A 115,343-nucleotide genomic window follows, 5' to 3' on the forward strand; every position below is an offset into this window, starting at 1 on the left:
TGGGGGGCTCGGGCCTCTACGTACGCGGGGCCATCGACGCCATGGACTTCCCCGGCACGGACCCCGCGGTGAGGGCGCGGCTGGAGGAGGAACTCGCCGATCTGGGCTCCGGAGCGCTGCACACCCGCCTCGCGGAGGCAGACCCGCAGGCGGCGCGGGCGATCCTGCCGAGCAACGGCCGCCGCATCGTGCGCGCCCTGGAGGTCATCGAGATCACCGGCCGCCCCTTCACGGCGAACCTCCCCGGCCACCAGGCCGTCTACGAGACGGTCCAGCTCGGCGTCGACGTCGCCCGCCCCGAGCTGGACGAGCGGATCGCCGCCCGTGTCGACCGCATGTGGGAGCAGGGACTCGTCGCGGAGGTACGGGAGTTGGAGGCCGCGGGGCTGCGTGCCGGGCGCACTGCCTCCCGCGCGCTGGGCTATCAGCAGGTCCTCGCGACCCTCGCGGGCGAGTGCACCGAGCAGGAGGCGCGCGAGGAGACCGTGAGGGCCACGAAGCGCTTCGCACGCCGCCAGGACTCCTGGTTCCGCCGCGACCCTCGGGTCCACTGGCTGAGCGGCGCGGAACGCGACCGGCCGGAACTGACCGGGAAGGCCCTCGACTTGCTGGAGGAGGCGGTCACGGGCTGAGCCGCGTGACCGTCGCCGCCTGCCGTAACGGGAAGTCCCCGCCTGCTGCTTGGGCGGGGACATCCCCTGTGGCCGGTCCGGTTCCCGGCCCCTACGGTGACGCGGGGGACCGGGAACCGGTCTGTGCCGGGGGCACTGGGGTGCTCGTCCGCGACCGTACGACGGCGTTCGGCGGGGCATCAGGCCCTCGGGAGGGGGTAGTTGGGGCCGGACGGGGAAGGCGGCCGGACTGCCGTAGCGGGGCTACTTCATGAGCCAGTCGGTCTTGGCGGTCTTGTCGGCGATGTGCCAGGTGATGGAGGGCATGTCGCCGGGCTTGAGCGAGGCGCTGGTGCCGACTTCGGTACGGAGCTGAACGCTCTGGCCGGGGTCGAGGTTGAGGGGTACGTCCTTGCAGAGCGAGGTACCGGCGTCGCCGTCGACGACATGGCACGGAGTTTCGACGAGGTCGCCGTCGCGGTCCTGGTAGACCACGTTGAAGCCCCATTTCACGCCCTCGGGGCCCAGCTTGAGGGTGATGTCCTGGTTGCCGATGCGCTTCCCGCCGGTGTTCTTCACGTAGATTCGCGGCACCGCGCTTCCACCCGGCTTCGCCGTGATGTCCGGGACCGGCTTGAGATCGACCTTCGCGTCGTCGCTCGGCGGGGGCGGCGGAGCCGGGGTGCTGCCGTTGATCCGCCACAGGGTCTTGTTGTCCTCGTCGGTGGCGTAGAGGCCGCCGTCCTTGTCCACGGCCACACCGCGGAAACCCCCGCCCGTCGCTGCCTTGTGCTTTTGATGGCTGGCCAGGTCGACGTCCCAGATGGCGTCTCCACCGTCATCGCCGACGTAGGCGTGACCGTCCCGGAGCGCCACGTCATGCACGTGGCCGAGGCGGTCGGCGACCAGTTCGGGCCCCCTGGCGGCGTTGAGATCGAGACGGTAGAGCGCCTCATCTTGAGAAGACGTCACATAGGCGACACCAGAGGGATCGATGGCGACGCCCGTGGCGCTGGCAACGGTGGCGATCTTGTTAGGCGAACCGGAGCTTGAGGGGTCGACCTCCAGGACCCTGTCGTACAGCCAGTCGGTGACGATGACCTTGCCGTCGTCCTTCACGGCCACGCCGCGTGGGCGGCCCAGGCCCGAGGCGACCTTTGCGATGGGGTACTGAGGACCGGAAAGATCGACCCTGTACAGCTCACCCCTGGTCCGGGAAGCGACATAAGCGTTGCCCTTGCCGTCCAGCGCGGCACTCTCAACGCCTCCGAGGCCGCTGACGATCGTCTCCTTCTTCCCGGTGGCAAGGTCCACCCTCACCAGTTCGCCGTTCTTGTTGTCCGCAACATAGGCATGGCCCTGGCCGTCCAGCGCCACGGAGTACGGGTCACCCAATTCGTCGACGACGGCCTTGTTGCAGTTTTCGGAAGGGCACTTGACGGGTTCCGTCTCAGCGCCGGCTGTCGGCACGGCAGCCGACGGCTCCGCCGCCGCGGCGGCGGGTGTGGCGAGTGCGACGCCGCCGGAGGCGATGGCGGCCACCGTCACCGCGGCCGTAAGCCAGCGCGAACCCCTACTACGGGCACGGGAGTTGCGGTCGATCGTTTGCATGATGCTCCTTCGACGGGCGCGTACGAGGCAGGCACCGTTCCTGCCCGAGGTGCGTCACGCGCCCTCCCCGGGGGGAATGCGCACCGCCCGGACCGCACAAGCCGATCTCCGGCTCACTTGGGACACCCTGGCCAACGGCACGGCCTGACGGTGACGAGCCGTGCGGCCGGTTACGCGGCACCCTCGCGCCGCCCTCTGCGCAGCCGTCCGCGCCGACCGGTGCTGACCTGCCACAGCCCCGGAAGAGCGGCCCGGCCCCGGGAACCGCTGTATCGCCCAAGGACCGCTGAACGGCCGGTCACAGCCTGATCACGTCATGGCATCGGGACGTCCCGGGCGTCCGCCGGGGCTATTCGGGCGTGCCATCATCGACCAACGATCGGAGCCTGCATTTTGTAGTTGGGAGGGCGGGTGGCGATGGAGGCCGGCCCTCGTGACAATGAGGAGACCGCCGTCGACGAGGCTGAACGCGCCGGGACCGTAGGTCGCATCGACGACCTCACGGACCTCGATGCCCGCAGCGCCATGCCCCTGGGCAACGGGGACCACGCGGAAGGCGCCCCCACCGGCCGCCCCCGCGGATCGGGGCGCATCGGCGGCGCCTCGGGCGACGGTGAAGGCTCCGGAGGCGACGACGCCCTGGACGTCGACGCGGGACCGGACGAGGACCCGGACGTGGACGCCGGCGTGGACGACAGCGACGACGCCCAGGACGGCGCCCGCGACGACGCGCCTCCCGAGGCCGACGGCACCCCCGTGGAACCTCAGGAGCTGCGCCCGCCGCGCAAGTTCCGGCTGTGGCAGATCGCCCCCATCGTGGTGCTGAGCGCGCTCGGCTCGCTGATGTTCGCCTTCCCGCTCGCCTTCGAACCGGGCGGCGGCACCGGCGCCGTGGTCTCCATGCTCGGGCTGCTGATCTGCGGCTGCGCCGCCGGCTGGGTCGTGGTGGCCGCCCGCCGCGTGGGACTGTCCTGGCCGGGCCTGCCCGCTCCGGACTCGGGCCGTCGTGCCGACTGGCGGATCGTCGCGCTGTACGCCGTGATCGTGGGCACCGTCGTGGTCCTGGCGATCTGGCGCGTCGCAAGGCTGCGCTGACCCACCAGGCGCCGCCCGGACCGAGGCCGCCTCCAGGCCCGGAGAGCGCTCCGGCCTGGTGCGCAGCATGCGTACGTCTCCCGCTCCCGTACGATCGGCAGCATGACCGGCGCACAGCCCGTGCCGTTCCTCAAGGGGCACGGCACCGAGAACGACTTCGTGATCCTTCCCGACCCGGACGGTCTGCTGGAGCTGACCGCGGAGACGGTGGCCCGGCTGTGCGACCGGCGGGCGGGCATCGGCGGCGACGGTCTCCTGCGCGTCGTACGGTCCGCTTCCCACCCGGAGGCGCGGGAGATGGCCGCCGACGCCGAGTGGTTCATGGACTACCGCAACTCCGACGGCTCGGTCGCTGAGATGTGCGGCAACGGCGTACGGGTCTTCGTCCGCTGTCTGGAACGTGCCGGGCTGGTCAAGGCCGGTGAGGTCGCCGTCGCCACCCGCGCCGGAGTGAAGCGCACGCATCTCGCCGAGGACGGCTCGGGTGTCACGGTGGCGATGGGCCCCGCCGTGCTGCCGGAAGGCGCCGTGAACGTACGCGTGGGCGCACGAAGCTGGGACGCGGTGCACGTGAACATGGGCAATCCCCACGCGGTCGCCTTCGTAGGCGAACTCGCCGACGCGGGAAGCCTGTTGGAGGCTCCGGCGGTGGAGCCCGCCGCCGCTTACCCCACCGGTACGAACGTCGAGTTCGTCGTGGACCGAGGCCACCGGCACGTCGCGATGCGCGTTCACGAACGAGGCTCGGGCGAGACGCGGTCGTGCGGTACGGGCGCGTGCGCGGTGATGGTCGCGGCTGCGCGGCGCGACGGCCTCGACCCCGTCGCCGACGGCGAGGACGCCACGTACACCGTCGACGTCCCCGGCGGCACCCTCGTGATCACGGAACGGGCCGACGGCGAGATCGAGATGACCGGGCCCGCGGTGATCGTCGCCGAGGGGACCGTCGAGGCGGAGTGGCTGCGCGCATAGCCACGGCGGCGTCAGCCACAGCGGCACCTTCGAGGTCCTCCCGCAACCGCCGCACACCCCGGCTCCGCAAGCCGTCCGGCGCCTGTCCCCGACACCCGTACAGCGGGCGGACTGAGGGTTGTTCAGGAAACACACTCTCAAATGGTCAGCGCCTCAACGTCGCTCGGACGGGTGATCCGTTTCACGCTGCGCAGGACCCGGTCATCAGGGTGTGCTGGGGTCGGTAGCATCACAGGCCCCGGTCCGGCCCGGGGTTGCTTCATAGGGATCGACGGGCTCCACGGGCTCGACGGGAGGTGCCATGAAGAGTCTGCGAAGGCTCAGCCGCGCGGCCCTGCTGGGCCAGGCACCGCGCCGCGACGGGCTTCCCGACGCCATGGAGCATGTGGCCAAGGTCCATCGCGCACACCATCCCGGCGCCGATCTCGGTGCTCTGCGCCGTGCGTACGTACTCGCGGAGTCCTCGCACCGCGGTCAGATGCGCAAGAGCGGCGACCCTTACATCACTCATCCGCTGGCCGTCACGTTGCTGCTGGCCCAACTCGGGGCCGAGACCACGACGTTGACGGCCTCCCTGCTGCACGACACGGTCGAGGACACCGATGTGACGCTGGAGCAGGTGCGCGAGGAGTTCGGTGAGGAGGTGGGCTATCTCGTCGACGGCGTCACCAAGCTGGAGAAGGTCGACTACGGTGCCGCCGCCGAACCCGAGACGTTCCGCAAGATGCTGGTGGCCACCGGCAACGACGTCCGGGTGATGTCCATCAAGCTCGCGGACCGGCTGCACAACATGCGCACGCTCGGCGTGATGCGTCCCGAGAAGCAGGTACGCATCGCCAAGGTCACCCGCGACGTGCTGATTCCCCTCGCCGAACGCCTGGGAGTGCAGGCGCTCAAGAGCGAACTGGAAGACCTCACCTTCGCGATCCTCCACCCCGAAGAGCACAGGCTGGCACGGGAGTTGATCGCCGAACACACCAAGGAGCCCGATCCGCTCACCGGGGTCGCCACCTCCGTACGCAGACTGCTGCGTGAGGCCGATATCGCCGCGCAGGTGCTGATCCGGCCCCGGCACACCGTCTCCGTGCACCGACTGCGCCTGAAACGGGGAGAGTTGGGGCCGTGCGACTTCGGGCGGCTGCTCATCCTCGTAGAAGAGGACGCCGACTGCTACGCGGTGCTGGGCGAACTGCACACGTGCTTCACCCCGCTCGTCGCGGAGTTCAAGGACTTCATCGCGTCACCGAAGTTCAACCTCTACCGCTCGCTGCACACGGCGTTCGCCGACGAGGAGGGCAGGGTCGCCGAAGTCCTCGTACGCACAAGGGAGATGCACCGCGTCGCGGAGGCCGGAGTGATCGCGCTGGGCGACCCGCACCGGGCCTCCGCATCCGGCACGGGCGAGGGCGAGGGCACCGAGCCCGGCGGACCCGGCTGGCTCTCCCGGCTGCTGGAGTGGCAGAGCCACGCCACCGACACCGAGACCTTCTGGGCGGAGCTGCGCGACGAGCTGGCGCAGGACGGTGAGATCACCGTCTACTGCGCCGCTCCCGGAGCCGCGCCCGCCTCCGGCGGAGGCGCCCTGCCGCTGCCCGCCGGTGCGACATGCGTCGACGCCGCCTACGCGCAGTACGGCGAGGCGGCACACCGCTGCATCGGCGTCCGCGTCAACGGGCGGCTCACCGCGCTGAGCACCGTGCTCAAGGACGGCGACGCCGTGCAGCTCTTCATGGAGCCCGCCGTGGGCACGGTGCCCTCCGGCCCGTCGCCCGAGTGGCTTGAGCACGCCCGTACCCCCGCCGCCCGCATCGCCATCCGGCAGTGGCTCGCGGCCCATCCGGCCACGCCGGAGCAGGTGTCGACGCGGCTGGTGCCCCTGGCCGGGGTGAGCAGCGGCGCGGACGTCCTCGGCGAAGGACCCGCCGAGGAGGGCGCGGCTCCGCCCGCCGGGCGCACCGGAGCAGAGACGCATCACGACTCCCGGACGAGCGCGCGTCGCGGCGAGTGCGACAGGGGCGCGGCGGACGGGACCACCGGCTCCGGCTCCTGGGAGGGCGCCGCCTCGGTCGTGGCGGAGGACCCGCGTGCGGTCGTGAGGCTCGCCGGGTGCTGTACGCCCGTGCCGCCCGACAGCGTCACCGGCTTCGCGGTGCGCGGCGGTGCTGTGACCGTGCATCGCGACAGTTGCCAGTCCGTGGCCCGTATGACCTCCACCGGGCGGCGTCCGGTGCCGGTGCGCTGGCAGCAGGGGGCCTCCGGGTGCCGGGTGACGCTGCGAGCCGAGGCCCTGGGCCGTACTCATCTGCTGGCCGATCTGACGGAGATCATCGCCGCGCAGGGCGCGACCGTCGTCTCCGCCGAGGTCGAGCCGCCCCGCGAGCAGCGTGTGCTGCACACGTACACGCTCCAACTCCCCGACGCCGCCGGGCTGCCCGCGCTGATGCGTGCCATGCGCGGCGTGCCCGGGGTCTACGACGTGACGCGTGCCGCGAGGCCGGTGCCCGCCCGCTGACCGTCGCGCGGCGACCCGCTGCCCGGTCCGCGCCCCGCACCCGGACTTCTTTCGGGTGGGCCGCTGCTGTGCCAGCCCGGAAGCCCTACGGGGTGCTGATAGCAGTGTGCTCATGCCCGACTCGTCTCCCGCAGTGAATCCGCCTGCTCACTCGCCCCGCGCCCGTGGCGGCCGTGTACCGCCGAGGGCCTTCCGCACCCGGGCCCCCGCCCGCACGGCGGCCGCCGTCGCCTGTGCCGTCCTCGCGCTGGCCGGGGCGGGGCTGCCGTCGCCCAAGCCGCTCGGCGTGGGCGACCGGCTCTTCCCACACCTGGGCAACCCCGGTTTCGACGTGCGCTCCTACGACATCTCGTTCCGCTACGGGGGCGCCGGCTCCCGTGCGATGGACGCCCGTACCGCCATCGACGCCGACGTCACCGCACGTGGCGGACTGCCGCGCTTCAACCTCGACTTCGCCGCCGGCGAGGTGCGTTCGGTGACCGTGGGCGGACGGCCCGCGCGATATGAGAAGGCGGGCGAGGACCTCGTGGTGACCCCCTCCCGCACCCAGCGCCACGGCGAGCGCATGCACGTCGTCGTGCACCACACGAGTCCCACGCGGGAGTCGGCCGACGGCGGCTGGGTGCGCAGCCGCGACGGGCTCGTCATGGCCAATCAGGCCGACGCCGCGCACCGCGTCTTCCCCGGCAGCGACCACCCCTCCGACAAGGCCCGCTTCACCTTCCACGTCACCGCGCCCCGCGAACTGACCGTGGTCGCGGGCGGTTTGCTCAAGGACAAGACCCGCCGCGGGGAGAGGACCCGCTGGACGTACCGCGTCGCGCACCCCATGGCCACCGATCTGGCCCAGGTCTCCATCGGCCGCTCCCACGTTCGCCGTGCGAAGGGCCCGCACGGGCTGCCGCTGCGCGACGTCGTACCGAAGCGCGACCGCAAGGCGCTTCAGCCCTGGCTGGAGAAGACCCCCCGTCAGCTCACATGGCTGGAGCGGCGGCTGGGCCCCTACCCGTTCGAGACCTACGGGGTGCTGGCGGCCGACGTCAGCACGGGATTCGAGCTGGAGACCCAGACGCTGTCGCTCTTCGAGAAGCGGCTCTTCTCCGACACCCGTGCCCCCTCCTGGTACAAGGAGTCGGTCATGGTGCACGAACTCGCGCACCAGTGGCTGGGCGACAGCGTGTCACCGCGGAGGTGGGACGACGTGTGGCTCAACGAGGGCCATGCCACCTGGTACGAGTGGCTCTACGGCGCCGAACGCGGCGGTCCCTCGCTGACCAGCCGCGCGAAGAAGGCGTACGGGAAGTCGGACCGGTGGCGGAAGCGCGACGGGCCTCCGGCAAGGCCGCACAAGCCCACGCCCGGCAACAAGATCGACATCTTCCGCCAGAGCATCTACGACGGCTCGGCTGTAGCGCTCTACGCGCTGCGGGAGAAGATCGGCAACGAGGACTTCGCACGCCTCCAGCGTGAGTGGGTCACCCAGCACAGCGACGGGAACGCCTCCACCGGGGACTTCATCCGGCTCGTGAACGCCGTCGCCAAGAAGGACCTGACGAAGTTCCTCGAGGACTGGCTGTACGGGGCGAAGACCCCGCCGATGCCCGGTCACGCGGACTGGCGCAGCGCATGACGCGGCGTCCCGGCCCCTCGCAGCAGGGGCCGGGACTCTCGCAGAGCCTTGCGCCGTAGGCACCGCGGGCCAGTGACCCGGGGCAAATCCGGATGACGCCACGGGACGCCCGTGCCACCATTTCAAGCGGCCTTCCGCGGGCGCCCGGACGCGCTTCGAGGGGGTCAGGGGCGGGAATCAATGCCGCCGTACGGACGTTGTCCGCACTGGAGGGCGGGACGTGCTTCTGCTTCCGCCGCCCCGCCCCGTATCTCCCACTTCGACGTAAGGACCCAATGACCTTCTCCTCTTCTCTTCCTCACGACGGCCGGCGTGGTGCCGACTCCGACCGCCGAGCCGACGCCCTGATGGAAGAGGACGTCTCTTGGAGTGACGAGATCGACGGCGAGCGTGACGGCGATCAGTACGACCGCAGCGACCGTGCGGCACTGCGGCGTGTGGCGGGGCTCTCCACGGAGCTGGAGGACGTCACCGAGGTCGAGTACCGGCAGCTCAGGCTGGAGCGCGTGGTGCTGGTCGGCGTGTGGACCTCCGGCACCGCCCAGGATGCGGAGAACTCCCTGGCGGAACTCGCAGCTCTCGCCGAGACGGCCGGAGCGCATGTGCTCGACGGAGTCGTCCAGCGCCGCGACAAGCCCGACCCGGCCACATACATCGGTTCCGGAAAGGCGCAGGAGCTGCGGGATCTGGTGCTCGACAGCGGCGCCGACACCGTGGTCTGCGACGGTGAACTGAGCCCTGGCCAGCTCATCCACCTCGAGGACGTCGTCAAGGTCAAGGTCGTCGACCGTACGGCCCTGATCCTCGACATCTTCGCGCAGCACGCCAAGTCCCGTGAGGGCAAGGCCCAGGTCTCGCTGGCACAGATGCAGTACATGCTGCCGAGGCTGCGCGGCTGGGGTCAGTCACTGTCGCGGCAGATGGGCGGCGGCGGCTCCGGTTCCGCGGGCGGCGGCATGGCCACCCGTGGCCCCGGTGAGACCAAGATCGAGACGGACCGGCGGCGCATCCGCGAGAAGATGGCCAAGATGCGCCGCGAGATCGCGGAGATGAAGACCGGCCGCGAGATCAAGCGGCAGGAGCGGCGCCGCAACAGGGTGCCGTCGGTCGCCATCGCCGGATACACCAACGCGGGCAAGTCCTCGCTGCTCAACAGGCTCACGGGCGCGGGCGTCCTCGTGGAGAACGCCCTGTTCGCGACGCTGGACCCGACCGTGCGCAAGGCGGAGACGCCCACCGGCAGGCTGCACACGCTGACCGACACCGTCGGTTTCGTAAGGCATCTGCCGCACCACCTGGTGGACGCCTTCCGCTCCACGATGGAGGAGGTGGCCGACGCCGACCTCATCGTGCACGTGGTCGACGGGGCGCACCCCGCTCCAGAGGAGCAACTGGCGTCCGTACGCGGCGTGATCCGCGACGTGGACGCCTCGCATGTGCCGGAGATCGTAGTCGTCAACAAGGCCGACGCGGCCGAACCGCTCGTACTGGAGCGGCTGTTGCGCGCGGAGAGCCGGGCGATCGCGGTATCCGCCCGTACCGGGCAGGGCGTCGAGGAGCTGCGTGCCCTCATCGACGAGGAACTGCCGCGTCCCTCCGTGGAGTTGGAGGCGCTGGTCCCCTACACCGAGGGCAAGCTGGTCTCGCGGGTGCACAGCGAGGGCGAGGTGCTCTCCGAGACGCACACCGAGGACGGCACTCTGCTCAAGGCGAGGGTGCACGCCGAACTGGCCGCGGAACTGCGGAAGTACGAGCCGCAGGCCGCCGCGCGCCTGGGGTAGCCGCGACGTGACCTCGCGCCCCGGTCCGTACCTCGGTCCGTGGCCTCGCGTCCGTACCTTGGTCCGTGGCCCTGTGACCTTGCCCCTCGGGTAATGCCCCACGGACTCGGCACCGGGTCTCGACGACTGTGGCCCGCCTCCCGGTTCGACCGGGGGGCGGGCCACATGTGTTCACGCCGTGATGAGCCCGGAGGGCGTCAGTTGCGCCCGGCGTACTTCTTGCTGACCGCGTCGAAGACGTTCTTCGCGGTGGGCCCCAGGTGCGGCCCCGCGAGCCACGTCGCCGGCTGCGGGCCGATCGAATTGACCGACACCAGCTCGGCCTTGCCGCCCTTGCCCTCCATGAACCAGCCGCCGCCGGAGGAGCCGCCCGTCATGGTGCAGCCGATGCGGTAGAGCGCAGGCTGCGACGAGTCGATGGAGAGCTCGCCCGGCCTGTCGGTGCAGCTGTACATCCTCGCGCCGTCGAAGGGCGGCGCGGCCGGGTATCCGTAGGAGCTGAGTCCGGAGAAGCTTCCGGCGCGCGGCGCATTGAAGTTGATCTTCACCGCTGCGCCGACGGTCTCCTCCAGCGACTTGCCGGTCGACCGCTCGGGACGCACATGGAGAACCGCGAAGTCCTGCTGCGAACCGCCGCCGCCCGACGCCGCGCCCTTCTGGATCCAGTAGTCGGTGGTCTGCGCCCACTCGCCCCACCACTGCCCGTACGGGGCGACGTCCTGCGGCTGCGCGCTCTGCACCTGGCCGGGCGGCAGACCGCGGTTGTTGTAGGCGGGGACGAACATGATGTTGCGCAGCCAGCCGCCGCTCCTGCCCGAGTGGACGCAGTGCCCGGCGGTCGCCACGAGGTTGGACTTCCCCGGGTTGCGCGGGTCCTTGACCACGGTGCCGGAGCAGACCATCGGGCCCTTCGGGGTGTCCATGAAGACCTTGCCCGCGGGGGCCGCGTTGCGTGTGTACGGCGTATCGACGGCGCGTGCCTTCACGGGGCGCGGCTCCGGTCCGGAGGCGCTCGCACCGGACGCCGACTCGACGTTCTCCGGGACGCGCTTGCCGTTGTCCTCGGCCTCGTCCATGCGTCCGCGCTTCCAGTGGTCCCGGATGTACGGGTTCACGAAGTCGCGCCCCTCACGGACCCATTGGTCGCGGTCCCAGTTCTTCCACTCGCCGTTGCGCCACTTCTCCAGGTCCTTCAGGGACGTGGGAAGGTCCTTCGGCAGATCGTCCGGGATGCCGAGGTCGTCGGTCGACGGCGCCTTCGCGGAGGGCTTGGCCTGGGCGTCCGTGTCACCACCGCCGTCCGCCCCGGACTGGCATGCGGTGACGGTGAGGGCGAGCGCCGTGAGCACCGCGGCGGCAGCCGCGCCCGTACGACGGCGCCGCGGCCCGCGTATCGAAGACATGGAAATGATCCCCCTGGGACTTGAACTCGAACTGGAACCTGGAACTGGAAGAGCTGGAACTGGAAGAGCTGGGACTGAAATCCCGGGACGGACGCGGGACGGACCTGGGACCGAAACCCGGGACGGGACCGGCGACTTGGGCCGAGGCAGGAGCCGCAGCCGGGGCGGGAACCGAGCGCCGCACGGATGCGGCCTGCCCGGCCCGACGGAGACGGCGCGGTCCCCGGCGGACTGAGGCAGCCAGGCGGCACCGCCCCGTGCGGCGGGACGCGTCGACGCCCCGCCGCCCGCGGCTACTCGGAGACGGCGTCGAAGACGCCCTTGGCTTCCTTGCCGATGCGGGGCCCGGCGAGCCACCCGCCCTCGATCGGCCCGACCGAGGTGACCGACAGCAGCTTCCTGCCGCTCGGGCTGAGCCAGCCCCCGCCGGAGGAGCCGCCCGTCATGGAGCAGCCGACGCGGTACATCGTGGGCTGACGGCGGTCCAGGGTCAGACGCCCCGGCTTGTCGGTGCAGGTGAGCATCTTCGTGCCGTCGTAGGGCGGCGCGGCCGGGTAGCCGTGCGGCGTGAGGCTCGGAATCGTCTTCACACGCGGGGTGCCGAAGTCGACCGTCGCGGCCTTGCCGACGGTCTCCTCCAGCGAGCGGCCCGAACTCCCGTCCTCCGGGCGGACCTTCATCACGGCGAAGTCCTGGGGTGCGCCCTTGCCGCCCGTCTTCGAGCCGTTGTCGATCCAGAAGTCCGTCGTACGTGCCTGCCTGGCCCACCAGACACCGTCGGGTGCGACGTCCTTCCTGGGGGCCTTGCCCAGTTCGGCGGCGGACAGGCCCTTGGGGTTGTAGCGCGGCACGAAGACGACGTTGCGGAACCAGCCGCCGTTCCTGCCCGCGTGCACGCAGTGCCCCGCGGTGGCCACGAGGTCGGACTTGCCCGGGTGCTGAGGGTCGGTGACGACGGTGCCGGAGCAGACCATCGAGCCCTCCGGTGTGTCCATGAAGACCTTGCCGACGGGCGGACTGGCCTTGGTGTAGGGGCGCTTGACGGGCTTGGCCCGCACTCGTGACGGGGTCGGATCGGTCACGCCCTCGTCCTCGCCGGTGCCGTCCCGGCCTCCGCTTCCGCCGTCGTCGATGTCGCCGTCGTCGACCTTACGGTCGTTGCCGTCGGCGTCGTGCATCCGGTCCGGGTCCCACAGGTCGTCGATGACCGGGTTGATGAACTCCTTGGCGCGGCGCAGCCATTCGTCCCGGTCCCAGTTCTTCCACTCGCCGTCGCGCCACTTCTCAAGGTCCTTGAGCGAGCTGGGGAGTTCCTTCGGCAGATCCAGATCCTTCGGCAGCCCCAGGTCGCGCTTCTTCTGGTCCTGGTCGGCTGCCGACGCGGAGGCGCTGGGCTCGCCGCCCGCGCCGTCGTCCTCCGGGCCGCAGGCGGTGGCCGTCACGGCCAGCGCCGTCACTGCCGCCGCGACTGCCAGAGCGGTACGTCGTCGGCGCGAGGGCCGGCTGGTGGCTGACATGAATGAACTCCCCCTGAATGTCCTTGTGCCTCTTGAATTGTGGTGACCCCCTGCGGGAGGCGGGCGGCGCCCCTCCTCGGCACGGCTGCCCAGGGCCGCCGCGCTCTCGAAGCCAGAGAAGACTATGCCCCGTGCGGTGGGGGACGGGCCCTGCGGGGTCCACGGTTCCGACCGGTTCACGTCACAGATCTTCACTTCGCCCGTGATCAGGGCGCTTCGGCTTCGTTGGTACGTACGGGGGAAGCGGCCCGCATGTCCGCGTGCCGAGTCGACACGGGAGGAGATCTCTGTGAACGCGCCCACCGGATCGGCCCAGCCGGTCCCGCAAGCGCCGCCGGCCTCGGACGCCTCTGCGGGAGACACGGCCCGTTCCACGGGAGACATGGCCCGCCTGCCGGGACAGGCACACGGGCCGGGCCTCCGTACGTACCCGGACGCCGGTGAGGCGACGGCCGTGGCCGCTGCTACGGAGGACCCGGCAGGCACGGACCCGGAAGGCACGGACCCGGCAGGCAAGGACCCCGCACATGCGGCGGACGCCGCCGCCGTCGTCGGTCTGCTGTGCTGCTGGGTGCGTGAGCGGGGCGTCGAGCGTCCCTCCGAAGAGGAACAGCACACCCTGGTGCTGCCCATGGAGGCCACCGGCGTCAACTTGCGCGTCCCGGTGCGTCATTGGTCGCTCACGGGACGGCACGACTTCGGACGGCCGTTCGTGGAGGGCGCCCCTGCGGACGCCGAGCCGCTGGACGCGGTGACGCTGGCCGCGCTGATGGCGCGCGAGGCGGCCCATGTGGCGCGTGGCGATGGCGACTCCGTTGCGGAGCACGGCGCTGCGGGCGAGGGCGGCTCGCCGGACCGTTCCGGTACGGACCCGGGGGCCGGAGCCGCCGACCTCGTCGCCCGCGTCGCCGACTCCGTACGCCGCACCACCCGCTTCCTCGCCGAGCGCCGCGCCGCGCCCGAACCGCCGCCGGGCCACGGCCCGTTCATCGAGGCCGAACAGTCGCTGGTGCTGGGCCACCCGCTGCACCCGGCACCCAAGAGCCGCGAGGGCCTCACCGACGACGAGTGCGCGGCGTACTCGCCGGAGACGCGCGCCGCCTTCCCGCTGCACTGGTTCGCCGTACACGAGTCGGTGCTGGCCTGCGACTCCGCCTGGACCGAGCGCGGACGCGCCGTGGGTGCCGCACAGCTCGCCGCCCGTCTCGCCGGTGACACCGTCACCTCCCGACTGCCCGCCCGCACCGTGCCGTTGCCGCTGCACCCCTGGCAGGCACGCGGGCTCGCCCACCGCCCCGCCGTTGCGGGCCTCCTCGCCGACGGGCTGCTGCACGACCTGGGCGCGGGCGGTGACGTGTGGCACCCGACGTCCTCCGTACGTACGGTAATGCGCCCCGGCGGACCGGCGATGCTCAAGCTCTCCGTCGGGCTGCCCATCACCAACTCCCGCCGGGAGAACCTGCGCAAGGAGCTGCTGCGCGGACTGGAGGTGCACCGGCTGCTGCGTTCCGGGCTCGGCGCACAGTGGCGGGCCGCGCACCCGGGCTTCGACATCGTCCGCGACCCGGCGTGGCTCGGGGTCGACGGGACGGACGGCCGGCCGGTGACGGGACTGGACACCGTCATCCGCCACAACCCCTTCGGCCCGGCCGACGACGCCGTCTGCGTCGCCGGTCTCACCGCGGAACGGCCCTCGCCCGGCGCGCCGCGGGGGAGGCTGCGCTCGCGCCTTGCGGACATCGTCGAGGGGCTGGCGGCTCGTACGGACCGGCCCGTGACGACCGTGGCCACCGAGTGGTTCCTGCGCTATCTCGACGCCGTCGTACGACCGGTGCTGTGGCTGGACGCCCACGCCGGCATCGCCTTGGAGGCGCACCAGCAGAACACCCTCGTGCTGCTCGACGAGGACGGATGGCCGTGCGGCGGCCGCTACCGCGACAACCAGGGCTACTACTTCCGCGAGTCACGGCGCGACGCCCTCCAGCAGCGGCTGCCCGGCACACGGCTCGGCGTCGACAGCGACACCTTCGTCGACGACGCGGTGGCCGACGAGCGCTTCGCGTACTACCTCGGCGTCAACAACGTCCTCGGCCTGATCGGCGCCCTCGGGGTCCAACGCCTCGCGGACGAACGGGTGTTGCTCGCCGCGGCACGACAGTTCCTGCGCGCACGGGCGTGCGGGGAGGGCGACGGTCCCGTATCGGCGCTGCCCGCGCTGCTGCTGGAGTCGCCGACGTTGCGCTGCAAGGCGAATCTGCTCACGCGGCTGCACGGCATGGACGAACTCGAAGGCCCCGTCGACTCCCAGTCCGTGTACGTCACCGTCGGCAACCCGCTGTGCCGGTGACCGGCGACCCGGCCACGGGCGCCGAGGGGGGAGACGCACAGGTGAACGCGAACGGTCCCGAGTTCCGTCCGGGCGGTCCGGGCTCCCGTACGCCTGGTCCCGACTTCCCTGCGGACACGGGGACTTCCCACCACACTGGGACTTCCCACCACACGGGGACTTCTCAGCCCACCGGGAAGCCGGGGGATGGCGAGGCCGACGACACGCTCGACCTCGCGCTGTCCGACGAGCTGACACGGCTGCTGGCCGAGCACGGCCGGTACGAAGAAACGGAGCACGCCACCAAGCACGGCCCGTCGGGGTCTGCCCCTGACGGCCCGGCCCCGGCTCACGGCCCGGCCCCGGACCTGCTCGACGCCGTGGGCGACTGGCCCGCCACCGCGAGCCCCGTGGGCACGCTGCGGCTCGTACCCGTCGTGATGGACCGCGATCTGCGGCTGATCACCGCATGGATGAACGACCCGGCGGTCGCCGCCTATTGGGAACTGGCGGGCCCGCAGGAGGTGACCGCGGCACATCTGCGGACGCAGCTGGAAGGCGACGGCCGCAGCGTGCCCTGTCTGGGCGTTCTCGACGGCGTCCCCATGAGCTACTGGGAGGTCTACCGCGCCGACCTCGACCCGATCGCCCGCCACTGCCGCGCACGTCCGCACGACACGGGACTGCACCTGCTGATCGGTTCGGTGCCCGACCGCGGCCGAGGCGTGGGGACCGCTCTGCTGCGTGCCGTCGCCGACCTCGTACTGGACCGCCGGCCGGACTGCGGGCGTGTGCTCGCCGAACCGGACGTACGCAACGTCGCCTCCGTCGCGGCCTTCCTGAAGGCGGGCTTCCGGCTCTCGGCCGAGGTGGATCTGCCCGGGAAGCGTGCGGCGCTCATGGTGCGCGACCGGGCTCTGCGCGAAGTGCTCTGAAGTCCCCGGCCCCGGCGCCCCGTTCCCACGGGCGCGCCCAAGTGCCTGTCCCGAAGCCGCCCTGCCCGAAGAGGAGATTCACAGTGCATCTGCCGGCAGCCGACGACACCGACGACGTTCTCCGCGGCTCAGGCGAGCTGCATCTGCCGCCCGGCCTCGACCACGACTCGTGGCGCAGGGCGGGCAGGCGGCTGCTGGTGAAGATGATCAGCGAGTTCGCCTACGAGGAGATCATCCGGCCCGAGCCCGATACGGAGGCCGAGGGGGGCCGGGAAGAGGATGCCGACACCGTGGGAGATCCGGAGTCCGCCGTGGGAGATCCGGAGGCCGGCGGCGCCCGACCAGCGTCCGCAGCCGGCGACTTGCCCCCGGGCCACACCTCCGCTGACGCCCCCGGTCACCTCTCCGGGCCCGCCCGCGCCTTCCGCCCGTACCGCCTCCGCGTGGCGGACGACCTCACCCTCCGCTTCCGCGCCCGCCGCGGCGCCTACGGCCACTGGAACATCGACCCGGCGTCCCTCACCCCCACCGGCGCCGACCCCTTCGCGTTCCTCCTCCGCGCACACGACGCCCTCCTGGGCCTCACAGGCGACACCACAGGTCATCTCGTCCGCGAGCTGTCCGCCACCCTGCTCGCCGACGTACGGCTGAGCGAGCGCGAACTGCCCGCCGCCCGCCTCGCGGAACTCGGCTACGCGGAGCTGGAGGGCCACCAGAAGGGCCATCCCTGGCTCGTCATGAACAAGGGCAGGCTCGGCTTCTCCGCCTCCGACGCGGCCAGTTGGGCCCCCGAGGCACGCCGCGAACAGCGCCTTCCATGGATCGCCGTACGGACCGGGGACACCGGGATCGCCGCCTACCGCGGTGTGCCCGCGCTCGCCGAGCCGCACCGCCTCTACGAGCGTGAGCTGAGCCCCGAGACCCTGCGGGACTTCCGCCACACCCTCCGCTCGCGTGGACTGCCCGCCGAGGACTATCTCTTCCTGCCCGTACACCCCTGGCAGTGGGACGAGACGATCGCGCCGCTCTTCGCCGACTCCATCGCCAGGGGCGACATCGTCCCGCTGCGCTCTGACGGCGATCTGCGGCTGCCCCAGCAGTCCGTACGCACCTTCCTGAACGTCAGCCGCCCCGAGCGGCACACCGTGAAGCTGCCGCTGTCCGTGCTCAACACCCTTGTCTGGCGCGGACTTCCCACCGAGCGGACCCTCGCGGCGCCCGCCGTGACCCGCTGGATCCACGGCCTGCGCGACAGCGATACCTTCCTGCGCGACGAGTGCCGGGTGATCCTGCTCGGCGAGGTCGCCTCCGTCACCGTGCGCCATCCCCTCTACGACCGGCTGCCGCAGGTTCCGTACCAGTACCGCGAACTGCTCGGCTGCATCTGGCGCGAGCCGCTTGCCGGTCAGCTCGAATCGGGCGAGCGGGCCCGCACCCTCGCCGCCCTGCTCCACACCGACGCCAGGGAGCGGTCCCTCACGGCGGAACTCGTCGAACGCTCCGGTCTGCCGCCCCGCGTCTGGCTGCGGCACCTCTTCGCGGCCCTGCTGCCGCCGCTGCTGCACTTCCTCTACCGCTACGGGACGGTCTTCTCACCGCACGGCGAGAACGCCATCGTCGTCTTCGACGAGGACGACGTGCCGGTGCGGCTGGCGGTCAAGGACTTCGTCGACGACGTCAACATCAGCGCCGAGCCCGTGCCCGAACTCGACGGCATGCCCGCGGAAGTGCGTGAGGTGCTGCTGACCGAACCTCCCGCGTTCCTGCCGCAGTTCATCCACTCCGGTCTCCTCGTCGGCGTCTTCCGCTATCTGGCGCCGCTCTGTGAGGACCAACTGAACGTCCCCGAAGGGGAGTTCTGGTCGCTGGTGCGGGCGGAGGCCGAGCGCCACCACGCACGCTTCCCCGAACTGAAGGACCGCGTCGCCGCCTACGGGCTGCTCGGTCCGCGCATCGAACGGCTCTGCCTCAATCGCAACCGTCTGCACATGGACGGCTACCGCGACAGCTCCGAGCGCCCGCACGCGGCCGTACACGGCACGGTCCCCAACCCGCTGCACGCACCGTGACCGGACCGTGACGGCACCGGCCGCGAACGTACGAGCCGCGAATCCACGGAGGGGAGGGGCGGGGCCGGTGTTCGGAGGCGGCCACGGGATACGAGACAGAGACTGCGGGGGCGGAAGGGACAGCGGCGGCGGACGCGGTGTCAGAGGTGCCGCGTAGGGTGTCGGATCTATGAGCAAGCCCGCCCTCACCGATCTCCTGCACGCCGCCGTCACCGCCGTCGGCGGTACGGAACGGCCTGGTCAGGTAGCCATGGCCGAAGCCGTCGCCGAGGCGGTCGAAAGCGGCACCCATCTGCTGATCCAGGCGGGCACCGGCACCGGCAAGTCTCTGGGCTATCTCGTCCCCGCGCTGGCGCACGGGCAGCCCGTGGTGATCGCGACGGCCACGCTCGCGCTCCAGCGTCAGCTCGTCGAGCGCGACCTGCCGCGCACGGTCGAGGCGCTGCATCCGCTGCTGCGCCGCCGCGCCGCGTTCGCCATGCTCAAGGGCCGCTCCAACTATCTGTGTCTGCACCGTCTGCACGAGGGCGTTCCACAGGAGGAGGACGAAGGGCTCTTCGATCCCTTCGAGAGCGCTGCCCCCACCTCCCGCCTCGGCAAGGACCTGCTGCGGCTGCGCGACTGGTCCGACGAGACGGAGACGGGCGACCGCGACGATCTCCGTCCGGGCGTCTCCGACCGCGCCTGGTCGCAGGTCTCGGTCTCCTCCCGCGAGTGCCTGGGAGCCGCCAAGTGCGCCTACGGAGCCGAGTGCTTCGCCGAGGCCGCACGTGAACGGGCCAAGCTCGCCGAGGTCATCGTCACCAACCACGCACTCCTCGCCATCGACGCGATCGAGAACGCACCGGTGCTGCCGCCTCACGAGGTCCTGATCGTCGACGAGGGCCACGAACTGGTCTCCCGCGTCACCGGCGTGGCCACCGGCGAACTGACGCCCGGCGGTGTCAACCGCGCGGTGCGCCGCGCCGCCAAGCTCATCGACGAGAAGAGCGCCGACCGGCTCCAGACGGCCGCCGAGAGCTTCGAGCGCCTGATGGAGCTGGCACTGCCCGGACGTCTCGAAACGGTCCCCGAGGACCTCGGGTACGCACTGGCGGCGCTGCGCGACGCCGCCCGCGCCGGCATCACGACCCTCGGCAACACCCGCGACAAGTCGGTGCAGGACGAGGACGCCGTACGCAAACAGGCCCTGGCCTCGCTGGAGAACGTGCACGACGTGGCCGAACGGGTCGTCGAGGGCTCCGAGTTCGACGTGATCTGGTACGAGAGGCACGACCGCTTCGGCGCCTCGCTGCGCGTCGCACCGCTCTCGGTCTCGGGGCTGCTGAGGGAGAAGCTCTTCAGCGACCGGTCGGTCGTCCTCACCTCGGCCACCCTCAAACTGGGCGGCGACTTCGACGGCGTGGGAGCCTCACTGGGCCTCGCCCCGGAGCGCGTGCTCGGCGACGACTCACCCGGCGGCGACGCCGGACAGCAGCAGGAGACGCCCCGTTGGCGCGGCCTGGACGCGGGCTCTCCCTTCGACTACCGCAAGCAGGGAATCCTCTACGTCGCCGCGCATCTCGCGCCGCCCGGGAGGGAGCAGTCCCGACGGGACATGCTCGACGAACTCACCGATCTGGTCGGCGCCGCCGGCGGTCGCACGCTCGGGTTGTTCTCCTCGATGCGTGCCGCACAGACGGCCGCGGAGGAGCTGCGCGGCAGGCTCGGGGTGCCGATCCTGCTTCAGGGCGAGGAGACGCTGGGCGAGCTGATCCGCCGCTTCGCGGAGGACCCGCAGACGTGTCTGTTCGGCACGCTCTCGCTGTGGCAGGGCGTCGATGTGCCGGGCCCGAGCTGCCAGTTGGTGGTCATGGACCGCATTCCGTTCCCCCGGCCCGACGATCCGCTGATGAGTGCCAGGCAGAAGGCGGTCGAGGAGAACGGCGGCAACGGCTTCATGGCGGTCGCCGCCACACATGCCGCGCTGCTGATGGCACAGGGCTCCGGCAGGCTCGTGAGGGCGTCGGGGGACAGGGGCGTGGTCGCGGTGCTCGACCCCCGGCTGGAGCGGGCCCGTTACGGCGGATTTCTGCGGGCTTCGATGCCCGGCTTCTGGTACACGACGGACCGCGACCAGGTGCGGCGTTCGCTCGCGGCCATCGACGCCGCTGCGAAGGAATCAGCGGAGGAACCAGCGAAGGAAACGGCCAGGGATTCGGCCAAGGAGCCGTCGGAAGCCTCAGAGGACGTGGCGGAGGCAGCGGCCGAGGTGTAGGCGACCGCTCGCCGTTCCGGCCGCGTGAAGCGCGGGTCAGCGAGGGGCGAGCCTCCCCTCCCGGCTCGCCGCCCCGGGCGCTTCTGATTCCCCGCTCGGCGCGGACTCCTCCTCGGCGGACGGCAGTTCGCACCAGACGGCCCTGCCTCCGGAAGCCGGCGCGTAGTGCCCCCAGGCGCGGCTCAACGTGTCCACCAGGTGCAGCCCACGGCCCACCTCGTCATGCGGAGCCGCCCTTCGCAGCCGGGGGTGCAGTCCCTTCGAGCCGGGGTCCCAGACCTCTATGAGCAGCGCGTCCTCGTGGCGGACCTTCAGCACGATCTGCTGTGCACGCTCCCGCTTCGCACCCGCGTCACCGGCACTGCCGTGTTTGACGGCGTTGGAGACCAGTTCGCATGTAAGCAGAGCCGCCGTCTCGCTCAGCGCGCCCAAGCCCCGTTCGTTCAGCACGCTGGTCACATGGCGACGGGCCGCCGACACCGCTTCCGGAATCGGAGCCATGAATTCCACCAGTTCGAAGAGTTTCTCCCCGGCGCAGCACGCGTCGTCAGACACCGCGTGCGGCAGCGGCCCGGCGAAAGCCGCCGTGGTCTCCCGACAGCCGACGACATCGGGTGATTCTTCCTCAGCTACGTCGGTGGGGCGCCGACATATGGCCATGGGGGTGCTCCGTGGCTTTCGTTGCAGCGGGATCTCTTCCCGCCACTCCACACCGTAGGCACATCGGGCATTCGTAGGAAGTGGTCACAGTGCCCGCACGGAAGCAGCGACAGGGCACTGTGCACGACCCGTGCGACTCTGGCACTTCGCACGCGTGACCGGGGGCGGAAGCCCTCCAGTGCAGTCTGCACAGGCACTCCGCCGCGGCCCGGCACATTGCCCACTGCTGCAACTCGGGCGCCGCGCCTATCGTTTGGGAAACACGCGCGCAGCCTGCCGTCAAGGCTCCAGTACGAATACAGGCCGGACATCGCACGAGGGGTGGAGCGAGGAGCGAGGTTTCACCGAGAACGGAATTCGGTGCCGCCGGGGGAGCGGTGCCGCGATTCCTCACCGGAGCAGATTCGGCCCGTGCCGCATTCGCGGCCGGCTGCGGTCGGCACGGCCTTTGTCTCCCCTATGCCCGTTTCCCGTACACCGCATTACGCGAAGCGGATCGACGATGCCGTACGACGGGGCGGAGTGCGGGGGCGGAGCAGAACGCCGAACTCCCCTTCCGGCGCCCGCAGTCGAACGGAATTCGTTCGCACCCGACAGGAAACGGCATCGGCCCCCGGACATCGTGAACGTCCCCGTACCGTGGCCTTCCCGGCCGTCGCCCCGGACGGCGCGCAGAGCAGCGAGGAGTCCTCACCACATGCGGATCGGCATCGACGTCGGCGGAACGAACACGGACGCCGTCCTGATGGACGGCGACTCCGTGGTGGCCGACGCGAAGGTCACCACGACCCCCGATGTCACGGACGGCATCATGCAGGCGATACAGGGCCTGCGGCAGCGCCGTGACTTCGACCCGGGGGCGGTCACCGGCGTGATGCTCGGAACCACCCACTTCATCAACGCCATCGTCGAGGGGCGCGATCTGTCCCCGACAGCCGCCATACGTCTGGGACTTCCCGCCACCCAGTCGCTGCCGCCGCTGGTGGGCTGGCCCGGCAACCTGGTGTCCGCGATCGGCGATCACACCTACCTCTGCCACGGCGGGCACGAGTACGACGGACGGGTCATCTCCCAGCTCGACCCCGACGAACTGCACAGGATCGCCGACGAACTCGCCGCCGAGGACGTCCGATCGGTCGCCATCACGTCCGTCTTCTCCCTCGTCAACGCAGAGTTCGAATTACGGGCCGCGGAGATCCTCGCCGAACGGCTGCCCGGACTGCGGGTCAGCCTCTCCCACGAGGTCGGCCGCACCGGCCTGCTGGAGCGGGAGAACGCCACGGTCATCAACGCCGCGCTCGGCGAACTGGCCGAGCGCATCTGCGGCGGCATGGTGGCGATGCTGCGCTCCATCGGCCTGGAAGCGCCGCTGTACCTCAGCCAGAACGACGGCACGCTCATGGGCGTCGACTACGCCCGCCAGTACCCCGTCATGACGTTCGCCTCCGGGCCGACCAACTCGATGCGGGGCGCGGCCTATCTCTCCGGCGTGGACGATTGCGCCGTCGTGGACGTCGGGGGCACCACCACGGACGTCGGCATGCTGCACCGGGGGTTCCCGCGCGAGGCGAGCACCGAGGTGAGCGTCGGCGGCATCCGCACCAACTTCCGCATGCCCGACGTGCTTTCCTTCGGCGTCGGCGGCGGCAGCCTCGTACGGCAGGACTCCGCCCGTGTCACCGTCGGCCCCGAGAGCGTCGGATACCGGCTGCGGGACGAGGCGCTCGTATTCGGAGGGGAGACCCTCACCGCCACCGACCTCGTGGTGGCCGCGGGCCGCGCCGAGATCGGCGAACCGGAACGAGTCGCGTCCCTGGACCGGGACCTGGTGGAGGCCGGTCTCGCCTATGCGACGGAGCGGATCACCGGGACGATCGACCGGATGCGGACCAGCAGGGCACCGGTCCCCGTCGTGCTGGTGGGAGGCGGCAGCGTGCTGCTGCCCGAGTCGATCCCGCTGGCGTCCTCGATGATGCGGCCCGAGCAGTTCGCCGTCGCCAACGCCGTCGGTGCCGCGATCGCCCAGATCAGCGGGGACGTGGACCGTATCTTCGCGGTGCAGCCGGGGCAGCGGGACGCGGCGCTGGACACCGCCAAGCAGGAGGCCACGGACCGTGCGCTGATCGCGGGCGCGACCCCCGGCACCGTGGAGATCGTCGAGGTCGAGGAGATCCCCCTGGCCTACCTGCCGGGCAACGCGACACGCATCCGCGTCAAGGCGGTCGGCGACCTCTCCCGTGACCGCTCCCGTGACCCCTCCGAGCCCGCCTCCGCCGCACACGGGCACGGGGCCGGGTGATGCCCTGGGACCTCGCCGCCAGCGACCTCTCCGACCTCGCCCTGGGCGCCGCGCTGCTCGGCGCGGGCGGTGGCGGCGACCCGTATCTGGGGAAGTCGATGGCCGCCGACGCCCTCGCCTCCACGTCAGGCCGGGTGCGCTTCCTCGACCCCGACGAGCTGGACGAGGACGCCCTCGTCGTCACCACGGCCATGCTGGGTGCACCGACCGTACTGGTGGAGAAGCTGCCGAGCGGCAAGGAAGTGGCCGTCGCGCTGCGGGCGTTGGAGCGTCACCTCGGCCGGCCGGTCACCGCGACGATGCCCGCCGAGTGCGGCGGCATGAACTCGATGGTCCCGCTGCTGGCGGCGGCGCGGCTCGGCCTGCCCGTCGTGGACGCCGACGGCATGGGCCGCGCGTTCCCCGAGCTGTCGATGACGACGTTCGGCGCCCACGGTCTGTCCGGATCGCCCATGGCGGTCGCGGACGAGCACGGCAGCGTGGCCGTGGTCGACGCCGGCGCGGACAACCGCCGCCTGGAGTCCCTGGCCCGCGCCCTCGCCGTCAGCATGGGCGCCTCGGCGTCCATGGCGATCTACGCCATGAGCGGTGCCGACGTACGCCGTACCGCGGTGCCGCGCACCGTGAGCACCGCCGTACGGCTGGGACGGGCGGTGCAGGAGGCACGGCAGTGCCACCGCGATCCGTTCACGGCCCTCGAGGAGACGCTGACCCGCACGGTGTACGAGTACGGAAGGACCCTCTTCGAGGGCAAGGTCGTCGACGTGGAGCGTGCCACGACGGACGGCTTCGCGCGTGGCCGAGCCCGGATCGCAGTCGAAGGCACCGCTGACGAGGGCGAGTTGGTCTTCCAGAACGAGAACCTGGTGGCACGGATGGCGGGCCGCACCCTCGCCGTCGTCCCCGATCTCGTCACGGTCCTGCACGCGGAGTCCGCCGAACCGGTCACCACCGAGGGGCTGCGCTACGGGCAGCGCGTCCGGGTCTTCGCGATCTCCGCGCCGCCTCCGCTGCGCACCCCCGAGGCGCTGGCCGCCTTCGGCCCGGGGGCCTTCGGCATCGAGGAGAACTACCGTCCTCTCGCGCCCGGTTCGGGCGGCTGAGAGCCTGCTGAGAACTCTCTGTCGGTCAACTGCCCCTGACCGGCGGGGAGTCGGAACAGTGAGGCATATGTCATTCCAGCCCTGGAACCGATTCCATGAGTTGATCGCCAGCACAATGGTGGCATGTGGCAGATCACACTCGACGACGTGCCCGCGCTCTCCAAGGCAGCGATGCTGCTCAGCGCGGGCGGCGGGGGCGGTACAGGCACCGAGTTAGTGGAGCCGATCCTGCGGCGGGCGCTGCGGGAGCACGGCCCCGTGGAGGTGGTGCACCCCTCCGAACTTCCTCCTGGTAGCTGCGCGGTGCCGGTCGGCTTCGTGGGTTCTGGCACGGTCATGCACGAGAAGCCCTACGAGGGCAGCGAGATCACCCGCGCGATTCGCGGGGTCGAAGGACATACGGGCCTGACGGTGCAGGCGGTCGTCGGCATCGCGATGACCGGCATCATGGCCGTGGTCCCCGTCATCGCCGCCGCGCAGCTCGGTCTGCCGCTCGTGGACGCGGACGGCACGGGACGGGGTGTGACCAAGCTCAGCCAGACGACGCTGACGCTGGCCGGAATCGACCTCACGCCCGCGGCGTTCACCGCCGACAAGGGGTCCAACCTCCTTGTGGACGGGGTGAACAGCGCCGACGCTGAGTCGGTCATCCGGCTGTCCATGCCCGCGATGGGCGGCTGGGCGGGCATGGCCTGGCGGCCGTTGACCACCGACGAGATCATCAAGGGCATGCAGGTCGGCTCGTACTCCAGGGCGATCGAGATGGGACGGCTGCTCGAAGAGCGGGACCGGGAGGCGCTGGCCGCGCGCTACCAGGCCCGAACTCTCTTCGAAGGCAAGATCGTCGAGGTGCCCCGGCGGCACCTGGGCCAGTTCCCGGCGGGGACCGTCGTAGTGGAGCACGCCGAGAAGCCCGACCGTGCGCTGCGCATCGAGATGCAGAACGAATACCTCGTGGCGCTCGAGGACGGGAAGATCGTCGCCTGCGTGCCCGACCTCATCTGCGTTCTGGAGCAGGAGACCGGCACCTGCCTGACTGCCGAGCGGGTGCGGTACGGCCTGTGGGTCGAGGTGCTGGCGCTGCCCTGCCACCCCCGGTGGCGCAGCGCGGACGGGCTGGAACTGCTGGGCCCCCGTGCGTTCGGCTACGACATGGACTACATACCGCTTGAGGGAACCACCGGATGACTTCGCCCTGGCAACCGGTCACGGTCCGCGTGCTGTGCGGACTCGAGGGCCTGGTGGGCGCCCATCTTGCCGCGGGGCAGGCGGGACTCGACGCCGAGGTGCACTCGATCGAGGTCGTCTCGACGCTGGCCAGCGCGGAGTCGGTGACTTCCGGCGCCCTCGTCATCGCAGCTCCGGGTGAGACGGAGCTGGTGGTCCTCGACATGATGCTCAGCGCCGTACGAGCGGCAGGTGCCGTCGGTTTCGTGGTCACCAAGGGCCCGCATCTGATCGGCTCCGCGACCAGGCTGGCCGACAAGCTGGGCATGCCGCTGCTCGTCGCCACCTTCAAGGACCCGCTCCAGCTCGCCCGGCAGCTCGACCGCGTCGTCCACGCCCCCGAGCTGGTACGTGCCGACGTACTGAGCCAACTCGGCCGTCAGATGCGGCGGCGCCACGCAGAGCCCGGCCCGGTGCTGGAGACCCTCGCGCGCATGCTGAGCGCACGGGCAAGCCTGGTCTGCCCCGTCGGCACCGTGCTGGCGGGCTCCACCCTGGAGCTGCCAGACGGCGCGCTGGCCGACCCCTCGCCGCACACGGTGCCCGGTGCCGGCAGCCGCGACGGCGACCTGGTGCTCGTTCCCGTCGTGCTCGACAGCCAGGCGGGACCGGACGTCTGGGTCGCGGTGCAGCTACCGCCGGGCCCGACGACGTGGACGACCACCGCGGAACAGGCCGCGATGCTCGCGGCAGCCGCGATCACCGGCTGGGCCGCACGGCGGCGCCTGGAGGGCGAGCGCGAGCTGCACGAACGGCGCGATCTGCTCTCGGAGTTGCTGAAGAAGCCGAGCCATCCCGACCGTGAGGTGACGGAGGGCGGCCTGAAGCTCGGCTGGCAGGTGCACGGCTGGCACATCGGCGCACATCTGCGCTCCATGGGCATGCCCGGCGACCGGCGGCGCCGTATGGCGGACCTGCTGAACGCCGCGCTGTCCGAACAGGGGCTCAGCGGCCACCTCGTGGAGCGAGGCGAGGGCTGGGCGTTCTGGGTCACCTCCGACCGCGAGCCCGCCCGCGCCTCGTCGAGGGACATCGTCAAGCCCCTGCGGGCGGCGCTGACTTCACTGTCCGACGAGGCCCCCCTGATCGCGGGGGTGGGCCGCCCGCGCGAGGGCCCGGAGGGGCTGGCCCGTACTCTCACCGAGGCACGGCAGGCGTGCCTGCTGGCCGGCACGAGAGCACGCGGCGTGCGCGTCGCCCACATCGACGAGCTGGACCTTCAGCAACTCCTCGCGGACTGGTACAGCCAGGAGTCGTTCCAGACCTATGCGCGGCAGATCCTCAAGCCGCTCTACGACCGTGACGACATGGAGCTGATCCGCACGGTCGAGGCGTACCTCGAACACGAGTCGTCCGCGTCGTCGACGGCTGCGTATCTGGGCGTGCACCGCAACACCGTCGCGGAGCGCATCGCACGCGTCGAGAGCCTGCTCGACGTGAACCTCGCGCTCCCCGACCACCGGCTCGTGGTGCAACTCGCCTGCCGCACACTGCGGTTCGGCGGCGGCCAGGCGTCCTGACCGCATACCCGGGCGCACTCACGTCGCCACTCGTCCTGACCGGGCGCGGGCCGCGTGCCGGGGGAGCGCACGGCGGAGCCGCCGGTCCCGGCGCAGTGGGACCGACGGCTCTCGGCTCACGAGGGACCCGTGCACACGGGCCTTGCGCGGGGCTTCAGACCCTGCGCAGCACCGCGACGACCTTGCCGAGGATCGTCGCGTCGTCACCAGGGATGGGCTGGTACGCGGAGTTGTGCGGCAGCAGCCACACATGGCCGTCCTCGCGCTTGAAGCGCTTGACGGTGGCCTCGCCGTCGAGCATCGCCGCGACGATGTCCCCGTTCTCGGCGACCGGCTGCCTGCGCACGGTGACCCAGTCGCCGTCGCAGATCGCCGCCTCGACCATCGAGTCGCCGACGACCTTGAGCACGAACAGCTCGCCGTCACCGACGAGTTGACGCGGCAGAGGGAAGACGTCCTCGACGGACTCCTCCGCGAGGATCGGACCACCGGCGGCGATACGGCCCACCAGCGGCACATACGAGGCGGACGGCTTGCCCGTGGTGTCCGTGGCGACCTGGGTGGCGGGCGCGTCCGAGCCGCGCACCTCGTACGCACGGGGCCGGTGCGGATCGCGCCGCAGGAACCCCTTGCGCTCCAGCGCCATGAGCTGATGCGCGACGGACGACGTGCTGGACAGACCGACGGCCTGCCCGATCTCCCGCATGGACGGCGGGTATCCGCGCCGCTGCACCGAGTCACGGATCACTTCGATCACCCTGCGCTGGCGATCGGTGAGCCCCGAGCTGTCCGCGCGGATCCCTGGAGGTCGCCCCGGCAGGGAGCGCCTCGTCTGCTGGACGTCGTGTGCGTCGGCGTCCCGTGCGCCTTCCGCGTCTTCCACCGGAGTCACCGGCGGGATGTGGTCAAGTGACTGCGCGGCACGGTTCTGGGACGTGATGGTGGCGCTGTCTGCTGTGGTGGTCACGTCGGCCCCTCTCGAGCGTTTCTCCCTAGTGGGACAACGGTAGTTGGTTTCGAAAGGTTGCGCCAAACACACGTTCGAGTGAAAATTCCCCGTTCATCTGACGCGACCGGCGTCCACGGTGTAGATGCCGCCTCGCTGCCGAGCGCCGTCGACGTCTCACAGTGTGTCGCACACATGCCCGTCCGCGCCGCCCGTTCCGTCCGCGAATCCGTGCCGAAGCTCGCCCGCGCCGTCGTCGGCGAGGGGCCGCATCGCATCCCTCGCGCTCTCGTTTGCTGCCGCGTACCGGCGACACGCTTTCCTTCAACTGGCGCTCCAGCACCAGATCTAGTGGTTAGATTGGCGCGCGCCACCCACAAGTTGTGGTCCCCCTCCTCCTAGTTGGGAGTTTGTGGACTATGCTGGTGGCAACTTCGCGGACTTCTGAGGAGTCCCGGCGAGGGCGCAACAGTCATGCACGGAGCGGGCTTTCGCAGGCTCAAGGAGGGTGGGGAGAATGCACTGTCCCTTCTGCCGGCACCCCGACAGTCGCGTGGTCGACAGCCGTACGACCGATGACGGCACGGCCATCAGGCGTCGCCGCCAATGTCCCGACTGCTCCCGCCGTTTCACCACCGTGGAGAGCGCGTCCCTCATGGTGATCAAGCGCAGCGGCGTCACGGAGCCCTTCAGCCGGGACAAGGTGATCGCCGGTGTGCGGAAGGCCTGTCAGGGCCGTCCCGTCACCGAGGACGCCCTCGCCCAGCTCGGTCAGCGGGTCGAGGAGGCGGTGCGTGCCACGGGCAGTGCGGAGCTGTCCACGCACGATGTCGGCCTTGCGATACTCGGGCCGCTCCAGGATCTCGATCTTGTGGCCTATCTGCGTTTCGCCTCCGTCTACCGCGCCTTCGAGTCGATCGAGGACTTCGAGGACGCCGTGACGGAGCTGCGCGAGGCCCGTACGAGCGACGACGACCACGCCGCCGGCGACGAAGCGGACGGCGAGGGGCAGCGAGCCCCTGGTCAAGGGCCCCAAGCGGGCCATGGGCGCCAGGCGGCCGAGTCCGCCCAGGCAGGCCGCGGAGGCCGTGGGCCCTGCGGTGCGGACGGCGCGGGCGGCAGCCCGGAAGCGCCGGTGCCGCCTCCGGCCGCGGGCTGAGCGGCAGGCGTCGAGAAGAGGCGAAGACCTTCGGATCCGGCGGTGTGCGCGCTGAGGCGCAGGACCGCCGAGAGCCATGGAAAAGCAAGGTGCCCCGGGAAGATTCGGGGCGCATCGGGGCGTTATGCCCGTTAAGGGAGGCGGAATGACAGAGACGACGAGCGGCCCGGCACGCGGCTCCCGCGCGAAGGGCGGCAAGGCGACGAAGGGGCTGCGTATCGAGCGCATCCACACGACTCCCGGGGTGCATCCCTACGACGAGGTGGAGTGGGAGCGCCGGGACGTGGTCATGACCAACTGGCGTGACGGCTCGGTCAACTTCGAGCAGCGCGGCGTCGAATTCCCCTCCTTCTGGTCGGTGAACTCCACCAACATCGTGACCAGCAAGTACTTCCGCGGCGCGGTGGGCACACCGCAGCGTGAGCACAGCCTGAAGCAGCTCATCGACCGGGTCGTGAAGACGTACCGCGCGGCGGGGGAGAAGCACGGCTACTTCGCGTCCCCGGCGGACGCGGAGATCTTCGAGCACGAGCTGGCCTACGCCGTGCTGCACCAGATCTTCAGCTTCAACTCCCCGGTGTGGTTCAACGTCGGCACCGCGCAGCCGCAGCAGGTCTCGGCCTGCTTCATCCTCTCCGTCGACGACTCCATGGAGTCGATCCTCGACTGGTACAAGGAAGAGGGGATGATCTTCAAGGGCGGCTCAGGCGCGGGCCTGAACCTCTCCCGCATCCGCTCCTCCAAGGAGCTGCTCTCCTCCGGCGGCAACGCCTCCGGGCCCGTCTCGTTCATGCGCGGCGCCGACGCCTCCGCCGGCACGATCAAGTCGGGCGGTGCCACGCGCCGCGCGGCCAAGATGGTCGTGCTCGACGTCGACCATCCCGACGTCGAGGCCTTCATCGAGACGAAGGTGAAGGAGGAGGAGAAGATCCGTGCCCTGCGCGACGCGGGATTCGACATGGACCTGGGCGGCGACGACATCACCTCCGTCCAGTACCAGAACGCCAACAACTCGGTACGTGTGACCGACGAGTTCATGAAGGCGGTCGAGTCGGGCTCCAAGTTCGGGCTGCGCGCCCGCATGACGGGTGAGACCGTCGACGAGGTGGACGCCAAGGCGCTCTTCCGCAAGATGGCCGAGGCCGCACACGTCTGTGCCGACCCGGGCATCCAGTACGACGACACCATCAACCACTGGCACACCGCACCGGAGACGGGCCGCATCACCGCGTCCAACCCTTGCAGCGAGTACATGCACCTGGACAACTCGTCCTGCAACCTCGCCTCGCTGAACCTGATGAAGTTCCTCCGCGACGACGACGAAGGCCACCAGTCCTTCGACGCCGAGCGCTTCGCGAAGGTCGTCGAACTCGTCATCACCGCGATGGACATCTCCATCTGCTTCGCCGACTTCCCGACGGAGAAGATCGGGGAGACCACCCGCGCCTTCCGCCAGTTGGGCATCGGCTACGCCAACCTCGGCGCGCTGCTGATGGCCACCGGGCACGCCTACGACTCCGACGGCGGCCGTGCCCTCGCCGGCAGCATCACGTCGCTGATGACCGGCACCTCCTACCGGCGCTCGGCCGAACTGGCGGCCGTAGTCGGCCCGTACGACGGCTACGCCCGCAACTCCGAGGCCCACAACCGCGTGATGCGGCAGCACTCGGAGGCCAACGACGCGGCAGACCGCGCCGACGACCTGGACACCCCGGTGTGGGCGGCGGCCACCGAGGCGTGGCAGGACGTGCTGCGTCTCGGCAAGAAGCACGGCTTCCGCAACGCCCAGGCGTCCGTACTGGCCCCGACCGGCACCATCGGCCTGATGATGGACTGCGACACGACGGGCGTCGAACCCGACCTCGCGCTGGTGAAGTTCAAGAAGCTGGTCGGCGGCGGCTCGATGCAGATCGTGAACAACACCGTGCCGAAGGCGCTCAAGCGCCTCGGCTATCAGGCGGAGCAGATCGAGGCGATCGTCGAGCACATCGCCGAGCACGGCAACATCGTCGACGCCCCCGGCCTGCGCCCCGAGCACTACGACGTCTTCGACTGCGCCATGGGCGAGCGCTCCATCTCCCCCATGGGGCACGTACGGATGATGGCGGCCGCACAGCCGTTCCTGTCCGGCGCGATCTCCAAGACCGTGAACATGCCCTCGTCCTCCACCGTCGAGGACGTGGAGGAGATCTACCTCCAGGGCTGGAAGCTCGGCACGAAGGCCCTCGCCGTCTACGTCGAGAACTCCAAGGTGGGCCAGCCGCTCTCCGCCAAGCGCAAGGAGGAGAAGGCCGAGTCCGAGCCGGAGAAGGTCGTCGAGTACCGGCCGGTGCGGCAGCGGCTGCCGAAGGGCCGTCCCGGCATCACCACCTCCTTCACGGTGGGCGGCGCCGAGGGCTACATGACCGCCAACTCCTACCCGGACGACGGTCTGGGCGAGGTCTTCCTGAAGATGTCCAAGCAGGGCTCGACCCTCGCGGGCATGATGGACGCCTTCTCCATCGCCGTCTCGGTCGGCCTCCAGTACGGGGTGCCGCTGGAGACGTACGTATCGAAGTTCACGAACATGCGCTTCGAACCGGCCGGCATGACGGACGACCCGGATGTGCGGATGGCGCAGTCGATCGTCGACTACATCTTCCGCCGACTCGCCCTGGACTTCCTGCCGTTCGAGACGCGTTCCGCGCTCGGCATCCACTCGGCGAGCGAGCGTCAGCGCCACCTGGAGACCGGTTCGTACGAGCCGTCCGAGGACGAACTCGACGTGGAGGGCCTCGCCCAGTCCGCGCCGAAGGCCGAGACGGTCAAGGAGGCGAAGGAAAAGGCCAAGGAGAAGGCGAAGGAAGAGGCCAAGGCCGAAGGGATCAGCGAGTCACAGGCCGCCGTCCCGGCACCGGGCGGCGCACACAGCTCCACGGAGCTGATGGAGATGCAGCTCGGTCTCAACGCCGATGCGCCGCTGTGCTTCTCCTGCGGTACGAAGATGCGCCGCGCGGGGAGCTGCTACCTGTGCGAGGGCTGCGGTTCGACCAGCGGATGCAGTTGATCCGCGGAGCGTTCCTCCAGGGAGAGTTGATCTCGCGGAGCCGATGAGACGCATGGCCTGAGCGTCCGACGAGGGCGGGGACCGGCAAACAACGCCGGTCCCCGCCCTTCGCATGTCTGGCGGGCCGTCTGTTGTACGGGCGGGTGCCTCCGCGGCCTGGCCTCGCCCCGCGTGCGGCATGCGGTGGCGGCGGCGCACGCGGAAGATGGATGTGTGGCAGCTCCGGGACTCGTGCACGGCAAGACGTGGAGACCGAGGCCGAGGGCTGGGGAGTCAGATGGAGCACCTGAAGTGACGCGGAGCGACGACGAGTTACAACGTGTTACGAAGGTTTACGGCCGAGGTGTACGACGAGTTCCGGGCGGCGATTGTGGGCGGGGCCCGGAGGCATCGGAAGCGACATCGCGAACATGAGGAGCGGAGCGAGATGAGCAGCGAAGACCGCGGCACGCACAGCCACCCGATCCTCGTCACCGGCGGCACCGGCACACTCGGCCGCGCCGTCGTACGCAGGCTGCTGGGCCGTGGGCACACGGTCAGGGTGCTCAGCCGCCGCCCGCGCCCGCAGACCGCGACCCCCGCTGGGGCACCGGCTGAGGCCGCCTCCACCGAGGCAGCGGGGCCGACGCCCGGCGAGGCTCCGGAGCCACAGTGGGCCACTGGCGACCTCACCTCGGGAGAGGGCCTGGACGCAGCCGTCGCCGGAGTCGGCAGCGTCGTGCACTGCGCCACGACCGGGACCCGTAAAGACGTCCAGGGAACCCGTCGGCTCATCGAGGCCCTGCGCCGCGCAGGCGGCGAACAGCACCTCGTCTACATCTCCATCGTGGGAGCCGACCGCGTGCCCTTCTTCTACTACCGGGCCAAGGTCGAGGCGGAAGAAGCCGTCCAGGCCGCCGGGCTGCCGTGGACGATCCTCCGCGCCACCCAGTTCCACGACCTGATCGCGCTCCTCACCACGGCCCAGCGGCGGCTGCCGTTCACGCTCTTCCCCGGCGGCTTCTCCTTCCAGCCGATCGAAGTCGAGGAGGTCGCTGAACGCCTGGCTGACCTGGTACTCGGCGAGCCCGCAGGCAGGGTCGCCGACATGGGCGGCCCCGAGGTGCGGACCGCCCGCGAACTGGCCCAGTCCACCCTGCACGCCTATGGGCGCCACCGCCCGCTGGTGCCCCTGCCCCTCCCAGGCAAGACCGCTCGCGGATACAAGGCCGGACACCATCTGACGCCGGAGCACGCCGTCGGCCGCACCACGTACGCCCAGTATCTGGCCGGCGCCGCAGCGTCGGAGCGTGCCGACCACCGGCACTGACCCGGCCTGTGCGGCGCGAGGCAAGGCCCCAAACCGCAGCGCCGAGGCCGCGAGTGCCTACGGATTGTCACCCGCTTGGCCGTACGATGGCGCGGTGCTGGTCAAGTGGATGCGCTGCACCGTCGTGGACCGTCGGGGGTTCGAGCGAGGGCAGCGGAAGTGGGCTGGGTTGCTCGGCGAGCCGGGTTTCCGTGGACAGGGCGGCGGATGGAGCCGTGCCAGGGAGGGCGTGGCGCATCTCTTCGGTTTCTGGGAGAGCCGTGCCTTCTATGACTCCTTCATGGCGCGCTCCCATGACCGGCTGCACGCCGCCCAGGTCGGCACGTACAGAGACATGCGGGTGCGCCTCTTCGAGTACCGCTTCGATGTGAAGACCGGTTTCCGGCCCGTCTTCGCGGACGCCGATCTGCTGCGCGTGGCCCACTGCCGGGTGCGCGGCGACCGTATCGAGCACTACACGCTGATGCAGGAGAAGGTCTGGAACCCTGCCATGGCCGGATCGCCCGGCATGCTGCGCGGAGTGTTCACACAGGCGCAGACCGAGGACGAGTTCATGGTGCTCTCCATGTGGGATTCGACGGCGGAGCACGGCAAGTACCGCACGGAACGCGTGGAACGGCTCGCTCTCCGTGCCCAGCTCGGCGCTGACGTGACCGGGATCGCCGGTGACGTCATCGATCTCGAACCCTCCTGGACCGTCTGAATTCAGCCGGGGTCATAGGGTGGCCACATGGCACGACCGAGACGGATCGTCCTCGTCCGGCACGGAGAGTCGGAGGGGAACGAGGACGACAGCATCTACGAACGTGTGCCTGACCATGCCCTCGCACTGACCGGTAAGGGAGTGCGGCAGGCCGAGGCCACGGGCGAGCGGCTGCGCGCGCTCTTCGGCCGGGAACGAGTCTCCGCCTACGTCTCCCCGTACCGGCGCACCCACCAGACACTCGCGGCCTTCGGTCTCGATCCGCGGCTTCTGCGCGTACGGGAGGAGCCGCGCCTGCGGGAGCAGGACTGGGGGAACTGGCAGGACCGCGAGGACGTACGCAAGCAGAAGGCGTACCGGGACGCCTACGGGCACTTCTTCTACCGCTTCGCACAGGGCGAGTCCGGAGCTGACGTCTACGACAGGGCTGGGGCGTTCCTGGAAAGCCTCTGGCGCAGCTTCGAGAAGCCCGACCATCCGCCCAACGTCCTGATCGTGACGCATGGGCTGACCATGCGCCTGTTCTGCATGCGATGGCTGCACTGGACGGTGGCGGAGTTCGAGTCGCTGTCGAATCCGGGTAACGCCGAGACACGTACGCTGGAATTGGGTGACGACGGGCGCTACCACCTCGACCGTCCCTTCGAGCAATGGTGCACACCGCGCTCGTACGGAACCTGTACGTGACCCCACCGCGCTCGGCGCGTCCATCGGACCCGACGGCTCGGCCGGGAGTCGCGGCGGCCGGCGGCCAACGCCCGGGAGTCACCCGCGGACGGCACCTGTGAACGAGAACCGACGGACGCACCCAGAGCGCTTGATCATGAACGCCGAATCGCAGGGCTCCGAACCGCGAGGCGCGGAATTCCAGGACGCGGAGCCCCCAGACGCGGAACCCCAAGGCGCGGAGCCCCAAGACACCGCATCCCGCGACGCGTTGAATGAGCAGGACAGCAAGTCGCAGGAGGCGCCGGACACTCGGGACTCGCGGGGCGACTCGCATCGTGCGGCAGACTCGGACAACGCGGCCGAGCAACTTGCTGAAGAGCCGCACGACTCCGGCTCCGCCGGCGGGTCTTGCCGCACCGAGCCCAGGGGTGCGCCGGATGCTGCCCCCGTGGAGCAGCAGGCGGAGGGTCGGCGCTACGCTGATTCGGTCATGCCGATCACGCCTCCAACCCACCGCGTCGAGCGGTCGATTCGTGCCAAGACCGGCGCCAAGGTGGTCGCGGGAATCGATGAAGTGGGCAGGGGCGCCTGGGCCGGTCCCGTCACGGTTTGCGCGGCCGTCACAGGGCTGCGCCGCGCACCCGACGGACTCACCGACTCCAAGCTCCTGACGGTGAAACGCCGTACTGAGCTCGCCGAGGTCCTCGACGACTGGGTCACTGCGCACGCGCTCGGCCATGCCTCCTCGGAGGAGATCGACGAGTTGGGCATGACGGCGGCGCTCCGGCTGGCAGCCATGCGTGCCCTGGAGGCTCTGCCCGTCTGTCCGGACGCGGTGATCCTCGACGGCAAGCACGACTACCTCGGGACGCCCTGGCAGGTGCGTACCGTGATCAAGGGCGATCAGTCGTGCATCTCCGTCGCGGCGGCCTCCGTTCTGGCCAAGGTGCGCAGGGACGCCCTGATGGCCGAACTCGGCGCGGACCACGCCGACTTCGCCTTCGCGGACAATGCCGGCTACCCGTCGCCCGTACACAAGACCGCGCTTCAGGCGTTCGGGCCCACACCGCATCACCGGATGTCCTGGGCCTTCATGGACGCTCTGCCGCGCTGGCAGCACCTCAAACGGACAAGGGCAGTCCCGGACGAAGAGACTCCGCCTGTCGAGCAGATGGGTTTCTTCTGACGAGGACGCCGCCGACTCCCGGCTGGGCGCCTTCCGGAGGAAAACTCCTGGCCGAACCCGCTTACGCGGCTCGGACCCGCGTTTGATAGACAACACCCCATGCCTCTCATTCCCGAGGAGCCACAAATTCACGAGAGTGTCCCGGGCAGCCGCAACTCCGCGGCCGCGACCCGTACTCCACAGGCTTCCCGTCCCGCAGCACCCATTCCCGGACCTCGGGCCCCTTCGCGTCCCACGCCGCCGCGTGCGGACAGCAAAGGACCGACCCCGGGCCGTCCGGGCAACGTGCGCACAGGCGGCCCGCAGCGGCCGAACGCGGCGTCCGCCCGACCGGCTGCGCAGATCGAACTGGTCACCGCCTCGGATGCGACTGCGGTCGACCAGGCCGACGAGACGGTCGACAAGCTCCTTGACGAGGGCACACCGCCCGGAGACGTCCTCGTGGTCACCACGGGCGAACAGCATCCTTGGGCGCAGCATGAACTCTCCTTCGGTGAGGACGCCTACTGGCGTCAACTTGCCGACGGTGAGGACGTCTTCTGCGTACACACCTCGGCGCTGTCCCGTGTCGGGCGCAGGGCGGTCGTCGTCCTCGCCGTCAACGGCGGTACGGACGCACAGGCAGCCGAAGCCCTCCCGGCCGCGCTCGCGAAGGCGGAGCGAAGCCTGATCGTCTGCGGCGACCCCCAGCGACTGCGTCAACTGCTCTGACAAAGCAGGGACTTCACGGGTGCGCAGGAAGGTCGACTTGCCGCAGCCGGACGGGCCGATGAAGGCCGTGATGGGACGGGCTGACCGATTCGCCCTCGCGCACGGTCGTACGCATCAGCTACGCGAGCGACCCTGCGCCGCCTCAGTCCGCACCGTGCCGCCACCGGGGCCGATACCGGTCCCGGTAACGGACTGTCGGCAGGTGTCACACCGGATGGCGTTCCCTCCGTGGCGTCACCCCTGTACGGCCAGGACCAGCGGCAGTACCCGCTGTGCCCCGGCCCGCACGAGCAGCCGCGCCGCCACCGCGAGTGTCCAGCCGGTGTCCGTGAAGTCGTCCACCAGAAACACCGGGCCTCCGGCCTCCGCGACGGCGTCCGACACGGACGGGGGCAGGGTCAATGCCCCGTGCAGGGCGCGAAGCCGCTGTGCACCGTTGCTACGGGCGACCGGTGCCGACGGGACGTCTTCCGCATAGGTCACCGTGCCGAGCAGCGGCATGCGCCCGATCTGCGATATGTGCTCGCCCAGTGACCGCACCAGCCGGGGGCGCGTACGGGAGTCGACGGTGACCACTCCCACCGGCCGGGTCGGCGCGTCCGGCGCTCCGGTGCCCCAACAGCCGGGAGCCTTGGCCCAGTCGGCTAGCACATCCACGACCGCGGCGACGACATCGTCGGGCACCGGGGCGTCCGTCGCCTGCGGAGTCAGCAGCGGACGTAGCCGGTTCCCCCAGCCGATGTCGGAGAGCCTTCCCAACGCGCGCCCCGTCGCTGCCTGTTCACCGGCGGGGATGCGCCCCTTCAGTTCCACACCGATCGTGGGCAGCCCGGTCGGCCACATCTTGCGCGGCTCCACTTCCACCCCGGGGCGGGCGAGTTCGCCGCGTGCCGCCTCCAGGGTGGCGGGGGAGACCTCGTCGGTGAATCGGGGGCCGGCGCAGTTGTCGCAGCGTCCGCACGGCGCGGCGTCCTCGTCGTCGAGCTGCCTGCGCAGGAACTCCATGCGGCAGTCCGTGGCTGTCGAGTACTCGCGCATGGCGTGCTGTTCGGCTTCGCGCTGGCGCGCCACCCAGGCGTAGCGCTCCGAGTCGTACTTCCAGGGCTGGCCAGTGACGGTCCACCCGCCGCGGACCCTGCGCACAGCGCCGTCCACGTCCAGCACCTTGAGCATGGTCTCCAGTCGGGATCGCCGCAGCTCGACCTGCGGCTCCAGCGCGGGAACCGACAGCGGTCGATCGGCGGCGCCCAGCACATCGAGCGTTCTGCGCACCTGGTCCTCCGAGGGGAAGGCCAGTGAGGCGAAGTACCGCCAGATCGCCTCGTCCTCTCGGCCCGGCAGCAGCAGCACCTCCGCATGCTTCACACCACGACCGGCCCGGCCCACCTGCTGGTAGTAGGCGATGGGGGAGGAGGGGGAGCCGAGATGGACGACGAACCCCAGATCGGGTTTGTCGAAGCCCATGCCCAGCGCGGAAGTGGCCACGAGTGCCTTGACGCGGTTGGCCAGCAAGTCGGCCTCCGCCGCCTGCCGTTCGGCGTTCTCCGACTTGCCGGTGTAGGCGGCCACGGTGTGGCCCTGCGCCCGCAGAAACGCGGTCACCTCCTCGGCCGCGGCGACCGTGAGCGTGTAGACGATGCCTGAACCCGGCAGCTTGTCGAGGTGATCGGACAGCCAGGCCATCCGGTGCGCGGCATCGGGCAGCCGGAGCACACCCAGGCTCAGGCTCTCCCGCTCCAGCGGCCCCCGCAGCACGAGCGCTTCCGTGCCGTGACCGGCGGCGGAACCGTCCGCCGGGGAACCGGTGCCCAGTTGCTCGGCCACGTCGGCGGTGACCCTCGCATTGGCCGTGGCGGTGGTGGCGAGCACGGGCACGCCCGCTGGGAGTTCGGCGAGCATCGTCCGCAGCCGCCGGTAGTCCGGCCGGAAGTCATGGCCCCAGTCGGAGATGCAGTGAGCCTCGTCCACCACGAGCAGGCCGGTGGCCGCAGTCAGCGCCGGAAGCACCTGGTCCCGGAAGTCGGGGTTGTTCAGCCGTTCCGGGCTCACCAGCAACACGTCGACCGTGCCCTCGGCGATCTCCGACTGGATCGCCTCCCACTCCTCCGTGTTCGAGGAGTTGATGGTGCGGGCGCGGATGCCGGCCTCCTCCGCTGCCGCCACCTGGTTTCGCATCAGGGCGAGCAACGGCGAGACGATGACGGTGGGCCCCTCACCGGCGGCACGCAGCAACGCCGTAGCCACGAAGTAGACCGCCGACTTCCCCCAGCCGGTGCGCTGCACGACGAGAGCCCGGCGGCGGTCCACCACCAGCGCCTCTATGGCGCGCCACTGGTCGTCGCGCAGCCGGGCCTCGCCCGTGGGGTCGGCGACGAGGCGGGCGAGGACGGCATCGGCTTCGAGGCGCAGCTCGGTGTCTTTCATGGGCCCTATGCAACCGGATGTGCAACTCATCAGGCCAACGAGCCTGTGGAAAACTCGCAATGAGTATGACATGCGTACAAACCAGGGTGTCTGTGGATAACTGATGACCAACTTCGCTGCCGGACCGGCACGGTTGCCCCATGACACAGCGAGACAACGGACACCCCAGCCCCAGCGACGACGACACCGGCGACGCGGCGGTGCGTGAACCCCAAGCACAGTCCGGTTCGGCCGCGGCAGCGCCCGCACCGGAGAGCGAGATCGCACTGCGCGGCCCCGCCGAACTCGCAGACGCGCTCCCGTATCTGCTCGGCTTCTATCCCGACGACTCCATCGTGGTCGTCGCCCTGCATGGCCGGCGAGGACGCTTCGGCGGGCGGATCAGGCTCGGCATCCCCGCTGCCCGTGACGAATGGTCTGCCGTCTCCCAGCAGGTCGCGACCTGTCTGGAGGGCGAGGTCCGGTCGAGCAGCGGGCGTCCCGACGGCGCGATCGTCTTCCTGTGCCAGGAGCCAGGTCCCGGTCAGAAACGGGAGAGGTGATGGAGCGGCTGCGCCCGCTCGCGCAGGCACTTCGTACGGCCTGCGGTGCGAGGGAGATCCCGGTCTACGAGGCGCTGTGTCTGTCCGACGGCCACTACTGGTCGTACTGCTGCCCGGATTCCGCCTGTTGTCCGAGCGAGGGCCGTCGGGTGGGTACGAGCGGCACCTCCGCGATGGCTGCCGCAGCGGCCTACGCGGGAATCCAACTACGCGGCTCGCTGCGGGAGATGGAGCGCAGGCTGACGGCGATCGACGCGGAGGCGGGCGATGCCCAGAAGCGCGCCCTCGATTCCGCGAGTTCCGCCCTCGTGCCGCGGATGCTCGCCCAGGGCGGCTTTTCGTCCGTGAGAGCACAGAACCACTCAAGTTGGCCCAGTCACTGATCACCCGGTTCCGCGATGCCGTCCCGGACGACGGCGACAGCCGTCTGGCCGACGCCCACGACGACGAACTGCTCAGCGACGAGGACGCAGCGGCGCTGATTCTCGGTCTTCAGGACCGCAGAACGCGTGACCGTGCCGCCGAGTGGATGGAGGCCCCCGACTCCGGGCCCGCACTTCGGCTATGGCGCGCCCTCGCCAGACGCTGCGTCGAGCCGTACGACGAACACGCTGCGGCACCTCTGACACTCGCGGGATGGGTCGCCTGGTCCACAGGGGACAGGCCCATGGCACGCCTCGCCCTCGACCATGCCCTGCGAAGCGACCCGGACTACGTCTTCGCCCGGCTGCTCCACCGTGCCTTCAACGAGGGCGTGGATCCGGAGCCCCTGCGCCGCTGCATGCGCAAGGAACGGGAGGCGCGTCAAGCCCAAGAGCAGCACGGGTCTGCCGACTCGGCCGCCTGTGGTGCGCCGTGACCGGCATGCGAGTCAGCCGTTCAACTCTTTGCAGAAGCCGCTCATCTCCAGCCCTGATCCGCACTGGAACAACCACAAGAGGAAGCGGAGTTACGCCTATGTCCACGAAGTCGCATCCGGTTCCGCCACAACCGCACACTCCGCGTGGGTGCCCGCCAGGAGCTGCCCTTCCTGCTCGTGGCACGGCGCGCGAAGGGAACTCCGCACGTGGACGCAGTGCGCCGTGGCTGCCACCGGCCATGGCGGAACACAGCTCGGCGCACGCCGCGCTGGTCTGCGTCGCTGCGCCTCATCTGGCTGTGTCCGCCGAACACGGCCAGATGAACGGCGAAGGCATGGAGGGCTTTTACTACGGGGGCAGACGGGTGCTGTCACGCTGCCGCATCCTCCTCGGCGGAAGGGAACCGCTTCCGCTCCTGGGCCGCATGGCCGGCGCACGACAGGCCCGCTTCACCGCCACAGCACGGACGACCGTCGGAAGCGGACCCGACCCTGCGATCGTCGTCGACAGACTGCGATCGGCGGAAGGCACGGAACGCATCACCGTTCGCAACACCGGCGGCCGCCCGCTGAGGCTTCCGTTCGAAGTGCAGCTAGGGACAGACCTCGCGGAGATCGCCGCGATCGCCGTGGGGCGGGCCGGTGAAGAGCTGCCCGCGTCCGTTCACGGTTCGGGACTGGCTTGGTCCACCGCGAACCTACGGGCCGCTGTCACCGCCGACCCGCAACCGGACACGATCCTCGCCGGGCTGGGGCTGCTGAGGTGGGACTGGGAGCTGCCGCCTGGGGCAGAACGTACGGTCATGCTTCGGACCGACCTGGCGCGGACAGTGCCTGAGCCGTCACGTGCCAAGAAGCGCTCAGGCGCGGCACGGGTCCGGGCCAGGAAGAAGGACGCCAGGACCACTGCCGGTCCCGTCTCCTTCTACGCACACAAGCCCCCGGCTCCGCCGGAACTCTGGCGCAACACCCGCGCTGACGGGGACGACAGCAGGGTCGCTGCACTCTTCCGGAGCGCCCTAGACGACGCCAACGCACTGCTGATGTCCGACCCGGCAGCACCCTCCGACCTGCATCTCGTCGCGGGGGCTCCCTGGCGCTGTGCCCTTGCGCCGGCCGAGTCCCTGCGGGCGGCCCGGATGCTGCTGCCGCTCGGCACGCGTCTTACCGCAGGCACGCTACGCATGCTCGCCCGCGGCCAGTTGACCGGATCTGGTGAGGAAACAGGTCGGCTCCCCGGGGCTGTGCGTCATGCCGGTCCATACGCCCCACCGAGTTGCACCGGTACGGAAGCGACGTTGCTGTTTCCCGCAGCTCTGGCAGAGGCACGGCTGTGGGGTCTGTCCGAATGCGACACGGAGCAGCTACTGCCCGCTGCCGAGCGGTGCTTGAACTGGATGCTCAAAGTGTCCGACAAGGAGATGTTCGTACCCGACCCCGCGCCGGACGGGCCGTTCAGATGCGAAACCCAGGCCGGCGCACACCGAGCGGCGCTCCTCGGTGCTGAACTGCTCGATGGCTGTGGAAGTGACAGGGGAGCTGAGCTGCGCGACTGGGCCGAGGAACTGCGCCGGAGATTCCAGGAGGAGTTCTGGCACGAAGATGACGCCGGGGGGAGACCCGTGGCGGTCCGCGCCCGGAACGGCACCGCCCGCAGTCATCTGAGTTCCGCCGCAGTGGAGTTGCTCGATACGGGCCTGGCGGGGGGCGGCCGTTTCGCGACCGGTCTGCTCACGGCGGAGCAGACCGAGCAGCTCGGCCGTCACCTGGGGAGCCGGGCCCTTGATTCGGGCTGGGGCCTGCGCAGCCTCGGAGAGAATGACGAGCGGTACAACCCCTTCGGCCACCGTGGCGGCGCAGTTCGCGTCCAGGAGTCCGTGACGGCCGTCGCGGGTCTTGCCGCGGCAGGACATGAACAGGCGGCGGGTTCGCTGCTGCGCGGACTGCTCGACGCGGCAGCGCAGTTCGACTTCCGGCTTCCCGAGATGTACGCGGCACAGCAGCGGAGCGAAGGCGGCGTGCCACTCCCGCACCCGGCGGCGTGCCGACCGGCAGCAACCTCCGCAGCGGGCTCCGTGCACCTGCTCACCGCACTCGCCGGCGTGCGCCCGGACGCTCCGAAAGGCACCGTCTCCGTACGTCCGTGGAAGACCGGGCCGCTTGGAACAGTGCGCTTCGCGGGTCTGCGGGTCTCAGGCGCACCGTTCTCGGTCCGTGTCGGCAGCGATGGTGAGGGCGAGGTCGAGGAGATCGCCGACAGTCTGCGAGCTGTCGTCGGCTGAGCGGAAGTTGAGGCGACAGCAAGAGCGAGACCCGTCGGCGCAACGCCCGGCAAGCCGCCGCGGAACTGCCTGATTATCGTCAGGGAGACGACTATGATCACGACATGCCCTACGACCCGTCGGCCTTCCCCCCATTCGCCGTCACCGTCGACCTCGTGGTGCTCACGGTGCGCAGACATGCGTTGTGCGCACTGGTGGTACGCCGCGGCGAACCACCGTACGAAGGCAAATGGGCGCTGCCCGGGGGCTTTGTCCGGGCTGATGAGGACCTCACTTCGGCAGCGGCACGAGAACTCGCGGAGGAGACGGGCCTCCATGCGCATGGGACCGACAGCGGTCTCCCCGGTGCGCATCTGGAACAGCTTGCGACGTATGGCGATCCGGGCCGCGACCCGAGGATGCGCGTCGTCAGTGTCGCCCATCTCGCCCTCGCCCCGGACCTGCCGTCGCCCACACCAGGAGGAGACGCCAGGGGCGCACGATGGGCCCCGGTCGACGAACTGCTCGGCGTGGGAGACCTGTCCAGGTACGCCGACGACGGCAACAAATCGTCACTCGCCTTCGACCACGAACAAATCCTCGCGGCGGGCGTGGAGCGGGCCCGCTCCAAGATCGAGTACTCATCGCTCGCCACCGCCTTCTGTCCACCGGAGTTCACTGTCGGGGAACTGCGCAGGGTCTACGAAGCGGTCTGGGGAGTCGTGCTCGACCCGCGCAACTTCCACCGGAAGGTCACGGGGACTCCGGGCTTCCTCGTACCTAGCGGCGGCACCACCACGCGCCAGGGAGGACGCCCCGCTCAACTGTTCCGCGCCGGGGGCGCCACGTTGCTCAACCCGCCGATGCTGCGCCCCGAGGTCTGACGACTCATCGCTTCCTGAGTCGCGGCACCCCGCCAGTAGCAATGGACTTGGCCCGGCGAAGGCATTAGCGCTGAAAGCGGGACATGTCACGTTATCTTGCCTGGATGCGTCCCCCACGCGTCACGCGGGAGAAGCGATGATCCAGGTAATCGGGCTCACGAGCCAGCTTCGCCGTCACCAACTCAAGCCCACCGTCGAAGACCTGACCTTCGAGGCTCGCCCCGGTCGCGTCACCGTGCTTCTCGGGCCGGAGGGCTCGGGTAAGACGACTGCCCTCCTTCTGATGCTCCAGCTTCAGTCCGGGCGGGGTACGGCACTGTTCCGTGGACGCCCGGTCCAGCGGATCCAGAACCTCCCCCGTGAAGTGGGCGTGGTGCTGGGCGAGGTGAACGGTCACCCGGGGCGTACGGTCCGCAGCCATCTGCGGATGCTCGCCGCCGCGGCGGACGTCCCTGCGGGGAGAGCAGACGACGTCCTCGACGTCGTAGGTCTGAGCGGTCTCGCCGATCAACGGCTGAGCGCACTGTCTCGTGGCATGGACCGACGCCTCGCTGTGGCCTGCGCATTGATCGGAGACCCACACACCCTGGTCCTCGACGAGCCCGCGCACGAACTGTCTCCACGTGAGACGGCCTGGCTGTACTCGCTGTTGCGCGGGTACGCCCACCAGGGCGGCACCGTGCTGGTCACTTCGCACCGGTCCGAGGAGGTCGCCAAACTCGCCGACCGCGTGGTGAGCATCAACTCGGGGCGTCTGATCGCCGACCAGGAAGCCGCCGACTTCGTGCGCACCCGGCTCCGTCCGCGCGTCGCCGTGCGCACACCGCATGTCGACCGCCTCGTCGCCGTACTGACGCAGGAGGGACGCAGAGCAGGCAATGCCCGTGACGGAGGCCCGCTCAAGGTCGTCCACGAAGGGGGCACCAAGGTCTCGGTCTACGGCAGCAGTTGCGCCGAGGTGGGAGAGCACGCCTACAAGAACGGCATCCTCGTACACCAACTGACCGACGAGGAGGGCGATGCAGGCGACGCCTACCCGCCTGGTCCTCTGCACCGTGCCGACGGCCGACGATCGGCATTGGAGACTCAGACCAGCACTCTCGGCCCCGTGACGAAGCAGGGCTCGCGGCAGGTGTCGCCATCGAACGACGAGGGCTCACGGCCGGGCATGGACGCCGGGACGGATTCCGGCCCTGTCCGGCTGGAATCGGGGGAGGACGCAGGCGAGGCCGCCGACTCCGAATCCGAAGACGTACTACGGGCGTTGGAAGAGCTGGAAGACATCGAAGAACTCGATGTGTCGGCGGGGCCGGTTGGACCAGGCGAGCCCGACGACTGGGTCGAAGACGACTTCGGGCCCCGTTCCTTCGATCCGGACGGGCGTACAGCGCCGCGGAGTTCGGGACAGGCGGCATCGGCTGGGCAGCGTTCGCCCGCCGTGGCGCCTACGGGTGTGACGTCGTCTGTCGACGGGGACAGCAGACAACTCACGCCGGACTCCGAAGCCGATTCCGAATCTCAGCTCGGGCCAGAGCACACATCCGAGGCGGAGGCCGACGACACCTCCGCCGAGCCTGCACTCGAACCGAGCTATGTGTCCGCCGCGGCCCCCGCTTCGGCCCCCGACTCCCCATCCGATTCCGGCTCCTCAGCCTCCGCCTCTTCTGCTGCCTCCTCGGTCTCATCTACCGACTCCGTGGCCGCCTTCGCGACGGCCTCCGAGGCTCCGCCCCCTGCGCCAACCAGCTCTGAAGAACCGACGATCCGCATCAGCGACAGCCCGCTCACAGCCACCCCGTCCGGCTCCGGGAGCGAGTCGCCCGACGACTCCGCTACCACCGACGCCCCCGGCGCTTCCACGACCTCACGCCCCATCGTGATGAAGCCCCTGGCCGACCCTGACGCGCACCGTGACACCCCCGGCGAGGCCAACCCGCTGTGGACTCCCAGGCATCCCCCCGCGCGGGCCGCGGCCGAACTTCCGCCTCAGCTCCACGCCTTGGCACGTCCGGGCCCCGCCGCCCCCTTGCGTTACGAAACGTGCCGCCTCATCAGCCTGCGCAGTACCTGGATCGCCACGGCAGTAACGGTGGCGGTGGCGCTATGCGTATCGCTCGTCATGGCAGGCACCGGGATCGGCCTTCCGCTGAGCGCTGGGGACTCGCCTTCGCTCACACCGGCCGTACGCATTCTGACGGGCTGGCCGTCGGGCGATGTGTTCCTGCTGCCACCCGTCGCCGTGGCCACCGGTCTGCTCGGGGCATTCGCGTTCGGCGAGGAGTTCCGCTATCCCGCGCTCGCGCCCGGCCGTTCGCCCGTACCGCGACGGCTCAGTCTTCTCGCTGCCAAGCTCGCGGTCTCGGCGGCGTTCGCCGTGTTGCTCAGCCTCGCTGTCGCCATCGTCAACGCGGCAGGCGTGACGCTGTTCTTCGGCGAGGAAGCCCTCGCCCTGCCCTCGCAGGGAGACCTGCTGGCCGCGGGGGGTTCGTGGCAGTTGAACCTCGCAGCGGTGTTCGTGTTCAACGCTGGGTGTGCCTGGGCGGGGGTGTTGTCCGCTGGAGTCTTCCGTTCGGGGACGGTGGGCATCGCGGTGGTCGTGGCAGTTCCGTTGCTGCTGACGCCAGTTGTGCGGAGTCTGGTTGGCGGCGATCCGGCACAGGGCCGGTCCATCGAAGGGCTTCCGGGTCGGCTGGAGGCAGCGCTGCTGGTGCCCTGGCCGCCGGGTACCGAGCGAGGGGTTGCCGCCTTGCTGGACATGGCTTCCCAACCCACCGGCCTCGCACTGGTGTTGTCGCTCATCGCGCTGCTGACCGGGTATCTCGTCACCGCACTCACCGGCAGAGCGGGCTGACGCCCGTTATCGGTACGCAGGCCACACCGCCCGAACTACCCCGCACCGCAGCCCTGCTGGCTCATCAGCGCCGCAACCGCCGCACCACCAGCCCCAGACCGCCGGGCCACGCCGTCGACGGTCTCCACGGCCCGTGGTCGTAACCGCACATCGAGAACCCGATCCGTGCCATGCGGCGCCCCCAACGCCAACGCCCTTCCACCGATGGGCAGATGATCCTGGTCAACACTGTCTTTCCGATAAGGCGTCAATTGCGTGGAAGGCAGTGATCACCCTTTCGTGTGCTTTTCACCAAAGCCCTCAAGGCCGCCAGGAGGCCCGCCGACAAAGGATGCGTGACTACCCTTGCGCACTCCATGATGACCGCCGCTCGCTCCGCCGACTCGGGCCTCGTCGGCCCGGGAGAAATCGACCGCTACGCGTACGCCGAGTCTTCCGGCACCGCGCGCACGACCAGCAACGTTCCTGCCTGGCAAGGCTCCGAGGCCGACATCAACCGCGCGGGACGCCGGGCGTCCGGCAGCCGCGGCCGTGGTCTGCACGGCCAACTCGTCCAGCAACTCGGACAGATGATCGTCTCCGGCGACCTGGGAGCGGACCGGCCGCTGGTCCCGGAGGAGATCGGCCACCGTTTCGAAGTCTCCCGCACCGTCGTCCGTGAGTCCCTGCGCGTACTGGAAGCGAAGGGACTGGTCAGTGCCAGGCCCAACGTCGGTACGCGAGTACGGCCCGTCAGCGACTGGAATCTGCTCGACCCCGACATCATCGAGTGGCGTGCCTTCGGGCCCCAACGTGAGGACCAGCGCCGGGAGTTGCGCGAACTGCGCAGCACCATCGAGCCGTTGGCCGCACGTCTCGCCGCCGGGCAGGTACGGGACGACATTCAGCAGCGCCTCGGCGACATGGTCGAGATCATGACGCACGCCGTCGGCCAGGGCGACACCCTCACCTTCTCCCGCGCGGACGCCGAGTTCCACGGGCAGTTGATGCAGGCGGCCGGTAACCGGATGCTCGAGCACCTCTCGGGGATCGTCTCCGCGGCCCTTCAGGTGTCGGGCGGTTCGGGTACGGGGTGCGACGTGGCTACCGAGGCGTCGATCGCTCAGCACCAGCGCGTCGTGGACGCGCTCGCCTCGGGCGAGGGGGCCGCCGCGGAGTCGGCGATGCGGCAGGTGCTCGGCGGACGCCCGGACTCGGGTGCCCCGGTCACCCCGCCCGGAGTGGCCCCCGGTACCGGACCGGCCGCCGGCGCCGGTGCCGACCACGTGGTTCCGCCACCGCGAGAGCACTGAGCCTGAGCCGGGCGCTCACCGGGCAGCCGCGCAGGATGTCGTGCCAGGGGTCGTGCCGGGCAGTGAGGGACGGTCCCGTATCGCACGGGCGGCGGTCCGGCGCAGGGCCGTCGCAGACCGGAGGCGCCCGGCGGCCGAAGCTCACCCGCCACGGCCCTCGCCCCGGGCCGCCCCGGCTCCGGTTCGCCCCACCGCTACGGTCCGGAGGGCCCGGCGTCCAGCCCTCCCGCCCCGGCCCAAGGCAGAACGGCTGCGCCGCCGAATTCGGCGGCGCAGCCGTTTCCGCCCTTGTGCATGTGGGGCAGCTTCCTTGCAGTGGTGTCCTTTTCGTTGCGCTCTTTCCGGAATGTAGAGGGAGAGGTGTGACCCGGGCCACGTGTATTGCCCGTAACGCTTCGCGTGACAGCGCGATGACTCAAGAGGTGACAGCCGAGGACGGAATACTGCACCCCCGAGCCGGCGCTCGTGCAGGCGTTGTATTCGTCCACAGCTCAGCCCGCGCCGTCGGTTCATCCCCACCGGCGGTTTGCCGTTTCCATCGTTCCGAGAGGTTGTTCGTGTCGGCCAGCACATCCCGTACGCTCCCTGCGGAGATCGCCGAATCCGAATCTGTGGTGGCGCTCATCGAGCGGGGAAAGGCTGAGGGGCAGATCGGCGGCGACGACGTGCGTCGGGCCTTCGAAGCTGACCAGATTCCGCCAACCCAGTGGAAGAACGTACTGCGCAGCCTCAACCAGATCCTCGACGAGGAGGGTGTGACGCTGATGGTGAGTGCCGCAGAGGCTCCCAAGCGCACCCGTAAGAGCGTTGCGGCCAAGGCCCCCGCCAAGCGCACCGCCACGAAGACGGTTTCGGCGAGGTCCGCCGCCAAGAAGTCGGCGGGCAAGCCGGAGACCGCTCCCGCGGAGGTCGACGCCGTACCGGCCGAAGAGGCCGTCGATGTCGATGCCGTCGAAGCGGCCGCCGCCGAGCTGGCCGCAGAGCCCGTGAAGAAGAAGACCGCCAAGAAGGCCGCCGCGAAGAAGACGGCCAAGAAGGCGACCGCGAAGAAGGCCGCACCGAAGAAGACCGCCGCGAAGAAGTCCGTCGTCGACGAAATCCTCGAAGACGGAGAAGAGGCCGCCGAGGAAGCCCCGGCCAAGCCCACGAACAAACCCGGTGCCGAGGACGGCCCGACGGCCGAGGTGAAGAACGAGAACGAGGGCTTCGTCCTCTCCGACGACGACGAGGACGACGCCCCGGCCCAGCAGGTCGCCGCGGCGGGTGCCACCGCCGACCCGGTCAAGGACTACCTCAAGCAGATCGGCAAGGTCCCCCTCCTCAACGCTGAGCAGGAGGTGGAACTCGCCAAGCGGATCGAGGCCGGCCTCTTCGCCGAGGACAAGCTCGCCGCCGCCGACAAGCTGGCACCCAAGCTAAAGCGCGAGCTGGAGATCATCGCCGAGGACGGCCGCCGCGCCAAGAACCATCTGCTGGAGGCCAACCTCCGTCTCGTCGTCTCCCTCGCCAAGCGCTACACGGGACGCGGCATGCTCTTCCTGGACCTGATCCAGGAGGGCAACCTCGGTCTCATCCGTGCCGTCGAGAAGTTCGACTACACCAAGGGCTACAAGTTCTCGACGTATGCGACGTGGTGGATCCGGCAGGCCATCACGCGTGCCATGGCCGACCAGGCGCGCACCATCCGCATCCCGGTGCACATGGTCGAGGTCATCAACAAACTCGCCCGCGTCCAGCGCCAGATGCTTCAGGACCTCGGCCGTGAGCCCTCCCCGGAGGAGCTGGCCAAGGAGTTGGACATGACGCCGGAGAAGGTCGTCGAGGTCCAGAAGTACGGACGTGAGCCGATCTCCCTGCACACGCCCCTGGGAGAGGACGGCGACAGCGAGTTCGGCGACCTCATCGAGGACTCCGAGGCCGTGGTCCCCGCCGACGCGGTCAGCTTCACGCTTCTCCAGGAGCAGTTGCACTCGGTTCTGGACACGCTCAGCGAGCGCGAGGCGGGCGTCGTCTCGATGCGTTTCGGCCTGACGGACGGTCAGCCCAAGACCCTCGACGAGATCGGCAAGGTCTACGGCGTGACGCGTGAGCGTATCCGTCAGATCGAGTCCAAGACGATGTCGAAGCTGCGGCACCCGTCCCGTTCGCAGGTCCTGCGCGACTACCTGGACTGAGGACGGCGCCCTCCACAGGGCGATCACATACGGCGAGGGCCGGTGACCCTACCAACGGTCACCGGCCCTCGCCGTATGAAGTCGGTGCCGCCCCGGGATGCGGAGGTGGGCCATCCGGATCACCCTTGATGGTCCGGAAGACCTTCCAGGGCCCGGTACCGCCAGGAGGCTCCATGCGTCCGCTGCGCGCACTTCAGCCGCAATCGCTCATATCCGCGCTGCCCGTGCTGCTCGGCGTGCTGTTCGCGCTGCTGCCAGGGTCACCGGCCTCGGCGGGGGACCGGGTCGTGGTCGGCGGACGTCCGGTCGACGCCGCCAAGCATCCCTGGGTGGTCGCCCTCGCCAGCCGTGACCGCTTCGGGACGGAGCGCTCCGGCCAGTTCTGCGGTGGTGCGCTCGTGGGCGCCCGTACGGTGATCACCGCGGCGCACTGCCTGAGCCGGGAGGTGCTCGGAGTCGATCACGGAAGGGTCGACGATCTGCACGTCATATCCGGGCGGAACGACCTTCGCAAGGCCACCGGCCATGAGGTGAAGGTGCGCAAGAAGTGGATCAATCCCGCCTACGACACCGGGACGAACTCCGGGGACGTAGCCGTACTGACCCTCGACAAGCCGATGCCCGCGGGCTCGACGATCCCCATGGCAGGGCGCCACGACAAGGGCTACAAGCCCGGCGCCGCCGCCGAGGTCTACGGCTGGGGCGACATCAGCGGATACGGCGACTACGAGCCGAGGCTGCGCGCCGCCGACGTCGACATGCTGGAGGACTCGGCGTGCGGCCGCGCCTACCCCAAGGGCTCGGAGGGCGCCTTCGACAAGGACTCCATGGTGTGCGCCGGGGTCAGGGAGGGCGGCCGGGACGCATGCCAGGGCGACAGCGGAGGGCCGCTCGTCGCGCACGGGAGGGTCGTAGGGCTCGTCTCCTGGGGGGCCGGCTGCGGGGAGGAGGGCAGACCCGGTGTCTACACCCGTGTCTCGGCGATGGCGGACCTCGTACGGGAACACAGCGCATGAGAGGCGGCAGCGGAAAGGCCGGCGCTTTTGCGGTGCCGGGCTGCCGGGCCTATGGGATGCCCGAGTCCGAGGCTTCTTCCGAAGGGTGTTCGCCGAGAGCGGAATTACCAAGTGCATTGATGCGTGCGGGGGTTGTGGCGCCTATTGCGTGCGCCCCTTGCGAACCGCGCATCGGGACGCGGAAGGGCGGCCACCCGGTGTCACCGGATGGCCGCCCTCCGAAATCCGGCCCTGTGGCCGGCTGAGCTCGTCGGTTCGGGACGTCTGGTCAGGTCAGGACGCTCAGCCCTCTCCCGCGTCGTTGTTCGCAGGAGCGGTGAGCTTCTCCGTCTCGTCCTGTATCTCCGCGGCGATCTTCTTGAGCTCCGGCTCGAACTTACGCCCGTGGTGTGCGCAGAACAGCAGCTCTCCGCCGCTGAGCAGCACGACGCGCAGATAGGCCTGGGCGTTGCAGCGGTCGCAGCGGTCGGCGGCCGTCAACGGAGTCGCGGGGGTCAGAACAGTAGTCACGTCGCCTCTTCTCTAGCTCGACGAGCTGTCGTACCAGGGTCAACATCCAACCAGGTCGAAAACGTTCCCGCTTCGACGAATCCTCGAAGATTTCTCCCCGGGGCGGCTGCATGTTGCCGGGTGGCGGCGAATGAGCCGTATTACGTGGGTTGCTTCGCGGTCATGGTGCTTGGTTGCTGTTGTCCAGTTGTTTGTCTCTTCAGTGTTCCCGTGTTGAAGGGGACGTGCCCGGAGCCTAAATGGTTCATGCGTCAAAGGGAACGTGATGTGTGCGTCACCCCATCCAGTTATCGAACGTACGAACGAGCATGGGCTAGCATGTATGCCTTCATGGGTGGCGCGGCACGCCCTGTACTGCACTCTCGGTACCCTCTGACGCGGCAACCAGCCACCACAAGCAGAATTCAGCGAGGAGCGAACCGCGTGACCGCCGACTCTTCCCTGGCCTCCGGCAGGGGGAACACCAAGCCGTCCACCGCGCTGCTCGCAGGTGCAGACAGGGACGGCGGCACGAACTACACCGCGCGGCACCTGCTCGTCCTGGAGGGCCTCGAAGCGGTGCGCAAGCGCCCCGGCATGTACATCGGCTCGACCGACAGCCGCGGCCTGATGCACTGCCTGTGGGAGATCATCGACAACTCCGTGGACGAGGCCCTGGGCGGGCACTGCGACCACATCGAGGTGATCCTCTACGAGGACGGCTCCGTCGAGGTCCGCGACAACGGCCGCGGCATCCCCGTCGACGTCGAGCCCAAGACCGGCCTGTCCGGCGTCGAGGTCGTGATGACGAAGCTGCACGCGGGCGGCAAGTTCGGCGGCGGCTCCTACGCGGCTTCGGGCGGTCTGCACGGCGTAGGCGCCTCCGTGGTCAACGCCCTCGCCTCTCGCCTGGACATCGAGGTCGACCGGGGCAGCCGTACGCACTCGATCAGCTTCCGCCGCGGCGTGCCCGGCATCTTCACCGAGTCCGGCCCGGACGCGCCCTTCGACCCAGCGAGCGGCCTGCGCAAGGGCAAGAAGCTGCCGAAGAACCGCACCGGCACACGAGTGCGCTACTGGGCGGACCGGCAGATCTTCCTCAAGGACGCGCGGCTCTCACTGGAGACGCTGCACGGCCGCGCCCGGCAGACCGCCTTCCTCGTCCCCGGTCTCACACTCGTCGTACGGGACGAGCGGCGGCTGGACGGCCAGGAGGTCTCGGAGGAGGTCTTCCGCTACGACGGCGGCATCAGCGAGTTCTGCGAGTATCTGGCGCAGGACAAGCCGGTCAGCGACGTGCTGCGGCTTCAGGGGAAGGGCCAGTTCAAGGAGACGGTGCCGGTCCTCGACGACCGGGGCCACATGATCCCCACCGAGGTGCAGCGTGAACTGGGCGTCGACGTGGCGCTGCGCTGGGGCACCGGCTACGACACCACGCTGAAGTCGTTCGTCAACATCATCGCCACCCCCAAGGGCGGCACCCACGTCGCCGGGTTCGAACGGGCGGTGACCAGGACCGTCAACGAGGCGCTGCGCTCGACGAAGATCCTCCGCGTCGCCGAGGACGACGTCGCGAAGGACGACGCCACGGAGGGCCTCACTGCGGTGGTGACCGTGCGGCTGGCCGAGCCGCAGTTCGAGGGGCAGACCAAGGAGGTGCTGGGCACCTCCGCCGCGTCCCGCATCGTGGCGCAGATCGTGGCCAAGGAGCTGAAGACCTTCCTGACGTCCACTAAGAGGGACGCCAAGCAGCAGGCGCGTGCCGTGCTGGAGAAGATCGCGGCGGCGGCCCGTACGCGTATCGCGGCCCGTCAGCACAAGGAGGCGCAGCGGCGGAAGACTGCACTGGAATCGTCGTCGCTGCCTGCCAAGCTGGCCGATTGCCGTAGCGACGACGTCGAGCGCAGCGAACTGTTCATCGTCGAGGGGGACTCGGCGCTGGGCACCGCGAAACTGGCCCGGAATTCGGAGTTCCAGGCGCTGCTGCCGATCCGCGGCAAGATCCTCAACGTTCAGAAGTCCTCCGTGGCGGACATGTTGAAGAACGCCGAGTGCGGCTCGATCATCCAGGTGATAGGGGCCGGATCCGGGCGGACCTTCGACATCGACCAGGCCCGCTACGGCAAGGTCATCTTCCTCGCCGACGCCGACGTCGACGGCGCGCACATCCGCTGTCTGCTGCTGACGCTCTTCCAGCGCTATATGCGGCCGATGGTCGAGGAGGGCAGGGTCTTCTCCGCGGTGCCTCCGCTGCACCGGATCGAGCTGGTCAACCCCAAGAAGGGGCAGGGGAAGTACATCTACACCTACTCCGACAACGAGCTTCGGCAGACGCTGCTGGAACTGGAGCGCACGAAGGTGCGCTACAAGGACTCGGTGCAGCGCTACAAGGGCCTCGGCGAGATGGACGCCGGGCAGCTCGCGGAGACCACGATGGACCCGCGGCACCGCACGCTGCGCCGGATCAACATCAGCGATCTGGAGGCCGCGGAGACCGCGTTCGACCTGCTGATGGGCAGTGAGGTGGCGCCGCGCAGGGAGTTCATCAGCTCGTCGGCGGCCACCTTGGACCGCTCCCGCATCGACGTCTGAGACGGGCGCGCGGGCCACGCCAGGGCGGCACGTCAGGCAGGTCGCCTGAATGAGTGAACAGTCCGGGATGCCCCGTCCGTGATCTTCTGTGCGTGCTCATCCTTGGGCCATGCGCACAGATGATCCCTGGTACGACGCCCTGGCCTCCGGCTGGGGCGACCACGACGCACCGCCTCCGGCTGCCGAACCGGCCGTCGCGGTCGCCGTGCCGCGTCCCCGTCCGTTCGCTGAACCGTGCCCGCAGCGAGGTGAGTCGGACCCGTCCGGTGAAGCGCTCCCGGGCGCGGGCGACCGGGGGAGCGCCGCCGAGTCCGGGGAGGCGCCAGGCGGCCCGTGCCCCGGAGCGCACGACGCCCGTACCGAGGTGTACCTCGCGGTTCAGCGCAGCGAGCCGTTCCAGCGGGTGCGACGGCGCTACCGGCGCTTCGTGCTGCCGGTGAGCGCCGCCTTTCTGACCTGGTATCTGGCGTACGTCGTCGCGGCCACCGCCGCCCCCGGGCTGATGGCCCGGCCGGTCGCGGGGGTCTTCAATGTGGCGATGGCCGCCGGGCTCGCCCAGTTCGCCAGCACCTTTCTGCTGACGTGGGCGTACGTACGTCACGCGCGGCTGCGGCGGGACGAGCTGGCGCTCGAACTGCGCTGGGAGACGCAGGACTTGGCCCGCACACGTGCCGCCGCCGTTGCGCCCGGCGGCTCCGCCGCATCCGCCCGCCCCGGGTATCTCCGTGAAGCGCGGGAGGGCGTGTGACCGGCAGCCATCAGACGCTGACGCTGCTGCTCTTCGGTGCCGTCATCGCCGTCACCCTGGCCATCACCACCTGGGCGAGCCGCAGGCGCCGGGGTTCGCCGGAGGAGTTCTACGCGGGCGGGCGCCTGTTCAGCCCCATGGAGAACGGATTCGCGATCGCCGGTGACTACATGTCGGCCGCCTCGTTCCTCGGCATCTCCGGGCTCATCGCCTTGTACGGCTACGACGGCATGCTCTACGCCGTGGGCTTCCTCGTCGCATGGCTGGTCGTGCTGCTGCTCGTGGCCGAACTGGTGCGCAACTGCGGGCGGTTCACCCTCGCCGACGTGGTCACGGCACGGCTGCGTGAGCGTCCGGTCCGTATCGCGTCCGGCATCTCGTGCGTGACGGTGTGCGTGCTGTATCTGGTGGCGCAGATGGTCGGCGCCGGCAGTCTCGTGGCGCTGCTGCTGGGCGGTACGAGCGGAGCGGCCCGCTCGTGGACGGTGATCGGCGTCGGTGCGCTGATGGTCGTCTACGTCTCCTGCGGGGGCATGCGCGCGACGACATGGATTCAGATCGTGAAGGCGGTGCTGCTGCTGGGCGGCGCCCTCACGCTGACGGTGCTGGTGCTGATGCGCTTCGGCGGCGACATCGCGGCGCTGCTGAGCGGAGCCGCCGAACACAGCGGCCATGGGCGGGACTTCCTCGCTCCAGGGCTGCGTTACGGCGGCGGCTGGACGCACCGGCTGGACTTCGTCAGCCTGGGGCTCGCGCTCGTACTGGGCACCGCCGGGCTGCCGCACATCCTCTCCCGGTTCTACACGGTGCCCACCGCGCGGGCGGCCCGCCGCTCGGTCGTCTGGTCCATCGTGCTGATCGGCGCGTTCTACCTGATGACGATCGTGCTCGGCTTCGGCGCCGCGGCACTGCTGGGCAGCGGCACGGTACGAGGCTCCGATCCCGCGGGGAACACGGCGGTGCCGCTGCTCTCGCTGGAACTGGGCGGAGGGGCCGGATCGACCGGCGGTCCGGTGCTGTTCGCGTTGATGGCGGCGGTCGCCTTCGCCACGATCCTCGCGGTGGTCGCGGGAATCACGCTGGCGTCTTCGGCTTCCGTGGCCCACGATCTGTACGCGTCGCTGAGCAGGCGCGGCAAGGGCGGCAAGGGCAGGAGGCGCGGCGAGGTCGGCGTGGCCCGGATTGCGGCGGCCGGCGTGGGCGTCGTGGCGATCGGGCTCGGGCTTCTCGCGCAGCATCTCAACGTGGCGTTCCTGGTGGGGCTGGCTTTCGCGGTGGCCGCCGCGGCCAATCTGCCGGTGCTGCTGTACGCCTTGTTCTGGCGGCGCTTCAACACCAGGGGCGCGATCTGGTCCGTCTACGGCGGGCTCGTACCGGCAGTGGCGCTCGTGGTGTTCTCACCGGTCGTCTCGGGTGCGCCCGGTGCGCTCTTCCCCGGCTTCGACTTCGCGGTGTTCCCGCTGGAGAACCCGGGGTTGGTGGCGATCCCGCTCGGCTTCCTCTGCGGCTGGCTGGGCACCGTCACCTCGCGCGAGGCGCCCGATGCCGCGGGGCACGCCGTGACGGAGGTGCGTTCCCTCACGGGTGCGGGCGCGGTGTGACGGCGAACGCGACGGGGCGGCGCGGGCCTCTTGGGGAGCGGCGCCGGGTGCGCGCCAGGGGCCCGCGCCGTCGATTCATGGCGTGTGCTGCCAAGTTGTGAAGCCGTTGCAACGGATTAGGTCCAGACCTATTGACATCGCTGTCGCCTCGCCGGAGATTGTCTTCAAGAGATGACGGCATGCCCATCGATGCGGCCCGCCTCCCCTCCGGCTGTCACGCGAACTCCCTTTCGCTCCGCGGCCGTTCAACGGAGCGCGGCTCGTCAGTCGGACTGCCGGAGCGCCACCCGGCCGCCACCGGCGCCCGGGACCTTCTGGACCGCCCCACACGGTCCTCCCCACAGGAAGGCACCGCTCGATGAGATTCAGGACCTCGCTGACGGCCGGGCTCCTCGCCGCAGCAGCGCTCGGCACGACCCCGCTGCTGACGGCGTCCGCGAACGCCGACGCGCCGCCCAGAGCCGAACGTACGGCCAAGGCCGAAGGCGCCGCCAAGGCCGCGGAGTTCAAGGACGACTTCGACGGGCCGGAAGGCAGCGCCGTCGACAAGTCCAAGTGGCAGCTCGAGACCGGCGACAACGTCAACAACCACGAGCGCCAGTACTACACGTCCGGTACGGACAACGCCGCACTGGACGGCAAGGGCAACCTCGTGATCACGGCCAAGAAGGAGAACCCCGGCAACTACGACTGCTGGTACGGCAAGTGCGAGTACACCTCGGCGCGGCTGAACACGGCCGGCACCTTCAAGACCACGTACGGGCACGCCGAGGCCCGCATGAAGATCACCCAGGGAAAGGGCATGTGGCCCGCCTTCTGGATGCTGGGTGAGGACATCGGCAGCGCGGGCTGGCCCGCCTGCGGGGAGATCGACGTGATGGAGAACGTCGGGCACGAACCGGGCACCGTGCACGGCACGATCCACGGCCCCGGCTACTCCGGCGGCGAGGGCATCGGCGCGGGCTACACGCTCCCGGACGGGCAGAAGTTCGCCGACGACTTCCACACGTTCGCCGTCGACTGGTCCCCGGAGAAGATCACTTGGTCCGTCGACGGCAAGGAGTACCAGACCCGTACCCCGGCCGATCTCGGCGGCGACAAATGGGTCTTCGACCACCCCTTCTACATGATCCTCAACCTCGCCGTCGGCGGTGACTGGCCAGGCGACCCCGACGGCGACACCAAGTTCCCGCAGCAGCTCGTGGTCGACTACGTCCATGTGACCGGCGGGAACTGAACGGCGGCAACCGACGGGCGGGACCTGCCCGTTCCCACGGCTCGTCCAGGCCGTGACCGAAAGCCGTCCGGACCGGCGTTGCCGGGCGCCGGTCCGGACGCCGCCGTACTGGACCGACCCGGGTCCGACTCGGGCTACTGCGGCACCGGCCGGCCCCGCGGGTGCAGCGCCTGCGGCAGTACGACGGTGAACTCCGCGCCGCCGCAGGCGGCTTCGCCGACGTGTGCCGAACCTCCGTGGCGCTCGGCGAGCCGCCGTACGAGTGCCAGACCCAGACCACGCTGACGGTGCGGCGGCGGGTCCTTCGTCGACCAGCCCTCCGCGAAGACCAGTTCACGCTGATCGCCGGGAATGCCGGGGCCGCTGTCGGCGACTCTGAGGACGACCGCCGTGCCCTGCGCCGTTCGGTGCGTGCTGCTCGCTTCGTCCCCGTGGGAGTGCTGCGGCGGCTGTTCGTCTTCGCCGTCCGCGTCCGTGCGCAGCTCCACCTCCACCAGCGCGTCCGCCGAACCGGCCGCCGCGTCAAGCGCGTTGTCGACGAGGTTGCCCAGCACGGTGGCCGGCTCACGCGGGTCCACGAGGCGGTCCGGCAGCCGCGTGACCGGCGTGAGGCGCAGTGCGACACCGCGCTCGGCGGCCACCGTCGCCTTCCCCACAAGCAGCGCCGCGAGCAGCGGGTCCTCCACGCGCTCGGCGATCTGCTCGGCGGTGGCACGCTGCACCCCGACGGCCTCGCTGAGATACGCCGCGGCCTCTTCGTACTGGCCGAGCTGGAGCAGGCCCAGCAGCAGATGCATCCGGTTGGCGTGCTCGTGGTCCTGGGCGCGCAGGGCGTCGATCAGGCCGCGGGAGCCGTCGAGTTCGCGTCCGAGGAGTTCCAGTTCCGTACGGTCCCGGAAGGTGGCCACGGCGCCGCCGTCTCCCGTGGGCATGCGGTTGGCGACGAGGACCCGGCCGCCGCTGACGGTGAGCAGATCGGTACCGGCGACGGCGCCGCACAGCACCTCCGCGGTGCGTCCCGGGCCGAGCACCTCCGCCAGCGGGCGGCCGGTGTCCTGGGGGCTCAGTTCGAGCAGTCGCTGTGCCTCGTCGTTGACGAGTCTGATCCGGCCGTCCGCGTCGAGGGCGACGACTCCTTCGCGTATGCCGTGCAGCATCGCCTCCCGCTCGTCGAGCAGCGCGGAGATGTCCGAGAACGCCAGGTCGTGAGTCTGCCGCTGAAGCCTGCGCGATACGAGTACGGAGGCGACGACGCCGATGGCCAGTGCCCCGCCCGCATAGGCCAGCAGCTCCGGGACCGCGCCGAGGAACTTGTCGCGGACGCCCTCGTACGCGATGCCGACGGAGACGGCGCCGACCACCTCGCCCTGTGCGTTGCGCAGCGGCACCTTGCCCCGTGCGGAGCGGCCGAGGGTGCCCTCGTCGATGTGGCGCACCTGATGACCCGCGAGGGCGGCGCTGGGGTCGGTGGAGACATGGCGGCCGACGCGGCGCGGCTCGGGGTGCGACCAGCGGATTCCGCGGGTGTCCAGCACCACGACGTAACCGGCTCCGGTGGCCTTGCGGATCTTCTCGGCCTCGTGCTGGACGGGACCGTGGACGGACGGTCCGGGTTCGGTGGCGAGGCGGCGGGCGAATTCGGGTCGGGCCGCGGTCGTCTGAGCGATGGCGAGTGCACGGTCCATCGCACGCTCGTCCAGCTCGTCACCGAGCGGAGCCAGGAAGAAGCCGGTGACCAGGGCGGTCACGCCCGTGGCGATCGCGAGCTGCATCAGCAGCACCTGTGCGAAGACCCGCTGCGGCCAGCGCAGCCGACCCAGGCAGGCGGACATCCGGCGCCGGACGGACGGGACCGGCCGGGTCCGGCTCGGCTGAACCCGGCTCGGCTGAACCTCGTTCGCCTGAGCAGGAGCCTTCCGGGCCTGCGTCGTACGGGCCGGTGTCTCCGGCGTCGGCGTGGTGAACGGTGCGGTCACGGTGGCCTCGAAAGCGTTACGGGGCTGGAGGTCGTGCGGTCTCGACGGTGAAGCGGAATGCGGAATGCGGAGGCGGTTGCCCCGGGCGCGTGTACGCGGCGGCCGTGTACGCGACGGCTGGAGGACCGTAGCCGGTGGAGCGGGCCGGGCGCTGTGACGTGCGGCATCGCCGCGTACGATCGGCAGCCGTCGTATCGCACCGTCGTACCGCACCCCGTACCTCTGGAGGAAGCCCCCGTGCCCCGACCACGGCGCGTACCGGTCATCGTTCTCGCGGGATTCCTGGGCTCCGGCAAGACCACGCTGCTCAACTATCTGCTGCGGAACAGCGGCGGCACCCGGATCGGGGCGATCGTCAACGACTTCGGGAGCATCGAGATCGACGCCATGACGGTCGCCGGGCAGGTCGACGCGATGGTCCCGCTCGGCGACGGCTGTCTGTGCTGCGCGGTGGACACCGGCGACATGGACGGTGCGCTGGACCGGCTCGCCCGTCCGTCGACCGGGATGGACGTGATCATCGTGGAGGCCAGCGGGCTGGCCGAACCCGAGAGCGTGATCCGCATGATCCTCGCCTCGGGAAGCGAACACGTCGTCTACGGGGGGCTCGTGGAGGTCGTGGACGCCGCCGAGTTCGAGGACGTACGTATGAGGCATCCCGAACTGGAGCGGCATGTACGGGCCGCGGACCTCGTCGTCCTCAACAAGACCGACCGGGTAGGGGAGGAGGAGCTGCGGCGCCTGCGAGGGGTGCTGGAAGGGTTCCGCCCAGGGACGCCGGTCGTCGCGGCGGCGCACGGGCGGATCGATCCCGCGCTGCTCTTCGACCCGGTGCACCGGCCGCGTCCGCCCGTGGAGCAACTCTCCTTCGAGGCCCTGCTGCGGGAGGAGGAGGACGGCCACGCGGACGGCTGCGATGCGCACTGCGAGGAGCACGGCGGCGACTGCGGTCATCTCCACGGGGCTTACGAGAGCGTCGAGTTCACTACATCGAGGGCTCTCGACCCCAGGCGCTTCATGGACTTCCTCGACGGCCGTCCCGCCGGCCTGTACCGGATCAAGGGGTTCGTCCACTTCGGGGCAGCGGACCCCGGCAACAGCTACGCCATGCACGCGGTCGGAGGGTTCCTGCGCTTCACGCCCTCCAGGCCGTCACCGCCGGGAGCCGGCGTAACCGGCGTAATGGGCGGAGCCGACGGGTCGGACGGGCCGAGTGGTCCCGACCGGGCGGACGGAGAACCCCTCACGCAGCTTGTGCTGATCGGCGCCGGCGTCGACGGCGAGGCGCTGCGGAAGGAACTGGCCGCCTGCGTCGCCGATCCGTCAGCGGGCCCGTTTACGGAGCCTGATCCACAGGCGATGTGGGGCGTGCTGCGTTATGTGGAGGCGGACCCGGGCGAGGGCCGGGACGGCGCCGACGAGGTGCCGGGCGGGGAGCCCGATGTTGAACTCCCCGCCACCGAGGCGGACTTCGCCTACGCGTACGACACCTGCGCCGACGACGCCTACGGGCACGACTACGACCCGTATGACGACCCCGACGCTGAACTCGGCCGCTGAACCCGGGCCGACCGCGGCGAACCAGGGCCGCCATGTGAACCGTGAAGTGAACCCCCGGCCGCCGGGCCCCGGGGCCTACACCGGTCCCGCCACCACCGCGACCGGCTTCTTCAGCGGCACTCCCGAACCGTCCCTGCGCGGATCGAGTTCGGGCAGTTCCGCCGGAGATCCGTTCGCGGACGCGGCCCTTGCCGGGGCGGGCCCCGCCCACGCCATCGTCAGCGAATCCTCGCCCTTCAGGAAGCGCTGACAGCGCACACCGCCCGTCGCTCGTCCCTTCCTCGGGAACTGGTCGAACGGCGTGAGCTTGGCCGTGCTGATCGAGTCGTCGAGCGTGCCGTGCGAACCGGAGAGGGTGAACACCACCGCGTCCGCGGCCGGATCGACGGCGGTGAAGGAGATCACCTTCGTCTCGCCGGTGAGCTTGATACCGGTCATGCCGCCCGCGGCACGCCCCTGCGGCCTGACATGGCTCGCCGCATAGCGCAGCAACTGCGCCTCGTCGGTGATGAAGACCAGGTCCTCCTCGCCGGTGCGCAACTCCGCCGCTCCTACGATGCGGTCGCCCTCGCGGAGGGAGATGACCTCCAACTCGTCCTTGTTCGCCGGGTAGTCGGGCACCACCCGCTTCACCACGCCTGCCTCCGTGCCCAGGGCGAGGCCGGGCGAGGACTCGTCGAGGGTGGTCAGACAGACCACGCGCTCGTCGTCCTCCAGCGTGAGGAACTCCGAGATCTGGGCGCCGCCCGCGAGACTGGGAGCCGTCGCCGACTCCGGAAGCTGCGGAAGGTCCACGACGGTCAGCCTCAGCAGCCGTCCCGCCGAGGTGACGGCGCCGACCTCGCCGCGCGTCGTCGCGGGCACGGCCGAGACGATCACGTCGTGCTTGGTGCGCTTCGCCTCCTGGTCGAAGGCCGGTTCGCCGTTGGCCGTACGGGCGAGCAGCCCCGTGGAGGACATCAGCACGCGGCACGGATCGTCGGCGACCTCCAGCGGTACGGAGGCGATCGGCGCACCGGCCGCCTCCAGCAGCTCGGTGCGGCGCGGAGTGCCGTACTTCTTCGCGACCTGGGCGAGTTCGTTGGAGACCAGCTTGCGCAGCTCCGCGTCGGACTCCAGGATTCGCGTCAGCTCCTCGATCTCCGAACGCAGCCGGTCGCGTTCGCTCTCCAGCTCGATGCGGTCGAACTTCGTCAGCCGTCGCAGCGGGGTGTCGAGGATGTACTGCGTCTGCACGTCGCTCAGCCCGAAGCGCGCGATCAGCGACTCCTTGGCCTGCGCGGCGTTCTCGCTCTGGCGGATGATCCTGATGACCTCGTCGATGTCGACGAGGGCCACCAGCAGGCCCTCGACGAGATGCAGTCTGTCGCGCCGCTTCGTGCGCCGGAACTCGCTGCGCCTGCGCACCACCGTGAAGCGGTGGTCGACGTAGACCTCCAGCATCTCCTTCAGGCCGAGGGTGAGCGGCTGACCGTCCACCAGCGCGACGTTGTTGATGCCGAAGGACTCCTCCATGGGCGTCAGCTTGTAGAGCTGCTCCAGCACCGCCTCCGGATTGAATCCGTTCTTCACCTCGATGACGAGGCGGAGGCCGTGAGCGCGGTCGGTGAGGTCCTTCACATCCGCGATGCCCTGGAGGCGCTTGGCGTTGACCAGGTCCTTGATCTTGGAGATGACCTTCTCCGGGCCGACGGTGAAGGGCAGTTCGGTGACGACGAGGCCCTTGCGGCGCGGGGTGACCTGCTCGACGGCGACCGTCGCGCGGATCTTGAAGCTGCCGCGGCCGTTGGCATAGGCGTCCTTGATGCCTTCCGTGCCGACGATCCGTCCGCCCGTGGGCAGATCGGGACCGGGCACATGGCGCATCAGCGTCTCCAGGTCGGCGCCCGGATGCTTGATCAAGTGCCTTGCGGCGGCGATGACTTCGACGAGATTGTGCGGCGGCATGTTCGTCGCCATGCCGACGGCGATGCCGGAGGCGCCGTTGACCAGCAGGTTCGGATAGGCGGCGGGGAGGGTGCCGGGCTCCTGCTCGCTGCCGTCGTAGTTGGCGGCGAAGTCGACGGTGTCCTCGTCGATCGACTCGACCATCAGCCCGGCGGCGGGCGCCGCACGGCACTCGGTGTACCGCATCGCGGCCGGAGGGTCGTCGTTGCCCAGCGAGCCGAAGTTGCCGTGACCGTCGATCAGCGGGACCCGCATGGTGAACGGCTGGGCCATGCGCACGAGCGTGTCGTAGATCGCGGAGTCGCCGTGGGGGTGGAGCTTACCCATCACCTCGCCCACGACGCGGGCGCACTTGACGTGGCTGCGCTCGGGGCGCAGGCCCATCTCGTGCATCTGGTAGAGGATGCGGCGCTGCACGGGCTTCAGCCCGTCGCGGGCGTCGGGCAGGGCCCGCGAGTAGATGACCGAGTAGGCGTACTCCAGGTAGGAGCTCTGCATCTCGTCGACCACGTCGATGTCGAGGATGCGCTCCTCGAAATCGTCCGGAGGTGTCTTCGTACTGCGGCGGGGGGCCATCGCGGCTGCGGCTCCTTCTTTGCTCACGGCATGCGCACTCGGGGCGGGGCGGCCCCGTGCGCGGCCTTTTCGACGCGGACCATTGTGGACCGCGGCTCTGACAACCGGCTCTCCGGCCCGTCGGCAGGCGTTTCAGCCCGCCGGCGCCACTGCCCGACCGTGGGCGCGAGTGCACGGCACGGGCCCGGTTCCCGGTCGTACGGTACGGGAACTTCGCACGCGCTCGGCTCGGTTGCATAGGGTGACAGCACCGCTTGCGCACGTGCACGCAATTGACGCGATCGAAGGGACTCCATGCCCATGGGTCACACTGCCACGCCCCCGCCGGCCACCGGCGGGCTGACAGCGACGGAGCACCGGCTGGCCAACGGCCTGCGCGTGGTGCTCTCCGAGGACCATCTCACCCCGGTCGCGGCGGTCTGTCTCTGGTACGACGTCGGCTCCCGCCACGAGGTCGCCGGACGCACCGGACTCGCCCACCTCTTCGAGCACCTGATGTTCCAGGGCTCCGCCCAGGTGCAGGGGAACGGCCACTTCGAGCTGGTGCAGGGCGCCGGCGGCTCGCTCAACGGCTCCACCAGCTTCGAGCGTACGAACTACTACGAGACCATGCCCGCCCACGAGTTGGAGCTCGCGCTCTGGCTGGAGGCCGACCGCATGGGCTCGCTGCTGACGGCCCTCGACGACGAGTCGATGGAGAACCAGCGCGACGTGGTCAAGAACGAGCGCCGCCAGCGCTACGACAACGTGCCCTACGGCACGGCGTTCGAGAAGCTGACGGCGATGGCCTACCCGGAGGGCCACCCCTACCACCACACGCCGATCGGCTCGATGGCCGACCTGGATGCGGCGTCGCTGGAGGACGCCCGCGAGTTCTTCCGTACGTACTACGCGCCGAACAACGCGGTGCTGACCGTCGTCGGCGACATCGACCCGGAGCAGACGCTCGGCTGGATCGAGAAGTACTTCGGCTCCGTGCCCGGGCATCAGGGCAAGAAGCCGCCGAGGGACGGCACTCTGCCGGACGTCATCGGCGGGCAGAAGCGCGAGATCGTCGAAGAGGAGGTCCCCTCCCGTGCGTTGATGGCCGCATACCGGCTGCCGCACGACGGCACTCGTGAGTGTGACGCCGCGGACCTGGCGCTGACCGCGCTCGGCGGCGGCGAGTCCTCACGCCTCAACAAGCGCCTGGTGCGCAGGGACCGGCTCGCCGTCGGCGCCGGGTTCGGGCTGCTGCGGCTCGCGGGTGCGCCGTCGCTGGGCTGGCTGGACGTCAAGGCGTCCGGCGGCGTCGAGGTCGCCCAGATCGAGGAGGCCGTCGACGACGAGCTGCGGCGCTTCGCCGAGGAGGGCCCGAGCCCGGAGGAAATGGAGCGCGCGCAGGCGCAGTTGGAACGCGAGTGGCTGGACCGGCTCGCCACCGTGGGCGGCCGTGCCGACGAACTGTGCCGCTACGCCGTGCTGTTCGGCGATCCGCAGCTCGCGCTGACCGCCGTGCAGCGGGTGCTGGACGTCACCGCGGAGGAGGTGCGCGCCGTGGCCGCGGCCCGGCTGCGGCCGGACAACCGCGCGGTGCTGGTCTACGAGCCCACTGAACCGGCCGCCGAGGAGAACGACGACGAGACCGAGGAGTCCGGCCAGTGAGCGACGCCCCGAACCCGCAGACCCAGGCCACCGGCACCGCTCAGGAGCAGGGCAAGCAGATGGAGTTCCACCCGCGCCCGAGCGGCGGGCAGCCCAAGCCGTGGGCCTTCCCCGCCCCCGACCGCGGAGTCCTCGGCAACGGCCTCACGGTGCTGCGCGCCCACCGCCCCGGCCAGCAGGTCGTAGCCGTCGAAGTGACCCTCCAGGCACCGCTGGACGCGGAACCGGAAGGGCTCGACGGCGTCGCGACGATCATGGCCCGTGCCTTCTCGGAGGGCACGGACAAGCTCGACGCCGAGGAGTTCGCCGACGAACTGGAAAGCTGCGGCGCCTCCATCGACGCATACGCCGACCACGCGTCGGTGCGCGTGTCCCTCGAAGTCCCCGCCTCCCGGCTGCGCAAGGCCCTCGGGCTGCTCGCGGACGCGCTGCGCGCCCCGGCCTTCCCGGAGAGCGAGATCGAGCGGCTCGTCGGCAACCGCCTCGACGAGATCCCGCACGAGCTGGCCAACCCCACCCGCCGCGCCGCCAAGGAGCTGGCGAAGGAGCTGTATCCGGCCTCCGCCCGGATGTCCCGCCCCCGGCAGGGCACCGAGGAGACCGTCGCCCGCATCGACGCCGCTGCCGTACGCGCCTTCTACGACGCACATGTACGGCCCGCCACCGCCACGGCAGTCGTCGTCGGCGACCTCGAAGGGGTGGATCTCGACGCCGCACTCGCCGACACCCTCGGCGCGTGGACGGGTTCGACGTCGCAGCCCCGGAAGGCGCCGCCGATCACCGCCGACGACACCGGCCGGGTCGTGATCGTGGACCGTCCGGGAGCGGTGCAGACGCAGTTGCTCATCGGCCGTATCGGCCCCGACAGGCACGACCGCGTCTGGCCCGCCCAGGTCCTGGGCACCTACTGCCTGGGCGGCACCCTCACCTCGCGGCTCGACCGTGTGCTGCGCGAGGAGAAGGGCTACACCTACGGCGTACGGGCCTTCGGGCAGGTGCTCCGCTCCACCGCCGACGGCACGGGCGCGGCGCTGCTCGCCATCTCCGGCTCGGTCGCCACGGACGTCACCGGCCCGGCGCTGGCCGATCTCTGGAAGGTGCTGCGCACCCTCGGCGAGGAGGGGCTCACGGACGACGAGCGTGACGTCGCCGTGCAGAACCTCGTGGGTGTCGCCCCGCTCAAGTACGAGACTGCCGCCGCCGTCGCCGACACGCTCGCCGAGCAGGTCGAGCAGCAACTCCCCGACGACTACCAGGCGTCCGTATACGCCGAGCTGGCCCGTACGGGCACCGTCGAGGCCACGGCCGCCGTGGTCAACGCCTTCCCGCCCGACCGGCTGGTGACGGTGCTCGTCGGTGACGCCTCCCAGATCGCCGACGGCGTACGGGAGTTGGGCATCGGCGAGGTCAAGGTGGTGACCGGAGGCTGAGCGCCGGCGCGGGCCCGACGGCCCGTGAGGCTCCCGACTCGTCGGCATGCGGCCCCTGTTCGCGGAGACGCCCCGAGCGTCCGCTGGACGGGGGCCGCTGCCGTCTCCTCGGCTCCTGCTCCGGCCCGTTGCGGACGCTGCGGTTCCGCCACCCGGCACGGCGTGGCCGTACACCCGTCCCCGTATGCCGGTTTCGGCTGCATGTGTCCCGGTGCGCCGTGTGGCCTGCGCGACAAATCGGGGGTTTCGTTTGGCCGTTGGCAGATGTCCCGTTTAGCGTCGATCCGGCTGTTCGTCAGAAGTGACCGCGACCGCGGCCGACGTTCGGCTTCGCCGAGTCTCCAGTACGACGACGTACACATGGAGAGCCGGGGGCTCTTCCCTCGTGGCGCCGCACGGCGCGAGAGGGTCCCCTCGGGATACCGACCGGAAACGGTACGGCCCGAGGGGGTGGGGTGAATCGGTCCGCCCACGCAGCGGACCGTAGGAGACCTTCCTGCTCCGAACCGACTGGGAGCCCCTCCCGCCGAGATTCCGCCTGAACTCCCGCCCGAGCGGCGGAGGTTCGTCGCGCCTGGCATCACGTCACGGCGCGTACGAGTGCGGAGTCGCACGGCAGGAGGCAGACCCGGCAGGCGAGAAGGAGGGAAAGGAGCCACGCCGACCCATGGCGTTCATCCGTGCCACCGGGACGCACCGCCGTACCCGCCCGACGAGACGGCGTACCAAGGCGGCAGGCATAGCCGGTCTGACCGTCGGAGTCGTCGGAACACTCGCAACCCCCGCCCTGGCCGGCACCGGCCACCAGGGGCGGGCCGCCGAAGCCACCGCGGAGAAGAGCGCACAGCGGACCGCGGACGAGGGCCCGCATGGAGACTCGCACGCGAACTCTCATGAGAACACGCGCCGTTCGGCTTCGGGCGGCCTGAACCACGCTGCCGGATTCGGCGACTCGATCGCCGAGACCGTCGCGGACCAGGCCCGGCTACAGGAGACCGCCGCAGCCCAGGCCGAGGCCGCGAACCAGGCCATGCGCAAGGCCGCAGCCGAGAAGGCGAAGCGCGAGCGCGAGGCCAGGGAGAAGAAGGAGAGAGCGGCGAGGGCCGCCGAGCGTGCCAAGCTCAACGCCTATGTCGCCCCCGTCGCCGGCCCGTCGCTGTCGACCCCGTATCGAAGCTCCGGCGGACTGTGGTCCTCCGGCAGCCACACCGGCGTCGACTTCGAGGCGGACGAGGGCACCGAGGTGCGTTCCGTGGCCTCCGGCGAGGTCGTGGAGGCGGGCAGCGACGGCTCGTTCGGCAACAACGTCGTCATCAGGCACCGGGACGGTACGTACACCCAGTACGGCCATCTGTCCTCGATCGCGGTGTCCGCCGGTGCGAAGGTCGAGGCCGGGCAGAAGATCGCGCTGTCGGGCTCGACCGGTAACACCACCGGCCCGCATCTGCACTTCGAGGCCCGCACCGGCCCCGAGTACGGCTCGGACATGGACCCCGTCGCCTACCTCAGAAAGCACGGCGTCAGTCTCTGAGCCCGGTCCGACCCGGCGCCGCCTCGGCGGTGAGCGACGCGAAGCCCCCGGCCGCACATTCCGCGGCCGGGGGCTTCGTACAACTGCGAGCGGTCCGGAGCCTGCTGCCGGTCGAGCGGAGCACCCGCCGTCACAAGACGTGACGAGTCCGGAGCTATCCGCGTAGAGCGACGCTCAGACCGTCTCGGGCAGCTCTTCCAGGCCCTCCGAGACCAGCGTGGCCAGCCGTTCGAGGGCGCCCTCCGCGTCCACCGCTTCGGACGCCAGCACGATCTCCTCGCCCGACTCGGCGCCCAGACCCAGCACGCCGAGCATGGACGCGGCGTTGACGGGAGTGCCGTCGTCGCCCTTCTTGACCGTCACGGGGACACCGGCCGCAGCCGCCGCGCGGCAGAAGATCGAGGCGGGACGGGCGTGCAAACCCTCGGCCCACCCGACGGTGACGCGGCGCTCTACCATGGTTGTTGCCCTTCGAGTCGTGCTTGCGTCCGGCGAAAACAAGTCTCGCATGTCGCTCCCGGCGGCCGTCCGCACCCCCTTGACCTGCGCTGTATGGCCGCCCTCGGCCGCACGGGGTCGCGGTTGCCGTGACGGCTTTACCCTGATCCCATGCGTACCCCTCAGGAGCGTGCGTATCCGGCGCACTGGGAGGCCGACGTGGTGCTCCGCGACGGCGGCACCGCACTGATCAGGCCCATCACCGCGGACGACGCCAGGCGGCTCGTCGACTTCTACGAGCGCGTATCCGACGAGTCGAAGTATTACCGCTTCTTCGCTCCCTACCCCCGTCTGTCCGACCGTGACGTTCGTCGCTTCACACATCACGACTACGTCGACCGGGTGGGCCTCGCGGCCACCATCGGGGGCGAGTTCATCGCGACCGTCCGCTACGACCGGGTCGACGGCGACGGGCGCGCGGCCTTCTCTTCAGGCTACGCAGACTCCTCCGGAACGTCCGGCGGCTACGGGGACACTTCCGGAGACACCGACGGCAAGCCGCCGTCCCAGGCGGAGGTCGCCTTCCTCGTACGAGACGACCAGCAGGGGCGCGGCGTCGCCTCCGCGCTCCTCGAACACATCGCGGCCGTCGCCCGCGAGCGCGGCATCGAGCGCTTCACGGCCGAAGTGCTGCCCGCCAACACCAAGATGATCAAGGTGTTCACGGATGCGGGCTACTCGCAGCGCCGCAGCTTCGAGGACGGTTCCGTCCATCTGACCTTCGATCTCGAACCGACCGAGCGCTCCCTCGCCGTGATGAACGCGCGTGAACAGCGCGCCGAGGGTCGCTCCGTCCGTCGGCTGCTCGCCCCCGGCTCGGTCGCGGTGATCGGCGCGAGCCGCTCGCCTCGCGGCGCCGGGCGCCGGGTGCTGGAGAGCCTGCGTAGCGGAGGCTTCACGGGCCGTGTGTACGCCGTCAACAACCGGCTCCCCGAGGAGGGCGCCGACATCGGGGACGTACCCGCGTACCGCTCCGTCAAGGACGTGCCGGAGCATCTCGACCTGGCCGTCGTGGCCGTGCCCGCGAGCCAGGTGCACGCCCTCGCCCGCGAATGCGGCGAAGCCGGCGTCCAGGGACTCGTCGTGCTCACCGCCGACTTCAGCCGTGACGAGCAGCGCGAACTCGTGCGTCTCGCCCGCTCGTACGGCACCCGCGTCATCGGGCCCAATGCCTTCGGGCTGATGAACACCGCCCCCGGCGTACGGCTCAACGCGACGCTCTCACCCGAGATGCCCGCCCGCGGCAGGGTCGGGCTCTTCACCCAGTCCGGCGCCATCGGCATCGCCCTGCTGGCCGGGCTCCACCAGCGCGGCATCGGGCTGTCCGGATTCGTCTCCGCGGGCAACCGCGCGGACGTCTCCGGCAACGACGTACTACAGCACTGGGACGACGACCCCGACACGGACGTCGCGCTGCTCTATCTCGAATCGATCGGCAACCCAAGGAAATTCACCCGGCTCGCCCGGCGCATCGCCTCACGCAAACCGATCGTCGTGGTCAAGGGCGCGCGGCACAGCGGCAGCGCACCGCCCGCGGGGCACGCCGCTCCGGTGACGCGTACGCCGGTGGCGACGGTCACCACACTGCTGCGGCAGGCCGGAGTCGTCATGGTGGACACCGTCACCGAACTGCTCGACGCGGGCGCCCTGCTCGTCTCCCAGCCGCTCCCAGCGGGACCGCGCACAGCGATCCTCGGCAACGCCGAGTCCCTGGGGCTGCTCTCCTACGACGCGGCGCTCGCGGGCGAACTGCGGCCCCAGCCGGTACGGGACCTGGGCACGTCCGCCAGGCCGGAGGAGTACAGGCGGGCACTCCGTGAAGCGCTGGAGGACCCGGAGACGGACGCGGTCGTCGTGACCGTCATCCCCTGGGTCGGCGACACCCCGGCCGCCGAGCTGGCCGACGCGCTGCGTGAGGCGTCGGAAGGCGCCGAGAAGCCGGTGACCGTCGTACATCTGGCGATCGAGGGCCTGGAGACCGCCCTCGCCGAACGCGGCATCCCCTCCTATCCCGCGCCGGAGCGTGCGGTACGGGCGCTGTCGGAGGCGTCGCGCTACGCCCGCTGGCGGCGCGAGGCGGAAAACCCGGGCCGGGTACCGGAGTTCGAGGCCGACGAGGCGGCGGCGTCGAGGCTGCTGCGCGGGTTGCCGACCGGGGCGTCCGATGCGGGGAGCGGTGCGCGGGCGGGCACGGAGGCGGATACGGAGGCGGCCAGGGGGGCGGGCACCGAGGCCGGTGCGCGGCCGGGCGCCTCCGTTACCGGAACCGGCACCGGCACCGAAACCGGCACCGAAACCGGCGTGGGCACGAGCGCAGCCACAGGTGCAGCCACAGGTGCAGGCGCCGGAACCGGAGCCGCCCCCTCTGATATGCCTCCCGCCGTCCCCCTCGCCGGCCACCGGGAGGCCCGCCCCACCACAGTCGCCGCCACCACCGCGGAGCGCAGCCGAAGCGTCACACTCGGTGCCGACGACGCGGCGTCCCTGCTCGGCTACTACGGAATCGCCGTCCAGCCCACGAGCCCGGCCCCCGGGCCCGACGAGGCCGCCGCCGCGGCACGCAGCCTCGGCTACCCCGTCGCGCTCAAGACCACGGCCCCACGGCTGCGCCACCGCGCCGACCTCGGCGGTGTGCGCCTCGACATCTCCTCGGAGACCGAACTGCGCCGCGCCTACGCCGAACTCACCGAAGCCTTCGGCGATGCCGCCGAACTGCGCCCCGTCGTACAGTCCATGGCGCCGCGCGGCGTCGACACCGTCATCAGGGCCGCCGTCGACCCGTCCATCGGCGCGGTGCTCTCCTTCGGCCTCGCGGGCACGCCCTCCGAACTGCTCGAAGACGTCGCACACCGGCTGGTCCCCGCCACCGACAAGGACGCCGCGGAACTCGTACGTGAAATCCGCAGCGCCCCCATCCTCTTCGGCTGGCGAGGCGCGCAGCCCGTCGACGTAGCGTCTTTGGAGGAGCTGCTGCTACGGGTCTCACGCCTGCTTCACGACCACCCGGAGATCGTCGCCGTGGACCTGGAGCCCGTCGTCGTGGCCCCACGCGGACTCACGGTGCTCGGCGCGACCGTCCGCGCCGCCGAGCCGTCCCCGCAGACGGACTTGGGCCGCCGCAGCCTGCCCGCTTACTGAGAGTCCACCGGCCCGTAGGATGGCCCGCATGGCGAAGACCGGTACGACGACCCAGGGGCTGCGTGAGGCGATCGAACGCAGCGGCTACTACCCGACCCTCGTGGGCGAGGCCGTCGAGGCGGCGGTGGGCGGGGAGCCCGTCACCTCCTACCTCGTGCACCAGGAGACGACGTTCGACTCCAACGAGGTGCGCCGCCATGTCACGGTCCTCGTCCTCACCGGTACACGCTTCCTGGTCTCCCACACCGACGAGCAGCCCGCCGACGGCACGTCCTCCTCGCCGTACGCCACGACGTCCACGGAGTCGGTGAAGATCCAGCGCATCTCGTCCGTGGTGCTCTCCCGCGTCGTCGCCGACCCCGAGTCGTACACACCGGGCACGCTGCCCCGCGAGGTCGTGCTCACCATCGGCTGGGGCGCCGTCTCCCGGCTCGACATGGAGCCCGCCACCTGCGGCGACCCCAACTGCGAGGCGGACCACGGCTATACGGGCTCCTCCACGGCCGACGACCTGTCGCTGCGAGTCAGCGAGGCCGCCGACGGACCCGACACCGTGCGGCAGACGCTCGCCTTCGCACAGGCGCTCTCAGAGGCGACGGTGACCCCTTCCTGATGGCACAGGCCGCCACCGAGAACCCGCAGGAACCGCTGCCCCTCGATCCACGCACCGCGCCCGTGCCGCGCTACGGCCAGGCGTCGCTGTCCGATCTGCTGCCCGCCGTCGTCACCGCGCAGGGCATGGAGGGGCTGGAGACCGGGCTGCGGCTCGAACCGGCCGACCGCGCCTGTGTGTTCCTCGTCGACGGCCTCGGCTGGGACGTGCTGCGTGCCCACCCCGAGGAGGCACCCTTCCTCACCTCGATGCTGGAGACCTCGCTGAACGGCACGGGCACCGCCCTGACCGCCGGTTTCCCCTCCACGACGGCGACTTCGCTGGCATCGGTCGGTACGGGCCTGCCCCCGGGCGTGCACGGACTGCCCGGATACACCGCGCTCGACCCGGACACCGGGCGCCTGATGAACCAGCTTCGCTGGCAGCCGTGGACGGACCCGGGTGTGTGGCAGCCCTATCCGACGGTCTTCCGGCTCGCCGAGGCCGCCGGTATCACCGCCAGCCAGGTCTCCGCACCGCACTTCGAGGAGACGCCGCTCACTCAAGTCGCCCTCTCGGGCGGCACGTTCCTCGGCGTGCTCAGTGCGGAGGACCGCATGGACCAGGCCGCGGCCCGGCTCGCCGCCGCCGACCGCACCCTCGTCTACACGTACTACGCCGAACTCGACGGCCACGGCCACCGATACGGCATCGACTCCGACGCGTGGCGCGGCCAGCTCATGTACGTCGACAGACTGGCCGAGCGCCTCGCCGAGCAACTGCCGCCCCGCTCCGCGCTGTACATCACGGCCGACCACGGAATGGTCGACGTCCCCCTCACGCCCGAGGCGCGCTTCGACGTCGACGAGGACTGGGAGTTGAGCGCTGGCGTCGCCCAGCTCGGCGGCGAGGGGCGGATGCGCCATCTCTACGCCGTGCCCGGCGCGGCACGCGACGTCGCATCGGTGTGGCGCGAGGTGCTCGCCGGCCACGCATGGGTCGCCACCCGCGAAGAGGCCGTCGAACTGGGGTGGTTCGGCCCCCGGATCGACGCGCGGGTGCACGCCCGCATCGGCGACGTGGTGGCCGCGATGAGCGGCGACGCCGCCGTCGTGGCGACCGAGCGCGAACCGAAGGAGTCCGCGCTCATCGGCATGCACGGCTCCGCCACCGCCGCCGAACAGCTCGTCCCGCTGCTCGAAGTGCGTACGTAGGACGGTACGTTCAAGATCCGTAGCGGCACACCTCGTCCGCCCCCCGCCCGCCCGCTCAGAAAGGCCGACGTCTTAATGCCAGAGCTGGTGTTCTTCTCCGGAACCATGGACTGCGGCAAGTCGACACTCGCTCTCCAGATCGAGCACAACCGGTCCACGCGCGGCCTCCAGGGCATGATCTTCACGCGCAACGACCGTGCGGGGGAGGGGCGTCTGTCGTCCCGGCTCGGGCTCGTCACCGACGCCGTCGAGGCGCAGGACGGCTTCGACTTCCACGCACACCTCGTGAAGCATCTGACCGCGGGCGGCAGAGCGGACTACGTCATCGTGGACGAGGCGCAGTTCCTCACACCCGGTCAGATCGACCAACTGGCCCGCATCGTCGACGACTTGGGCATGGACGTCTTCGCTTTCGGCATCGCGACGGACTTCCGCACCCGGCTCTTTCCCGGCTCGCAGCGGCTGATGGAACTGGCCGACCGTATCGAGGTGCTACAGGTCGAGGCGCTGTGCTGGTGCGGGGCCCGTGCCACGCACAACGCCCGTACGGTCGGCGGGAAGATGGTCGTCGAGGGCGCGCAGGTCGTCGTCGGCGACGTGGGCGAACCCACCGGCGAGGTGGGCTACGAGGTGCTCTGCCGGCGCCACCACCGGCGCAGGCTGACCTCGGCGACGGCGCGGGCGGGGGCGCTCTCCCCGGACGTACTTCCCATCGACGCCCCCGCCACGCCGCACGTCACCTAGCGTCCCGAAGCGGGTCCGGAGGAGGCGTCCGGGCCGGACGAGTCTGGTCCGCCGGACGAGGAGGCCGCGACCGGTGGCCGGTCGTGGGCGATCACGCTGAACTGCGCGCCCTCCGGGTCCTCGGCCGTGGCGACTCTCCCGTGCGGCGTGTCGGTGGGCAACTGGACGATGCTGCCGCCGAGTTCGAGGATGCGGCGCGCGGTGTCGTCGGTGTCGGAGACGGCGAAGTAGGTCTTCCAGTACGGGCCGCGGTCGCGCGGGGAGTGCGCGTCCGATGCCGTGGATGCCGGCGACGGGGGCACCGTCCACGTTGAGCGTCACATAGTCCTCGACCTCTGCGTCGGCCTCGACCTCGGCCTCGGCGTCGCCGCCGGAGGTGCCGCCGCCGTCGGTCCCGTCGCCCGAGTGCCCCTTCGTCGGCTCGTATCCGAAGACCGCCGGATAGAAGTTCCCGGCCACGGACGAGTCACGGGTGATGAGTTCGTACCACACGGGCGCGCCCGGCACCTCGGCCGTCGCCGGGCTGAGACCCCCCGGCTGCGCTGCGGGCTGCCACACGCCGAAGCTCGCGCCCGCCGAGTCCGCCGCGATGGCCATACGGCCCGCGTTGTCCGCCTCCAGGGGGCCCACGGCGACCGTGCCTCCCCGCTCCCGGATCAGTCCGGCGGTCTCGTCCGCGTCGTCGCTGGCCATGTACGGCAGCCACGCGACGCTCAGTCGCCGTCCTGGCACGATCTCCCCGAGGCCGGCCACCTCGTGTCCTTCCGCCAACGCCCGTACGTAGGGCCCCGGTTGATGTGGTCCCGTATAGAACTCCCAGCCGAACAGCTTGTGGTAGAACTCCTGGCTCCGGCTCAGCTCCCGCACCAGCAGACTCGCCCAGCAGGGTGTGCCGGGAAGCTGTCTCGATTGCGTGCGCCGAGCCACTGACTCCGTCATGCGTCGTCTCCCTTGTGACCATCATCGATGTGGTCGCGTCGTGGATTGTCGCGGCGGAACGCTTCGGATTCCTTGCTTTCCGTGCCGCTCACCGATGTTCGCACCACCTGTGGAGCCATACTCACCGACACCGCCGTCAGTTCCCGTTTCGCGTAGGTCCGTCCTTCGTGCCTGAGGGAAAATGGCGGGATGACAGCCATCACTTCCGCATCGGCTCTCGCGGACCAACTCGCCCGCGGCGAGGCCCCGGTGCTGCTCGACGTCCGCTGGCAGCTCGGCGGACCCAACGGCCGGGCCGACTACGAGTCGGGCCATCTGCCCGGAGCCGTCTACGTCGACCTCGACTCCGAACTCGCGGGCCCGCCGGGCGAATCCGGCCGCCATCCGCTGCCGGAGCAGGTGGTCTTCGGGGCGGCCATGCGCCGAGCGGGAGTCTCCGGCGACCGTCCCGTCGTGGTCTACGACGGCGGGCAGGGCTGGGCGGCGGCACGGGCGTGGTGGCTGCTGCGCTGGTCCGGGCACCCGGATGTACGAGTGCTCGACGGCGGTCTCGCCGCATGGGACGGACCGCTGGAGACCGGCGAAGTGACGCCGGAACCGGGCGACTTCACGCCACGCCCCGGGGCGATGCGCGTGCTGGACGCGTCCTCGGCCGCCGCTCTCGCACGGCGCGGGGTGCTGCTGGACGCACGCGCGGGGGAGCGGTACCGGGGCGAGGTGGAGCCGATCGACCCGGTCGGCGGCCACATCCCCGGCGCGGTCTCGGCTCCGACGGCGCTGAACGTGGCGGACACCGGTGAGGGCGGGGCGCCGCTGCTGCGTCCGCCGGACGAACTGCGTGCCCGCTTCCGTGAGTTGGGCGTCACGGACGAGACGGAGGTCGGCGTCTACTGCGGCTCGGGCGTCTCAGCCGCTCATGAGGTGCTGGCACTGGCACAGGCGGGCGTCGAAGCGGCGCTGTACGTGGGCTCCTGGAGCGAGTGGTCCGCCGATCCCGAACGCCCGGTCGCCACGGGGCCCCAACCCGGCTGACCGGGCTCACCGGCACATAACCTCGGAAACCGTCGTGCGCCCTCTCCGGTTCGCGGCGGCTCGCGGCTCGCGGCTCGCGGCTTCGGCTTCCGGCCGACTCAGCCGGAACCGCGGCGCGTTCACCCTCCGTGCCTCGACCCCGTAGAGCCCCCGGTACAGACCGGAGCGCCCCTGAACGCATGAGGCCATACGTTCAGGGGCGCTCCGTCACGTCGGTGCGTCCCGCGTTCCCGGTGTCCCGGGCCGAGCTCCGCTCCGCGTCTCAGTCCTTCTTGCGCCGGGTGCCGAAGACGATCTCGTCCCAACTCGGCACCGCAGCACGCCGACCCGGCCGCACACCGTCGGCCTCCGCCTGACGGTCGGTGTTCCCCTTCAGCCTGTCGCGGTGCGCGCTGACCGAGCGTGGCATCAGCACGTCCGCGTACGCCGAGCCGGCACCCGCGGCCGTGGCCGGGGGCTCCACCGGCTCCTCCTCTTCCTCGGCCTCACGGTCGTCGTCGGAGGAGTTCTCCGTGTCCGGCGTGGACGAGGTGTGGGAGGCGGACGCCGGTGCGCCCTGCTGCTCCGGTACGACCATGTCGCCGCGGAAGTTCGGCACGGCCTCCAACAGGCTTGTCAGGGAGTCCGGTTCGTCTCCCGCGCCGTCGCCGCCGTCCCCTGCTCCCATGAAGCCCGCGGGCTCCAGCTCCGTGCGGTCGCCGCCCCCGCGCTCGCTCCTGTCGCCGCGCTCCCTGGGAAGCCTCGCGATACGCGGAACGAACGGAGTGCTGGGCTCCGGAGTGTCGTCGGTCTCCCCGATGAGCGAACGGGCCTCGTCGTCGACGGCCTGTACGAGCCGTCGCGGCGGGTCGTACGTCCACGTCGCCGAGTGCGGCTGGCCCGCGACCCGGTAGGCGAGCAGCACTTCCCACGTGCCGTCCTCGCGTCTCCAGGAGTCCCAGTGCACCGCGTCCCTGTCGGCGCCGCGCAGCAGCAGCCGCTCGGCCACGGCCTCGCCGAGCTGGGGCCCGGCGTTCTCACCGGGGCGGCGCACGGGCGTCTTACGAGCGCGTTCGGCCATGAACGCGCGCTCGGCGAGCACGGGGCCCTCGAAGCGGCGTACGCGGTCGACGGGAATGCCCGCGAGCTGTGCGACCTCCTCAGCGGAGGCACCGGACCGTATACGGGCCTGGATGTCGCGGGGTCGCAGGTGGCTCTCGACCTCGATCTCGATCTGGCCGAGGCGTGCCCTGTCGTTCCGCACGGCGGCGCGCAGCCGCTCGTCAATCGGAAGCGTGTATTCCGTGCTGTCGGCAGCTTTGAGCACCAGACGTGTGCCGTCGTTGCTGACGGCCACGACACGCAGTTCGGGCATGTGAACCTCCCGGGTGGTGCCTGCCGACATCACGTGCGTCGCTGCTCCCGCTGGACGAGTGTGGCCTGCCCGTGAGCGGCCTGCCACAACCTTGCCGATCTGCCTGCCGTCCGGGACCCTCCCGGATTCGCATGCGGCTCGGTTATCACTTCGCAACGCATAGTGACCGTCCTCGTCACCTGTGCTGCCTGAGCCGGGTCTGAGCCGAGGCCAGGGCTCGTCACACTACTCCATTAGGGCCACGGGGGTGGACCGGCGCGCCGTTCAAATTGCTGTCAGGGAAGGGGGGTTGCGGTTCGGGCAAGCGTAGAAAGGGCCTCCGGGAGTGGCAAGAGTCACAGATCCGGCCGGAACGGAACCCTTGCCTTCGGATATTGCCCACTTCCGTACCCGTTATGAACGGACCGGCCGGTACGGTCCGTTGACGTCCCGTCGGCAGAACGGTCCGCCAAGTCCCCCATAACGGTGACTACTTCATACGAACGGCTTCGTGCCGACGGAATCCTGCCCGTGGGTGACCGGGCGGGGCGCCCGGGGCGTGCGGGGGGCGGACGGAGGCAGAACACGGGCGAACGCTCCGCGCGTGTGCCCCACCGTGTGCCCCGAACTCCGCGCATGGGAGCGGCAGTCGAGCACCGGGCCGGGCCCGAGCGAACCCGGCGGGGTGTCACCGACGTCCGTCCCCGTGCCGCGCGGGTGTCCGCGACCGCCGCCGCTCACTCGCCGAGCACACGCCGCAGATAGTCGTTCCCGAAGACCCGGTCCGGGTCGAGCCGGTCGCGGATCTGGAGGAAGTCCCCGAACTGCGGGTAGGAGTCCGCGAGTTGAGAGGCCTCGCGGGTGTGGAGCTTTCCCCAGTGCGGACGGCCCTCGTGCGCGGTCATGATCCGCTCGGCCTCCGTGAAGTACGTCTCGTGCGGCGAGCCCCGGTACATGTGCACGGCGATGTACGCCGTCTCGCGCCCGTTCGCCGTCGACAGCGGAATGCCGTCCGCCGGTGCCGTACGCACCTCGACGGGGAAGCCGATGCGCAGCCGCGAGCGGTCGACGAGCTGCTTCAGCTCCCACAGCGCCGGCACCAGCGCCTCCCGCGGCAGGGCGTACTCCATCTCTATGAAGCGCACACGCCGCGGGCTGGTGAAGACCCGGTAGGGGATGTCGGTGTAGGTGCGTGCCGAGAGGGCCCTGCTGGAGACGCGGGCGATGGCCGGCACGAGCGCCGGTACGGCCGCCCCCAGCGAACTGACGCCCTGGAAGACGCCGTTGGACAGCAGCTCGTCGTCGATCCAGCCCCGCACGCGGGGCAGCGGCTTCGCCGGGCCCTCGCTGCGGTTGTTGCGCTTGGTGTTGCAGCTCTCGGTGTGCGGGAACCAGTAGAACTCGAAGTGCTCGTTCTCCGCGACGAGCCGGTCGAACTCCTCCGTCACCTTCTCGAACGGCATGGGCTCTTCGCGTGCCGTCAGCAGGAACTCCGGCTCCACGGCGAACGTCAGCTCGCTGATGACCCCCAGCGCCCCCAGTCCCAGCCGCGCCGCTGCGAAGACCTCCGGGTTCTGCTGCTCCGAGCAGCGCAGCACCGAGCCGTCGGCGCACACCAGCTCCAGCCCGGCGACCTGTGCGGCCAGCGACGCGGACGTACGGCCGGTGCCGTGCGTCCCCGTGCTCACGGCACCGGAGACGGTCTGCTCCATGATGTCGCCCATGTTCGTCAACGACAGTCCGGCGGCGGCGAGGGTCTCGTTGAGCTGCTTCAGCGGCGTGCCCGCGGCGACGGTCACCGTCCCGGCCTCGCGGTCCAACTCGCGTACCCCGGCGAGGCGTTCGGGCCGGATCAGCATGCCGTCCGTGGCCGCCGCCGCGGTGAAGGAGTGGCCGGTGCCCGCGGCTTTGACGCGCAGCCCGTCCTCGGCGGCGCGGCGCACGCTCTCCGCGAGCGCCTCGGTGGTGGAGGGGGAGACGGTACGTGCGGGGGCGGCGGCGACGTTTCCGGCCCAGTTGCGCCAGGTCGTACGGGCGTTCCGGTCGTCACGGGCCGGCCGGTCGCCCCGGCCGCTGCTCGTCGGCTGCGCGCTCATCAGGCCGTGCCCCCTCTCGCGGTGACATCGGATCATACTCACGGCGCGGAGCCCGTACCGTCCGGGGCCCGTACGGCCTCCGCTCGCCCACGGCCGTCGACGCCGAGCCGCCTTCCCGCAGCCGCCGGGCCTGGAGCCCGCTGACGGGAGTCGTGCCGATGACGGCCGACGAGGGATGGCAGGATCTGGAGGCATGTCCGATGCGCCTCACGCCGGTGACCCCGCGGGCCGCCCCGTCCCTCACGCTTCCGCTTCCGTCTCGGCCGCCGCCGGCACCGTGACCGGCCCCGACTCCGGTCCCGGTCCCGACGGCGCCCATCCGTACGACGCGCTGCTGCTGCTGTCGTTCGGAGGCCCGGAAGGCCCGGACGACGTGGTGCCGTTCCTGGAGAACGTCACCAGGGGGCGCGGCATCCCGCGCGAGCGACTGGCCGAAGTCGGAAGCCACTACTTCCTCTTCGACGGCGTCAGCCCCATCAACGCCCAGTGCCGCGCGCTGCGCGACGCCCTCCGCAAGGACTTCGCCGAGCATGGCCTCGAACTCCCCGTCTACTGGGGCAACCGCAACTGGGCGCCCTATCTCACCGACACTGTGCGGGAGATGGCGCGAGACGGCCGCCGCCGCGTGCTGACGTTCGCCACGAGCGCCTACGCCTCGTACTCGGGCTGCCGCCAGTACCGGGAGAACCTCGCCGAGTCGCTGGCCGCAGTCGAAGCGGAGGGCCTGACACCGCCACACCTCGACAAGCTGCGCCACTTCTTCAACCACCCCGGTTTCGTGGAGCCCATGGCCGACGGCGTCCTCGCCGCGCTCGACTCGCTTCCGGCAGGCGTACGCGACGCCGCCTCCCTCGCCTTCACCACCCACTCCATCCCCACCGCCGCCGCCGACACCTCCGGGCCGCCCGGTGACCACGGCGGTGGCGGCGCGTATGTCGCACAGCATCTGGACGTCGCACGGCTCGTCGCCGAGGCGGTGGCGGAACGCACCGGCACCGAGCACCCCTGGGAGCTGGTGTACCAGTCCCGCAGCGGCCCGCCCGAGGTGCCGTGGCTGGAGCCCGACATCTGCGACCACCTGGAGGCGCTGCATGCCGGGGGCGCGCCCGCGGCCGTGATGGTGCCGATCGGCTTCGTCTCCGACCACATGGAGGTCCGCTACGACCTCGACACCGAGGCCGATGCCAAGGCCCGCGAACTGGGCCTGCCCGTCGCGCGTTCGGCGACGGTCGGCACCGACCCGCGTTTCGTCGCCGCCGTAAGGGAACTGGTGCTGGAGCGCGCAGCCGTCGAACGTGGCGCACGCCCCGAGCGCTGCGCCGTCGGCGCGCTGGGACCCAGCCACGACGTGTGCCCCGTGGCCTGCTGCCCCGGCCGTACGGGAAAGCCCGCGGCGGCCGGAGCGGACAGCCCCTACGCCTGAGGCCCGCGCGGAACTCCCGGTGGGGGCGGACGCGGAACCACCGCGCTGGAGGGGAACACTGGGTGGCACGCCCCTAGCAAGCCGAGCAGCCCCGAGCACAGAGTCCCGGGCTCCGAGCCACGAGCCCCGAGCCCGAGCAAGGAGAAACGTGAGCGCCCAGGTCGACCAGCTCAAGGCCGAACTCCTCGAACTCGCCCTGGAGGCCGCCCACCGCGCCGGTGCCCTCCTGCACGACGGACGCCCCGACGACCTCGGGGTCTCCGCCACCAAGTCCAGTTCCGTCGACGTGGTCACGGAGATGGACCTCGCCTCCGAGAAACTCATCACCGGCTATCTCTCCGAGCGCCGCCCCGACGACGGCTTCCTCGGCGAGGAGGGCTCGTCCTCGGCCGGTACGAGCGGCGTCCGCTGGATCGTCGACCCCCTCGACGGCACCGTGAACTATCTGTACGGGCTGCCGAGCTGGGCCGTCTCCATCGCCGCGGAGTTCGAAGGCGAGACCGTCATCGGCGTCGTCGAGTCGCCCCCGCGGCGCGAGACCTTCCGCGCCGCACTCGGCCACGGTGCCTTCCGCAACGCCCAGCCCGTCCAGTGCCGTCCCGCGCCGCCCTTCGACCAGGCCCTGGTGGGCACCGGCTTCAACTACGTGGCGGAGCGGCGGGCCGCCCAGGCGGAACTGGTACGGCAGTTGATCCCCCGCGTCCGCGACATCCGCCGCTCCGGCTCGGCCGCCGTCGACCTGTGCGACGTCGCCGCGGGACGGCTCGACGCCTTCTACGAGCGCGGGCTGCACGCCTGGGACCTGGCCGCGGGCGACCTCATCGCACGTGAGGCGGGGGCGCGTACCGGTGGCCGTCCGGGTCTGCCCGCCGACGGCGAACTGGCCGTCGCCGCGTCACCGGGCGTCTTCGAGATCCTCCAGCCGCTGCTCGACCGTCTCGGCGCCTGGCACGACTGAGGCCGTACCGCTTGCACGTTGTCCCCGCGGCCCGTACCGCCGTATCGCTGCCATGGGCGGGAGGCCACTCCGTCGGTGACCGCGCCCGGACATGAGTGAGCCCCGGGGCGGGGGGCTCCCGGGGCCCACTTCGTTCCGTATGGGGTTCGGTCCGGCCGGCGGCTACGGACGGGGAACCGTCCACCTCGGCCCAGGGCGTTCAGACCGTGCTGGCGCCGATCTCCACGCCGTGCTCGGCGGCGATCCGGCGAAGGTCTTCCAGCTCCGACTGCTCGACGTCCACGAGGAAGTCGTCGCCCGACTCACGAGCGCGGCTCAGGTCGCTCTCGGTGTTCTGTATACGCTGCAGAAGTCCGGCAGTGAACGCGTCCATGTGCGCCCCCTCGTCATGGGTCGGTGGCACGGGGAGTGTGCCGAGGGTTCTGTCGATCATGATCACGACGTGCTCCCTGGCTGGACGGTCGGCAGCCGGAGCGACAGATCTCTCGGTCGAGGTGGCTAGCCGCCTACAGGGCGTGATCGCGGGGTGTGCCCCTCGTCCTCCCCCTCCGCAACCTCAAAGAAACCTCAAGGCCGGAAAAATCTCGCGCTACCGCTCCGGCCCGGCCCTTACCGACGATTTACCGAGGTACGGGGCAGGATTGCAGCACCGCGAGGGCCACCGGCGGAAGCCGGGAGGACCAGCAGAGAACCAGCAGAGAACCAGCAGAGCACCAGCACAGCCGGAAGCAGCGGGCACAGCCGGAACAGCAGGAAACAGCCGGTCCAACCCCAGAACAGCAAGGGCAGGGAGGAAGCGCAGTGCGCGTACTCGTCGTCGAGGACGAGCAGTTGCTCGCCGACGCCGTCGCGACGGGACTCCGCCGGGAAGCCATGGCCGTCGACGTGGTCTACGACGGAGCGGCGGCCCAGGAGCGCATCGACGTCAACGACTACGACGTCGTCGTCCTCGACCGTGACCTCCCCCTCGTACACGGCGACGACGTCTGCCGCAGCATCGTCGACCTCGGGCTGCCCACGAGGGTGCTGATGCTCACCGCGTCCGGCGACGTCAGCGACCGGGTCGAGGGCCTGGAGATCGGCGCGGACGACTATCTGCCCAAGCCCTTCGCCTTCTCCGAACTCGTCGCCCGCGTACGGGCCCTGGGCAGGCGGGCCACCTCGCCGCTGCCGCCCGTGCTGGAACGCGCAGGGATCAGACTCGACCCGAACCGCCGCGAGGTCTTCCGCAACGGCGCCGAGATCGCGCTCGCGCCGAAGGAGTTCGCCGTGCTGGAGGTGCTGATGCGGGGCGAGGGCACCGTCGTCTCCGCCGAGCAGCTTCTGGAGAAGGCCTGGGACGAGAACACCGACCCCTTCACCAACGTCGTACGGGTCACCGTGATGACGCTGCGCCGCAAGCTCGGCGAGCCCCCGGTGATCCACACCGTCCCCGGCGCCGGATACAGGATCTGATCGCCATGGCCGCCCACACGACCCCCTCCGAGCCCCCGCACTCCGCGGACTCCGGTGGCCTGCCGCCCTCAGCGTCCGCGACCGCGCCGCCCAAGCCCACATGGGACCCGGGCGAGCCGTCCCGTCCGTATCCCTGGCTGCGCCCGACGATCCGGATACGGCTCACGCTGCTGTACGCGGGCATGTTCCTCATCGCGGGCATGGTGCTGCTCACGCTCATCTATCTGCTCGCGGCGGAGGCCCTGCACGAGGGCAGCAAGCTTCCCTTCCGCATCCTCGACGCCAACGCCCAGCTCACCTCCGACAGTTGCCCCGGCCTGTCGGGGACGCTGCCCAGCGAGCAGTTCATGGAGCGGCTGGAGGACTGCACCGACGCACAGCGCGCCGCCGCCCTCGACGAGCTGCTCCAGCGCTCGCTGATGGCGCTGCTGGGCCTCGCCGTGGCCGCCTTCGCCTTCGGCTACGTCATGGCCGGGCGTGTGCTGTCCCCGCTGGGACGCATCACCCGCACCGCCCGCCAGGTCGCCAGCTCCGACCTGCACAAGCGGATCGAACTGGAGGGCCCGGACGACGAGTTGAAGGAGCTGTCGGACACCTTCGACGACATGCTGGACCGGCTCGACCGGGCCTTCACCGCCCAGCAGCGCTTCGTCGCGAACGCCTCCCACGAGCTGCGCACGCCCCTCGCCATCAACCGCACGCTGCTGGAGGTCCAGCTCTCCGATCCGGAGGCGTCGCCCGAGCTACAGCAGCTCGGCAAGACCCTGCTGGCCACCAACGAACGCAGCGAACAGCTAGTGGAGGGGCTGCTGCTGCTCGCCCGCAGCGAGAACGAGATCGTCGACCGCAAGCCCGTCGATCTCGCCGAGGTCGCCGCACACGCCGTCGAGCAGGTACGTCCCGAGGCGGACAGCAAGGGCATCGAGCTGCGCGGCGTGCGCCATCCCGTGTACGTACAGGGGAACGGGGTGCTGCTGGAGCGCGTCGCGCTCAACCTCGTGCAGAACGCGGTGCGTTACAACCAGCAGGAGGACGGCTGGGTCTCCGTCGCCACCGAGGCCCTGCCCGGCCACGCGATGCTGCTCGTCGAGAACACGGGCCCGGCGGTCCCCGCGTACGAGATCGACAACCTCTTCGAGCCCTTCCGGCGCCTGCGCAGCGACCGTACGGGCAGCGACAAGGGGGTGGGCCTCGGCTTGTCGATCGTGCGGTCGGTGGCGCGTGCCCACGGGGGCACGGTGACGGCGGAGCGGCGGGAGGAGGGCGGTCTGGCGCTGCGCGTCGTGCTGCCCGTCTGAGTACCGGGGACGTCCGGCGCCCGGTGCATGAGCGGGTACACACGGTGACGAAATTCCGGGGCGGAGCCCGGGAGGATAACTCCACGAGTTCGCTATATGCGGAATTTTGTCCCGTGGCGCGCAGCGATCTTTTCTGTGATCGATCACACACACGATTTTCCGCTTCGGCACCCTGGGTGACCCGGGTACGGGAAGAATTACCGGAAAATCCAGGTTTCCGCAGGTGGAGATCGTGGGCAGTACCCGGGGTGCGTGCGCGCAGCGCGAGCAGGGGACCGTTTAAGGTCCTCCTCGGCAGCCGACGCGATCACCTCTTCAGGGGTGCGGTTGGGTGTCGATTGAGTAACAGACCTTGATGTGAGGCAAAATCTCCGCCTCAGGTCGGGCACAAGTCCGGCCTCTCACGCGTTACGTGCGCTGGAGACACCACAGAAACCCAGAGGGGGAGAGCGAAATGGCAACGGACTACGACACCCCACGCAAGACCGATGACGACGTCAACGAAGACAGCATCGAAGAGCTGAAGGCCCGGCGCAACGACAAGTCGGCGTCCAACGTGGACGTGGACGAGTTCGAGCAGGCCGAGGGTCTGGAGCTGCCCGGCGCGGACCTCTCGAACGAGGAGCTGTCCGTGCGGGTGCTGCCCCGCCAGGCCGACGAGTTCACGTGCATGAGCTGCTTCCTCGTCCACCACCGGTCCCAGCTCGCCGCTGAGAAGAACGGCCAGCCCGTCTGCCGCGACTGCGCGGCCTGACCGGCGCGGGGCCTGCCGTAGTGGCGGACGGAACGCGTGACGACGAGCGAGGCGAGCCCGACCAGCGGACCTCGCTCGTACCGGTTCCCGCGAAGCCGCGTCAGCGGTCCCTTCTCCCGTGGCCGCGCAAGGGGGGCGCCAGAGCCGCGGGGACCGGCGATGCCGCGCAGCAGCGCGGCCAGGGGCGGGTACGAGCCTTCTTCGGCGTCGTAGCCGACCGCGTCGTCGAGACGGCGCCGCGCATCCCGGTGCGCGACTTGGAGACGCTCCGCAAGCAGTTCCCCGGGCTCGGCCCGGAAGAGATCGCGGACAAGCTGGTCGCCGGTGCGGTACGCGGCTCGGCGACAGTCGGTGCCGGAGTCGGTGCCGCCGCGATGCTGCCCGTACCACCGGCGATGCCCGCCGAGTTGGCCGCCGAGATCGTCGGTGTCGCCTCCGTCGAGCTGAAGCTCATCGCCGAACTCCACGAGGTCTACGGGCGCCGGCCGCCCGGCAATGTGAAGCAGCGGGCCGCCGCCTATCTCGGGGCGTGGACCTCCGAGCGCGGCATCGACATCACCAGGCCCACGACCTTGAACGCCGCCCTCGGCGGCCAGATGAAGCGCGAGCTGCGCCAGCAGCTCCTCAAGCGCACGGTGCGCAACCTCCCCAATCTGACGCCCTTCATGGTGGGCGCCGCCGTCGGTGCCGTGATGAACAGCCGCGACACCAAGAAGATCGCCGAGAAGATCAGGGACGATCTGCGTAAGGCCGGAGACGGCTGGGAGGCGCTGCCGCCCGGTGACGGCGGCGACGGCCTGGACGGCGGACCGGGTCCCGGGAGCTCCGGCAGGGCAGCCCTGCCGCCCTCCTCAAGCTGAACCGGTCTCGGCGTCCGGCACCCAATTCCCCGGCCTGCGCGCCGAGTTGGACTCCCCGGCGCTCGCGCCTGGCCTCGACCTCGGTTTGTTCCCGGCCTCGGACCGGCCTCAGTCCGGGGAAGCCGGACGCCGTTCCGAGGCGGCCGAGAGCGCCTCGGCGAGCCGTCGCGGCGTACGCGTGGAGAGATAGAGGTAGGGCGTCGGATCGTCCGGGTCCGTCACCTCCACGCGCAACGCGGTGCGGATATAGCTGCGCAGCAGCATGTGCGCGCGAGGGTCCGCCTTGTGCGTGCGCCAGGCGAACGCCTCCTCCTCGTCGAGCACGTGGGCCGTCCCCAGCGCCGACAGCGGCAGGCGCGCGTCCCCGGCGACGAGCGAGCCCGACACGACGCGGATGCGTGCCGAGCCGTACGAACTGACCGCGACCGCCGCGAGGACGCCTCCCGCCGCAAGGCCCGCGAGCATCGGTAGAACGCCCAGCGGCAGCATGATCAGCGCGCCCCCCACGCCCACCAGACCGGCGATGAGCCACCACGAGCGGGGGGCCGTGAGGCGTTCGTCGTAGGGCTGTTCCTGAGCAACCATGCGGCCAAGCCTGTCACGGCTCCCGTGGCGCTCACGCCCGCCCAGTGGACCGCTGCGGCCGCTTCCACGACGCACCCCCGTAACCCGGCGGTAAGGTCTGCACACGTGAGTACAGCACGACCGTGGAACGCGCCGGAGGAGAGCACCGGCCGGGCCGCGCCACCGACGACCTCGCCGACGCCCCTGACTCCTCCTCCGGGCGCCGCCGGGGCGGTACGGCATCCCGACGCACCGGCCCCCGGAGAGCTGCTCGGCTCCCACTACGAGAAGTGCTTCGGCTGCGGCGGCGGCCAGGCGCACGGCCTGCACCTGGAGGCCAGAGCGGGCGAAGGCGTCGCCGTCACCGCCGAGTTCACGGTGCGGCCCGTACATCAGGGCGCGCCCGGACTGGCCCACGGCGGTGTGCTGTCCACGGCCCTGGACGAGACGATGGGCTCGCTGGGCTGGCTCATGCACACGATCATGGTGACGGGCCGCCTGGAGACCGACTTCGTACGGCCCGTCCCGGTCGGCACGGTGCTGCGCCTCGGCGCGGAGGTCACCGCCGTCGACGGGCGGAAGGTCTTCACCAGGGCGACCGGCCGGATCGGCGGACCGGACGGGCCCGTCGCGGTGCGCGCGGAAGCCCTGTTCATCAAGGTGAACGTCTCGCACTTCACGGAGCACGGCCGCGACGAGGAGATCGAGGCCGCCATGGCCGACCCGGACCAGGTCCGCAGGGCGAGGGCCTTCGAGGTGAACCCGTGAGCAGCGAACCCGTCGACGTCATGCTGCGGCGCCTGGACCCCGGTGTCCCCGTGCCGTCCTACGCACACCCCGGCGACGCCGGATGCGACCTCGTCACCACAGAGCCCGCCGTGCTGGCGCCCGGTGAGCGTGCCGTGCTGCCCACCGGGATCTCCATCGCGCTGCCCGAGGGATACGCGGCGTTCGTGCATCCCCGCTCGGGGCTTGCCGCCCGCTGCGGGATCTCTTTGGTCAATGCACCGGGAACCGTCGATGCCGGGTACCGTGGGGAGATCAAGGTGATCGTGGCCAATCTTGACCCGCACGAGACCGTGCGGTTCGAGCGTCTCGACCGCATTGCCCAACTCGTCGTCCAGCAGGTGGAGAAGGTGCGTTTCCACGAGGTGGCGGAGTTGCCGGGCTCGGCGCGGGCCGCAGGGGGATTCGGCTCCACAGGCGGTCACAGCCAGGCCGCCGCACATCAGAATGACTACGTTCCGGTCGGGGCCGACCGGCATTCCGACCTGAGAGGACAGTGACGTGTTCGGACGTCGTCGCAAGAAGAGCGAAGAGCCTGAGACGGGCACCTCGGACGACTTCGGCTCGTACGAGCAGGACGCCGCGGCGGACGACTCCCGCTCCGCCGACGCGGTCACGGACGCCGAGGCGACGCGCGTGAAGCTGCCGCCGGCGCCCCGTCCCGACGGTCCCTGGGACGTGAGCGAGGTCACCGACCCCGGCAACGGCCGCGTCAATCTCGGCGGTCTGTATGTGCCGGGCGTGGAGGGCATGGAGCTGCGCGTCGAGGTCGCGGGGGAGTCGATCGTCGCGGCCACCCTCGTCGTTCAGGACAGTGCCCTTCAGTTGCAGGCGTTCGCCGCGCCCAAGCGCGAGGGCCTGTGGGAAGAGGTGCGCGAGGAGATCGCGACGGGCATCACCAAGCAGGGCGGTGTCATCGACGAGGTCGAGGGCCCGCTGGGCTGGGAGCTTCGCGCCCAGGTCCCGGTGCAGCTCCCGGACGGTACGAACGGCGTGCAGGTCGTGCGCTTCGTCGGTGTCGACGGGCCCCGCTGGTTCCTGCGCGGCGTGATCTCCGGCCAGGGCGCCGTACAGCCGCAGACGGGCGGGCTGCTGGAGCAGGTCTTCCGTGACACGGTGATCGTCCGGGGCGAGTCCCCGATGGCGCCGCGCGACCCGATCGTCCTCAAGCTGCCCGAGGACGCGCAGATGGTCCCGGACGGCGTCCAGCAGGAGACCGTCGAGGAGGGCTCGCGCTTCGCGGGCGGGCTCGACAAGCTTCAGCGTGGCCCGGAGATCAGCGAGGTCCGCTGACGCGCGTGCGCTGAACCCTCGGGACACAGCCCAGGGGCGTGCGCCGAGGAGCGCAAGCCGAGGAGTGCTGCGAGCCGCCGTGTGTGCCTGCCGTGAGCGGGCCGCCGGCGGCTCGTCGCGTTCCGGTCCCCGGACGGCCGGTGAGGCCGCCCCAACCCCGGGATCACCGGCTGGGAGCCGACATCCGGCAGGCGTCATCGGGGCGCGGACCCACCGGTACCCTGGGCACCATGACTGGCGCGACCCGAGCAGAGAAGGAACAGCGGGGCGCAGGCGGGCGCTTCCGCAGGTTCCTTGAGCGGCTGTCCTCCTCGGAGGAGGACCTGCACTCCCAGGAGCTGCGGCAGGAGGCCGACAGCACGGGCTGCACCCGCATCGCGGCCTGCGGTGACCGCCAGATCGTGCGTGTGACGGGTACTCTGCGCACCGTCACCCTGCGCCCCCGGGCCGGAGTGCCGACGCTGGAGGCGGAGTTGTTCGACGGGTCCGCCGCGCTGGACGTGGTCTGGCTGGGCCGCAGGGCCATCGCCGGAATCGAGCCGGGCCGCGGCCTCATCGCGTGGGGGCGGATCTCGATGCACCACGGGCGCCCGGTGATGTTCAACCCGAAGTACGAGTTGCGACCCCTCGGACAGGAGTAGTGGGTGACCCCCCTCGACAAGCCGACCACGGACGGAACCGGACCAGATCCCGGTGCAGGCTCCGAATCCGGTTCCACAGCCGGGGCCGACGGCGAGGCGCCCGCCTCTCACGCCGTCACCGAAGCCGCCCTCTTCGAAGCCTTCGGCGGGCTCCGCGGGCTGGTGGAGACGACCCTTCCCGGGCTGGTCTTCATCGCGATCTACACCGTCAACAAGGACATCCACGCCGCTGCGCTGACGGCTCTCGCGATCTCCGCGGTGCTGGGGGTCTTCCGGCTGATCCGCCGCGACACCGTCAAGCACGCCTTCAGCGGCGTATTCGGCGTCGCGTTCGGCGTGCTGTTCGCGATGATGACCGGCAACGCCAAGGACTTCTATCTGCCGGGCATGTTCTACACGCTGGGCCTGGCCGTCGCGTACATCGTCACCGCGGCGGCCGGTGTGCCGCTGCTGGGGCTGGTGCTCGGGCCGGTCTTCAAGGAGAACCTCTCCTGGCGCAAGCGGAACCCGGGCCGCAAGAAGGCGTACACCAAGGCCAGTTACGCATGGGGCCTCATCCTGCTCGGTAAGTCGGCGATCCTCTTCCCGCTGTATCTGTGGGGCGACACCACCCGGTTCGGCTGGGTGACGATCGCGCTGAAGATCCCGCCGTTCCTGCTCGCGGTCTATCTGACGTGGATCTTCCTGGCGAAGGCGCCCGCGCCCATCAACGTCATCGCGGAGATGGAGGCGGAGGAAGAGGCCGAGAACGAACGGGAGAAGCGCGAGGAGCAGGCGCAGCACGAGCGCAAGACGCTCGACGCGATCGGTGAGGGGTTCGCCCACGACGCCGAGCGCGCGCTGCTCGCGGACGCGGAAGCGCTACGGGACGAGGCGGGCCCGGGTTCGGGGCGCCCCGGCACGGGCGGCACCGGGACCGGCGGCCGGCACCGCCGCTGACCCGCACTCGCAGGCCCGGTCGGCGCTCCGCGGGCCGGGCACGCCGGGCCGGGTGGCTCCCGTCGGCCGCCTGGCCTGCGGCGGTCAGCCCCGTACCGAGAGCAGATCCTCAAGCTGGGCCTCGCGTGCGGGGGCGGCCACGAACAGCAGCTCGTCGCCGACCTCCAGCGCGTCGTCCCGGTCGGGCACCAGCACCCGGTTGCCCCTGATGATGGTGACCAGGGCCGTGTCCTCGGGCCACTGCACATCGCCGACACGCGTACCGGCCAGCGCGGCCTCCGGCGGCAGCGTCAGCTCCACGAGGTTCGCGTCGCCCTGGGAGAAGCGCAGCAGCCGCACAAGATCGCCGACGCTCACGGCTTCCTCGACGAGCGCCGACATCAGCCGCGGTGTCGAAACGGCGACGTCGACGCCCCACGACTCGTTGAACAGCCATTCGTTCTTGGGGTTGTTGACGCGTGAGACGACGCGCGGGACTCCGTACTCCGTCTTGGCGAGAAGCGAGACGACCAGATTGACCTTGTCGTCGCCGGTGGCCGCGATCACCACGTTGCAGCGTTCCAGGGCGGCCTCGTCGAGCGAGGTGATCTCGCAGGCGTCGGCGAGCAGCCACTCCGCCTGAGGCACGCGCTCCACCGAGATCGCCGTCGGCGCCTTGTCGATGAGCAGCACCTCGTGCCCGTTCTCCAGCAGCTCGCCCGCGATCGAGCGGCCCACGGCGCCCGCGCCCGCAATAGCTACCCTCATCGGCCGAGTCCCCTGTTCGCTGTGCTTACGCCGGTCACGAACCGCCCTCCTCGGGCCCGTTCGCGAAGACGGCCTCAACCTGGTCGATCTGATCGCAGCGCATCATCACATGCACCAGATCGCCCTCCTGAAGGACCGTCTGGGAGGTCGGCAGCATCGCCTCGCCCACCCTGGTCAGGAAGGCGACCCGTACTCCGGCCTCCTCCTGGAGCCTGCTCACCCGGTGTCCGACCCACTCCGGCGAAGCGTGCACCTCCGCGAGCTGCACACCACCGCTCGGATCGCGCCACAGCGGCTCCGCCCCGGAGGGCAGCAGCCGGCGCAGCATCTGGTCGGCGGTCCAGCGCACGGTGGCCACCGTGGGGATACCGAGGCGCTGGTAGACCTCGGCCCGCTTGGGGTCGTAGATGCGTGCCGCGACGTGCTCGATGCCGAACATCTCGCGTGCCACACGGGCCGCGATGATGTTGGAGTTGTCCCCGCTGCTGACCGCGGCGAACGCCCCGGCCTCCTCGATCCCGGCCTCGCGCAGGGTGTCCTGGTCGAAGCCGACGCCGGAGACCCGTCGCCCGCCGAAACCCGAACCGAGGCGACGGAAGGCCGTCGGGTCCTGGTCCACGACCGCGACGGTGTGGCTCTGCTGCTCCAGTGCCTGCGCGAGCTCAGCGCCGACCCGGCCGCAGCCCATGATCACTACATGCACGCCCGTCCCTCTCGTCACATACAGCGGGCCGTCTCAGGATCGCACGGCTGACCGCATACGATCCTCCCCGTGCCAAGGATGACCCATCTACCGAAGCGACTTCTGCTCGGGCGTGCTCTTCGCAGCGACCGGCTGGCCGAAACGCTGCTGCCCAAGCGCATCGCGCTGCCCGTCTTCGCCTCCGACCCGCTGTCGTCGGTGGCGTACGCACCGGGCGAGGTGCTGCTGGTGCTGTCCGTGGCGGGAGTATCGGCCTACCACTTCAGCCCGTGGATCGCCGCGGCCGTCGTGGTGCTGATGTTCACCGTGGTCGCCTCCTACCGGCAGAACGTACGCGCGTACCCCTCCGGCGGCGGCGACTACGAGGTCGCCACCACCAACCTGGGCCGCCGGGCCGGACTGACCGTCGCCAGCGCGCTGCTGGTCGACTACGTGCTGACGGTGGCCGTTTCCATCTCCTCCGGTGTGGAGAACCTCGGCTCCGCCGTGCCGTTCGTCGTCGAGCACAAGACCCTCGCGGCCGTGGTGACGATCGTGCTGCTGACGCTGATGAATCTGCGCGGCGTACGGGAGTCGGGCAAGCTCTTCGCGATCCCCACGTACTGCTTCGTGGCGGGCGTCTTCGTGATGATCCTCTGGGGCGTCATACGCGGGGCCGTGCTCGGGGAGGAGATGCGGGCGCCCACCGCCGACTTCGAGATCCACGCCGAACACAGCGGCGGGCTCACCGGGTTTGCGCTCGCCTTTCTGCTGCTGCGTGCCTTCTCCTCCGGTTGTGCGGCGCTCACGGGAGTCGAGGCCATCAGCAACGGCGTACCGGCCTTCCGCAAGCCCAAGTCCCGCAACGCGGCCACCACTTTGGCCATGATGGGCCTGATCGCCGTCGTGATGTTCTGCGGCGTGATCGTCCTGGCGCTGGCCACCGACGTGAAGATGGCGGAGAACCCGGCGACGGACCTGATCATCAACGGCAAGCCCGCGGGCTCCGGCTATGCGCAGAACCCGGTCATCTCCCAGGTGGCCGCCGCCGTCTTCGGTGACGGCACCTTCCCCTTCGTCTTTCTCGCGGCAGCCACCGCGCTGGTGCTCTTCCTCGCCGCGAACACCGCGTATAACGGCTTCCCGCTGCTGGGTTCGATCCTGGCCCAGGACCGTTATCTGCCGCGGCAGTTGCACACACGGGGCGACCGGCTGGCCTTCTCCAACGGCATCGTCCTGCTGGCAGGCGCCGCCGCCATACTGGTCGTCGTCTACGACGCGGACTCCACACGCCTCATCCAGCTCTACATCGTCGGCGTCTTCGTCTCCTTCACCCTCAGCCAGACCGGGATGGTCCGGCACTGGAACCGGCTGCTCGCCGACGAGACCGACCCGTCCGCCCGCCGCCGCATGCACCGCTCGCGGGCCATCAACACCTTCGGTGCCTTCTGCACGGGGCTGGTGCTCGTCGTCGTACTGGTCACCAAGTTCGGGCACGGCGCGTGGGTCTCGCTGCTGGGCATGCTGCTGTTCTACGGCGTGATGACGGCCATCCGGCGCCACTACGACCTCGTCGCGGAGGAGCTGGCGGCCGACGATCCGGACGAGAAGCGTGTGCGGCCCTCCCGCGTGCACTCCATCGTGCTGGTGTCCAAGACGCACAAGCCGACGATGCGCGCGCTCGCCTACGCCAAGCTGATGCGCTCGGACACGCTGGAGGCCCTCACCATCAGCGTCGACGCGGACGAGACCGCGCAGTTGCGCAGGGAGTGGGAGGAGACCGGCATGGATGTGCCGTTGAAGATCCTCGACTCTCCGTACCGGGAGATCACGCGGCCGGTGATCGACTACGTCAAGCGGCTGCGCAAGGAGAACCCCAGGGACGTGGTCAGCGTCTACATCCCCGAGTACGTCGTGGGCCGCTGGTACGAGCAACTGCTGCACAACCAGAGCGCGTTGAGGCTCAAGGGGCGGCTGCTGTACACCCCCGGCGTGATGGTGACGTCCGTGCCCTGGCAGCTCGAGTCGTCCGAACTGGCGCGGAAGCGCCTGCGGAAGCGCGCCGAGTGGAGCGCACCGGGTTCGGTGCGCCGGGGGCCCGCGCGGCCCGGCGGGGGACGCCGCGGCGGAGGCCAGAACGGCGGCGCGGGCACCGGCGGCAGCGGCAACGGCCCGACCGGCAGCGGCGGGAGCGGCAGCGGCGGGGGCTCGGCGGGCGGGAACGGTCCCGGCGGACAGTAGACTGCACGGTCGCGTACTCGGGTACTCGCGCTCTCATGGGAGCGTCGGCGGCGCGTGAACGCTCGCGGCGCGCGCTCGCGTTCGCAGACCCCGGGCAGGCGCCCGCGCCCGGCATCCCGTCCGTCCCGTCTCCGCAGTCCCGTCTCGTCCGTCTCGTCTCCACCGTCCCGCTTCGTCTCGCAGTCCGCCCGCACCTCGCCCCGTTCTCTGGAGCCCGCCCGTCATGCCCGATGCCCCCGCAGACGCCCTCGCCCCCTCCCTCGTCGGCGAGGAGTACGAGGTCGAGATCGGCCCCGTCGCACACGGCGGGCACTGCGTGGCCCGTACGGAGGCCGGGCGGGTGCTGTTCGTGCGGCACACGCTCCCCGGTGAGCGCGTGGTCGCCCGCGTGACCGAGGGCCGTGAGGACTCGCGTTTCCTGCGGGCGGACGCCGTGGAGGTGCTGGAGGCGGCGAAGGACCGCATCCCGGCGCCCTGCCCGTTCTCCGGGCCCGGACGCTGCGGCGGCTGCGACTGGCAGCACGTGAAGCCCGGCGCGCAGCGCAGGCTGAAGGGCGAGGTGCTGACCGAACAGCTCCACAGGCTCGCGCAGTTGACGCCCGAGGACGTCTCGTGGGACGGCACGGTCGAGCCCGCGCCCGGCGACAAGGTGCCCGCGGGGGAGGTCCCCGGGTGGCGTACGCGAGTGCAGTTCGCGGTGGACGACGAGGGCAGGACCGGCTTCCGGCGCCATCGCTCGCACGAGGTGGAGCCCGTCGACCACTGTCTGATCGCCGCCCCCGGCGTTGAGGAGCTGGGCATCGAACGGCGCCGGTGGCCCGAGACGGCGGCGATCGAGGCGACCGCCGCGACCGGTTCGCAGGACCGTCAGGTGGTGCTCACGCCCAGGCCCGGCGCGAGGCTCCCGATCGTCGAACTCGACCGTCCCGTCTCGGTGTTGAGGGTGGGGGAGCGCGGCAGCGACAAGGGCAGGCTGCACCGGGTGCACGGCCGTGACTTCGTGCGCGAGCGTGCCGACGGCCGTACGTGGCGCATCGGCGCGGGCGGCTTCTGGCAGGTGCATCCCCGCGCCGCCGAACTGCTCGTTGACGCGCTGATGCGTGGACTCACCCCGCGCAAGGGCGAGATGGCGCTCGATCTGTACTGCGGCGCGGGCCTCTTCGCGGGCGCGCTGGCGGACCGTATCGGGGAGAGCGGTGCCGTGCTGGGGATCGAGTCGTCCAAGCGCGCTGTGGAGGACGCGCGGCACAATCTGGCGGACTTCCCGAGGGTCCGCGTCGAGCAGGGCAAGGTCGAATCCGTGCTGCCGCGCACGGGGATCGCGGAAGCGGACCTGGTCGTACTGGACCCGCCGCGCGCCGGCGCGGGCAAGCAGACCGTCCGCCGCATCGCGGGCCTGGGGCCGCGGCGTATCGGGTACGTGGCATGCGATCCGGCCGCGCTGGCAAGGGACTTGGACTACTTCAGGGCGGCGGGATACGTGCCGCGTTTCCTGCGGGCCTTCGATCTCTTCCCGATGACGCACCACTTGGAGTGCGTGGCGATTCTGGAGCCGGTGGGGAAGAGGGGCTGAGCCTCCGTCCGAGGTCGGCGACGGCGGCGTCAGAGCATGTCGTAGGTCAGATGGGTCGCCGTCGAGGTCGAGGTCACGCTTCGCTGGAGCAGGCTGAGCTGGGCTCCGGCGGTGAACAGCGGCGTTCCAGAGCCCAGCACGATGGGCGCGAGATGCAGGGTCAGGCTCTCGACGAGTCCGGCGGCGAGTGCCGAGCCGATCGTCGCGCCGCCGCCCATGAGGACGACGTCGAGGTCTTTGCCGCTGTGCGACGACGCCGCCTCGGCGCGTTCGCGTGCGGCGTCGACGGCGTCGGGAAGCCCTGTGGTGACGAACGTCCAGTCGAGGCCGGTGAGCCGCACCGACTCCGGCGGTGAGCTCGTCACGACGACGAACGCGGGCTTGCCGACCTCGCCCGCGCCGTAGCCGGTCTCGTCGTTCCAGCCGCCCGGCCCGTCGACCACGTCGAAGAGCCGGCGCCCGAGTACGACGGCGCCCGAGCGGTCGGTCGCCTCCCGCAGGATGCGGCGGTCGTCGGGGTCGTCGGAGAACGCCCACGTGTGCAGGGCCTCGCCGCCGGTGCCCAGCCCGTTGTCCGGGCCGGGGTGGGGCCCGGTGACGAAGCCGTCGAGGGAGACCGAGATGTCGGCGGTGATTCGAGTCATGCCAGGGCAGACCCGATCCGCGGTGGGAACTCATCGGTGCATGGAGCGAGTTCGAGACGGGGGAGCGCGGCGAGGGGCAGACGTGGATGTGGCCGGTGGCGCCGGTGGCCGTGCGGCCGAGCGCGCCGCCGGGCCTGCGGAGGGGGACTCGCCGCCGCGGGTCAGCGGTGGGGTCCCGTCGTCATCGCCGCCGGCGACGAGGGCCGCGCTCGTCCCGCCCCGCCGCCAGTTCGTACACCGCCGCCGTGACCACGCCATACGTCAGGTGCGGCACGAGGTCCCTGAGCCAGTCCGACGGCCTCCACTCACGGGGGTCGGAGATCCTCAGGGCGGCCATCGGGACGTCCGAGCCCGCCATCGCGGTCACGCCCGCCAGGACGCCCGCCAGCGGGACCGCCGGGCGCCGGCCTGACGCGCGGGCCAGGCCGTAGAGGGCGCCGACTCCCACACCCGTGGCCATGCCGAGCAGCGCGCCCAGGGCGGAGGCGCGGTTGTCACGGGGCTCGCCCGTGCCGGGTACGGCGACCTCCGTGCGGTCGCTGAGCCGGTCGACGATCTCCTTCGGCGCCGAGCTGCCGCCTCGGCCCGTGAGCACCATGTCCGTGTAGGTGGCCGCGTTGAGCGCGGTGGTCCCGGCGGCCCCGGCCACGGCTCCGGTGAGCGCATTGCGAATCATGTGCTGCCGGGTACCTCGCAGCGCCGGAGGAAACGTCTCCGAACCTCGCCCGCGAAGGTGCGCTCGCGGACGAGCGGCGCCCCCTCCAGGTCGTCCCTCCGTACGCCTCCGTACGCCCCGTAAGCCCGCGACCGCCCGGTGAGCGGCGACGGCGGGTAGCGGCCCTTACCCGGTGCAGGGACGTGGGCAGGCGCAGCGCGAAGATGCGGGGGCAGGGGGTCCGGGATATATGTGAGGAATGACCGCGCAGAACGGAACTTTCCGTCCGGGCGAACTCGTCCCGGGCAGCGGCGTCTACGAGTGCGACTGCGACAAGGGGCACAGCTTCAGCACGGACTTCAAGGGCTATCCGTTTCCGCCGCTGCCCGAGGACTGTCCCGGCACCTCATGGAAGTTCAAGTCCGCGACGAAGCGGCCCGGCGGCGATACGCAGGCAGGGTGAAAGCCGCAGAACCAACGGTGCCGTTCGCCGTCATCGCCGCTACAAGGAGCGGGGCGCACGCCTCAACTGCCGTACATAGAGGGTCATTTCGGCGTTCGCAAGAGCCTCCGTCCTTACGGGTGAACCCACGGGCGCACGGGATTGCCGCCGGTCAGCGCGGCTAGAACCTCAGCACGGTGTCCGGGCAGAAAGGAACTCCCCGTGCGACGAGCGGTGTTGGCGACCACGGCGGTGATGATGGCCGCGACCCTCACCGGAGGGTGGGCGGCGCAGCGCGCCGATATCCGGCCGGAGGGCGGCGGGAAGACGGGGAAGGCGGGCCGGACGCAGAAGGCGGGGGAGACGGCCGCCGAGGCGCGGGGAGCCGAGCTGGCAGCACGGCGGGCCGCAGAGAAGGGCATCGACTGGAAGGACTGCGGCAACGACTCGCCGCTCCAGTGCGGGATCGTCACCGTTCCCGTCGACTACGCCGAGCCCGACGGGCGGACCATCGGCATCGCGGTCGACCGCTACCCCAGCGGGGGCACGAAGGAGCAGCGTCAGGGCTCGCTGCTGCTCAACCCCGGCGGTCCCGGCGCACCCGGAGGCGACGTGCCGCTGAGCACGGCCCGCAAGCCCGTGTGGAAGAAGGTCACCGCCGCCTACGACCTGATCGGCTTCGATCCGCGCGGCGTCGGCTTCTCCGCGCCCGTCTCCTGCGTCGACCCGCAGCAGCACGCCAAGGCACCCAGGCCCGACCCGGTCCCGCACAGCGAGGCCGACAAGCAGCAGGCACACGAACGTGCCCGGAATTACGCGCAAGGCTGCAAGGACCGCACGGGAGACCTGCTGCGGCATATCGACACCCCGGACACCGCCCGCGACATGGACGTGATCCGCGCGGCGCTGGGCGAGAAGAAGCTCAACTACCTCGGCTACTCCTACGGCACATACCTGGGCGCCGTCTACGGCACGCTCTTCCCCGGGCACGTGCGACGCATGGTCCTCGACTCCGTCGTGAACCCGTCCAACGTCTGGTACGAGAACCACCGTGCTCAAGTGCCCGCCTTCGAGCGGCGGTTCGGCGAGTGGAAGGAGTGGGTCGCCCGGCACGACGGCACGTTCCACCTCGGCGGTACCGCGGACGAGGTGGGGGAGCGCCTGGAGAAGCTGATGGCACAGGCCAGGCGGGAGCCGATCGGCGGCAAGGCCGGACCGTATGAGTTGACCCAGATGTTCATGATGACCATGTACTCCGACGGCAACTGGGTTCCGGACACCACCGCCTGGAGCGAGTACGAAGCAGGGCGGCCCGACGGGCTCGTCGAGAAAGCCACGGGCGGGCCCATGTCGGAGAACTTCACGGCCGCCTACACCGCCGTCGACTGCAACGACGCCCCCTGGCCGAGGGACCCGGAACGATGGGACCGGGACGCCGAGCGGCAGCACGAACGTCACCCGTTCCTCGCGTGGTTCAGCCAGCGGATGAACCTGCCGTGTGCGAGCTGGCCCGAGCCGTCCCGTACGCCCGTGGACGTACGCACCCGTGAGGGGCTGCCACCGGTGCTGATCGTGCAGAACGAGGGGGACGCGGCCACCCCCGTCGAGGGTGCCGCCGAACTTCACCGCCGCTTCAGGGACTCCGGGATGATCACGGTGCGCGGTGAGGGCCAGCACATCGCCTCCGACACTCCCAATCCCTGCGTCAACAGCCGCGTCGACGGCTACCTGCTCCGCGGCGACCTCGCCGACCGCGATGTGAGCTGCGCGGCGCCTCCCCAGCCGGAGCCGCCCGGCGCGCACCGGCCCGCCGCGGCAGGGCGGTGACCGGGACGCGGCAGCTCGGCGACGGCCGCGGAGGCCGGGAGCGCCACCCGATGTATCAGGCGCCCCCGGCCCCGCGTCTCAAGTGCCCCTGCGCGGCGGCCGGTTCGGGGCGGTCACTTCCGTCCGTTCAGTGCCGGCGGTGCCGCCTCGTCGGAGGTGCCCCACGACGACGGTGAACTGCCGACCCTGAACGACAGATCCCGAATGTTCCGCAGGGCATCGGTCGTCAGATACGTCTTCTCCAGCGGGCGCCCGTCCGTGCGGGCCGACTGGATATAGCGGTTCGTCTCCGACGTGCCGGGCGCCCGCACCGTGAACCGGCCGCCCGGGTAGTAGCGCCGGTCGAGGTCGAGGTCCACGCGGTCGAATACGGGGGTCGAAAGTCCCCAGGTGTCGGTGCCGGGCTGTATCGGGAAGATCCCGATCGAGGAGAGCACGTTCCAGGCGGACATGGTGCCGAGGTCGTCGTTCCCGGTCATGCCCGTCGGGGTGTCGGTGAAGAGCGTCAGCGCCGCGTGCACCACGTCCGTGGTCTTCCACGGCTGACCTGTCGACAGATACGTGTAGGGCGCGATGAGGTCAGGCTCGTTCTGCGGGTTGTACTTGTCCGCGTTGTAGTAGTCGTACGGCCCGTTGACCCAGACCTCACGGGCGGTCTTCTCCGGGTCCTTCAGCAGCCGTTCGTAGGCGAAGAAGGAGTCGAGACGCCCGTTGGCCGCCGCTTCGCCGCCGATCAGGCCGACCATTCCGGGCAGGTCCTGCGGCACCAGCCACTGGTACTGCCAGGACGTCCCCTCGTGGAAGCCCTCGCTCTTGGCGGGGTCGGACGGTCCCGTGAAGTCGCCGTCGCCGTCGCGGGCCCGGAAGAAGCCCGTCGACTCGTCGAAGACGTTCCGGTAGTTCTGGGCGCGCCGGGCGTAGCGGCGAGCGTCCTCGCTGTGCCCGAGGCCGGCGGCCATCTCGCCGAGCATCGCGTCCGACAGCGCGTACTCCAAGGTGGCGGAGGCGCCGTGGTCGTAGTCGGAGTCGCCGGGCTTGGAGTGCGGGCGGCCCTTGAGGTACGGGGCGAAACCATCGGCGATATAGGGCCTGTTGGCCTCGCGGCCGACCGCCGGGGAGTCGGCGGGCGGCACCCCGTCGGCGTTCTTCTTCAGCACGCGGTACGCCCGTTCCTCGTACCCCTTGAGGAGGCCCTGCTGATAGGCGTTGGTGAGGAACGGCGTGACGGGGTCGCCGGTCATGATGTTCGTCTCGACGGTGCCGTAGCCCCACTTGGGCAGCCAGCCGCCGTCCTCGTCGACGTGCAGCGCGGAGACGGCCATGTCCCGTGCCTCGCGCGGGGCGAGCAGCGACAGAAGCTGGCTCTGGGTGCGGTAGGTGTCCCAGAGCGAGAAGTTCTGGTAGTAGGTGAAGCCCTTCGCGCGGTGGGTCTTCTGGTCCCAGCCGGTGTAGCGGCCGTCGGCGTCGCTGCCGATGTTGGGGGCGAGGAAGGACCGGTACAGGGACGAGTAGAAGGTGCGCCGCAGGGCGTCGCTGCCGCCCCGCACCCTCACGTCGTCCAGCCGCTTCTCCCAGTCCGTACGAGCAGCGTCGGCGACCTGACGGAACGAACGTCCGCCCTCCGCACGCAGGTTGAGCGCCGCGCCCTCGGCGTCCACGTAGGACAGCGCGGTGGTGGCCTCGACGGTGCGGTCCTCGCCGGTGTCGAAACGCACCCAGGCGCCGTTGCGTCCGCTCTCGGCGGAGGAGTCCTTGGAGCCCTCGGTGACCTTGTCGCCCTTCCAGGTGCCGGAGGTGGTGAAGGGCCGGTCGAAGCGGGTGACGGTGTGGACCGTGTACGGCTCGGTGTCCTGGCAGAAGCCGCTGCCGGTGATCGCGGTGCGTACCGTCCTGTCGTCGATGATCTCGACCTTGGTGGAGACCGTCTTGTGCAGCGACTGGCCCGCGTTCAGCAGGACGTTGGCCTTCTCGGTGGCGGGGAAGGTGTAGCGCTGTACGCCGGTGCGCCGAGTGGCGCTCAGTTCGGCGCGGATGCCGCCGTCGAGCCCGGCACGGTAGTAGCCGGGGCTCGCGGTCTCGTCGTCGTGGCTGAAGCGGGCCGCGTACTCGGCGTTGTCGGTCTCGGTGACGTCGCCGGTGGTCGGCAGCACCGGAAGGTCACCGCCGAGTCCGCAGCCGACGCCGGAGAGATGCACGGAGGAGAAGCCGCGGATGTGGTTGTGGGAGTGGTCGTAGCCGGTGTTGTGGCCGGTGTCGGGGGAGAGTTGCACCATGCCGAACGGCACGGCCGCACCCGGATACGTGTTGCCTTCGTTCTCGGTGCCGATGAAGGGGTTGACGAGGTCGGTGAGGCGGCCGTTCTGCCCGCGCTCCGCGCCGGTGTGCTGTGCGCCCGTGTGCGGGGCGGCGGCGGTGAGCGTTGCCGCCAGCAGCGTGGCGGCCGTCAGCGCCACGGCGGTTCGCGGACGCGGGCGCCTCTTCCGTCTCAGTACGGGATTCCATCTCATGGTGGGACCTCCGGTCGGTGGGCGTGAGTTGCCCGGGGCGTGCGGTGGGCGGGCACTGGCACTGGCGCGAGCAGTAACGGGCTCGGACGAGGGCGGGCGGGGTCGGCATCCGGGAGGCGGGCAGTGACGGTCCGACAACTGAGAGCCCGTCGGCACACGGTCACCGCTCAGGGCGCGCACTGCTCAGACAACGTTGTCAACGTCAACAACCCAGCATTCTTGGGGCGATTCAAGTCGCCGTCAAGGGGATGCGCCCGTGCCGTCGCGCCGGCCGTGCCCCTTCCCACGGGTCGTCTACTCGCCGTACGCATCGCCGACAGGGCGGCGTCCGCGCGGACTTCGGCCCCGGCCCGCGGAGGTGCCGGACCGGGGCCGAAGCAGCAGAGCCGTTACTCGCGTTCGCAGGTGAGGGTGCCGTCGGCGACGCCCTTGATCAGGGCGGCGTGTGCCTTGGACAGCCGGTCCGCGTCGGCCTTGCCGACCTTGCGGTCATACGTCAGCAGGCCGTTCAACTCCCCTTCCAGGTCGGTGATCTGGGTGTAGACGGCGCCGCTGCTGCCCTCGCAGGCGGCGAACCGCTCGATGTCCTTGAGCTTCGCCAGGTACTCGTCGGTGAACTTCTCCTTCTTCACACCGACATAGGTGTGCCGCACGGGCCACGCGTGTCCGGGCACGGCCAGCCCGAGGCCGCCGTACTCGCCGCTGACCAGGGCCCGTTCGCCGTCGGCCGCCGGCAGTTGGGCCCCCGGATAGCCGTGCGCGTCGGAGATGTCGCCGTTGCCGCCGTCGACGGCGCCGCAGCAGTTGTGGCCGCTCATGTTGTTCACCAGCCGCGTCGGGTCGAGCTCCTTGGCGTAGTCGGCGATACGGGCCTGGTCGTACTGCCCCCAGCCTTCGTTGAAGGTGACCCACATGATCACCGACGGATGGCTGTCGTGCTGGGCGATCATGCGCTTCAGCTCGTGCTCGAACTGTGTGCGTGCCGCCTCGTCCGGCGTCCTGTCCGAACGCATCGAGGGCATGTCCTGCCACACCAGCAGGCCGAGCCGGTCGGCGTGGTAGAACCAGCGGTCCGGTTCGACCTTGATGTGCTTGCGCACCGAGTTGAAGCCCAGCTTCTTGTGGGCCTGTAGGTCGAAGGCGAGCGCCTCGTCGGTGGGTGCTGTGTGGAGGCCGTCGGGCCAGAAGCCCTGGTCGAGCGTGGCCATGGAGAAGACGGGCTTGCCGTTGAGCACCATGTGCCGCTTGCCGTCCACGGTCTTCACGCCGATCTCGCGCATCCCGAAGTAGCTCTCGACGGTGTCGGCCGAACCGCCTTCTCCCACCGTCACCTTGAGCGTGTAGAGGTGCGGGTCGTCCGGCGACCAGAGCTTCGGGTCGGGAACGGGGACGTCGAAGGGCTCGTCGCCGCTGCCGGTGGCCCTTCCGGTCTCGCGCCCGGCCTCACGGGCTGCGGCGCGCTCGCCGCCGTCGCCGGGCGGGGAGTCGTATACGACTGCGGTGACGGGCACGCCCTCGGGCACGCCGCGCGCCGTGACGGTGACCTGCTCGCCGTCGATGTCGGGGGTCGTATGGACGTCGGTGGTGTGCTGCTCCGCGACGGGCTCCATCCACACGGTCTGCCAGATGCCGGACGACGGGGTGTACCAGATGCCCTCGGGGTCCAGTCGCTGCTTGCCCACGGGCGGGTTCTCCCCGTCCGGCGAGTCCGTCGGGTCGTAGACGCCCACGACGAGTTCCTGTTCGCCGCCGGGCCGCAGGGCGTCGGTGACGTCCACCGTGAAGCGGTCGTAGCCGCCCTTGTGGCCGCCGACCTTCTCCCCGTTGACGTAGACCTCGGCTTGCCAGTCGACGGCGTCGAAGTTGAGGTGCAGCCGCTTGCCGGAGCCGACGTCCCAGTCGGCGGGGACGTCGAACGACCGCTTGTACCACATGCGTTCCTCGTGCCGTTCGACGCCGGAGAGGCGGGACTCGACGGGGTAGGGCACGAGGATCTTCTCGTCGAGGCGGCGCTCCTTGCCCACCGGCGGCTGCTCGCCCTTCTCGGCTCCGGCGAACTGCCAAGTGCCGTTGAGGTTACGCCACTTGTCCCGCTTGAGCTGGGGCCGGGGGTATTCGGGCAGGGCGTTGTCCGGTCCTGCGTCGTCGGTCCACTCGGTGGAGAGCTGGTACGTAGAGCCGTTCTCTCCCGCGGTCCAGAAGCCGCCGACCTCACCGCCGTCGGAGTCCGCGAGTCCGCCGTCGCCGTCGTAGCGCACTTCGGCCGTACCGCCCTGGCCGACGACCGGCTCGTCGAGGGAGATCAGCAGCCGGTGGTCGTCGCGGGGGTCCAACCGGGCGCTGCCCAGCGGCCATTCGGCGCCGCCGATCACGGCGCTGAGATGGTCCGGGAATCCGGCGGGCGGCTCGGTGAGCCGCTGTGCGAAGGCCATCTCCAGAGTGCGGCCGGATTCGCCGACCCGTACGACGGCAGGTCCGTCGTAGTCGAGGTCGCCGGGAGGGGTGTAGGCGGACTGCGGGATCGCGGTCTTCTCGCCTCCGGGCGGCGTCCAGCTCACATGGAGGCTGGAGCCGCCGTCCTCCTCGAAGTACTCGACCTTCACGGAGTGCTCGGTGCCCTCCGTGAGCTGCACCGGCTCGGAGGTCTGCTCCTTGTCCCAGTCGGCGACCCAGTGGTCGATGACCAGCTCGTCGTCGATCCACATGCGGAAGCCGTTGTCGCCGGTGATATGGAAGGTGTGCGCGCCGGTCCTGGTGGGTGTGAGCGTCCCGGTCCAGCGGACGCTGGCGTGGTCCGCCTGTCCTGAGCGCTCCTTCAGGCGGGGTTCGAGGTCGGCGAAGTCGAGTGACGGGTCGAAGGCGGTGGCCTGGAGGGTGTCGAAGTCGTGGGCGCCGGGGGCCGATTGGGTCCAGTACTCGCCCTTGAGGCCATGCACCTCGGGGGCGCTGCCGCCCGCGGACGAGGCGGACGGCGCGGCGGCGGCAGGGGACGCGGGCCCCAGCGAGGCCGCCAGCAGGACGAGGAGGGAGAAGAGGGCGGCAGTGGCTTACCAGTTGTGTGCGCGTCTCACGGGACCTCCGGATGAGGTGTGCAGGAGATGAATGCGGCACTGCCCTTGTTCCGATCCGTCTTGTATAACGTTGGAAGCAAGGGTTGTTGGCATGACAGCACGCCCGCTGTTTCCTGTCCAGGTGCGTGGTGGCGGTGGACGCGACGGCCCCTGAGGATGAGGAGCGCAGAGTGAGGGTGAGTCTCAAGGACGTCGCTGAGCACGCCGGGGTCTCGGTCAAGACCGTCTCCAACGTGGTGAACAAGTATCCGCACGTCACTCCCGCCATGCGGGAGAAGGTCCAGCGCGCCATCGACGATCTCGGCTACCGGCCGAACCTCACCGCCCGGCACCTGCGCAAGGGCCGTACGGGGATCATCGCGCTGGCCGTGCCCGAGCTGGGCAATCCGTACTTCGCGGAGCTGGCGGGCGACGTGATCGACGCGGCCGCGGCACACGACTACACGGTGCTGCTGGACCACACCCAGGGGCGCCGCGAGCGTGAACTGCTCGTCACACAGGGCTTCCAGGCCCGCGTCATCGACGGACTGATCCTCAACCCGCTGGAGCTGGAGGCGGAGGACCTGGCGGCGGGCACCGGCAGCGGTCCGCTGGTGCTGATAGGGGAGCGGAGCTACGACCTCCCCTACGACCACATCGCCATCGACAACATCGCCGCGGCGCGCACAGCCGTACGGCATCTGCTGGAGCTGGGCAGGCGCCGCATCGCCTTCCTCGGCGCCAGGGGCGACCGTCCGAGTCAGCCCTCCCATCTGCGACTCCTCGGCTGGCAGGCCGAGTTGGCGGCCCGCGGCGTCACGGCCGACGAGGCGCTCGTGGCGCCGGTCGAGGGCTGGGACCGGGCCGACGGTGCGGCGGCGATGGCCGCCCTGCTGGACGCGGGGCAGCGTCCCGACGCGGTGTTCGCCTACAACGACCTGATCGCGATAGGGGCGATGAGGGTGATGTCGGAGCGAGGGCTGCGGGTGCCGGAGGACGTAGCGGTCGTAGGGTTCGACGATCTCACCGAGGGCCGGTACGGAGCCGTGACGTTGACGACGGTGGCACCGGACAAGAAGGCGATAGCGCGGCTGGCGGTGGAGTCGATCGTCGGGCGCCTCGCCGGGAAGAACGACGAGGCGAGCAGGGGCGGCGACGGCAGCGGGGACGGCGACGGCATCGGGCGCCGCGAGGGTGGCCACAGCCGTGAACTCCGGCCTGGATTCGCCCTGATGGAGCGGGAGAGCACGCTCGGGAGGGCGGCTCGCGGCTGAGTCCTGTTTGCGCGGAGTGCGGCCCCACGGCGGCTTCGCGCGGTCCGGGCCCCGTCCAACTCGATGCCGGTCCAGGGCCGCACGCGGGGTTGCGGCTGCATACCAGTTCTCGCGCGCACTGTTTACAGCAATCTTCCAACGATATAAAAACCAATCGTCACGCCGTCTGCACAAGACACCGTGGGGGTTCCCATGAAGCAGGTCGCAAGGCGCTTCACTGTCGCCGCAATACTCACCGCTCTCGCCCTCTCCACCGGCTGCGCCAAGTCCGAGGACGATGCCGACAAGGCCAAGCCGGGCGCCGGCGGCGAGGGCGGCGGGCAGGTCGCCGCCGAGCCCACGAAGGGCGCCAAGACCTGCACCGTCGACCAGTACGGCGGCAAGAAGCTGGACCTCTCGAAGGCCACCGTCGGCTTCTCCCAGTCCGAGAAGGAGGCCAACCCCTTCCGGATAGCCGAGACCGCCTCCATCAAGGCGGAGGCGAAGAAGCGCAAGATCAAGCTGCTGACGGCGAACGCGCAGTCGCAGTTCTCCAAGCAGATCAGCGATGTGCAGGACCTCATCTCCAAGGGCGCCGACCTTCTCGTCGTGGCGCCGCTCAACTCCGACGGCTGGGAGCCGGTGCTCAAGCAGGCCGCCGCGAAGAAGGTCCCGATCGTCACCATCGACCGGAAGATCAACGCCAAGGCGTGCAAGGACTACGTCAGCTTCATCGGCTCCGACTTCGTCCAGCAGGGCCGCCGCGCCGCCGACCAGATGATCAAGGCCACCGGCGGCAAGGGCGAGGTCGCCATCCTCCTCGGCACCCCCGGCAACAACGTCACCACCGAACGCACCGAGGGCTTCCGCGACCGCATCAAGGAGAAGGCGCCGAAGCTCAAGGTCGTCTTCAAGCAGACCGGCGAGTTCGCCCGTGAGAAGGGCCAGCAGGTCACCGAGCAGCTCATCCAGTCCAAGCCGGACATCGACGGGATCTACGCCGAGAACGACGAGATGGGCCTGGGCGCGGTCAACGCCCTCAAGAGCGCGGGCAAGAAGGCCGGCGACGTGAAGATCGTGACCGTCGACGGCACCCGCAACGCCGTTCAGGGCATCACCGACAAGTGGATCCACGGCGTGATCGAGTCCAACCCGCGCTTCGGTCCTCTCGCGTTCTCCACGCTCGACGACTTCACCCGCGGCAAGGAGGTCGGTCAGACCATCGTCATCAAGGACAGTGCCTACACAGCGGCGAACGCCGAGCAGGACCTGAGCAAGGCGTACTGATGACGCGGTACGCCCTCTCCACGCGCGGACTCACCAAGCGCTTCCCCGGTGTACTCGCCCTGGACCGCGTCGACTTCGGCGTCAGTCCCGGCGAGGTGCACGCGCTGATCGGGGAGAACGGCGCCGGCAAGTCCACGCTCATCAAGGTGCTCACCGGCGTCTACGCCCCGGACGAGGGCGAGGTGCTGCACGACGGGAGGCCCGTCTCGTTCGCGACGCCGCTCGCGGCCCAGCAGGCGGGCATCTCCACCATCTACCAGGAGGTCAATCTCGTCCCGCTGATGAGCGTGGCCCGCAACCTCTTCCTGGGGCGCGAGCCGCGCAAACGGTTCGGGCTGATCGACTTCGCCCGCATGCACGGGGAGAGCGAGCGGATACTGCGCGACTACGGCGTGCGCACGGACGTCCGCCGCCCTCTGGGCGAACTCGGCGTCGGCGCACAGCAGATGGTGGCCCTGGCGCGGGCGGTCTCCGTCGACGCCAGGGTCGTCGTCATGGACGAGCCGACGTCGTCGCTGGAGCCGCGCGAGGTGGAGACCCTCTTCGGCGTCATCCGGAGGCTGCGGGACGAAGGCGTCGCCGTGGTCTACGTCAGCCACCGGCTCGACGAGTTGTACGCCGTGTGCGACGCGGTGACCGTGCTGCGCGACGGACGCACCGTGCACAGCGGTCCGCTGGCGGGCCTGGAGAGGCTGAAGCTGGTGTCGCTGATGCTGGGACGGGAGATCGGGGAGGTGCGGGCGGAGGGCACCACCAAGTTCGGCGGCGACCACGAGGCGGCCTCGGCCGAGCCGGTGCTGCGCGCCGAAGGCGTCAGCGTCCCGCACCAGCTACACGGCGTCTCGTTCGCGGTGCGCCCGGGTGAAGTGATGGGCCTGGGCGGGCTGTTGGGCTCGGGCCGCACGGAGACCGTCAAGGCCGTCGCCGGTGCGCTGACGCCCAGCGCAGGCCGGATCACGGTGGCGGGCATGCCAGTGCGCAAGGGCTCTCCGGGCGCCGCGATCCGGGCGGGCATATCCCTGCTGCCCGAGGACCGCAAGAGCGAGGGCATCGTGCCGGGGCTGTCGGTGCGCGAGAACATCGCGCTGGCCGTGCTGCCCCGGCTCTCCCGTGCCGGTCTGGTGTCGGAGGCGCGGATCGACGCGCTGGTCGGCAAGTTCATGGACCGGCTGCGGATCAAGGCGTCCTCGCCGCATCAGAAGGCGGGCGAACTCTCCGGCGGCAACCAGCAGAAGGTCCTGCTGGCCCGCTGGCTGGCCGCCGAGCCGCGCGTGCTGCTGCTGGACGAGCCCACCCGCGGCATCGACGTCGGCGCCAAGGCCGAAGTGCAGCGCCTCGTGGACGAGTTGGCGGAGGACGGCTTGGGCGTGCTGCTGATCTCCTCCGACCTGGAGGAGCTGATCGAGGGCTCCGACCGGGTCGTGGTGCTGCGGGACGGGGCGGTGGTCGGCGAGCTGACCGGCGACGACGTCACCGAGGACCGGCTGATGGAGGCGATCGCCGCGGCAGGCGACGGCGATCCCCCGGACGGTGACTCCCTCGACGGCGACTCCCCTGACGGGACACCGGAGGAACGCGGCGGGGCCGGTACGGAGGACGGCACTGACGACGGCGTTGACGACCGCGCGAAGGGCGCTGCGAAGGACGCCACGGAAGAGGCCGCGAGTGCCGCGGGCGACGGGCACGCGAGCGACGGTCCCGCGGGCGACGGCAAGGAAGACGGCACGGAGGACCGTAAGGGCGGCTCAGGACCCCGTTCCCCGCGGGAGGAGGCACCCCATGGCTGAAGTCGCGCTCCGCCGCGGCTCGCTGGACCGGCCCGCCCTCTACGCCTGGCTTCAGGCGTACGGCGTTTATGTGGGCGTCGCGGCGCTGCTGCTGTTCAACATCGTCTTCACCGATCACTTCCTCTCGACGGAGAACTTCCGTACGCAGGCCGTGCAGGTCGCGCCCATCCTGATCGTGGCGCTGGGCATGGCACTGGCCATCGGCTCGGAGGGGATCGACCTCTCGGTCGGCTCGGTGATGGCGCTGTCCACGTCGCTGGTGGCGCTCTATCTGGGCTACGGGCCGTGGATTGCGCTGCTGGCGGCCGTGCTCGGCGGTGTCGCCGTCGGCATGGTCAACGGCTCGCTCATCGCGCTCGTCGGCGTGCAGCCCATCGTGGCGACGCTGGCGCTGATGGTCGGCGGCCGGGGCCTGGCGCTGGTGCTGGTGCCGCAGTTGGAGGACGTACGAGATCCGGGGATGCGGGCGTTGGGTTCGGAGGACCTGCTGGGTGTGCCCTATCCGGTGGTGATCGCGCTGGTCCTGGTGCTGCTCGTCGCGTTCACCGTGCGGCGCACGACCTTCGGCAGACAGCTTCTGGCGATCGGGGACAGCCGTCCCGCCGCCCGGCTGGCCGGACTCCCCGTACGACGGGTGCTGTTGTGCGTCTACGTGGCGTCCGGGGTGCTGGCGGCCGTAGCGGGCTTCCTCGCGACGGCCCGGCTACAGGCCAGCGATCCGACCTCGCTGGGCACCCTGATGGAGCTTTCGGCGATCACCGCCGTCGTGGTGGGCGGCACCCCGCTCAGCGGCGGCCGGGTACGCATCGGCGGCACGGTCGCCGGAGCCGTGCTCATCCAGCTCCTGACGGCGACGCTCATCAAGCACGACCTGCCGCCCTCCTGGACGCAGATCGCACAGGCCGTCGTGATCGTGCTCGCGGTGTACGCGGCACGTGAGAGGGGGAAGCGATGAGCGCCGCGAACACACGTCAGCAGGGCGCAGGCCGGCCCGGCACCGGCTCGCACGGCGACGGGGCGCCCGGCAAGGGCGTACTCGGCAAGGGCACGCCGGGCGGCGGCCCGCACGGACCGGGCGGGGAAGGTGTTCCGCCCGCGAAGCACCTCTCCTCGGACCACACCGTCCCGGGCGGCCCGAGCGCACGTGCCGAGCGCCTCAGCGCCTTCGCCCAACAGCACGGTGCGCTCGTCGCGTTGGCGCTGACCCTGCTGATCGCCTCGCTGTCCTTCGAGTCCTTCGCGCATCCCGGCAATCTGGAGAACATCGCAGTCTCGTCGGCGTTCCTGGCGATCGTCGCGCTGGGCATGACGTTCGTGATCGTCTCGGGCGGCATCGACCTGTCGGTCGGCTCGGTCTTCGCGCTGGGCGGTGTGCTCGCCGCATGGGGCTCGCGGCACGGCCCGTTGGTGGCGCTGCTGCTGGCGCTGGGGGTGTGCGGCGCGATCGGGCTGGTCAACGGCCTGCTGATCGCCAGGGCCAGGCTGGCGCCGTTCATCGTCACGCTCGCCGCGATGCTGGGCGCACGCGGCTTGCTGCTCAACATCACCGACGAGGGCAACGACACCTTCCTGGTCGCCAAGGACTCGCTCTTCGCCGACCTGGGACGCGGGAAGCTGCTGGGAATCGGCGTACCGGTGTGGATCATGCTGGCGCTCTTCCTGCTCGGCGGCCTGCTGCTGCGCCGCACCCGATTCGGGCAGAACGTCTACGCGGTGGGCGGCAACGAGGACGCCGCTTCTCTCATGGGCACCTCGGTGAGCCGTACGAAGGTGTCGGTGTATGTGATCTCCGGGCTGCTGGCGGGACTTGCCGGTGCGCTCAACGCCGCCTATCTGGCCTCAGGAGTGACCATTCTCGGCCAGGGCATGGAGCTGGAGGCGATCTCGGCGGTCGTCATCGGCGGCACGCTGCTGACCGGCGGTCTGGGCTTCGTCAGCGGATCGCTCGTCGGCGTACTGCTGTTGAAGGTCATCCAGAACGTCATCAACCAGATCGGCTCGCTCGACTCGGCCTATCAGCAGGTGGTCAGCGGAGCCTTCCTCGTCGTGGTCGTGGTCGTACAGACCTGGCTGGGACGCAGACGTAAGGCCCGGCTGACGTCATCGGGCTGAGCGCCCTCCGACTCCGGCCGGTCCTGACCCCGGCCGGGTACGGCTCCGGCTGCCCGTGCTCCGGCCGGAGCCGTACGAACACGCACGCCCCGCGCTGCACGGGCTCTGCTGGACCCGGGTGCGCGGGGCGTGCGGAGGAAACCCTCGCGGCCGGGACGGCCGCCGGCGGCTGCGGACTGCCGCCTGCGGCCGTCAGGGAATCGGCTCGACGGAGGGTCCTTCCTGTGCGAGCAGGTCGCGTGCGAACTGCTCCCACTGTGCGTACCGGTCGGGGAAGGCCGACCGCTGCACGGCCTGGCAGACCTCGCCGGGAGGCATGCCCTCCCAGCCGTCGATCTGGATGAGGCCCGGGTTGGAGCCGAACGGCGCCACTCCGTAGAAGGACTTGGAGGACGTGGGGACGTCGGTGATCTGCTCCGGCGTGCCCCAGCCCGTGCTGGGCCGCTGCTGGAAGATGCCCAGGGAGTCGTGGTCGACGGGCGTCGTGTAGTTGACGAACTTCGACTCCTGCATGGCCGTCATCAGCGCGATGACCTGGCCCTGTTCGGGGATGTTCGCGCCCTTGCCGACGCCGATCACCGTACGGGCGTTGGCGAGTTCGGCGGGCCCGAGGTCGGCGGGGGAGGCGAAGACCTTGCGCATCTCGCTGTCGGGTGCCTGCTGAAGGGCCTTGGCGGTCGCCTTGTTGACCTTGCCCGTCTCACTGAGGCCGTGCTTGGCCTGGAACCACTTCAGACCGTGGCCGGCGTCCGCGGCCGATGTCCCGGCGGCCGGCGCGGAGGGTGCGCCGTGGGCGACGGCCGGTATGGCGAGCATGGTGCCCGCGGCTACGAGTGCTGCGGCTGTGACTGCTGCTCGTTTTCTCTGCATGGCGTGACATTGACGTGTACACGTAAAAGCTGTCAAGTCGGGAGAAGCCCGGTATTCGAGACTCGTGACATATGTACTGAACTGCGTGCTATGTCATGCCTTTTGCGGTCTGGCAGGCCGCCGGGGGAGGAGGGCAGCCCCGCCCGGTCGCTTCTCGATGAGCCGGTCGAGTCGGCCGGGTTGGGGCCGGGGCTGCCTGCTTCGACCACCGGAGACGTCCCGGCAGAACCCGGCGCCTGCCGGGGAGTCGCGGTTGGCCGGTCCGGGTGCACACGAGGCATACGCGGAAGCGGCCCTTGCCGTATGACAAGGGCCGGTGTGATCCATGCCACTCTCGGGGCGCGCGGTCCAACTGCCCCTGCGCGCGGCCGAGTTCGACCGGCCCCCGGGGTCAGGTCCCCAGGTCCCCAAGTCCCCAAGTCTCTGAGTCCCTGAGTCCCCAAAGTTTCGAGCCCCGAGGCCCCCGTCATGGCCTGCCTCCCGTCCGCTTCACGGGGCAGCGGAAAGGGCGGGCCAGCGGTCGTCGTGGACCGCGGGCCCGCCCCTGATGTACGGCTCAGCCCTTGAGCGCCGCCGCGATGGAGTCGGCGATCGGGGTCGTCGGGCGGCCGATCAGCCGGGCCAGGTCGCCGCTGGTGCCCGCCAGTTCGCCGTCGGCGATGGAGGTGTCCACGTCGGCGAGGATCGCGGCCAGACCCTCGGGAAGCCCGGCGCCGGTGAGAATCCCGGCGTAGGTCTCGGCGGTGACCGGGTTGTAGGCGATCTCCTTGCCGGTCTGCCTGCTCAGCTCCGCCGCGTACTCGCCGAAGCTCCACGCGGTGTCGCCGCTCAGCTCGAAGGCCGAGTTCTCGTGGCCTTCCCCGGTCAGCACCGCTACGGCCGCGGCCGCGTAGTCGGCACGAGCGGCGGAGGCGACGCGGCCCTCTCCGGCGGCCTGTACGACGGCGCCGTGCTCCAGCACCGGGGCCAACTGCTCGGTGTAGTTCTCGTTGTACCAGCCGTTCCGCAGCAGGACGTACGGCAGACCGGAGTCCAGCAGTACCTTCTCCGTGCCGTGGTGGGCGTCCGCCAGTGCGGCGGTCAGCTTCCCGGGTGCGCTGGTGTACGCGAGCAGCGAGACTCCGGCGTCCCTTGCCGACTCGATGACGGCGGTGTGCTGGGCGGCGCGGTCCTTGTCGACCTCGCTGCCGGAGATCAGCAGCACCCTGTCGCCCTCTGCGAAGAGGCCGTCGAGGGTGCCGGGCGTGCCGTAGTCGGCGACGTGCAGCCCCACGCCCTTCGCGGCCAGCGGTGCCGCCTTCTCGCGGTCGCGGACCACGGCGACTATCTGCCCCGCCGGAACCTTCTCCAGCAGGCCGTCGACGACGAGACGGCCGAGATTCCCGGTGGCTCCGGTGACGACTGTGCGCATCTTCCAACTCTCCTCTGTGGGTGGGCTCGAACTCACCCTAGGAGCTGTACGGGTAGATACATCAGTACCCACCTTGAAGTAAGGTACTGCCATGTCCGTAAGTACAGGTGTCGGCAGCCCCGGCACCGACAGCAGTGGCGTGGCAGCCGGCACGCCGTCCGACAAGTACGTCGTCGGGAACGAGGGCATGTGCCCCTACCGCCTCGTGCTCGAACACGTCACCAGCCGCTGGGGCGTCCTCGTGCTGATCCGGCTGCTGGAGCGCCCGTACCGCTTCAACGAACTGCGCCGCGCCATCGGGCGCGTCAGCGAGAAGATGCTCACCCAGACCCTCCAGACCTTGGAGCGCGACGGGTTGGTGCACCGCGACGCGAAGCCGGTGATCCCGCCGCGCGTCGACTACTCCCTCACCGAACTGGGCCGCGAGGCGGCTCGGCAGGTGCGTGCGCTGGCCGAGTGGACCGAGGAGCGGATGGACGCCGTGCAGGAGTCGCGGAAGAAGTACGACACCGCCAAGGGGCGTTGAGGCAGGACCGCCACACGTCCGCGGCCGGCGGGCGCTGAACTACGGGACGGGGCAGGCGCGTCGGTTCAGGACCACGGCAGGGCCGCCCTGTGCCGCCAGTACGCGGTGGCGGGCTCGGCCAGGCCGGAGAGCCGTTCGGCGTCGCCGTCGCCGAGGTCGACTGCCGACGCCGCGACGTTCCCTTCGAGTTGGGCGGTCGTGGCGGCGCCGGAGAGCACGAGGCCCACCCAGGGCCTGCGCAGCACGGCGGCCAGCGCAAGCGCGTCGGCGGAGGTGCCGGT

Annotated in this window: 86 protein-coding genes and 2 pseudogenes (2 of these 88 only partly in view); 64 read left to right on the plus strand and 24 right to left on the minus strand. The window is 70.5% G+C overall.

Annotation, left to right across the window (positions count from 1 at the left end; translation table 11 throughout):
- Nucleotides 1-632 carry the 3' portion of a tRNA (adenosine(37)-N6)-dimethylallyltransferase MiaA gene (gene miaA / locus MMA15_RS22255; RefSeq protein WP_241063364.1) on the plus strand. The gene continues 322 nt to the left of window position 1, outside the view, so the window shows 632 of its 954 coding nt (coding positions 323-954); its start codon lies off the left edge, out of view; the stop codon is at nucleotides 630-632.
- A 243-nt stretch (nucleotides 633-875) separates the two neighbouring features.
- On the opposite strand, the gene MMA15_RS22260 is transcribed toward miaA, so the two are convergent.
- Nucleotides 876-2,222 carry an NHL repeat-containing protein gene (locus MMA15_RS22260; RefSeq protein WP_241061873.1) on the minus strand — a complete coding sequence of 449 codons (1,347 nt, stop codon included), beginning with the start codon at nucleotides 2,220-2,222 and terminating at the stop codon, nucleotides 876-878.
- Nucleotides 2,223-2,747: 525 nt separating this feature from the next.
- Between MMA15_RS22260 and MMA15_RS22265 the strand changes: the two genes are divergently transcribed.
- The 5 genes from MMA15_RS22265 to hflX all read left to right on the plus strand — a co-directional run bounded on the left by MMA15_RS22265 (nucleotide 2,748) and on the right by hflX (nucleotide 10,212).
- On the plus strand, nucleotides 2,748-3,317 hold the full coding sequence (locus tag MMA15_RS22265) for a hypothetical protein (RefSeq protein ID WP_241063365.1): 570 nt from the start codon (nucleotides 2,748-2,750) through the stop codon (nucleotides 3,315-3,317).
- 102 nt (nucleotides 3,318-3,419) lie between these two features.
- Nucleotides 3,420-4,289, plus strand: coding sequence for a diaminopimelate epimerase (gene dapF, locus MMA15_RS22270; RefSeq protein ID WP_241061874.1), 870 nt, complete (start codon nucleotides 3,420-3,422; stop codon nucleotides 4,287-4,289).
- A gap of 301 nt (nucleotides 4,290-4,590) precedes the next feature.
- Complete coding sequence (locus MMA15_RS22275) at nucleotides 4,591-6,801, plus strand: RelA/SpoT family protein (RefSeq protein ID WP_241061875.1); 2,211 nt, start codon at nucleotides 4,591-4,593, stop codon at nucleotides 6,799-6,801.
- A 112-nt stretch (nucleotides 6,802-6,913) separates the two neighbouring features.
- Nucleotides 6,914-8,431 carry a M1 family metallopeptidase gene (locus MMA15_RS22280; RefSeq protein WP_241061876.1) on the plus strand — a complete coding sequence of 506 codons (1,518 nt, stop codon included), beginning with the start codon at nucleotides 6,914-6,916 and terminating at the stop codon, nucleotides 8,429-8,431.
- A gap of 275 nt (nucleotides 8,432-8,706) precedes the next feature.
- On the plus strand, nucleotides 8,707-10,212 hold the full coding sequence (gene hflX, locus MMA15_RS22285; protein WP_241061877.1) for a GTPase HflX: 1,506 nt from the start codon (nucleotides 8,707-8,709) through the stop codon (nucleotides 10,210-10,212).
- A 197-nt stretch (nucleotides 10,213-10,409) separates the two neighbouring features.
- Here hflX and MMA15_RS22290 read toward each other — a convergent pair whose 3' ends face one another.
- Entirely contained in the window at nucleotides 10,410-11,615 is a 1,206-nt protein-coding gene (locus tag MMA15_RS22290; protein WP_241061878.1) for a trypsin-like serine peptidase, read from the minus strand.
- A gap of 293 nt (nucleotides 11,616-11,908) precedes the next feature.
- Nucleotides 11,909-13,132, minus strand: a complete 1,224-nt coding sequence (locus MMA15_RS22295; RefSeq protein ID WP_241061879.1) for a trypsin-like serine peptidase — start codon at nucleotides 13,130-13,132, stop codon at nucleotides 11,909-11,911.
- A gap of 382 nt (nucleotides 13,133-13,514) precedes the next feature.
- Between MMA15_RS22295 and MMA15_RS22300 the strand changes: the two genes are divergently transcribed.
- The 4 genes from MMA15_RS22300 (at nucleotide 13,515) to MMA15_RS22315 (ending at nucleotide 20,719) form a co-directional block, all read left to right on the plus strand.
- Entirely contained in the window at nucleotides 13,515-15,479 is a 1,965-nt protein-coding gene (locus tag MMA15_RS22300) for an IucA/IucC family protein (RefSeq protein WP_241061880.1), read from the plus strand.
- A gap of 41 nt (nucleotides 15,480-15,520) precedes the next feature.
- On the plus strand, nucleotides 15,521-16,393 hold the full coding sequence (locus MMA15_RS22305; protein WP_372498286.1) for a GNAT family N-acetyltransferase: 873 nt from the start codon (nucleotides 15,521-15,523) through the stop codon (nucleotides 16,391-16,393).
- An 83-nt stretch (nucleotides 16,394-16,476) separates the two neighbouring features.
- The gene (locus MMA15_RS22310; RefSeq protein ID WP_372498287.1) at nucleotides 16,477-18,462 is read left to right on the plus strand and encodes an IucA/IucC family protein; all 1,986 of its coding nucleotides are present in this window, start codon (nucleotides 16,477-16,479) and stop codon (nucleotides 18,460-18,462) included.
- 169 nt (nucleotides 18,463-18,631) lie between these two features.
- Entirely contained in the window at nucleotides 18,632-20,719 is a 2,088-nt protein-coding gene (locus MMA15_RS22315) for an ATP-dependent DNA helicase (protein WP_241061881.1), read from the plus strand.
- Between the two features lie 36 nt (nucleotides 20,720-20,755).
- Here the strand turns inward: MMA15_RS22315 and MMA15_RS22320 are convergent, their stop codons facing one another.
- Nucleotides 20,756-21,220: an ATP-binding protein gene (locus MMA15_RS22320; RefSeq protein WP_241061882.1), complete on the minus strand. Its 465-nt coding sequence runs from the start codon at nucleotides 21,218-21,220 to the stop codon at nucleotides 20,756-20,758.
- 856 nt (nucleotides 21,221-22,076) lie between these two features.
- Between MMA15_RS22320 and MMA15_RS22325 the strand changes: the two genes are divergently transcribed.
- The 4 genes from MMA15_RS22325 (at nucleotide 22,077) to MMA15_RS22340 (ending at nucleotide 27,528) form a co-directional block, all read left to right on the plus strand.
- Entirely contained in the window at nucleotides 22,077-23,678 is a 1,602-nt protein-coding gene (locus MMA15_RS22325) for a hydantoinase/oxoprolinase N-terminal domain-containing protein (protein ID WP_241061883.1), read from the plus strand.
- Entirely contained in the window at nucleotides 23,678-24,781 is a 1,104-nt protein-coding gene (locus MMA15_RS22330) for an S-methyl thiohydantoin desulfurase family protein (protein ID WP_241061884.1), read from the plus strand. Before MMA15_RS22325 ends, MMA15_RS22330 begins: the two co-directional genes overlap by 1 nt.
- Nucleotides 24,782-24,904: 123 nt before the next feature.
- Nucleotides 24,905-25,969, plus strand: coding sequence for an S-methyl thiohydantoin desulfurase family protein (locus tag MMA15_RS22335; RefSeq protein ID WP_241061885.1), 1,065 nt, complete (start codon nucleotides 24,905-24,907; stop codon nucleotides 25,967-25,969).
- A complete protein-coding gene (locus tag MMA15_RS22340; RefSeq protein ID WP_241061886.1) occupies nucleotides 25,966-27,528 on the plus strand; it encodes a helix-turn-helix domain-containing protein in 1,563 nt (520 codons plus the stop codon). The genes MMA15_RS22335 and MMA15_RS22340 overlap by 4 nt, the downstream gene beginning before the upstream one ends.
- A gap of 154 nt (nucleotides 27,529-27,682) precedes the next feature.
- Here the strand turns inward: MMA15_RS22340 and lexA are convergent, their stop codons facing one another.
- A complete protein-coding gene (gene lexA / locus MMA15_RS22345) occupies nucleotides 27,683-28,495 on the minus strand; it encodes a transcriptional repressor LexA (RefSeq protein WP_241061887.1) in 813 nt (270 codons plus the stop codon).
- Between the two features lie 496 nt (nucleotides 28,496-28,991).
- Here lexA and nrdR point away from each other — a divergent pair, with 496 nt between their 5' ends.
- The 7 genes from nrdR to MMA15_RS22380 all read left to right on the plus strand — a co-directional run bounded on the left by nrdR (nucleotide 28,992) and on the right by MMA15_RS22380 (nucleotide 37,257).
- A complete protein-coding gene (gene nrdR / locus MMA15_RS22350; RefSeq protein WP_241061888.1) occupies nucleotides 28,992-29,633 on the plus strand; it encodes a transcriptional regulator NrdR in 642 nt (213 codons plus the stop codon).
- A gap of 145 nt (nucleotides 29,634-29,778) precedes the next feature.
- Nucleotides 29,779-32,679: a vitamin B12-dependent ribonucleotide reductase gene (locus MMA15_RS22355; RefSeq protein ID WP_241061889.1), complete on the plus strand. Its 2,901-nt coding sequence runs from the start codon at nucleotides 29,779-29,781 to the stop codon at nucleotides 32,677-32,679.
- A 427-nt stretch (nucleotides 32,680-33,106) separates the two neighbouring features.
- The gene (locus MMA15_RS22360) at nucleotides 33,107-33,988 is read left to right on the plus strand and encodes an SDR family oxidoreductase (RefSeq protein WP_241061890.1); all 882 of its coding nucleotides are present in this window, start codon (nucleotides 33,107-33,109) and stop codon (nucleotides 33,986-33,988) included.
- A 94-nt stretch (nucleotides 33,989-34,082) separates the two neighbouring features.
- Entirely contained in the window at nucleotides 34,083-34,691 is a 609-nt protein-coding gene (locus MMA15_RS22365) for a YdbC family protein (protein WP_070010587.1), read from the plus strand.
- A 27-nt stretch (nucleotides 34,692-34,718) separates the two neighbouring features.
- Nucleotides 34,719-35,378 (plus strand): histidine phosphatase family protein, encoded by a 660-nt coding sequence (locus MMA15_RS22370; RefSeq protein ID WP_241061891.1) that lies wholly within the window; start codon nucleotides 34,719-34,721, stop codon nucleotides 35,376-35,378.
- Between the two features lie 472 nt (nucleotides 35,379-35,850).
- Nucleotides 35,851-36,546: a ribonuclease HII gene (gene rnhB / locus MMA15_RS22375; protein WP_241061892.1), complete on the plus strand. Its 696-nt coding sequence runs from the start codon at nucleotides 35,851-35,853 to the stop codon at nucleotides 36,544-36,546.
- Between the two features lie 285 nt (nucleotides 36,547-36,831).
- Nucleotides 36,832-37,257 (plus strand): hypothetical protein, encoded by a 426-nt coding sequence (locus MMA15_RS22380; protein ID WP_308290578.1) that lies wholly within the window; start codon nucleotides 36,832-36,834, stop codon nucleotides 37,255-37,257.
- A 234-nt stretch (nucleotides 37,258-37,491) separates the two neighbouring features.
- On the opposite strand, the gene MMA15_RS22385 is transcribed toward MMA15_RS22380, so the two are convergent.
- Nucleotides 37,492-39,681, minus strand: a complete 2,190-nt coding sequence (locus MMA15_RS22385) for a RecQ family ATP-dependent DNA helicase (RefSeq protein ID WP_241061894.1) — start codon at nucleotides 39,679-39,681, stop codon at nucleotides 37,492-37,494.
- Between the two features lie 140 nt (nucleotides 39,682-39,821).
- On the opposite strand from MMA15_RS22385, the gene MMA15_RS22390 reads away from it, so the two are divergent.
- From MMA15_RS22390 to MMA15_RS22430, 9 genes and pseudogenes are all read left to right on the plus strand, one after another.
- A complete protein-coding gene (locus MMA15_RS22390) occupies nucleotides 39,822-40,223 on the plus strand; it encodes a DUF4192 family protein (RefSeq protein ID WP_241061895.1) in 402 nt (133 codons plus the stop codon).
- Nucleotides 40,223-40,300: pseudogene (locus tag MMA15_RS22395) on the plus strand (hypothetical protein); the annotation flags it as partial. The gene MMA15_RS22390 and the pseudogene MMA15_RS22395, both read left to right, overlap by 1 nt.
- Nucleotides 40,300-41,082 carry a DUF4192 domain-containing protein gene (locus MMA15_RS22400; protein ID WP_241061896.1) on the plus strand — a complete coding sequence of 261 codons (783 nt, stop codon included), beginning with the start codon at nucleotides 40,300-40,302 and terminating at the stop codon, nucleotides 41,080-41,082. The pseudogene MMA15_RS22395 and the gene MMA15_RS22400, both read left to right, overlap by 1 nt.
- Nucleotides 41,083-41,321: 239 nt before the next feature.
- Nucleotides 41,322-43,364, plus strand: coding sequence for a glycogen debranching N-terminal domain-containing protein (locus MMA15_RS22405; protein ID WP_241061897.1), 2,043 nt, complete (start codon nucleotides 41,322-41,324; stop codon nucleotides 43,362-43,364).
- Nucleotides 43,365-43,468: 104 nt separating this feature from the next.
- The gene (locus MMA15_RS22410; RefSeq protein ID WP_241061898.1) at nucleotides 43,469-44,227 is read left to right on the plus strand and encodes an NUDIX hydrolase; all 759 of its coding nucleotides are present in this window, start codon (nucleotides 43,469-43,471) and stop codon (nucleotides 44,225-44,227) included.
- 136 nt (nucleotides 44,228-44,363) lie between these two features.
- Entirely contained in the window at nucleotides 44,364-47,078 is a 2,715-nt protein-coding gene (locus tag MMA15_RS28020; RefSeq protein WP_277400494.1) for an ABC transporter ATP-binding protein, read from the plus strand.
- 281 nt (nucleotides 47,079-47,359) lie between these two features.
- On the plus strand, nucleotides 47,360-48,370 hold the full coding sequence (locus tag MMA15_RS22420) for a FadR/GntR family transcriptional regulator (RefSeq protein ID WP_308290579.1): 1,011 nt from the start codon (nucleotides 47,360-47,362) through the stop codon (nucleotides 48,368-48,370).
- A gap of 557 nt (nucleotides 48,371-48,927) precedes the next feature.
- A complete protein-coding gene (locus tag MMA15_RS22425; protein WP_308290580.1) occupies nucleotides 48,928-50,544 on the plus strand; it encodes an RNA polymerase sigma factor in 1,617 nt (538 codons plus the stop codon).
- A 173-nt stretch (nucleotides 50,545-50,717) separates the two neighbouring features.
- A complete protein-coding gene (locus tag MMA15_RS22430; RefSeq protein ID WP_241061901.1) occupies nucleotides 50,718-51,560 on the plus strand; it encodes a S1 family peptidase in 843 nt (280 codons plus the stop codon).
- 282 nt (nucleotides 51,561-51,842) lie between these two features.
- Here MMA15_RS22430 and MMA15_RS22435 read toward each other — a convergent pair whose 3' ends face one another.
- Entirely contained in the window at nucleotides 51,843-52,070 is a 228-nt protein-coding gene (locus MMA15_RS22435) for a DUF7455 domain-containing protein (RefSeq protein WP_241061902.1), read from the minus strand.
- 423 nt (nucleotides 52,071-52,493) lie between these two features.
- Here MMA15_RS22435 and MMA15_RS22440 point away from each other — a divergent pair, with 423 nt between their 5' ends.
- The 4 genes from MMA15_RS22440 (at nucleotide 52,494) to MMA15_RS22455 (ending at nucleotide 58,227) form a co-directional block, all read left to right on the plus strand.
- Nucleotides 52,494-54,641, plus strand: coding sequence for a DNA gyrase/topoisomerase IV subunit B (locus tag MMA15_RS22440; protein ID WP_241061903.1), 2,148 nt, complete (start codon nucleotides 52,494-52,496; stop codon nucleotides 54,639-54,641).
- Nucleotides 54,642-54,750: 109 nt separating this feature from the next.
- The gene (locus MMA15_RS22445) at nucleotides 54,751-55,389 is read left to right on the plus strand and encodes a DUF485 domain-containing protein (protein ID WP_241061904.1); all 639 of its coding nucleotides are present in this window, start codon (nucleotides 54,751-54,753) and stop codon (nucleotides 55,387-55,389) included.
- A complete protein-coding gene (locus MMA15_RS22450) occupies nucleotides 55,386-56,990 on the plus strand; it encodes a monocarboxylic acid transporter (protein ID WP_241061905.1) in 1,605 nt (534 codons plus the stop codon). The genes MMA15_RS22445 and MMA15_RS22450 overlap by 4 nt, the downstream gene beginning before the upstream one ends.
- 358 nt (nucleotides 56,991-57,348) lie before the next feature.
- Nucleotides 57,349-58,227: a glycoside hydrolase family 16 protein gene (locus MMA15_RS22455; RefSeq protein WP_241061906.1), complete on the plus strand. Its 879-nt coding sequence runs from the start codon at nucleotides 57,349-57,351 to the stop codon at nucleotides 58,225-58,227.
- A gap of 134 nt (nucleotides 58,228-58,361) precedes the next feature.
- On the opposite strand, the gene MMA15_RS22460 is transcribed toward MMA15_RS22455, so the two are convergent.
- Complete coding sequence (locus tag MMA15_RS22460; protein WP_241061907.1) at nucleotides 58,362-60,059, minus strand: ATP-binding protein; 1,698 nt, start codon at nucleotides 60,057-60,059, stop codon at nucleotides 58,362-58,364.
- 381 nt (nucleotides 60,060-60,440) lie between these two features.
- Between MMA15_RS22460 and MMA15_RS22465 the strand changes: the two genes are divergently transcribed.
- Complete coding sequence (locus MMA15_RS22465) at nucleotides 60,441-61,763, plus strand: CobW family GTP-binding protein (RefSeq protein WP_241061908.1); 1,323 nt, start codon at nucleotides 60,441-60,443, stop codon at nucleotides 61,761-61,763.
- Nucleotides 61,764-61,838: 75 nt separating this feature from the next.
- Here MMA15_RS22465 and MMA15_RS22470 read toward each other — a convergent pair whose 3' ends face one another.
- Nucleotides 61,839-64,286, minus strand: coding sequence for a DNA gyrase/topoisomerase IV subunit A (locus MMA15_RS22470; protein ID WP_241061909.1), 2,448 nt, complete (start codon nucleotides 64,284-64,286; stop codon nucleotides 61,839-61,841).
- 294 nt (nucleotides 64,287-64,580) lie between these two features.
- Between MMA15_RS22470 and MMA15_RS22475 the strand changes: the two genes are divergently transcribed.
- The 3 genes from MMA15_RS22475 (at nucleotide 64,581) to MMA15_RS22485 (ending at nucleotide 68,891) form a co-directional block, all read left to right on the plus strand.
- Nucleotides 64,581-65,930 (plus strand): M16 family metallopeptidase, encoded by a 1,350-nt coding sequence (locus MMA15_RS22475; RefSeq protein ID WP_241061910.1) that lies wholly within the window; start codon nucleotides 64,581-64,583, stop codon nucleotides 65,928-65,930.
- Nucleotides 65,931-65,989: 59 nt separating this feature from the next.
- A complete protein-coding gene (locus tag MMA15_RS22480) occupies nucleotides 65,990-67,360 on the plus strand; it encodes a M16 family metallopeptidase (protein ID WP_241063369.1) in 1,371 nt (456 codons plus the stop codon).
- Between the two features lie 667 nt (nucleotides 67,361-68,027).
- Nucleotides 68,028-68,891, plus strand: coding sequence for a M23 family metallopeptidase (locus MMA15_RS22485; RefSeq protein ID WP_241061911.1), 864 nt, complete (start codon nucleotides 68,028-68,030; stop codon nucleotides 68,889-68,891).
- Nucleotides 68,892-69,065: 174 nt separating this feature from the next.
- On the opposite strand, the gene MMA15_RS22490 is transcribed toward MMA15_RS22485, so the two are convergent.
- Nucleotides 69,066-69,350 (minus strand): HPr family phosphocarrier protein, encoded by a 285-nt coding sequence (locus MMA15_RS22490; RefSeq protein WP_241061912.1) that lies wholly within the window; start codon nucleotides 69,348-69,350, stop codon nucleotides 69,066-69,068.
- 150 nt (nucleotides 69,351-69,500) lie between these two features.
- Between MMA15_RS22490 and MMA15_RS22495 the strand changes: the two genes are divergently transcribed.
- The 4 genes from MMA15_RS22495 to MMA15_RS22510 all read left to right on the plus strand — a co-directional run bounded on the left by MMA15_RS22495 (nucleotide 69,501) and on the right by MMA15_RS22510 (nucleotide 75,077).
- The gene (locus MMA15_RS22495) at nucleotides 69,501-72,527 is read left to right on the plus strand and encodes a bifunctional acetate--CoA ligase family protein/GNAT family N-acetyltransferase (protein ID WP_241061913.1); all 3,027 of its coding nucleotides are present in this window, start codon (nucleotides 69,501-69,503) and stop codon (nucleotides 72,525-72,527) included.
- 28 nt (nucleotides 72,528-72,555) lie between these two features.
- On the plus strand, nucleotides 72,556-73,140 hold the full coding sequence (locus tag MMA15_RS22500) for a DUF5998 family protein (RefSeq protein ID WP_070011286.1): 585 nt from the start codon (nucleotides 72,556-72,558) through the stop codon (nucleotides 73,138-73,140).
- Nucleotides 73,140-74,333, plus strand: coding sequence for an alkaline phosphatase family protein (locus tag MMA15_RS22505; protein WP_241061914.1), 1,194 nt, complete (start codon nucleotides 73,140-73,142; stop codon nucleotides 74,331-74,333). The genes MMA15_RS22500 and MMA15_RS22505 overlap by 1 nt, the downstream gene beginning before the upstream one ends.
- A 75-nt stretch (nucleotides 74,334-74,408) precedes the next feature.
- On the plus strand, nucleotides 74,409-75,077 hold the full coding sequence (locus tag MMA15_RS22510; protein ID WP_241061915.1) for a thymidine kinase: 669 nt from the start codon (nucleotides 74,409-74,411) through the stop codon (nucleotides 75,075-75,077).
- Here MMA15_RS22510 and MMA15_RS22515 read toward each other — a convergent pair.
- Nucleotides 75,074-76,016: pseudogene (locus tag MMA15_RS22515) on the minus strand (VOC family protein). The gene MMA15_RS22510 and the pseudogene MMA15_RS22515 sit on opposite strands and share 4 nt — an antisense overlap.
- 189 nt (nucleotides 76,017-76,205) lie before the next feature.
- On the opposite strand from MMA15_RS22515, the gene MMA15_RS22520 reads away from it, so the two are divergent.
- On the plus strand, nucleotides 76,206-77,048 hold the full coding sequence (locus MMA15_RS22520) for a sulfurtransferase (RefSeq protein ID WP_241061916.1): 843 nt from the start codon (nucleotides 76,206-76,208) through the stop codon (nucleotides 77,046-77,048).
- A 262-nt stretch (nucleotides 77,049-77,310) separates the two neighbouring features.
- Here the strand turns inward: MMA15_RS22520 and sepH are convergent, their stop codons facing one another.
- Both sepH and MMA15_RS22530 read right to left on the minus strand, forming a co-directional pair.
- On the minus strand, nucleotides 77,311-78,402 hold the full coding sequence (gene sepH, locus MMA15_RS22525; RefSeq protein WP_241061917.1) for a septation protein SepH: 1,092 nt from the start codon (nucleotides 78,400-78,402) through the stop codon (nucleotides 77,311-77,313).
- Nucleotides 78,403-79,118: 716 nt separating this feature from the next.
- Nucleotides 79,119-80,477 (minus strand): D-arabinono-1,4-lactone oxidase, encoded by a 1,359-nt coding sequence (locus tag MMA15_RS22530; RefSeq protein WP_241061918.1) that lies wholly within the window; start codon nucleotides 80,475-80,477, stop codon nucleotides 79,119-79,121.
- A gap of 193 nt (nucleotides 80,478-80,670) precedes the next feature.
- Between MMA15_RS22530 and MMA15_RS22535 the strand changes: the two genes are divergently transcribed.
- Nucleotides 80,671-81,900, plus strand: coding sequence for a ferrochelatase (locus tag MMA15_RS22535; protein WP_241061919.1), 1,230 nt, complete (start codon nucleotides 80,671-80,673; stop codon nucleotides 81,898-81,900).
- A gap of 148 nt (nucleotides 81,901-82,048) precedes the next feature.
- Nucleotides 82,049-82,858 (plus strand): inositol monophosphatase family protein, encoded by an 810-nt coding sequence (locus MMA15_RS22540; RefSeq protein WP_241061920.1) that lies wholly within the window; start codon nucleotides 82,049-82,051, stop codon nucleotides 82,856-82,858.
- Nucleotides 82,859-83,057: 199 nt separating this feature from the next.
- Here MMA15_RS22540 and MMA15_RS22545 read toward each other — a convergent pair whose 3' ends face one another.
- Nucleotides 83,058-83,291: a hypothetical protein gene (locus tag MMA15_RS22545; protein ID WP_241063556.1), complete on the minus strand. Its 234-nt coding sequence runs from the start codon at nucleotides 83,289-83,291 to the stop codon at nucleotides 83,058-83,060.
- Between the two features lie 368 nt (nucleotides 83,292-83,659).
- Here MMA15_RS22545 and MMA15_RS22550 point away from each other — a divergent pair, with 368 nt between their 5' ends.
- The 4 genes from MMA15_RS22550 to MMA15_RS22565 all read left to right on the plus strand — a co-directional run bounded on the left by MMA15_RS22550 (nucleotide 83,660) and on the right by MMA15_RS22565 (nucleotide 87,225).
- Complete coding sequence (locus tag MMA15_RS22550) at nucleotides 83,660-84,313, plus strand: response regulator transcription factor (RefSeq protein WP_241061921.1); 654 nt, start codon at nucleotides 83,660-83,662, stop codon at nucleotides 84,311-84,313.
- 5 nt (nucleotides 84,314-84,318) lie between these two features.
- A complete protein-coding gene (locus MMA15_RS22555; protein WP_241061922.1) occupies nucleotides 84,319-85,611 on the plus strand; it encodes a sensor histidine kinase in 1,293 nt (430 codons plus the stop codon).
- 454 nt (nucleotides 85,612-86,065) lie between these two features.
- Complete coding sequence (locus MMA15_RS22560; protein ID WP_070010553.1) at nucleotides 86,066-86,365, plus strand: DUF4193 domain-containing protein; 300 nt, start codon at nucleotides 86,066-86,068, stop codon at nucleotides 86,363-86,365.
- 20 nt (nucleotides 86,366-86,385) lie between these two features.
- Nucleotides 86,386-87,225 (plus strand): EcsC family protein, encoded by an 840-nt coding sequence (locus MMA15_RS22565; RefSeq protein ID WP_241061923.1) that lies wholly within the window; start codon nucleotides 86,386-86,388, stop codon nucleotides 87,223-87,225.
- Between the two features lie 108 nt (nucleotides 87,226-87,333).
- Here MMA15_RS22565 and MMA15_RS22570 read toward each other — a convergent pair whose 3' ends face one another.
- Entirely contained in the window at nucleotides 87,334-87,810 is a 477-nt protein-coding gene (locus tag MMA15_RS22570; RefSeq protein WP_241061924.1) for a DUF3093 domain-containing protein, read from the minus strand.
- A 183-nt stretch (nucleotides 87,811-87,993) separates the two neighbouring features.
- On the opposite strand from MMA15_RS22570, the gene MMA15_RS22575 reads away from it, so the two are divergent.
- The 5 genes from MMA15_RS22575 to MMA15_RS22595 all read left to right on the plus strand — a co-directional run bounded on the left by MMA15_RS22575 (nucleotide 87,994) and on the right by MMA15_RS22595 (nucleotide 91,448).
- Complete coding sequence (locus MMA15_RS22575) at nucleotides 87,994-88,557, plus strand: PaaI family thioesterase (RefSeq protein ID WP_241063370.1); 564 nt, start codon at nucleotides 87,994-87,996, stop codon at nucleotides 88,555-88,557.
- A gap of 20 nt (nucleotides 88,558-88,577) precedes the next feature.
- Nucleotides 88,578-89,075 (plus strand): dUTP diphosphatase, encoded by a 498-nt coding sequence (gene dut / locus MMA15_RS22580; protein ID WP_241063372.1) that lies wholly within the window; start codon nucleotides 88,578-88,580, stop codon nucleotides 89,073-89,075.
- A gap of 1 nt (nucleotide 89,076) precedes the next feature.
- On the plus strand, nucleotides 89,077-89,868 hold the full coding sequence (locus MMA15_RS22585) for a DUF3710 domain-containing protein (RefSeq protein WP_241061925.1): 792 nt from the start codon (nucleotides 89,077-89,079) through the stop codon (nucleotides 89,866-89,868).
- Between the two features lie 230 nt (nucleotides 89,869-90,098).
- Nucleotides 90,099-90,509, plus strand: a complete 411-nt coding sequence (locus MMA15_RS22590; protein WP_241061926.1) for an OB-fold nucleic acid binding domain-containing protein — start codon at nucleotides 90,099-90,101, stop codon at nucleotides 90,507-90,509.
- A gap of 3 nt (nucleotides 90,510-90,512) precedes the next feature.
- On the plus strand, nucleotides 90,513-91,448 hold the full coding sequence (locus MMA15_RS22595) for a DUF3159 domain-containing protein (RefSeq protein WP_241061927.1): 936 nt from the start codon (nucleotides 90,513-90,515) through the stop codon (nucleotides 91,446-91,448).
- Nucleotides 91,449-91,532: 84 nt separating this feature from the next.
- Here the strand turns inward: MMA15_RS22595 and MMA15_RS22600 are convergent, their stop codons facing one another.
- Entirely contained in the window at nucleotides 91,533-92,195 is a 663-nt protein-coding gene (locus tag MMA15_RS22600) for a potassium channel family protein (protein ID WP_241061928.1), read from the minus strand.
- A 34-nt stretch (nucleotides 92,196-92,229) separates the two neighbouring features.
- Nucleotides 92,230-92,898, minus strand: coding sequence for a potassium channel family protein (locus MMA15_RS22605; protein WP_241061929.1), 669 nt, complete (start codon nucleotides 92,896-92,898; stop codon nucleotides 92,230-92,232).
- Between the two features lie 78 nt (nucleotides 92,899-92,976).
- On the opposite strand from MMA15_RS22605, the gene MMA15_RS22610 reads away from it, so the two are divergent.
- Together MMA15_RS22610 and MMA15_RS22615 are read left to right on the plus strand one after the other, a co-directional pair.
- Nucleotides 92,977-95,118 (plus strand): APC family permease, encoded by a 2,142-nt coding sequence (locus tag MMA15_RS22610; protein ID WP_277401324.1) that lies wholly within the window; start codon nucleotides 92,977-92,979, stop codon nucleotides 95,116-95,118.
- Nucleotides 95,119-95,341: 223 nt separating this feature from the next.
- Nucleotides 95,342-96,691 (plus strand): class I SAM-dependent RNA methyltransferase, encoded by a 1,350-nt coding sequence (locus MMA15_RS22615; protein ID WP_241061931.1) that lies wholly within the window; start codon nucleotides 95,342-95,344, stop codon nucleotides 96,689-96,691.
- Between the two features lie 29 nt (nucleotides 96,692-96,720).
- Here the strand turns inward: MMA15_RS22615 and MMA15_RS22620 are convergent, their stop codons facing one another.
- Together MMA15_RS22620 and MMA15_RS22625 are read right to left on the minus strand one after the other, a co-directional pair.
- On the minus strand, nucleotides 96,721-97,335 hold the full coding sequence (locus MMA15_RS22620) for a dihydrofolate reductase family protein (protein ID WP_241061932.1): 615 nt from the start codon (nucleotides 97,333-97,335) through the stop codon (nucleotides 96,721-96,723).
- 181 nt (nucleotides 97,336-97,516) lie between these two features.
- Entirely contained in the window at nucleotides 97,517-98,011 is a 495-nt protein-coding gene (locus MMA15_RS22625) for a hypothetical protein (RefSeq protein WP_241061933.1), read from the minus strand.
- A 238-nt stretch (nucleotides 98,012-98,249) separates the two neighbouring features.
- Between MMA15_RS22625 and MMA15_RS22630 the strand changes: the two genes are divergently transcribed.
- Together MMA15_RS22630 and MMA15_RS22635 are read left to right on the plus strand one after the other, a co-directional pair.
- Complete coding sequence (locus MMA15_RS22630; RefSeq protein WP_241061934.1) at nucleotides 98,250-98,453, plus strand: hypothetical protein; 204 nt, start codon at nucleotides 98,250-98,252, stop codon at nucleotides 98,451-98,453.
- A 234-nt stretch (nucleotides 98,454-98,687) separates the two neighbouring features.
- A complete protein-coding gene (locus MMA15_RS22635; protein WP_372498367.1) occupies nucleotides 98,688-100,259 on the plus strand; it encodes an alpha/beta hydrolase in 1,572 nt (523 codons plus the stop codon).
- Nucleotides 100,260-100,372: 113 nt separating this feature from the next.
- Here MMA15_RS22635 and MMA15_RS22640 read toward each other — a convergent pair whose 3' ends face one another.
- Both MMA15_RS22640 and MMA15_RS22645 read right to left on the minus strand, forming a co-directional pair.
- Nucleotides 100,373-102,766, minus strand: a complete 2,394-nt coding sequence (locus MMA15_RS22640) for a GH92 family glycosyl hydrolase (RefSeq protein ID WP_241061936.1) — start codon at nucleotides 102,764-102,766, stop codon at nucleotides 100,373-100,375.
- 389 nt (nucleotides 102,767-103,155) lie between these two features.
- Nucleotides 103,156-105,783 carry a PA14 domain-containing protein gene (locus MMA15_RS22645; protein WP_372498368.1) on the minus strand — a complete coding sequence of 876 codons (2,628 nt, stop codon included), beginning with the start codon at nucleotides 105,781-105,783 and terminating at the stop codon, nucleotides 103,156-103,158.
- Between the two features lie 224 nt (nucleotides 105,784-106,007).
- Here MMA15_RS22645 and MMA15_RS22650 point away from each other — a divergent pair, with 224 nt between their 5' ends.
- The 5 genes from MMA15_RS22650 to MMA15_RS22670 all read left to right on the plus strand — a co-directional run bounded on the left by MMA15_RS22650 (nucleotide 106,008) and on the right by MMA15_RS22670 (nucleotide 112,255).
- Complete coding sequence (locus MMA15_RS22650; RefSeq protein ID WP_241061937.1) at nucleotides 106,008-107,090, plus strand: LacI family DNA-binding transcriptional regulator; 1,083 nt, start codon at nucleotides 106,008-106,010, stop codon at nucleotides 107,088-107,090.
- Nucleotides 107,091-107,282: 192 nt separating this feature from the next.
- On the plus strand, nucleotides 107,283-108,356 hold the full coding sequence (locus tag MMA15_RS22655) for an ABC transporter substrate-binding protein (RefSeq protein WP_241061938.1): 1,074 nt from the start codon (nucleotides 107,283-107,285) through the stop codon (nucleotides 108,354-108,356).
- Complete coding sequence (locus MMA15_RS22660; RefSeq protein ID WP_241061939.1) at nucleotides 108,356-110,143, plus strand: ATP-binding cassette domain-containing protein; 1,788 nt, start codon at nucleotides 108,356-108,358, stop codon at nucleotides 110,141-110,143. The genes MMA15_RS22655 and MMA15_RS22660 overlap by 1 nt, the downstream gene beginning before the upstream one ends.
- Nucleotides 110,136-111,098, plus strand: a complete 963-nt coding sequence (locus MMA15_RS22665) for an ABC transporter permease (RefSeq protein WP_241061940.1) — start codon at nucleotides 110,136-110,138, stop codon at nucleotides 111,096-111,098. The genes MMA15_RS22660 and MMA15_RS22665 overlap by 8 nt, the downstream gene beginning before the upstream one ends.
- The gene (locus MMA15_RS22670) at nucleotides 111,095-112,255 is read left to right on the plus strand and encodes an ABC transporter permease (protein ID WP_241061941.1); all 1,161 of its coding nucleotides are present in this window, start codon (nucleotides 111,095-111,097) and stop codon (nucleotides 112,253-112,255) included. Before MMA15_RS22665 ends, MMA15_RS22670 begins: the two co-directional genes overlap by 4 nt.
- A gap of 192 nt (nucleotides 112,256-112,447) precedes the next feature.
- Here MMA15_RS22670 and MMA15_RS22675 read toward each other — a convergent pair whose 3' ends face one another.
- Complete coding sequence (locus tag MMA15_RS22675; RefSeq protein ID WP_241061942.1) at nucleotides 112,448-113,125, minus strand: peptidoglycan-binding domain-containing protein; 678 nt, start codon at nucleotides 113,123-113,125, stop codon at nucleotides 112,448-112,450.
- Between the two features lie 556 nt (nucleotides 113,126-113,681).
- Nucleotides 113,682-114,536 carry an SDR family oxidoreductase gene (locus MMA15_RS22680; protein WP_241061943.1) on the minus strand — a complete coding sequence of 285 codons (855 nt, stop codon included), beginning with the start codon at nucleotides 114,534-114,536 and terminating at the stop codon, nucleotides 113,682-113,684.
- 187 nt (nucleotides 114,537-114,723) lie between these two features.
- Between MMA15_RS22680 and MMA15_RS22685 the strand changes: the two genes are divergently transcribed.
- Nucleotides 114,724-115,062, plus strand: a complete 339-nt coding sequence (locus tag MMA15_RS22685) for a winged helix-turn-helix transcriptional regulator (protein WP_241063375.1) — start codon at nucleotides 114,724-114,726, stop codon at nucleotides 115,060-115,062.
- A gap of 65 nt (nucleotides 115,063-115,127) precedes the next feature.
- Here the strand turns inward: MMA15_RS22685 and MMA15_RS22690 are convergent, their stop codons facing one another.
- On the minus strand, nucleotides 115,128-115,343 hold the final stretch of the coding sequence (locus tag MMA15_RS22690; RefSeq protein ID WP_241061944.1) for an aldo/keto reductase. It continues 753 nt past the right edge of the window; the window shows 216 of its 969 coding nt (coding positions 754-969); its start codon lies off the right edge, out of view — the gene reads right to left on this strand; its stop codon occupies nucleotides 115,128-115,130.

Source organism: Streptomyces marispadix, from assembly GCF_022524345.1.
Taxonomy (GTDB): Bacteria; Actinomycetota; Actinomycetes; order Streptomycetales; family Streptomycetaceae; genus Streptomyces; species Streptomyces marispadix.

Bases quoted from the DNA above. Each gene is read 5' to 3' on its own strand.
- MMA15_RS22260 (WP_241061873.1), bottom strand. From the start codon at position 2,222: ATGCAAACGATCGACCGCAACTCCCGTGCCCGTAGTAGGGGTTCGCGC.
- MMA15_RS22265 (WP_241063365.1), top strand. From the start codon at position 2,748: ATGCCCCTGGGCAACGGGGACCACGCGGAAGGCGCCCCCACCGGCCGC.
- dapF (WP_241061874.1), top strand. From the start codon at position 3,420: ATGACCGGCGCACAGCCCGTGCCGTTCCTCAAGGGGCACGGCACCGAG.
- MMA15_RS22275 (WP_241061875.1), top strand. From the start codon at position 4,591: ATGAAGAGTCTGCGAAGGCTCAGCCGCGCGGCCCTGCTGGGCCAGGCA.
- MMA15_RS22280 (WP_241061876.1), top strand. From the start codon at position 6,914: ATGCCCGACTCGTCTCCCGCAGTGAATCCGCCTGCTCACTCGCCCCGC.
- hflX (WP_241061877.1), top strand. From the start codon at position 8,707: ATGACCTTCTCCTCTTCTCTTCCTCACGACGGCCGGCGTGGTGCCGAC.
- MMA15_RS22290 (WP_241061878.1), bottom strand. From the start codon at position 11,615: ATGTCTTCGATACGCGGGCCGCGGCGCCGTCGTACGGGCGCGGCTGCC.
- MMA15_RS22295 (WP_241061879.1), bottom strand. From the start codon at position 13,132: ATGTCAGCCACCAGCCGGCCCTCGCGCCGACGACGTACCGCTCTGGCA.
- MMA15_RS22300 (WP_241061880.1), top strand. From the start codon at position 13,515: ATGGCCCGCCTGCCGGGACAGGCACACGGGCCGGGCCTCCGTACGTAC.
- MMA15_RS22315 (WP_241061881.1), top strand. From the start codon at position 18,632: ATGAGCAAGCCCGCCCTCACCGATCTCCTGCACGCCGCCGTCACCGCC.
- MMA15_RS22320 (WP_241061882.1), bottom strand. From the start codon at position 21,220: ATGGCTCCGATTCCGGAAGCGGTGTCGGCGGCCCGTCGCCATGTGACC.
- MMA15_RS22325 (WP_241061883.1), top strand. From the start codon at position 22,077: ATGCGGATCGGCATCGACGTCGGCGGAACGAACACGGACGCCGTCCTG.
- MMA15_RS22330 (WP_241061884.1), top strand. From the start codon at position 23,678: ATGCCCTGGGACCTCGCCGCCAGCGACCTCTCCGACCTCGCCCTGGGC.
- MMA15_RS22335 (WP_241061885.1), top strand. From the start codon at position 24,905: ATGTGGCAGATCACACTCGACGACGTGCCCGCGCTCTCCAAGGCAGCG.
- MMA15_RS22340 (WP_241061886.1), top strand. From the start codon at position 25,966: ATGACTTCGCCCTGGCAACCGGTCACGGTCCGCGTGCTGTGCGGACTC.
- nrdR (WP_241061888.1), top strand. From the start codon at position 28,992: ATGCACTGTCCCTTCTGCCGGCACCCCGACAGTCGCGTGGTCGACAGC.
- MMA15_RS22355 (WP_241061889.1), top strand. From the start codon at position 29,779: ATGACAGAGACGACGAGCGGCCCGGCACGCGGCTCCCGCGCGAAGGGC.
- MMA15_RS22360 (WP_241061890.1), top strand. From the start codon at position 33,107: ATGAGCAGCGAAGACCGCGGCACGCACAGCCACCCGATCCTCGTCACC.
- MMA15_RS22370 (WP_241061891.1), top strand. From the start codon at position 34,719: ATGGCACGACCGAGACGGATCGTCCTCGTCCGGCACGGAGAGTCGGAG.
- rnhB (WP_241061892.1), top strand. From the start codon at position 35,851: ATGCCGATCACGCCTCCAACCCACCGCGTCGAGCGGTCGATTCGTGCC.
- MMA15_RS22385 (WP_241061894.1), bottom strand. From the start codon at position 39,681: ATGAAAGACACCGAGCTGCGCCTCGAAGCCGATGCCGTCCTCGCCCGC.
- MMA15_RS22390 (WP_241061895.1), top strand. From the start codon at position 39,822: ATGACACAGCGAGACAACGGACACCCCAGCCCCAGCGACGACGACACC.
- MMA15_RS22405 (WP_241061897.1), top strand. From the start codon at position 41,322: ATGGCGGAACACAGCTCGGCGCACGCCGCGCTGGTCTGCGTCGCTGCG.
- MMA15_RS22410 (WP_241061898.1), top strand. From the start codon at position 43,469: ATGCCCTACGACCCGTCGGCCTTCCCCCCATTCGCCGTCACCGTCGAC.
- MMA15_RS28020 (WP_277400494.1), top strand. From the start codon at position 44,364: ATGATCCAGGTAATCGGGCTCACGAGCCAGCTTCGCCGTCACCAACTC.
- MMA15_RS22430 (WP_241061901.1), top strand. From the start codon at position 50,718: ATGCGTCCGCTGCGCGCACTTCAGCCGCAATCGCTCATATCCGCGCTG.
- MMA15_RS22445 (WP_241061904.1), top strand. From the start codon at position 54,751: ATGCGCACAGATGATCCCTGGTACGACGCCCTGGCCTCCGGCTGGGGC.
- MMA15_RS22455 (WP_241061906.1), top strand. From the start codon at position 57,349: ATGAGATTCAGGACCTCGCTGACGGCCGGGCTCCTCGCCGCAGCAGCG.
- MMA15_RS22460 (WP_241061907.1), bottom strand. From the start codon at position 60,059: ATGTCCGCCTGCCTGGGTCGGCTGCGCTGGCCGCAGCGGGTCTTCGCA.
- MMA15_RS22470 (WP_241061909.1), bottom strand. From the start codon at position 64,286: ATGGCCCCCCGCCGCAGTACGAAGACACCTCCGGACGATTTCGAGGAG.
- MMA15_RS22475 (WP_241061910.1), top strand. From the start codon at position 64,581: ATGCCCATGGGTCACACTGCCACGCCCCCGCCGGCCACCGGCGGGCTG.
- MMA15_RS22480 (WP_241063369.1), top strand. From the start codon at position 65,990: ATGGAGTTCCACCCGCGCCCGAGCGGCGGGCAGCCCAAGCCGTGGGCC.
- MMA15_RS22485 (WP_241061911.1), top strand. From the start codon at position 68,028: ATGGCGTTCATCCGTGCCACCGGGACGCACCGCCGTACCCGCCCGACG.
- MMA15_RS22490 (WP_241061912.1), bottom strand. From the start codon at position 69,350: ATGGTAGAGCGCCGCGTCACCGTCGGGTGGGCCGAGGGTTTGCACGCC.
- MMA15_RS22495 (WP_241061913.1), top strand. From the start codon at position 69,501: ATGCGTACCCCTCAGGAGCGTGCGTATCCGGCGCACTGGGAGGCCGAC.
- MMA15_RS22500 (WP_070011286.1), top strand. From the start codon at position 72,556: ATGGCGAAGACCGGTACGACGACCCAGGGGCTGCGTGAGGCGATCGAA.
- MMA15_RS22505 (WP_241061914.1), top strand. From the start codon at position 73,140: ATGGCACAGGCCGCCACCGAGAACCCGCAGGAACCGCTGCCCCTCGAT.
- MMA15_RS22510 (WP_241061915.1), top strand. From the start codon at position 74,409: ATGCCAGAGCTGGTGTTCTTCTCCGGAACCATGGACTGCGGCAAGTCG.
- MMA15_RS22520 (WP_241061916.1), top strand. From the start codon at position 76,206: ATGACAGCCATCACTTCCGCATCGGCTCTCGCGGACCAACTCGCCCGC.
- sepH (WP_241061917.1), bottom strand. From the start codon at position 78,402: ATGCCCGAACTGCGTGTCGTGGCCGTCAGCAACGACGGCACACGTCTG.
- MMA15_RS22530 (WP_241061918.1), bottom strand. From the start codon at position 80,477: ATGAGCGCGCAGCCGACGAGCAGCGGCCGGGGCGACCGGCCGGCCCGT.
- MMA15_RS22535 (WP_241061919.1), top strand. From the start codon at position 80,671: ATGTCCGATGCGCCTCACGCCGGTGACCCCGCGGGCCGCCCCGTCCCT.
- MMA15_RS22545 (WP_241063556.1), bottom strand. From the start codon at position 83,291: ATGATCGACAGAACCCTCGGCACACTCCCCGTGCCACCGACCCATGAC.
- MMA15_RS22555 (WP_241061922.1), top strand. From the start codon at position 84,319: ATGGCCGCCCACACGACCCCCTCCGAGCCCCCGCACTCCGCGGACTCC.
- MMA15_RS22560 (WP_070010553.1), top strand. From the start codon at position 86,066: ATGGCAACGGACTACGACACCCCACGCAAGACCGATGACGACGTCAAC.
- MMA15_RS22570 (WP_241061924.1), bottom strand. From the start codon at position 87,810: ATGGTTGCTCAGGAACAGCCCTACGACGAACGCCTCACGGCCCCCCGC.
- dut (WP_241063372.1), top strand. From the start codon at position 88,578: ATGCTGCGGCGCCTGGACCCCGGTGTCCCCGTGCCGTCCTACGCACAC.
- MMA15_RS22590 (WP_241061926.1), top strand. From the start codon at position 90,099: ATGACTGGCGCGACCCGAGCAGAGAAGGAACAGCGGGGCGCAGGCGGG.
- MMA15_RS22600 (WP_241061928.1), bottom strand. From the start codon at position 92,195: ATGAGGGTAGCTATTGCGGGCGCGGGCGCCGTGGGCCGCTCGATCGCG.
- MMA15_RS22610 (WP_277401324.1), top strand. From the start codon at position 92,977: ATGACCCATCTACCGAAGCGACTTCTGCTCGGGCGTGCTCTTCGCAGC.
- MMA15_RS22615 (WP_241061931.1), top strand. From the start codon at position 95,342: ATGCCCGATGCCCCCGCAGACGCCCTCGCCCCCTCCCTCGTCGGCGAG.
- MMA15_RS22620 (WP_241061932.1), bottom strand. From the start codon at position 97,335: ATGACTCGAATCACCGCCGACATCTCGGTCTCCCTCGACGGCTTCGTC.
- MMA15_RS22625 (WP_241061933.1), bottom strand. From the start codon at position 98,011: ATGATTCGCAATGCGCTCACCGGAGCCGTGGCCGGGGCCGCCGGGACC.
- MMA15_RS22630 (WP_241061934.1), top strand. From the start codon at position 98,250: ATGACCGCGCAGAACGGAACTTTCCGTCCGGGCGAACTCGTCCCGGGC.
- MMA15_RS22635 (WP_372498367.1), top strand. From the start codon at position 98,688: ATGATGGCCGCGACCCTCACCGGAGGGTGGGCGGCGCAGCGCGCCGAT.
- MMA15_RS22640 (WP_241061936.1), bottom strand. From the start codon at position 102,766: ATGAGATGGAATCCCGTACTGAGACGGAAGAGGCGCCCGCGTCCGCGA.
- MMA15_RS22655 (WP_241061938.1), top strand. From the start codon at position 107,283: ATGAAGCAGGTCGCAAGGCGCTTCACTGTCGCCGCAATACTCACCGCT.
- MMA15_RS22660 (WP_241061939.1), top strand. From the start codon at position 108,356: ATGACGCGGTACGCCCTCTCCACGCGCGGACTCACCAAGCGCTTCCCC.
- MMA15_RS22665 (WP_241061940.1), top strand. From the start codon at position 110,136: ATGGCTGAAGTCGCGCTCCGCCGCGGCTCGCTGGACCGGCCCGCCCTC.
- MMA15_RS22670 (WP_241061941.1), top strand. From the start codon at position 111,095: ATGAGCGCCGCGAACACACGTCAGCAGGGCGCAGGCCGGCCCGGCACC.
- MMA15_RS22675 (WP_241061942.1), bottom strand. From the start codon at position 113,125: ATGCAGAGAAAACGAGCAGCAGTCACAGCCGCAGCACTCGTAGCCGCG.
- MMA15_RS22680 (WP_241061943.1), bottom strand. From the start codon at position 114,536: ATGCGCACAGTCGTCACCGGAGCCACCGGGAATCTCGGCCGTCTCGTC.
- MMA15_RS22685 (WP_241063375.1), top strand. From the start codon at position 114,724: ATGTGCCCCTACCGCCTCGTGCTCGAACACGTCACCAGCCGCTGGGGC.